Below are 115343 nucleotides of genomic sequence, written 5' to 3'. Positions count from 1 at the left end.
TTCAGACCCGCCTCGCCGAGGATGCGGCCGAGGGTGCCGACGACACCCGGGCGGTCCTCGTAGCGCAGCACCAGCATGTGGTCGGCGAGCGCCAGGTCGACGTCGTACTCGCCGACCGCGACGATCTTCTGGACGTGCTTGGGACCGGCCAGCGTGCCCGAGACCGACACCTCCTCGCCGTCGGCGAGGGTGCCGCGCACGGTCACCACGTTGCGGTGGTCGGCCGACTCGGAGCTGGTGGTCAGACGGACCTCGACCCCGCGCTCCTGGGCGAACAGCGGCGCGTTGACATAGGACACCGTCTCGGCGACGACGTCCTCGAAGACGCCCTTCAGAGCGGAGAGTTCGAGCACCTTCACGTCGTGCTGGGTGATCTCCCCGTACACCTCGACGTCGAGGCGGACGGCGACCTCCCCGGCCAGCGCGGTGAAGATGCGCCCGAGGCGCTCGGCGAGCGGCAGGCCCGGCTTGACGTCCTCGGCGATGACACCGCCCTGGACGTTCACCGCGTCCGGGACCAGCTCACCGGCGAGGGCGAGGCGCACCGAACGGGCGACGGCGATGCCCGCCTTCTCCTGCGCCTCGTCGGTGGAGGCACCGAGGTGCGGGGTGCACACGACCTGGTCGAACTCGAACAGCGGGGAGTCGGTGCACGGCTCCTTCGCGTACACGTCCAGGCCCGCGCCGGCGACCCGGCCCTCCTTGAGCGCCGAGTACAGCGCCTCCTCGTCGACGATGCCGCCGCGCGCGGCGTTGATGACGCGCACGCTCGGCTTGACCTTGCGCAGCGCCTCGTCGCCGATCAGGCCGAGGGTCTCGGGGGTCTTCGGCAGGTGGACGGTGATGAAGTCGGAGACCTCCAGCAGCTCGTCCAGCGACAGCACCTTGACACCCATCTGGGCGGCCCGCGCGGGCTGCACGTAGGGGTCGTAGGCGACGACCTTCATGCCGAAGGCGGACATCCGCTGGGCGACGAGCGCGCCGATCCGGCCGAGGCCGACGACGCCGAGGGTCTTCTCGGCGAGCTCGACGCCCGTGTACTTGCTCCGCTTCCACTCGCCGTTCTTCAGGGCGGCGTTGGCCTGCGGGATGTTGCGCGCCGTGGCGACGATCAGACCGCAGGCGAGTTCCGCGGCGGTCACGATGTTCGACGTGGGGGCGTTGACCACCATCACGCCCGCCTTGGTGGCGGCCGCGACGTCGACGTTGTCCAGGCCGACCCCGGCGCGGGCGACGACCTTGAGGCGGTTCGCGGCGGCGATGGCCTCGGCGTCGACCTTGGTGGCCGAGCGGATCAGGATCGCGTCGACCTCGGCGATGGCGGGCAGCAGCTCGGCGCGGTCGGCGCCGTTGCAGTGCCGGATCTCGAAGTCCGGACCGAGTGCGTCGACGGTGGCGGGCGACAGCTCTTCAGCGATGAGTACGACGGGTTTCGAGCTCACGTGAGTCCTCACAAGTCCCAGTGCGGACGGCCGTCCCGACGGCCGCAGGCGGTGAAGAAGTGCTAGCCGCGTGGAAGACGCACGACGCTGTGGGCCTGACGCGTATGTAGTGCAGCAGTGTAGTGGCGCCGAGGGCGTCGTCTTACGGCGCTTCGGAAGATCACCCGTCCGTGGCGGACGGGAGGGGCGACGCCGTACCACCGACGCCACCCCGGGTCCGTCCGGCGGCCGGGGCATCCCGCCCCGGCCGCCGGACGGGAGGCTCACGCCTCCTCGTCGACCCAGCTCATGAGCTTGCGCAGCTCCTTGCCGGTGGTCTCCAGCAGGTGCTCGGAGTCCTGGTCCTTGTACTCGTTGTACTTCTTCAGGCCGCCGTGGTACTCGTCCATCCACTGCTGCGCGAAGGTGCCGTCCTGGATCTCGGCGAGGACCTTCTTCATCTCGGCCTTGGTGGCGTCGGTGATGATCCGCGGGCCGGTGACGTAGTCGCCCCACTCGGCGGTCTCGGAGATCGACCAGCGCATCTTCTCCAGGCCGCCCTCGTACATGAGGTCCACGATCAGCTTCAGCTCGTGCAGGCACTCGAAGTAGGCGATCTCCGGCTGGTAGCCGGCCTCGGTCAGGGTCTCGAAGCCCGCCTTGACCAGCGCGGCCGTGCCACCGCACAGGACGGCCTGCTCACCGAAGAGGTCGGTCTCGGTCTCCTCGGTGAAAGTCGTCTTGATGACGCCCGCGCGGGTGCCGCCGATGCCCTTGGCGTAGGACAGGGCCAGCTGGAAGGCGTTGCCGGAGGCGTCCTGCTCGACGGCCGCGATGCACGGGACGCCGCGGCCCTCCTCGTACTGGCGGCGCACCAGGTGGCCGGGGCCCTTGGGGGCGACCATGCAGACGTCGACGCCCGCCGGGGGCTTGATGAAGCCGAAGCGGATGTTGAAGCCGTGGCCGAAGAACAGCGCGTCGCCGTCCTTCAGGTTCGGGGCGATGGTCTCCTCGTAGACCTTGGCCTGGATCGGGTCCGGGACGAGGATCATGATGACGTCGGCCTCGGCGGCGGCCTCGGAGGGGCTCACCACGCGCAGGCCCTGCTCCTCGGCCTTGGCCTTGGACTTGGAGCCCTCGTGCAGACCGACGCGCACGTCGACGCCGGAGTCTCGCAGCGACAGGGCGTGGGCGTGGCCCTGGCTGCCGTAACCGATGACCGCGACCTTGCGGCCCTGGATGATGGACAGGTCGGCGTCGGCGTCGTAGAACAGCTCGGCCACTTTGGGTTCTCTCCTTGAGTGCAGGTGTTGCTCCCACCGTATGACGGCGGGCGGAAGGGGCGGTTCGGAGTCTCGGAATACGGGCGGCCGTGTCGCGTCGGCCGCCCGTTCCGGTCTCAGGCCGACCGGTCGAGAGCGCGCAGCGACCGGTCCGTGATCGAACGGGCACCGCGCCCGATCGCGATCGTGCCGGACTGCACGAGCTCCTTGATGCCGAAGGGCTCCAGCATCTTCAGCATCGCGGACAGCTTGTCGCTGCTGCCGGTGGCCTCGATGGTGACGGCGTCCGGGGAGACGTCGACGGTCTTGGCGCGGAACAGCTGGACGATCTCGACGATCTGGGAGCGCGTCTCGTTGTCGGCGCGCACCTTCACCAGGACGAGTTCGCGCTGGACCGCCTGGCCGGGCTCCAGCTCGACGATCTTCAGCACGTTGACCAGCTTGTTGAGCTGCTTGGTCACCTGCTCCAGCGGGAACTCCTCGACACTCACCACGATGGTGATGCGGGAGATGTCGGGGTGCTCGGTGACACCGACCGCGAGCGAGTCGATGTTGAAGCCGCGGCGGGAGAACAGGGCGGCGATCCGGGCCAGGATGCCGGGGGTGTTCTCCACCAGGACGGAGAGCGTGTGCTTGGACATGTTCTGCTTCCTCTGCTTGTGAGTCCCGACGGCTCTCAGTCGTCCTCGTTGTCGCCGAAGTCGGGGCGGACGTCCCGGGCGGCCATGATCTCGTCGTTGGAGGTGCCGGCGGCGACCATCGGCCACACCATCGCGTCCTCGTGGACGACGAAGTCCACGACGACCGGGCGGTCGTTGATCGAGTTGGCCTCCTCGATGACCTTGTCCAGGTCGGCCGGGTCCTCGCAGCGGATGGCGTAGCAGCCCATGGCCTCCGACAGCTTCACGAAGTCGGGGACGCGGGTCCCGCGGGCCTCGGGGTTGACGTCGTCGGGACCGGAGTGCAGCACCGTGTTGGAGTACCGCTGGTTGTAGAACAGGGTCTGCCACTGGCGCACCATCCCGAGGGCGCCGTTGTTGATGACGGCGACCTTGATCGGGATGTTGTTCAGGGCGCAGGTGGTGAGCTCCTGGTTGGTCATCTGGAAGCAGCCGTCGCCGTCGATCGCCCAGACCGTGCGGTCCGGGACACCGGCCTTGGCGCCCATGGCGGCCGGCACGGCGTAGCCCATGGTCCCGGCGCCGCCGGAGTTCAGCCAGGTGGCGGGCTTCTCGTACTCGATGAAGTGCGCGGCCCACATCTGGTGCTGGCCGACGCCCGCCGCGAACACCGTGCCCTCCGGCGCGAGCTGCCCGATGCGCTCGATGACCTGCTGCGGGGAGAGCGAGCCGTCCTCCGGCAGGTCGTAGCCCAGGGGGTAGGTGTCACGCCAGCGGTTCAGGTCGTTCCACCAGGCGGTGCAGTCCCCCCGGTGGCCGTCGGCGTGCTCCTTCTGGACGGCCTGGACGAGGTCGGCGATGACCTCGCGGGCGTCACCGACGATCGGCACGTCGGCGGCGCGGTTCTTGCCGATCTCGGCCGGGTCGATGTCGGCGTGGACGATCTTCGCGTACGGGGCGAAGCTGTCCAGCCTTCCGGTGACGCGGTCGTCGAAGCGGGCTCCGAGGGCGACGATCAGGTCGGCCTTCTGCAGCGCGGTGACGGCGGTGACCGCACCGTGCATGCCCGGCATTCCCACGTGCAGCGGGTGGCTGTCGGGGAATGCGCCGAGTCCCATCAGGGTGGTGGTGACGGGAGCTCCGGTGAGTTCCGCGAGGACCTTCAGCTCGGCGGTGGCGCGGGCCTTGATGACCCCGCCGCCGACGTAGAGCACCGGCCGCTTCGCGGAGGTGATCAGCTTGGCGGCCTCCCGGATCTGCTTGGCGTGCGGCTTGGTGACGGGCCGGTAGCCGGGCAGGTCCATGGTGGGCGGCCAGGAGAAGGTGGTGCGGGCCTGGAGGGCGTCCTTGGCGATGTCGACCAGCACCGGGCCGGGGCGGCCGGTGGCGGCGATGTGGAAGGCCTGCGCGATGACCCGCGGGATGTCCTCGGCCTTGGTCACCAGGAAGTTGTGCTTGGTGATCGGCATGGTGATGCCGACGATGTCCGCCTCCTGGAAGGCGTCCGTGCCGATGGACTTGGAGGCGACCTGGCCGGTGATCGCGACCAGGGGCACCGAGTCCATGTGCGCGTCGGCGATCGGGGTGACCAGGTTGGTGGCGCCGGGGCCCGACGTCGCCATGCAGACGCCGACCTTGCCGGTGGCCTGGGCGTAGCCGGTGGCCGCGTGGCCGGCGCCCTGCTCGTGCCGGACCAGGACGTGGCGCACCCGGGTGGAGTCCATCAGCGGGTCGTAGGCCGGAAGGATCGCACCGCCGGGAATGCCGAATACCGTGTCGGCGCCGACCTCCTCGAGAGAGCGGATGAGGGACTGCGCGCCCGTCACCTGCTCGGGGGCGGACGGCTGTCCGGATCGGGGCCGCGGCTGCGGGTGGGCCCCGGTGGCCTGCTCGGTCATCGGCATTCTCTTCTCGATGCTGAGGGTTTATGCGAGGTTTGCGCGGTGTACGCGGGTTGTGCGACGACTCTGGTGCAACAAAAAACCCCTCGTGCCAAAAGGCAAGCGAGGGGAGCGCGCCGGTGCGGGTAGCTGAGCCTTCAGGGCCCAGCGTCAGCCGACGCGCTGTCCAAGTACGAGAATTCGGGTGCGCATGGAACTGACCCTCCCCCCGGCACGCACAAACTGTCAAGTGGGTGGGACCGGGGTCTCATCATGTGAGCGGAGGGCCGCCCCACCATGGAGGACGGCGGCCATGCCGGCCGGAAACACGCCGCCCGAGCCGCCCGCGAAGACGGGCTCGGCCGGCTCACCGGGCACCGGGCAGCGGCCGGTGGTGAGCGCCCGGCGCAGCCGGTACTCGTCCAGCGGTCCGGCGAAGGCCATGCCCTGTCCGTGGGTGCAGCCCATCGCGCGCAGGGCGGTGACCTGCTCGGGCAGATCCACCCCCTCGGCCACGGACTCGATGCCGAGGTCCCGGGCGATGCGCAGCAGCCCGCCGGTGATCTTGTGCAGCCGCGCCGACTCCACGACGCCCTCGACCAGGGTGCGGTCCAGCCGGAGTATGTCGACCGGGAGCCGTCTGAGGGCGGCGATCGCGGCGTGGCCGCTGCCGAGACCGTCCAGGGCGATGCGGACACCGGACCGCTTCAGGGCGGTCAGCCGCCGCTCCAGTTCGTCCAGGCACACCCGCGGGTCGGTGTCGGCCACCTCGACGATCAGCGAGCCGGACGGCAGCCCGTACCGGGTGAGCAGGGTCTCGATCCGGCCGAGCGGAGCCGAGCGGTCCACCAGGCGGTGGGCGCCCAGCCGGACCGCGACGGGCACCCGGAGCCCGGTCGCCCGCCGCTCCGAGGCCCGCTCGATGGCCTCCTGAAGGACCCAACGGCTCAGCTCGGCGGTCTTCTCGCCGTCCTCGGCGACCCGCAGGAACTCCGCGGGCGTGAAGAGGACGCCCTGCGAGGAGCGCCAGCGCGCCTGCGCGCAGACCGCCGTGATCCGGCCGTCCTCCAGGCTCACCACCGGCTGATGCAGCAGCGAGAACTCGCCGTCGTGCAGGGCGGCGCGCAGCCGGCCGGCCAGTTCCGCGCGGCGGACGACGTCCTGCTGCATCTGGGGCCGGTACAGCTCGACGCGGCCCTTGCCGCCCGCCTTGGCCCGGTACATGGCCAGGTCGGCGTTGCGCAGCAGCTCACCGGCCCCGAGGCCGGGTTCGGCGAAGGCGACGCCGATGGAGGCGTTGACCCGGACATCGTTGCCGTCGATGAGGTAGGGCTGGGAGAGGGTGCCTCTGAGGCGGTCGGCGAGTTCCAGCAGGTGGCGTTCGCGGGCCTGGTGGTCGCGGACGCCGTCCCCGACGATCAGGGCGGCGAACTCGTCGCCGCCCAGCCGGGCCGCGGTGTCGCCCTTGCGGACGGCGTCCTGGAGCCTCCGGGCGGCCTGCACCAGCAGTTCGTCGCCGGCCTGGTGGCCGATGGTGTCGTTGACGCCCTTGAAACCGTCGAGGTCGATGAAGAGGACGGCGGTGCCCCGCAGGACGGCGTCCCGGTCCGCGGCCCGGCGGCCGGACAGCGCCTGCTGGACGCGCCGGGTGAACAGCGCCCGGTTGGGCAGGTCGGTGAGCGGGTCGTGCTCGGCGTTGTGCTGGAGCTGGGCCTGCAGCCGTACCCGTTCGGTCACGTCGCGGCTGTTGAAGATGAGGCCGCCGTGATGACGGTTGACGGTCGACTCCACGTTGAGCCAGCCTTCCCCGCCGCCGGAGCGGAACCGGCACTCGATGCGGGTGGTGGGCTCCTCGGCGGGATCGGCGGCGAGGAACCGGCGGATCTCGTGGACCACGCAGCCCAGGTCCTCGGGGTGGATGAGGTGGGCCAGTTCGGTGCCGACCAGATCCTCCGCGGAGCGGCCGTAGACGCCCGCGGCGGCCGGGGAGACGTAGCGGAGGATGCCGCTCGGCGCGGCGATCATGATGACGTCGCTGGAGCCCTGCACCAGGGAGCGGAAGTGGTTCTCCGCCTGCGCGAGTTCCTGGGTGAGGGTGATGTTGTCGAGCAGCATGATGCCCTGGCGCACCACGAGGGCCAGCACCACCGTGCCGCCGGTGAAGAGGACCACCCGGTCCACGCTGCGCCCGTTGAGGACGTTGTAGAGGATGCCCAGGGTGCACACGGCCGCCGCGAGGTAGGGCGTGAGGGCGGCGAGGGAGCCGGCGATGGGCCGGGCCGCCGGGAACCGGCCGGCGTCGCTCGCGGGCGCGGGCTGCGGGGCCGGCCCGCCGCGCTGGGCGGGCAGGTGGCCGCGGACCACGCGGGTCCGTCCGGCGTCCTCGGACCGGCCCCCGCGGCGCGCGGTCCAGGGCGCGTACGCGAGGAGCAGCGACCCGGCGAACCAGCCCGCGTCGAGCAGGTGCCCCGAGCGGTAGGCGTGGTGCAGCAGCGGCGAGGTGAACAGGGCGTCGCACATCACGGTGAGGGCGAGCGCGCCGATCGCGGTGTTGACGGCGGAGCGGTTGACCGCCGAGCGCCGGAAGTGCAGCGCGAGCACCAGGCTGACGAGGGCGATGTCCAGCAGCGGGTACGCGAGGGACAGCGCGGTGTGGGCCACGCTCTCGCCCTCGGCCTGGGCGGTCTGGGCGAGGGCCAGGCTCCACGCCAGGGTGAGCAGGGAGCCCCCGATGAGGAAGGCGTCCAGGGCGAGGCAGATCCACCCGGCCTTGGTGACGGGCCGCTTGGCGAGCACCAGCAGCCCCACGATGGCGGGCGGGGCGAAGCAGAGGAAGAACAGGTCGGCGTAACTGGGGCTGGGCACGGGCCGGTCGAGGATCACCTCGTACCACCCCCACACCAGATTGCCCAGGGCGGCCATGGTCGACGAGAGTCCGAACAGCAGCCAGGCGGGCCGGAAGCTGGTGTTCCGCCCCCGCGCGTACACGAAACAGGAGACGGCCGCCGCTCCGGCCGCGGCGCTGAGCCCGAAGTCGCCCATGATCAGTGCCAGTTCGTCCGATCCCCAGCCGAGCGCGGCACCGACGGCGTAGGCCGCGCAGACCAGGGCGAGGACGAGCTGGGGCACCGGACCGGGGCGCGGCCCGGTCACCGGGGAGCGCGGCGGCGGCACCCCGGGGGCCGGTTGCTGCCGCTCCGCCGCCTCCGGCGTCGAGGTGGCGGCCGGCGCGCTCACCGCTCCCTCCCGGTGCGCCCCGCTCCGGGACCCCGGGGGTCCCGGAGCAACGGGGGTGTGCGCCACCGGCTCCCGGTGGCGCGTGGGGCCCGCGGGCCGGGCCCCCGCCGCCCCGGGGGGCGGCCCGGTGGGAGAGGGGGACCGCTGTGCTGACAGCGGTCGCGCGCGGTCGCGCGCCAGGGTCGCCGTCGGCGGCTCCGCCGCGTCGGATCGCTCGTCCATAGGCCGTGCATCGCCCGTCGCCCCCCTCACAGTCCGCAAGTCCGTCCCCGGCGCCGATGGTCAGTGGCGCAGCCCCTGTCGGGACGATACACCAGTCTCGTCACTCAGGGACATAGCCTCTCTACTCTGCGTGACGATCACCCGATGTATGCGTACCCAGTGCTCCCGGGAAGAAGCGGACGGTACCCGAAGCGGATTACCCGCTTTCCGTCCCTGTCTCCAGGATCACGTTCCGCAACTCCTCCCGGTTCAGGAAACGGTGCAACTGGTCCACGAGCAAACGCTCCGCCCGCGGCCGGAACGCGGACGTCGGTCCGCCGGCGTGCGGACTGATCAGTACGCCCGGTGCCCGCCACAAGGGGTGGTCGGCGGGCAGCGGTTCGGGATCGGTGACGTCGAGGGCGGCGGAGATCCGGCCCGTTCGCACCTCGTTGAGCAGGGCCTCGGTGTCCACGACCGGGCCGCGGGCCATGTTGACGAGCAGGGCGCCGTCCTTCATCCGGGACAGGAAGCGGGCGTCGACGAGGTGGCGGGTGTCGGCGGTCAGCGGTGTGGACAGGACGACGACGTCCGCCTCCGGGAGCAGGGAGGGCAGTTCGGTGAGCGGGTGCACCGGACCGCGCGCCGTGGTGCGTGCGGAGCGCGCGACGCGCACCACCCGCGCGACCTCGAACGGAACGAGCCGGTCCTCGATGGCGGAACCGATCGAGCCGTACCCCACGACGAGGACGGTCCGGTCGGCGAGCGCGGGACGGAAGCCGCTCAGCCACTCCCCCTTGTCCTGGGCGCGCACGTAGTCGGGCAGTCCGCGCAGCGAGGCGAGGATCAGGGCGAGCGCGAGTTCGGCGGTGCTGGCCTCGTGCACCCCGCGGGCGTTGCACAGGCGAACCCCCGGCCCGAGGTGCTTCAGCCCCGGTTCGACGTGGTCGATGCCGGCGGACAGCGTCTGCACGACCCGGACCGAGCGCATCAGCGGCAGCGGTCGCACCCCGACACCGGCGGGCTTCAGGTAGGGCACGACGTAGAAGGCGCAGTCGGCCGGGTCGGCGGGGAAGGCCTCGGCGCCGTTCCAGAAGTGGTAGTCCGGCCCTTCGGGAAGGCCGTCGATCTCCTGCGGGGGGATGGGGAGCCACACGTCAGCAGTCATGCTCCGGAGGCTATGTCAGGCCGGTGGAACGGCAGAGGTTAGGTTGGTGGCTCGCAGAGGGAGGGTCACGACCAGGTGGAGCGCAGGACGATCGGCGCGGGGGCGCTCTCGGCGGGGGCCGTCGGACTCGGGTGCATGCCGATGAGCTGGGGCTACAGCACATCGCGGCAGCACGGCCAGGAGTCGCTCAGGGCGGTGCACCGGGCCCTCGACCTCGGCGCCACCCTGCTCGACACCGCGGACATGTACGGCCCGTTCACCAACGAGCTGCTGCTGGGCCGGGTGTTGAAGGAGCGGCGGGCCGACGCGTTCGTGTCGACGAAGGTCGGCCTGCTGGTGGGCGACCAGCACATCGTCGCCAACGGCCGCCCCGGCTACGTGAAACGGGCCTGCGACGCGTCGCTGCGGCGGTTGCAGACCGATGTCATCGACCTGTACCAGCTGCACCGCGCGGACCCGGAGGTCCCGGTGGAGGAGACCTGGGGCGCGATGGCCGAGCTCGTCCGGGCCGGGAAGGTACGGGCGTTGGGGCTGTGCGCGGTGGGCGCGCGCTCCGGGCGGCGGCCGGGCGCCCGGCTGCACGACGGCACGATCCGCCAGCTGGAGCGGGTGCAGCAGGTGTTCCCGGTGAGCGCGGTGCAGGCGGAGCTGTCGGTGTGGTCGCCGGAGGCGCTGCACGCGCTGCTGCCGTGGTGCGAGACGCGCGGGGTGGGCTTCCTGGCCGCGATGCCGCTGGGCAACGGCTTCCTGACCGGCACGCTGACGCCGGGGGGCGGGTTCGAGGCGGACGACCTGCGGGCCCGGCACCCGCGGTTCACCGCCGAGATGATGGCCGCGAACCAGCCGATCGTGGCCGGTCTGCGCCGTGTCGCCCGGCGGCACGGGGAGGACGTCACCCCGGCCCAGGTGGCGCTGGCGTGGGTGCTGTCGCGGGGACGGCAGGTCATCCCGGTGCCGGGCACCAAGCGGGAGCGCTGGGTGACCGAGAACGCGGCGGCGGCCGGGCTGCGGCTGACCGGACGGGACCTGGCGGAGATAGCACGGCTGCCCGCGGCCCAGGGGTCCTGGGACTGACCCGCCGGGTCCTGCCGGGTCCTGCTGGCCCGCACCGGGGCCGTCCCCGGTGCGGGCCGGGCGCGTTCGCCGCGGGGAGACGGCCCGACGACGGCTCTCGCGGCCCGGCCCGGCCCGGCCCGGGGCCGGCCGGTGCGAGCGGCCCGGGGGCGGCGGGGACGGCCGGGCGGACCGGTCGGGAGGCGCGTCGCACTGCCGGGCGGACCGGCCGGGATGGGCGTCGTACGGACCGGCCGGGCGGACCGGTCGGGAGGCGCGTCGTACGGACCGGCCGACGGCCTCGTGCGGTTCGGACGCGCGGGACCGGGAACCTGTCGGGCGCGAGCGGTGTATCACTTCTAGGAACTGCCCGCGTCGAAGGGACGAGATCGTGCAACGACGAGCCGTGACGGCCGTACTGGCCGCCGCCGCGCTCCTGCTGACGGCCGGCTGCTCATCCGACGGAGGGGCCCCGGACGGGGACGGCGGCACCAGCGCCTCCCCGAGCCGTACGGCGGGACAGTCGCCCCCCGCGCAGGGCAGCGACGCCCCGACCCCGCCGGCGAAGGGCTCGGTGAAGGTGCTGCGCACCGTCACCACGGGCCTGAGCACCCCGTGGGGGCTCGCTCCGCTCGACGACGGCGACCTGCTGGTCTCGTCCCGGGACGAGGCGACGATCACGCGGGTCGACGCGGACTCGGGGAAGAAGACCGAGCTGGGCGAGGTGCCGGGGGTGGCCCCGTCCGGCGAGGGCGGCCTGCTCGGCATCGCGCTCTCCCCCGAGTTCGCCGCGGACCGCATGATCTACGCCTACTTCACCTCGGCGTCGGACAACCGCGTGGTCCGCCTGCGCTACGACGAGAAGAAGCCGGCCGGTCAGCAGCTGGGCGCCCCCGACACCGTCCTGCGCGGCATCCCCAAGGGCGTGGTGCACAACGGCGGCCGGATCGCCTTCGGCCCGGACCGGATGCTGTACGTGGGCACGGGCGAGCGGGGCGAGACCGGTCTGTCCCAGGACAAGGAGTCCCTGGGCGGCAAGATCCTGCGGGTGACCCCGGAGGGCGAACCGGCGCCGGGCAACCCCTTCCCGGACTCCCCGGTGTACTCCTACGGCCACCGCAACGTGCAGGGGCTGGCGTGGGACCGCGAGCAGCGCCTGTTCGCCTCGGAGTTCGGCCAGAACACCTGGGACGAGCTCAACGCCATCAAGCCGGGCGACAACTACGGCTGGCCGGAGGCGGAGGGCGAGTCCGGCGGGGACTTCCACGACCCGGTCCACCAGTGGGGTACCGCCGAGGCCTCCCCCAGCGGCATCGCGCACGCGGAGGGATCGATCTGGATGGCGGGCCTGCGCGGTCAGCGGCTCTGGCGCATCCCGCTGGACGGCACCGGGACGTCGGCCGAGCCGCAGGCCTTCCTGGAGGAGGAGTACGGGCGGCTCCGCACGGTCGCACCGGCGGGCGGGAACCGGCTGTGGCTGGTCACCAGCAACACCGACGGGCGGATCCAGCCGAAGGACGGTGACGACCGGATCCTGGAGCTGGAGGTGAGTTAGGGCGCCCGGTGCCGGGGGTTCGCGGACGGTGGCCCGGGCCGGTCAGGAGCCTGCGGAGGTGTCCGGTTCAGGGGTGCCCGGGGTGCCCGGTGTGCGCGGGGTGCCCGGGGTGCCCGGGGTGCGCGGGGCGGCGACCTCGGCGGCGCCACGGGTGTCCCCCGCCTCCCCCGCCTCCCCGGCGTTCCGGTGGGCGTCGGCGTCGGCGTCCTCGTCCGGGGCCTCCTCGGTGCCGCGGTCGGCGTCACGGCCGTCGGCGGATGCCTGGTCGTCCGGGTGGTCCGAAGCGGGCGGGCGCACCACGACCTTTCCGGAGGCGAGGTCTATCGGGCCGCGCCCGGGATCGGCGTCGCCGACGTCCACCCTGCTGAGCTCCAGGCGTTTCTGTTCATCGCGGGTGTGCTTGCGACCGGGTGCGAACAGTTCCTCGAGGGCGTTGAACATCGCTCCCCTTTCCAGGGCCGCGTGACGTGACGCCATCATCCCGCCTCGGCCTCCACCGGGAACAGGCCCAGGCGGTGGGCGACCGCGGCGGCCTCGCCCCGGCCGGAGACGCCCAGTTTGGCGAGGATGTTGGAGACGTGCACGCTGGCCGTCTTGGGCGAGATGAACAGCGTCTCGGCGATGCGGCGGTTGGTGTGCCCGGCGGCCACCAGTCGCAGCACGTCCCGCTCCCGGCCGGTGAGACCCAGGGCGTCGGCGGGATCGGCGGGATCGGCGGACACGGCACCGCGTTGCCGGGGGACGGGGTGCAGCGCCAGGCGGGCGCGTTGCGCCAGCAGGGTGACGGCCCGTGCCAGGGGGCGGGCGCCGAGGTGCTCGGCCACGGTGGCGGCGAGCCGCAGCAGCTCCGTGGCCCGCTCCCGTCCGCCGTCGTCCGCGCCGGAGGCGAGCAGGGCCTCGGCGAGCCGGAAGCGGACGCGGGCCAGGTCGTGGGGCCGCTGGAGGCGTTCCAGCGCGGCGACGACCGGGCTCCAGTCCTCCGGTGCCGCGCGGCCCTCGGCCCGCCGCAGCTCGGCGCGCAGCCAGGCGTCGTGCGCCTCCCACACGGGCGCCCCGGTGGCGAGGGTCCGGGCGGTCGTGCGCAGACGGTCCAGGACGTCCGGACGGCCGGGTTCCGTGGCGGGATCCTCGTGGGCGTCGGCCTCGGCGGTGGCGGCGGCGAGCAGCAGGGGCCAGCCGTAGCGCTGGGTGCCGGGCGGGAAACCGCCGTCGAGGGAGGCGAGCAGTTCGGAGCGGGCGTCGGCCGGCCGGCCCTCCCCGGCGGCGATGCCCAGGGCGATGCGGTGCAGCGGCAGGGCGTACTGGGGCATCGGGTCGTGGGTGCCCAGGGAGGCGGCGCGGGCGGCCGTCAGGTGCTCGGACGCCTCGGCGAGGTCGCCCCGGTCCAGTGCGAGGTGGGCGAGCCGCATCAGGGCCACGGCCCGGGGCCGCGCTCCGCGATCCACGCGCAGGGCGTTGCCCGCGGCCTCGGCGGCCTCGTCCCAGCGCCCGAGGGAGTGCAGGGACTCGGCCAGGTTGCCCCACACCCAGTCCCCCGATTCCAGCAGTCCGAGTTCCCGGGTGACGCGGACGCCGTCGCGCAGGAGGTCCACCGCCTCCTGGGAGCGGCCGACGCCCTCCAGGGCCGACGGCAGGTTGATGTGGCTGCGCCCCACCACCGGGGTCACCCCCAGGGCGACGGCCCGGTCCTTGACCTCGTGCATCGTCGCGAGGCCGGCGTCGACGTCGCCCGCGTCGACCATGAGGCCGCCGAGGGTGAGCCGGGCGTTCAGCTCGATGTCCTGGGCGCCGACCATGCGCGCGTACTCCACGGCCCGCTCGGCGGCGGCCATGGCGTCCGGGCCGGGGCGGTGCAGCATCGACCAGGCGGCGGCGGAGGCGAGCACTTCGGCGTGCACCTCGGACGGCGGCAGGCCGCGTACCAGTTCCTGGGCGGTGCCGAGTTCGCTCCAGCCGTCGCCGCGGGCGAGGGACTGGGTGAGGCGCGAGCGCTGGACCCAGAACCAGGCGGCGCGCAGCGGGTCCGGGTCCTCGTCGAGCAGGCGCAGGGCGCGCTTGGTGATCTTCAGGGCCCGCTCGCGTTCGCTGCAGAGCCGGCCGGCGACGGCGGCCTCGGCCATCAGGTCGAGGTAGCGCAGGGGCGTCGTCTCCGGGTCGCAGCCGCAGGGCGGGTAGACCTCGGTGTAGTCGGCGGGGCGCAGGGTGGCGCGGACGGCGGCGGGGGCGGAGTCCCACAGTTCCATCGCCCGTTCCAGCAGCCGCAGTTGTTCGGAGTGGGCGTGCCGGCGGCGGGCCTCGACGGAGGCGTCGAGCACGGCGGGGAGGGCCTTGGCGGCGTCCCGTGCCTGGTACCAGTAGCTGGCCAGCCGGGTGACCCGCTCGTCGGCGGGCACCAGCGTGGGGTCGTGCTCCAGTGCCTCGGCGTACTGCCGGTTGAGGCGGGAGCGTTCGCCCGGCAGCAGGTCGTCGCTGACCGCCTCGCGGACCAGGGAGTGGCGGAAGCGGTAGCCGTCGCGGTCGGGGGCGGGGAGGAGAATGCTGCTGTGCACCGCGGCGCGCAGGGCCGCCAGCAGGTCGTCCTCGGCGAGCCGGGCGACGGCGGCCAGCAGCCGGTACTCGACGGTGGACCCGCCCTCGGCGACGATCCGGGCGACCCGCTGGGCGCTCTCCGGCAGTCCTTCCACACGCACCAGCAGGAGGTCGCGGAGCGAGTCGGTGAGCCCGGTGCAGCGGCAGGCGGGACCGGCGACGGCGAGTTCCTCGACGAAGAAGGCGTTGCCGTCGGAGCGTGCGAAGACCTCGTCCACCTGGGCGGCTTCGGGTTCCCGGGCCAGGATGCCCGCCATCTGGCACCCCACCTCGTCGCGGCTGAAGCGGCCGAGTTCGAGGCGCCGGACGGTACGGAGCCGGTCGAGTTCGGCGAGGAGGGGGCGCAGCGGGTGGCGGCGGTGGATGTCGTCGGAGCGGTAGGTGGCCAGGACGACGAGGCGTCCGGTGCGCAGGGTGCGCAGCAGGTAGGCGAGCAGGTGCCGGGTGGAGGCGTCGGCCCAGTGCAGGTCCTCCAGGACGAGGACCACGGTGTGCTCGGCGGCGACGCGCTCCAGCAGGCGGGCGGTGAGTTCGAAGAGGCGGGCCATGCCGTGTTCGTCGCGGCGGGCCTCACGGACGGCCTCGGTGCCGAGTTCGGGCAGCAGCCGGGCCAGTTCCTCCTCCTGGCCGTCGGCGGCCTCGGCGAGTTCGGCCGGCAGCTCGCGGCGGAGCCCGCGCAGTGCGGTGGAGAAGGGGGCGAAGGGCAGTCCGTCGGCGCCTATCTCGACGCAGCCGCCGAGCGCGACGACGGCCCCCCGTGCCCGGGCGGTCGTGGTGAACTCCTCGACGAGGCGGGTCTTGCCCACGCCCGCCTCGCCGGCGATGAGCAGGGCCTGCGGTTCGCCCGCGGCGGCACCGCCGAACGCCTCGTGCAAGGCGCCCAGTTCTTCCGAGCGGCCGACGAACACGGGACTGACGGACCTGGTCTCCACGGCCCCGAGCATGGCACGCGTCACCGACGGCGCGGCACCGGTTTTCCCCACGGCAGAAGCCGCCGGTGCCGCCCCGGAGACCGTCGGCCCCCGCCCGTCGGCACCTGAGGGCGGGATGCCCGGCGTCGGCGGAGCGGTGCCGGCGGCTGCGGACGGGCCCCCGGACCCGCTGCGGTGGCCGGGCTCGGCACGATGACCGGGCTCGGCACGGTGACCGGACTCGGCACGGTGACCGGACTCGGCACGGTGACCGGGCTCGGCGCGGACGCCCCGCCCGGGGGCCGGGGCGTCCGCGAGGGCCGGGCGCGGTGGACGGCGGCCGGCCCCCTCGCGGTCGCCGGTCCCCGGCTCCGGGTTCATGCCGCTCGGTCGAACCGGTGGCGGCGGAGGCGGCGGATATGGCTCTCGTGTCCGGTGCCCCGTGCGTCGGCATGGCGAGCGGCGCGGCGCCCGCGGACCGCCTCCCGGACGCGACGCTGCTCCTCGGCGGAGTCGATGAGTTCCTGCTGGCGGAGCTTCTGGATCTCGTACTCGAGCATGACGGTCCCCCTGGGACGGTGCGGTGGTCGGCTTCGCTGTCTGCGATGCCTCCACCCTCGTCTCCCAGGGGGGTCCGGCACATCGGGAGACTGCCGCATCTTCGGCGGCACCGGGGGCCTTAGACGGGGACGGGGGTGCCTCAGAGGCGTCCGTAAGGTGCCTACGGCCGGCCGTTCCGGCGCCCCTTCACCCCCCGGCGGGGGGTCACCCGCCGGCGTCGGCCCGGTGGGCGTCCGCGCTGAGGACCCGGGCCGCCTCGGCGTCCGTGGCGGCGGCGAGCCGGGCGTGGGCGACGCGGGCCTCGGGGGGCTCGATGCTGATGCGCGGCAGGACCCGGTCGAGCGCTCGCGGCAGCCACCAGTTGGCGCCGCCGAGCAGGTGCATCAGGGCCGGGACGAGAAGGGTGCGCAGGACGAAGGCGTCCAGGGCGACGGCGGCGGCGAGCGCGATGCCGAACATGGCGATCACCCGGTCCCCGCTGAGGACGAAGGCGAGGAACACCGCGATCATGATCACTGCGGCGGAGTTGATCACCCTGCTGGTCTCGGCGAGGCCGACCCGCACGGCGCGCCGGTTGTCACCGGTCTCCAGCCACTCCTCGTACATCCGGCTGATCAGGAAGACCTGGTAGTCCATGGAGAGGCCGAAGAGGACGGACACCATGATCACGGGGAGGAAGGGCTCGATGGGCCCGGCCCGCCCGAGGCCGAGCAGTTCGCTGCCCCAGCCCCACTGGAAGATCGCCACGACCACACCGAACGCGCCGGCGACGGCGGCCACGTTCATCACGGCGGCCTTGACCGGGATGCCGATGGAGCGGAAGGCGAGCAGGAGCAACAGGCAGCCCAGGCCGACGACGACCCCGACGAAGACGGGCAGCTTGCCGACGATGACGTCGGCGAAGTCGTCGTACCCGGCCGTCGTGCCGCCGACCAGCAGGTCGAGGGAGGTGCCCGCCTCGGCGCGCGGCAGCACGTCGTCGCGCAGCCGGTCGACGAGATCGCTGGTGGCCTGGTCCTGCGGGGAGGACTCGGGCACGACGGTGAGGAACGCGGTGTCCCCGGACGGGCCGTAGGTGACCGGCGAGACGGAGGCGACGCCCTCGGTGTCGCGCAGGGTGGCGTCGAGGTCGCCGAGGGCCAGCCGGTCCTCGGCCCCGTCGACCTCGGTGACGACGGTGAGGGGGCCGTTCACGCCGGGCCCGAAGCTGTCGGCGAGGAGGTCGTAGGCCTGGCGGGTGGTGGACGTGCTGGGGTGGTTGCCCTGGTCGGAGGTGCCCAGGTGCAGCGAGAGGGTGGGCAGCGCGAGGACCGCCATGACGGCGAGGGCGACGACGCCGAGCAGCTTGGGATGGCGCTCCACGAACGCCGACCAGCGGGCGGCCCACCCGGTGGGCAGCTCGGGCTGGGGCCCGTGCTCGGCGAGCCTGCGGCGTTCACGGCGGCTGAGCGCCCGCATGCCGATGAGCGACAGCAGGGCGGGCAGCAGGGTGACGGAGGCGGCGACGGTCAGCACCACGGTGAGGGAGGCCGCGACGGCGACGCCGTTGAGGAAGTTGAGCCGGAGGATCAGCATGCCCAGCAGGGCTATGCACACGGTGGCGCCCGCGAACACCACCGCGCGGCCGGTGGTGGCGACGGCCTCGGCGGCGGCCTCGGTGACGGTCAGGCCCCGCTTGAGTCCGCGGCGGTGTCTGGTCACGATGAACAGCGCGTAGTCGATGCCGACGCCGAGCCCGATCAGCAGCCCGAGCATGGGGGCGAAGTCCGCGACGGTCATCACGTGGCCGAGCAGGGTGATGCCCGCGTAGGCGGTGCCGACCCCGACGAGCGCGGTGGCGATGGGCAGCAGGGAGGCGGCGAGGGAGCCGAAGGCGAGGAACAGCACGACGGCGGCCACGAGCACACCGACCGCCTCCGCGAGATGACCCTCGGGGGCCTGGGTCAGGCCGGCGGCACTGCCGCTCAGCTCCACCCGCAGCCCGTCCGTCTCGGCCTGCTTCGCCGTCTCGACGACGGCTGCGGCCTCCCCGGCGTCGATGTCCTTGGCCTGGTCGGCGAAGGCCACGGTGGCGTAGGCGGTGCGGCCGTCCTCGCTGATCCGGCCGGCGCCGCCGGTGTCGTCGTAGGGTCCCCGGACGTCGGCGACGCCGGGCAACTCGGCGACGCGTTCGAGGGTGCGGGTCATGGCCTGTTCGACGGCGGCGTCCCGCACGCTGCCGGAGGCGGTGTGCCAGACGACGGTGTCGCTGTCACCGCCGAGGTGGGGGAAGCCCTCGTGCAGCAGCTCGACGGCCCGGCCCGACTCGGTGCCCGGGACGTCGTAGTCGTTGGAGTAGGTGGAGCCGGCGACGGCGGCACCAGCGGCGACCCCGCCGAGGGCGAGGAGCCAGAGCAGGACGACGACCAGACGGCGTCGGACACACCAGCGTGCGAGGGCTGCCACGAATGTGCTCCCGGAAGGACTGTGTGTGGATCTTTGACCGGGAACAGCCGTTCATGGAAGGAACTGCCCGCAAAGAACGCATGAGCAATGCCCTGCCACTCTTGCACCTGCGAATGATCGTTTGTCGTGTTCGTGGGCTTCTTCACAGCAACGCGGGACGCATCACACGCCACCGCCACCGCCACCGCCACCGCCGCCGGGCCGGATCACACGGCCCCGCCCCGCCGGGACGGTTCGCGCGGTGCCCGTGCCGGGCGACGAGGGATCGCGTAGGCGATCCGGCGCTCGGCGGCACGGCCCTCGACGGCACCGCCATGCCAGGGGGCGGACGGGTGCGCGGCACGGGCCGGCCCGGCGGGGTCCACGAGGAGGGAAGGGACCCGGCGTCAGTCGAACTGGTCGCCCAGGGCCATCACCATCAGCCCGGCGATCAGCAGCCACAGTGCCCTCCGGGTCCGCCCGCGGGAGCCCAGCACGGCGGCGAACACGCAGATCACCGCACCGCCGGCGTACGCGGCCGGGACCGGCGCGGCGGCGGGGCCGGTGAGGCGGAGCAGCGCGGCGGCCAGCCCCGCGAGGGACAGCACGGCACCGGTGCCGGCCGCGACGAAGCGGGCCCGGCGTGCCCGGCTGCCGTCCGGGTCGTGGTCGTCGTCCGGGTCAGGGTCTTCGCCCGGGTCGGGGTCCTCGCCCGGGTCGGGGTCGTCGTCCGCCTCGTGCTCCTCACCCGCCTCGGTGTCCGGGCGGACGTCCCCGTCGGCTTCCGGGGTGAGGGAGAGGTCGTCGTCCGGTACCGCGACGGCCGGGTGGGTCTCGGCCGGCTCCGGACGGGTGTCCGAGTGCGTGTCGGAATCGGCGCGTCCACTCATGGCCAGGGAGCGTAGCGGCCGGCGTCGGAGCACCGGCCGCGGGGTCCGGCGGGGCCCACCGGCGACCCGCCGGTGGGCCGGTCGGCGGGCCGTGCGACCGGCCGCTGCGGCTCGCCGTGTCACCGCGTGCACCACGGAGCGAGGGGTGCACCGGCCGGACCGGTGCACCCCTCGTCGTACCGCCGTGGCCGCCGCGACGGCCGCCTGCGGACCGCCTGCGGACCGCCTGCGGACCGCCTGTGGATCGCGTGCGCGACCGTCGGCCGGCGGCGATCAGCCCTCGGAGACGCCCAGCTTCTCCAGGATCAGTTCCTTGACCCGGGCCGCGTCGGCCTGGCCGCGCGTGGCCTTCATGACCGCGCCGACCAGGGCGCCGGCCGCCGCCACCTTGCCGCCTCGGATCTTGTCCGCGATGGCCTGGTTGCCGGCGATGGCCTCCTCGACGGCGGTGGTGAGCGCGCCCTCGTCGGAGACGACCTTCAGCCCGCGCTTCTCGACGACCTCGTCCGGCGTGCCCTCACCGGCGAGGACGCCCTCGATGACCTGGCGGGCCAGCTTGTCGTTCAGGTCGCCCTCGGCCACCAGCTCGGTGACGCGGGCCACCTGCGCCGGGGTGATCGCCAGCTCGTCCAGCGCCTTCTGCGACTCGTTGGCCGCGCGGGCCAGCTCGCCCATCCACCACTTGCGGGCGGAGGCCGCGTCGGCCCCGGCATCGATGGTGGCGACGATCGGGTCCAGCGCGCCGGCGTTGAGGATCGCCTGCATGTCGGTGCCGGAGATCCCCCACTCCTCGCGGAGCCGGTTGCGGCGCACCAGCGGCAGCTCGGGCAGCTCGGCGCGCAGCTTCTCGACCCACTCGCGGGACGGGGCGACGGGGACCAGGTCGGGCTCCGGGAAGTACCGGTAGTCCTCGGCCTCCTCCTTCACGCGGCCGGAGGTCGTGGACCCCGTGTCCTCGTGGAAGTGGCGGGTCTCCTGGACGATGGTGCCGCCCGAGTTCAGCACGGCCGCGTGCCGCTGGATCTCGAAGCGGGCGGCCCGCTCGACGGAGCGCAGCGAGTTGACGTTCTTGGTCTCGCTGCGGGTGCCGAACTTCTCGGCGCCCTTCGGCATCAGCGACAGGTTGACGTCGCAGCGCATCTGGCCCATCTCCATGCGGGCCTCGGACACGCCGAGCGCCCGGATGAGTTCGCGCAGCTCACGGACGTAGGCCCGCGCGACCTCGGGGGCGCGCTCACCGGCGCCGGTGATGGGCTTGGTGACGATCTCGATGAGCGGGATGCCGGCCCGGTTGTAGTCGAGCAGGGAGTGGGACGCGCCGTGGATGCGGCCGGTGGCGCCGCCGACGTGCGTCGACTTGCCGGTGTCCTCCTCCATGTGGGCGCGCTCGATCTCGACGCGGAAGGTCTCCCCGTCCTCCAGCTGCACGTCGAGGTAGCCGTCGAAGGCGATCGGCTCGTCGTACTGGGAGGTCTGGAAGTTCTTCGGCATGTCCGGATAGAAGTAGTTCTTCCGGGCGAAGCGGCACCATTCGGCGATCTCGCAGTGCAGCGCGAGGCCGATCCGGATCGCCGACTCGACGCCGGTCGCGTTGACGACCGGGAGCGCGCCGGGCATGCCGAGGCAGACCGGGCAGGTCTGGGTGTTCGGCTCGGCGCCCAGCGCGGTCGCGCAGCCGCAGAACATCTTGGTGCGGGTGCCGAGTTCGACATGGACCTCGAGGCCCATGACGGGGTCGTACGACGCCAGCGCGTCCTCGTACGACACCAGGTCGGTCGTGGTGGTCACGGTGAAACTTCCCTCTCAGCCCAGCAGGACGTCGTCGTCGCCCAGCCGCTTCAGCTCGCGGTAGAGGATGGCGAGGCCGGTGACGATGGCGGCGGCGGACACGGTGGCGTCGATCAGGACCAGGGTGTCCTTCTCCAGCCGGGCCTTCTTGACGCGCTTGGCGACGCCGACCGCGCCGAACGCGGTGGCGGCCATGGACAGGTACGTACCGGACCTGGACTTCTTGAAGCCCTTGGCCTTGGTCAGTGCACTCACAGCGACGGAGCCTCCTCGAGCAGCGGGTGGCCCCACTTTTCCACGAAGGCGGCCTCGACGGCGGCACCCACCTTGTAGAGGCGGTCGTCCTTCATGACCGGGGCGATGATCTGCAGTCCGACCGGCAGGTTGTCCTCGGGTGCGAGGCCGCAGGGCAGCGACATGGCCGCGTTGCCCGCCAGGTTGGTCGGGATGGTGCACAGGTCGGCGAGGTACATCGCCATCGGGTCGTCGGCGCGCTCGCCGATCGGGAAGGCGGTGGTCGGGGTCGTCGGGGAGACGATCACGTCGACCTGCTCGAACGCCGCGTCGAAGTCCCGCTTGATCAGCGTGCGGACCTTCTGGGCGCTGCCGTAGTACGCGTCGTAGTAGCCGGAGCTGAGCGCGTAGGTGCCGAGCATGATGCGGCGCTTGACCTCGTCGCCGAAGCCCGCCTCGCGGGTCAGCGAGGTGACCTCCTCGGCGGAGTGGCTGCCGTCGTCGCCGGTGCGCAGGCCGTAGCGCAGGCCGTCGAACCGGGCGAGGTTGGAGGAGCACTCGGAGGGCGCGATCAGGTAGTACGCCGAGAGCGCGAGGTCGAAGGACGGGCAGTCCAGCTCGACGATCTCGGCGCCGAGGCCCTTGAGGAGTTCCACGGCCTCGTCGAACCGCTGGACGACACCGGCCTGGTAGCCCTCGCCGCGGAACTGCTTGACGACGCCCACGCGCATGCCCTGGACGCTGCCGTTGCGGGCGGCCTCCACGACCGGCGGGACCGGCTCGTCGATGGAGGTGGAGTCCATCGGGTCGTGGCCGGCGATCACCTCGTGCAGCAGGGCCGCGTCCAGGACCGTGCGGGCACAGGGGCCGCCCTGGTCGAGGGAGGAGGAGAACGCCACCATGCCGTAGCGGGACACCGCGCCGTACGTCGGCTTGACGCCGACGGTGCCGGTGACGGCGGCCGGCTGGCGGATGGAGCCGCCGGTGTCGGTGCCGATGGCCAGGGGAGCCATGTGCGCGGCGAGCGCGGCGGAGGAGCCGCCGCCGGAGCCGCCGGGGATCCGGGTGAGGTCCCAGGGGTTGCCGGTCGGGCCGTAGGCGCTGTTCTCGGTGGACGACCCCATGGCGAATTCGTCCATGTTGGTCTTGCCGAGGATGACGACGTCGGCGTCCTTGAGTCGCTTGGTGAGCGTCGCGTCGTACGGCGGGATCCAGCCCTCGAGCATCTTGGAGCCGACGGTGGTCGGGATGCCCTCGGTGGTGAAGATGTCCTTCAGTGCGAGAGGGACGCCGGCCAGCGGGCCGAGCTTCTCCCCCCGGGCGCGCTTGTCGTCGACGGCGCGCGCCTGGGCGAGGGCGCCCTCGCGGTCGACGTGCAGGAAGGCGTGCACCTTCTCGTCGACGGCCTCGATGCGGGCCAGGTGGGCCTCGGTGACCTCGACGGCGGTGAGTTCGCCGGAGGCGATCTTCGCCGCGGTCTCGGCCGCGGTGAGCCTGATGATGTGGTCGCTCATGGCGGTTACTCCTCCCCCAGGATCTGCGGCACCTTGAAACGCTGCTGCTCCTGGGCCGGGGCGCCGGACAGCGCCTGCTCGGGGGTGAGCGAGGGACGGATCTCGTCCGGCCGCATGACGTTGGTCAGCGGGAGCGGGTGCGAGGTCGGCGGGACGTCTTGGTCGGCGACCTCGCCGACGCGGGCGACCGCGCCGATGATGTCGTCGAGCTGGCCTGCGAAGTGGTCGAGCTCTTCGGGCTTCAGCTCCAGACGCGCCAGCCGGGCGAGGTGGGCGACCTCCTCGCGCGTGATGCCAGGCATGCAGCGATCCTCTGGGGTGAGTGTGTGTGTTTGCGGCCAATCCTATGGGGCCCGGGGCGGTGGCCGTGAAACGGTCCGGGCGCGGGCGGGCGGCCCTCGGTCAGCCGGCCCGGCCGGAGTCGTCGCCCGCGGCGGCGGGCAGGGCCGCCGCGGGGCGCTGCCAGCCGCGGGAGCCGCGGGCCAGGAGCCAGGCGGTGGTCTCGTCGGGCGGCATCGCGGCCGCCACGAGCCAGCCCTGGACCGCGTCGCAGCGCAGGTCGCGCAGGCGTTCCCAGGTCTCGTCGTCCTCGACGCCCTCGGCGACGACGAGCAGGCCGAGCGAGTGGGCGAGGTCGATGGTGCAGCGCACGATCTCGGCGTCCTCGCTGTCGACGGCGAGCCGGGCCACGAAGGAACGGTCGATCTTGAGTTCGCTGACCGGCAGCCGCCGCAGGTGCACCAGCGAGGAGTAGCCGGTGCCGAAGTCGTCGAGGGACATCTTCACGCCGTGGCCGGTCAGGGCGTTGAGGGTGTCGGCGGCGCGCTGCGGGTCCTCCAGCAGGACGTGTTCGGTGATCTCCAGCTGGAGCGCCCCGGCCGGAACCCCGTGCCGGGCCAGGCGGGCGGCGACGGAGCCGGCGAAGCCGGGGGTGTGGACGTCGCGCGGGGAGACGTTGACCGCGACGGGCACGAACAGGCCCTGGGCGCGCCAGGCGGCGACCTGCTCGAGGGCGGTCTCCAGGACGTACTCGGTGAGGTGGGGCATGAGTCCGGAGGACTCGGCGATCGCGATGAACTCGTCCGGGGGGACCCGGCCGCGCTCCGGGTGGACCCATCGCACCAGGGCCTCCAGACCCGAGACCTGGCCGTCGAAGCGGACTTTGGGCTGGTAGTGCAGCTGGACCTCGTGGGCGTCGAGGGCGCGGCGCAGGTCGCCCAGCAGGGCCAGGCGGTCGGGGGTGTTGGAGTCGCGCTTGGACTCGTACACCTCGACTCCGGTGCGGTCCCGCTTGGCCTGGTACATCGCCACGTCCGCCCGCCGCAGCAGGCCCTCCGCGTCGAGCGCGTGGTCCGGGAAGACGGCGACGCCCGCGCTGGCCTCCAGGACGAGGGTGAGTCCGTCGAGGTCGAGCGGCGAGCTGAGGGCGGCGACGAGGCCGCGGGCCACGCGGGTGGCGGACGTGGTGGAGTCGGCGACGGGCAGTAACACGGCGAACTCGTCGCCGCCGAGCCGGGCCGCCTCGGCACCGCGCGGCAGGGCGGCTCTCAGCCGGTCGGCGATCTGCAGCAGCAGCCGGTCCCCGGCGAGATGACCGAGGGTGTCGTTGACGGACCGGAACCGGTCGAGGTCGATCAGCATGAGGGCGGAGCGGGCCTCGATGCGCTCCGCGTCGTCCAGGGCGGTCCAGATCCGCTCCAGCAGCCACTGGCGGTTCGGCAGGCCGGTCAGCGGGTCGCGCAGCTGTTCCTCCGCGCGGGCGCGGGCGATCCACAGGGTGGAGTCGAGCGCGATGAGCGGGATGGCGAACAGCGGCAGCAGCAGCGGTTTGGCGTCCGCGACGACGCAGATCAGCGGGGCTATCCCGAGCAGGGCGACGGCGACCAGGGCCTGCCGGACCAGGGCGGTGCGGGCCACGGTCGGCAGCCCGGCGCGCGGGGTGTGCAGGTACCAGAACAGGGTGCGGGTGACGGCGAGGTAGGCGACGGCGACCAGCACCACCTCGAAGGCGGTGGCGAACGACCAGGTGTCCGGCGCCGAGGGGCTCTCGACCGACGGCACGGAGCCGAACGCGGCCAGCACCAGCGCGCCCGCGCCGATCCCGAGGAGGTCGACGGCGCCGTGCAGGACCCCCTGGCGCCAGCGGCCCCGGCGGGCGGTGCCGACCAGCACGACGACGGTGAGGCTGACCATGCCGGCTGGCACCCAGCCGTAGAGCAGCAGCACGGCGAGGGTGAGCGCGGCGCCCGAGCCGGTGCCGCCCCACCAGCGGGAGCGGCCCAGCATGACCAGGTGGCCGACGATGATGCCGGTGAGCACGGCCAGCGACCAGCCGACGGTGCCGGACGGGAACAGGGCGTGGCCGCCGGTGAAGGCGTACAGGAAGCCGGCGCCGAGGACGAAGGCGGCCGCGGCGACGATCGCCGTGGGCAACGCGGGCCAGGGCAGGTGGCGTTCGCCGTCGGTGTCGGACAGGACGGGGCCCCGGACGATGGCCTGTGGCCGGGCGGGGCCGAGTCCGTCCGCCGGGTCCGCCGCGGTGCGTTCCCGCGTGCCCGGCCGGTCCGCGGGCCGCCCGTCCGGGCGTCCGCGCCGGCGGACGGCGGTCAGCCGGCCCAGGCGCAGCCGTGAGCCCGGGGCGGCGCTCTCGGTCGGTTCCATTCCCGTCCCTCTCACAGCCGGCGGTGCCCACGCCACGCGGCCCGATGCCCGACAACCCTCAGCGGCTCCGCGATGGAAAGCCTTTCCCCGGACCCTTCTCGAACACGGGGATGCCCCGACCGCAGCTGGGCACGGCAGGCGCACCTCCCAACAGTAGGCCGCGGAAGGCTTCCTCGGGCACCGGTCGCCGACGGTTGCCCGAATGCGCCCCGGCCACCCGTATGCATCTGGTATGCGCCGATCCGGGGGGCTTCAACCGTTACCCGTCGGCCGAAAGCGCGGCCTCGGCGGCGGCTTCCGGCCCGTCGGCGAGGAGGATCTCGAAACCGTCCTCGTTCAGAACCGGAACCTTCAGCTGCATCGCCTTGTCGTACTTCGATCCGGGGTTGTCGCCGACGACCACGAAGGACGTCTTCTTGGAGACCGATCCGGTCACCTTGGCGCCCCGGTCCTGCAGTGCCTCCTTGGCGCCGTCGCGGGTGAACCGCTCCAGGGTGCCGGTCACCACCACCGTCAGGCCCTGGAGCGGGCGCGGGCCCTCGTCCTCGCCGGAGGTCTCGTCCGCCATGCGGACCCCGGCCGCCTTCCACTTGCGGATGATCTCGCGGTGCCAGTCCTCGGCGAACCACTGCTTGAGCGAGGCGGCGATGATCCCGCCGACCCCCGGGGTGGCGGCCAGCTCCTCCTCGGTGGCCTGCTCGATGCGCTCGATGGAACGGAACTCGCGGGCCAGCGCCTCCGCCGCGACCGGTCCCACATGGCGGATCGACAGGGCGGTCAGGATGCGGGCGAGCGGGCGGTCCTTGGCGGCCGCGATGTTCTCCAGCATCGCCACCGCGTTCTTCTTGGGGGCGCCCTCCTGGTTGGCGAAGACGGTGGCGATCTTCTCCTCGCCGGTCTTCGGGTCCCGCTTGGGCAGCCCGCTGTCCTGGTCCAGCACGTACGCCTTGATGGGCAGCAGCTGCTCGACGGTCAGGTCGAACAGGTCGCCCTCGTCGCGCAGCGGCGGGTCGGCGGGCTCCAGCGGCTTGGTGAGGGCGGCGGCGGCCACGTAACCGAAGTGCTCGATGTCCAGCGCCTTGCGGCCGGCGAGGTAGAACAGCCGCTCGCGCAACTGGGCGGGGCAGGTGCGGGCGTTGGGGCAGCGCAGGTCGACGTCGCCCTCCTTCATCGCCTTCAGCGGCGTGCCGCACTCGGGGCACTCGGACGGCATGACGAACTCGCGCTCGCTGCCGTCGCGCAGGTCGGCGACCGGGCCGAGGATCTCGGGGATGACGTCACCGGCCTTGCGCAGCACCACGGTGTCGCCGATGAGGACGCCCTTGGCCTTGACGACGTCCTGGTTGTGCAGGGTGGCGAACTCGACCTCCGACCCGGCGACGGTGACCGGCTCGACCTGGGCGTAGGGCGTGACCCGGCCCGTACGGCCCACGCCCACGCGGATGTTGATCAGCTTGGTGTTGACCTCCTCGGGCGCGTACTTGTACGCGATGGCCCAGCGGGGGGCTCGGGAGGTGGTGCCGAGGCGGCCCTGGAGCGGGATCTCGTCCAGCTTCACGACCACGCCGTCGATCTCGTGCGCCACGGAGTGGCGGTTCTCGCCGTAGTACGCGATGAACTCCCGGACGCCCTCGATGCCGTCGACCACCTTGTTGTGCGGGGAGGTGGGCAGGCCCCAGGACTTCAGCAGGTCGTACGCCTCGGACAGCCGGGTCATGCGGCCGGGGAAGCCCTCCAGCGCGCCGATGCCGTGGACCACCATGTGCAGCGGACGGCTGGCGGTCACGCGCGGGTCCTTCTGGCGCAGCGAACCGGCCGCCGCGTTGCGCGGGTTGGCGAAGGGCTTGTCGCCGGCGGCCACCAGGCGGGCGTTGAGCTCCTGGAACTTCTCCATGGGGAAGAAGACCTCGCCGCGGATCTCCACCAGCTCGGGCACCTCGTCGCCGGTGAGCCGGTCGGGGATCTCGGCGATGGTGCGGACGTTGGGCGTGATGTCCTCGCCGGTGCGGCCGTCGCCGCGGGTCGCGGCGCGGGTGAGGCGGCCCCGCTCGTAGGTGAGGTTGACGGCGAGCCCGTCGACCTTGAGCTCGCACAGGAAGTGGAACTCCTGCTCCCCCAGCTCGCGGTGGATGCGCTCGGTCCAGGCGGCGAGGTCCTCGTCGTTGAAGGTGTTGTCCAGGGAGAGCATGCGCGAGCGGTGCTGGACGGAGGTGAACTCCGTCTCGTAGGCCCCGGCGACCTTCTGGGTCGGCGAGTCGGGGGTGCGCAGCTCGGGGTGCTGCTCCTCCAGGGCCTCCAGCTCGCGCAGCAGCCGGTCGAACTCGGCGTCGCTGATCACGGGCGCGTCGTTCACGTAGTACCGGAAGCGGTGCTCCTCGATCTGCTCCGCGAGCTGTACGTGCTTCTCGCGCGCCTCGGCGGGCACGCTCGTCGTCTCCGCCTGCTGGTCGCCGGCCACTGGGTGTCCTCCCGTTACTCTGGGTTGTCCGCGAGGGATCTCGCGGCCCGGACGCAGTGGGCGTAGGCGGCCCGCGCGTACTGCGGGGAGGCCCCCGCGAGTCCGCACGCCGGGGTGAGCGTGACGGCCTCCGCCAGGAGGTCCGGTCGCAGCCCCAGCCTGCGCCACAGCGTTCTGACTCCTCCGACGCTACCGCCCGGGTCCGACAACGGGCCGTCCGTGCCGGGCACGACACCGGCGAGCAGCCGGATGCCGTCCTCCACCGCCTCACCGATCGCCTCGTCGTCACGCTCGGTGAGAAGGGAGGCGTCGAAGGACAGTCCCGCCACGCCCGCCCGGCGCAGCAGGGCGAACGGCACGTCCGGGGCGCAGGAGTGCACCACCACGGGCCCGCCGTCGTGCGCGCCCACGACGTCCCGGAGGGTCGCCTCGACGGTCTGCCGGTCCACGGCGCGGTGGGTGCGGTATCCGCTGGCGGTGGGCACCTGCCCGCGCAGGACGGCGGTCAGGGACGGTTCGTCGAGCTGGAGGACGAGCCGGGCGCCGGGCACCCGCCGCCGCACCTCGGCGAGGTGGAGGCGCAGGCCTTCGGCCAGGGAGGCGGCGAGGTCGCGGCAGGCGCCGGGGTCGGAGAGGGCGGCCTCGCCGTTCTTCAGCTCCAGGGCGGCGGCGAGCGTCCAGGGGCCGACGGCCTGCACCTTCAGGGGCCCGCTGTGGCCCTGGGTGAACTCCTCCAGCGCGTCCAGGTCCTCGCCGAGCCAGGAGCGGGCCCGCCGGGTGTCGCGGCCGGGCCGGTCACCGATCCGCCAGCCGCTGGGCTCGACCCGCGCGTACAGCTCGACGAGCATGCCGGCGGTCCGGCCGATCATGTCGGCGCCCGGGCCACGGGCGGGCAGTTCGGGCAGGTGCGGGAAGTCCTCGAAGCTCCCGGTGGCGGTCTTGGCGGCTTCCCGCGCGTCGGTGCCGGGCAGGGAGCCGACACCGGTCGCGGGACCGAACCTGATCTGGCTTTCTTCGCTCACGGGAGAAGCGTACGCAGGCCGGTGGCCGGGGTCGCGCCCCCGGCCACCGGTTCCCTACGGGCGGCCCGGGCGCACGGTCAGGTCGTTGACCTCGGCGTCCCGGGGCAGGTCGAGGGCCATCAGCACGGTGGTGGCGACCGACTCGGGGTCGATCCAGCGGCCGGGGTCGTAGTCCTTGCCCTCCTGCTGGTGCACCTTGGCCTGCATGGGGCTGGCGGTGCGGCCCGGGTAGACGGAGGTGACGCGGACGCCGGCCGCGTGCTCCTCGTGCCGCAGGGAGTCGGCGAGGGCCTTCAGGCCGTGCTTGGACGCCGCGTAGGCGGACCATTCGGCGTGCGCGTTGAGACCGGCCCCCGAGTTGACGAAGATCACGTGCCCGCGGCTCGCGCGGAGCTGGGGCAGGAAGTGCCGGGTCAGCTCGGCGGGCGCGATCAGGTTCACGTCGAGCTGGTGCCGCCAGGTCTTCGGGGTCAGCTCGCCGACCCGGCCGAGGTCGACGACGCCGGCGATGTGCAGCAGGGAGTCGACCTGCTCGGGGACCGACTGGTGCGAGAAGGCCCAGCTGAGCCGGTCGGGGTCGGCGAGGTCGCCGACGAGGGTCCGGGCGCCGGGGAACGCGTCGGCGAGTTCCTTCGCCCGCCCCGCGCTGCGCGCGTGCAGCACGAGGTCGTCGCCGCGCGCGTGCAGGCGGCGGGCGACGGCCGCGCCGATGCCGGAGCCCGCTCCGGTGATCACATGGGTAGCCATGTCCGCCATGCTCGCATCACGGGCGGCTCAGCGGATGCCCCGGCTCTCCTCCAGGTGGGCCAGCGCCCCGACGGGTTCCTCGGCGAAGAACACCAGGTCGGTGAGCGGGCGGGGCAGGAAGCCCTCCGTCTCCATCCGGCGGAACTGCTCCTTCAGGCCGTCGTAGAAGCCCGCGGTGTTCAGCAGCACGACCGGCTTGTCGGTGCGGCCGTGCTTCTTCAGCTCCAGGATCTCGGTCGCCTCGTCGAGGGTGCCGGTGCCGCCCACCATGATCACCACGGCGTCGGACTTCTCCAGCAGCAGCCGCTTCCTCTCCGCGAGATCCGGGGCGACGACCATCTCGTCGGCGCCCTCGCGGGCCTTGGCGGCCAGGAAGTCCACGGAGACGCCCACCAGCCGGCCGCCCGCCTCCTGCACCCCGTCGGCGACCACCTTCATCAGCCCTGTGTCGGAGCCGCCCCACACCAGGGTGTGCCCGCCCTTGCCGAGCAGGCGGGCGAACTCCCGCGCGGGGCGCGTGTAGCGCTCGTCGAGGTCGGCGGCGGAGAGGAAGACGCAGATGTTCACCGCCCCACGGTACGGCCCGGCCCTTCCGGTGCGCTCCCGTCCCCCCGGGCGGGAAGAACGGGCGGCCCCGCGAGCGCTGTAACCGGAACGGGCCGGCCGTCCGGCCGGCGGCGCCGCATCCTCCAGGAGGGACCGTCGTGACCGCAGGACATCGCATCAGCATCGAGGAGAGCGACCGGCAGGTGCGCGTGGTGCACGGCGGGCGGGAGCTGGCCCGCACGGACCGGGCGCTGGTGCTGCGCGAGACGGGCTGCCCCGTGCGCTACTACATCCCTCCGGAGGACGTGCGGCTGGACCTGCTGACCCCCTCCGGGACGCACACCTACTGCCCGTTCAAGGGCACGGCGTCGTACTGGTCGGTGCCGGACGAGGCGGACCTGGTGTGGTCCTACCCGGACCCGAAGCCCGGCGTCGCACGGATCAAGGACCATCTGTGCTTCTACGAGGTCGACGTGGACCGGGGCTGACCGGCCGGGGACGGGGGCGGCCGGCCGCGGTGCCCGACGGGCGAGGACCGCCCGGAGTACGAGCGCGTCGAACCGAGGCGATCGGTGGACGCGCCGCCCGCCTCACCGACGAACACCGCGCGGTGCGGCAGTCTGCTGAGACATGGACAAGAACATCACTTCGCGCGACGGCACGTCCCTGGCCTACGAGAGCGCAGGGCGGGGTTCCACGATCGTCCTCGTCAGCGGCGCGATGTCGACCGGCGGCACGGTGGCGCCGCTGGCGGCTCCCCTGTCGGAGCGGTTCCGGGTGGTCGTGTACGACCGCCGGGGCCGGGGCGCGAGCGGCGACACCCCGCCGTACGCGGTGGAGCGCGAGGTCGAGGACCTGGCGGCGCTGATCGAGGAACTGGGCGGTGAGGCGTCGCTGTACGGGGTGTCGTCGGGCGGCGCGCTGGCGCTGCGGGCGGCGGCGAGCGGGCTGCCGGTGCGTCATGTCGCCGTGTACGAGACGCCGTACGCCCTGTCGGAGGAGGACCTGGCGGAGCGGGCCCGGTACACCGAGCAGCTGACGGCCGCCCTGGACGAGGGGAGGCGCGGGGACGCGGTGGAGCTGTTCCTGCGGCTGACCGGCCTGGACGAGGCGGTCATCGAGGGCGCCCGGCAGTCCGCCCTGTGGGCGGGCATGGAGTCGATGGCGCCGAGCCTCGCGTACGACGACGCGGTGATGGGCGACGGGGGCGTGCCCCGGGAGCTGCTGGCGTCGGTCCCGGTGCCGGTGCTGGCGATCGCGGGCGACGCCAGTCCGGCCTGGATGCGCGAGGCCGCGCGGGCGATCGCGGACACGGTGCCCCGCGGCACGTACCGCGCGCTCCAGGGGCAGACGCACATGGTCGAGCCGGACGTGCTGGCGCCGGTGCTGGCCGAGTTCTTCGGGCGGTGAGCCGCCCCGGCGGTGCGGTGAGCCGTCCCGGCGGGGTGCGGTGAGGCCGCGCGCGGGCGCGCGGCCACCCCGCCCCGCGGACGCGCAGCCGGCTCCGCCGCCGCGGGGGGCGGCGGCGGACGGCACGCGACGGCCCCGCCCGACGGGGGCTCAGCGCTCGGCGCGCGACGGCCCGTCCCGGCCGGGCCGAGGCTCAGCGGGCGGTGCGCAACTGCCCGTCCCAGCCCGTCCGAGGCTCAGCGGGCGGTGCGGATGCCCGTCTCGAAGCGGCCGAAGGCCCGCTCCTGTTCCCACTGCGCGGCGGCCTTCGGACTGGCGGTCAGCAGGCGCCGGCAGTCCGCGCCGGGGCGCGCATCGCCGAGCCGGACCCCGCGGCAGGCGGCGACGGGACGGTAGCCGTCCCGGGTGGGGTTGCCCCGCCACAGGCTCGCGCCGGGGAGGAAGGCGTACTCCAGGGAGGCCCGCGCCAGGTCTTTCAGCTCCGGGTAGGACAGGCCGTACGTGTCGGCGGCGTACCGGTATTCGTGGCTGATGTCGATGCGGCTGACGCCGGGGTCGTCGGTGGCCAGGACGACGGGCACGCCGTACGCGCGGTAGGTCTCGAAGGGGTGGTCGGCGCCGCGCACCCCGAGGATCTGGGCGTTGCTGGTGAAGGGGACCTCGACGGCGGTCTCGCGGGCGGCCATGGTGCGCGCGGTGCGCTGCCAGTCGTCCTCGTGGACCAGATCCACGCCGTGGCCGATGCGGTCGGCGCCGGCGACCTCCACGGCTTCCCGGATGTGGAACGCGAGGTCGGCGGGCTTGACCAGGCCGGGCCACAACTCACCGGCGTGCAGGGTGACATGGGCGCCGGGATAGACACCGCGGAGGTACTTCAGCATGCGCATCTGGAGGCTGTAGTCGCGCAGGGCGACCTCCGCGTCCTCGGGCTGGACGAGGTTGACGGCGACGAACCGCCCGTCGCGCTCGGCCAGGCGCATGCCGAGGGCCATCTGCGTGAAGACCCGTTCCGGGGCGCTGCCGCGCGAGACCTGGGAGATCCAGCGGACCGGGATGCGGCAGCCGGGCCGGGGGCTGTCGGTGTCGCAGCGGGCGGCGGTGCGGAACTCGGCGTCGGCCTCGTCGGACTCCTTCTTCGCCTCGGTGACCAGCCGGTCCAGCTTGCCCCCGGCGGTCAGCTTCCCGTGCAGCCGGGCGAGGTCCGGGTCCCAGCCGACCTCGGCCGCGAGCTTCTTCGCCCCGTCGGAGGCCGGGGTCACCATCGTCTCCAGATAGAACTGGTTCTGCTCGGCGATGTCGTCCGCGACCTCGGCGAGCAGTTTCCCGCGGTGCCGCCAGGTCACCTCGCCGAACCTGCCGAAGGTGGCGAAGAAGTGGTCGTGACCGTTGCCGTCGGCCGGGAAGTCCTGCATGGACCAGGCGCGCACGAGGGCGTCGTGGAAGGCGCGGTCCGTGCGGGCGTCCGCGGCAGGGCGGGTTCCTGCACCGCACGGGGGCGGGACGGCGGTCATCGTCGCGGTGTCGACGCACAGCCCGTCCTCGGCGGCCAGTTCGACGAGGTACTCGGTGGAGACCGCGCCCGACAGGTGGTTGTGCAGGTCACCGCCCTTGGGCAGGCCGCGGAAGAACTCCCGCGCCCGACGCGGGTCATGGCGGATCGCGTCGAGGTGAGCGGCCGTGACCGCCTCGCCGACGGTCACCGGGCGCGGCGCCGCCGGCGAGGCCGGGCCGGAGGCGTCCGTGCCCGCGTGGGCGGCGGGCAGGACGGCGGGAGAGGACAGCAGTACCAGGGCACCGAGGCCGGTGACGGCCAGGGTGCGGGTGCGGCGCGAGGCGCCGGACATTCGAGGCTTCACACCCGGAAGATCGTCGCGGAGGCAGCCGGGGACACGGGCGCGCGGCGAGGTGCGCCGGGTGATCACCCGGGTGGCGGAACGGCGCGATGCGCGGGCCGGCATGCGCGCTCTCCGCGGGCGCGGCGCTTGGGCGAAGCCGTGAACACTCCGGAGCCGGCGTTCACGGCGTCGCGAGGCGGGCGGGCGGGCCCGGTGGGCCGCCCGGTCAGGCGGCGAGCACGGGCGGGCCCGGATGCAGGGGTCCGGAACCGTGACCGGCCCCTCCTCCGGGTGGTGGGTCACCTCCGCCGAGGACCAGATCGAACCAGACGGTTTTGCCGCCCACCCCGTACAACGACTCCCCGAGGGCACATCCGCCCCAGTCGTCGGCCAGCAGATCGAGGATCAGCAGACCACGTCCGCGTTCCGCTTCGGGCATGTCCGGGGCCGACGGCAGCGGGAACACCGGGCAGGTGTCCATGACGCTGACCCTCAGCACGGGGTTGGTCCAGCGCAGCAGCACGATGGCGGGGCCGGGCGCATACCGGACGGCGTTGGTGGCCAGTTCGGAGGTGAGGAGTTCCGCGCGATCGGTGAACTCGCCCAGTCCGTGCGCTCCCAGCACGGCCTTGAGCGTCGTACGGGCGACGGCCGGCCCGCGGGGATCGCGGGGGAAGCGCAGCTCGTACTCCCACGTCTCGGTGAACGGGATGAGGGGTGGGGCCGGGACGGCGTACTCGTCCGCGCCGGGTGCTTCGGGGGTCGGCTGGTGTTCCGGTTCCGCGTCGTTCACGCGGCACCTCCTTGTGCGTGGGCGGTCCTGTCCGTGGCGCGGCGGGTCGGTTCCCCGGTTCGTCGGGGTGATCGACACCTCCGTGCCGTACGGCGCCGCCCGCGTCCGGCCACATCGCGGATCAGGTCCGCGATGTCCGACGGTGGCCTGCCGCCCCGCACCCGTTCCGTCGGGCCCGGGACGGCAGGGGGCGGGCGGTGCGCTTCCGCCGGGTGGGATGCGGGTGGCGTGGCTCACACGCTAGCGCGCCGACTAAAACGCGTGCTACCTGATTCATCAGAACGGGTTTTACTGCCTCTCCGGAGTGGACGCCCCTGACGAGGATCGGCAAACTGTGCGCGCGAGCAAGGAGTTGTAGATGGCGCCACGGCACCACCCGAGCATCCGTCAGCGTCGGTTCGGCGCCGAACTGCGGCGGCTGCGCGAGGCTGCGGGGATGGCCGCACCCGCGGCCGCGACGCGCCTCGGCGTGGACCGCACGATGATCTCGAACATCGAGTCAGGCCGGTTCGGCATCAGCGAGGATCGGCTGCGTCGACTCGCGAGCATCTACGAGTGCAACGACCCCGCACTGATCGACGCTCTGGCCGCGATGACGGGAGGGCGACCGAAAGGCTGGTGGGACGAGTACCGGGGAAAAATCCCGCCGGACTTTCTCGATGTGGCGGAGCTGGAGCATCACGCCACCAGCATCAGAACGCTCCAGACCGCCCATATCCCCGGGATCTTCCAGACGGAGGACCACGCAAGGGCCCTCTTCGACCTGTTCGTTCCGGCTCTGCCGCGCCTGGAGGTCGAACTCCGGGTGGCACAGCGCATCGGCCGACACAGTGTGATCGCGAGGAGTCCGGGTGTGCCCTATGTGGGTTATATCCATGAAGCGGCCCTGCGGATGCGCATCGGTGGGCGCCACATCGCGAAGGCCCAACTGAACCGCCTGCTCGAAGAGAGCGAACGCGACAACGTCCGGCTACTCGTCATCCCCTTCGCAGCAGAAGGTTTCCCCATGGCCGGGGACACCGTGATGTACGCGGCAGCACCGAACCCGCACCTGGACACCGTGCAGGTGGACTCGCCCATCGGTGCGGTCTTCTTCGACTCCCCCACCCATCTGGCCAACTTCCGGACACGGCTGGACTTGATCGAGCGAGTGGCGTTGAATCCGAGGGAATCGAGGGACTTTGTCCTCGACATCATCGGAGATCTGTAAGAGGTGTCGACCGTGAACGAGTTGAAGTGGCTCAAGTCCTCGTATTCCGAGGCATCCGGCAACGCATGCATTGAGTTCGCGGCATGCGACGAATCCCGCATAGCAATACGCGACAGCGTCTACCCGAGACGGCTTTTCTCGGTCGGCCGGAGAGCGTTCACCTCATTTGTCACTGCGACCAGGTCCGAGATGTTCCACCCCGGCAGACGCTAGCCGGAACCCGGCACAGGAACGTCCGTCTGCGACCGAGAGGCCACCCCGGCGGGCACATCGGGCATCCGCCCTGCCGGACGCGATAGGTCTGCTTTCCGCCCCACTTGGCGCGTCGCCTCCTGCCGGAGCAACCCCGCCCGCTCCCGGCCCGTGCGTCAGGCCGTCGCCGCCCGCTCCGTCGCGCGGACCGTCGAGGCGATCGTCGCCGAGCCGACCACGCGCGTGCCGTCGTACAGCACGATCGCCTGGCCGGGGGCGACGCCGCGGACCGGCTCGGTGAAGCGGACCTCCAGTTCCCCGTCGACGAGTTCCGCCGTCACCTCGGTCTCTCCGCCGTGGGCGCGCAGCTGGGCGGTGTAGGTGCCGGGTCCGACGGGGGCCGCGCCGCACCAGCGGGGGCGGATCGCGGTGAGGGCGGTGACGTCGAGCGCGTTCGCCGGGCCGACGGTGACCGTGTTGTCGACCGGGGAGATGTCGAGGACGTAGCGGGGCTTGCCGTCGGGGGCGGGGGTGCCGATCCGCAGGCCCTTGCGCTGGCCGATGGTGAAGCCGTAGGCGCCCTCGTGGGTGCCCACCTTGGCGCCGGACTCGTCGACGATGTCGCCCTCGGAGCGGCCGAGGCGGTCGGCGAGGAAGCCCCGGGTGTCGCCGTCGGCGATGAAGCAGATGTCGTGCGAGTCGGGCTTCTTGGCGACGGCGAGCCCGCGGCGCTCGGCCTCGGCGCGGATCTCCTCCTTGGTGGTGACGGTGTCACCGAGCGGGAACATCGCGTGAGCGAGCTGGCGGTCGTCGAGCACGCCGAGGACGTACGACTGGTCCTTGGCCATGTCGGAGGCGCGGTGCAGTTCGCGGGTCCCGTCCTCGCGGACGATCACCTGGGCGTAGTGGCCGGTGCACACGGCGTCGAAGCCGAGGGCCAGCGCCTTGTCCAGCAGCGCGGCGAACTTGATCTTCTCGTTGCAGCGCAGGCACGGGTTGGGGGTGCGGCCGGCCTCGTACTCGGCGACGAAGTCCTCGACGACGTCCTCGCGGAAGCGGTCGGCGAGGTCCCACACGTAGAAGGGGATGCCGATGACGTCGGCGGCGCGGCGGGCGTCACGGGAGTCCTCGATGGTGCAGCAGCCCCGCGCCCCGGTGCGGAACGATTGCGGGTTGGCGGAGAGCGCGAGGTGGACGCCGGTCACGTCGTGACCCGCTTCGGCGGCGCGTGCGGCGGCGACGGCGGAGTCGACTCCGCCGGACATGGCGGCCAGGACGCGGAGGGGGCGGGTGCGCTGCGGGGTGTCAGTCATAGCCCCTCCAGGGTACGGGGGCGCGGGAACCACGGCCGCCGGGTATCCGTTGGAGATCGCATGGGGGCGAGAAGAGCATCCGAGGACGGGGACCGGCGCATCGGGCGGCGGGCCCTGATCGTGGGCGGAGTGGCCGCCGCGGCGGGCACCGCGGTGCTGGCGCGGGACGAGCTGGCCCGGCTGTGGTGGCGTGCCCCGGGGGTGGCCAAGCCCCGGAAGCCGGGCGAGGTGGACTTCGCGGACGCCCGCTGGATCGCCGCCTCGGAGGCGAACTGGCGTCGCGCGGACCGCCCCGACGACTACGGCATCGACATGGTGGTCGTCCACGTCACCCAGGGCAGCTTCGACAGCGCGGTGAAGGCGTTCCAGGACCCGGGACACCGGGCGGCCACCCACTACATCGTCGGCCAGGACGGCCGCGTGGCGCAGATGATCCGCGAACTGGACGTGGCGTACCACGCGGGCAACCGCGACTACAACGAGCGCAGTGTCGGCATCGAGCACGAGGCGTTCGTGGACCGGCCGCAGGACCTCACCGACGAGATGTACGAGGCGTCGGCGCGGCTGACGGCCCGGATCTGCGCGCGGTACGACATACCCGTCGACCGCGAGCACATCATCGGGCACGTCGAGGTGCCGGGCACCGACCACACCGATCCGGGCCCGCACTGGGACTGGGACCGGTACATGAAGCTGGTGCGCCGCGCGCGCACGTCCCTGAGCACGCCGGACGCCTCCGCGTCCCCCTAGGCAGCCGCCCCGGGGCCGGGCGGCGCGCCCGGAGGGTCGGCCCGGCACCGCCCGCGGACGGTCAGGACAGTCCCGCGGCGCGGGCGCGTTCGACGGCCGGGCCGATGGCCTCGGCCAGGGCCCGTACGTCGGCCTCGGTGGAGGTGTGGCCGAGGGAGAAGCGCAGGGTGCCGCGGGCCAGGTCGGGGGCGGTGCCGGTGGCCAGCAGGACGTGGCTGGGCTGGGCGACGCCGGCCGTGCAGGCGGAGCCGGTGGAGCACTCGATGCCCTGGGCGTCGAGCAGCAGCAGCAAGGAGTCGCCCTCGCAGCCGGGGAAGGTGAAGTGGGCGTTGGCCGGAAGCCGTCCCCCGGGCTCGGGGTCGCCGCCGAGGATCGCGTCCGGGACGGCCATGCGGACCGCGGCGACCAGGTCGTCGCGCAGGGCGCCGATCTCGCGGGCGAACCGCTCCTGCTCCTTGGCGGCCACCCGCCCTGCCACGGCGAAGGAGGCGACGGCCGGGACGTCGAGGGTGCCGGAGCGGACGTGGCGCTCCTGCCCGCCGCCGTGGAGCACGGGGACGGGGGTCTGGTCGCGGCCGAGGACGAGCGCGCCGATGCCGTAGGGGCCGCCGATCTTGTGGCCGGAGACGGTCATCGCGGCGAGCCCGGAGCCGCCGAAGTCGACCGGTACCTGGCCGAACGCCTGGACCGCGTCCGAGTGCAGCGGTACGCCGAACTCGGCGGCGACCTCGGCGAGTTCGCTGACCGGCTGGAGGGTGCCGATCTCGTTGTTGGCCCACATGACGGTGGCGAGGGCCACGTCGTCGGGGTTGCGGGCCAGGGCCTCGCGCAGGGCGTCGGGGTGCACCCGGCCGTGGTGGTCGACGGGCAGGTACTCGACGGTGGCGCCCTCGTGCTCGCCGAGCCAGTGGACGGCGTCCAGGACGGCGTGGTGCTCGACCGGGCTGGCCAGCACCCGGGTGCGGACCGGGTCCGCGTCCCGGCGGGCCCAGTACAGGCCCTTCACGGCGAGGTTGTCGGCCTCGGTGCCGCCGGAGGTGAGAACCACCTCACTGGGCCGGGCGCCGAGGGCCTCGGCGAGGGCCTCCCGGGCCTCCTCGACCGTGCGCCGGGCCCGTCGGCCGGCCGCGTGGAGGGAGGAGGCGTTGCCGGTGACGCCGAGGTGCGCGGTGAGTGCCTCGACTGCCTCGGGGAGCATCGGGGTGGTTGCGGCGTGGTCGAGGTATGCCATGGTGGGGCCGATTCTACGGGGCGCCGGACGGCCACCCGGGGGCGCGGTCGGCCGGGAGTCCGGGGCCACGTCGCGCTTCCGGCCGACCGCCCTCGCGGCCGTTCGGGCCCTGCGGCCGTCGGGCTCGGCACACCGGGCCCCGGGCTCCTGTCACGCGCGAGCCCGTCAGCGGTGACCCGTCACGCGTCGGGCGTCACCCGTCACCCGTCACCCGTCACCCGTCACCCGTCACCCGTCACCCGTCACCTCACAGGCTCCAGGAGACGGTGCCGTCCGCCTGCATGAAGGCCAGCAGGACGAGCAGGTCGGCGACGCCGAGCCCGAGGCCGAGGAAGGCGCGTCCGCGCCGGGCGGTGCCCCGCCACAGGGCCAGGCTCGCGAGCACGATGGCGAGCGGCCCGAGGACGACGTTGAGGACGAGCAGGCCCAGCAGGCCCAGGACGAAGGACGCGACGGCCATGCCGTCGGCGTCGCGGATTCCGGTGCGGTCGGTGGCCGGAGCGGTGAGCTGCATGGTGATCGGTTCCCTCGGTCGACGGGACGTCGGACGGTCGGAGGCCGGCGCGGTGCGGGGTCGCCGTGCGGAGCGCGCCGGAGCGCGCGGGGCGTCCCCACACACGCCGTGCGCGGTCGGTGCACGGTCCGTGCGGTCAGTGCGCCGAGCCGCGGCGGCCGTGGCGCTCGCGCAGGGCGAAGATGCCGAGCCACACGGCGACGGCGAGTCCCGCGACGACGGTGAACTCCGGCGGCGCGTGGGCGACGGTGCCCAGGACCACGCCGAGCAGCATGAGTGCGGCGACCAGGAACAGCATGATCGATTTCCCCCAGAAGACTTGGGTGAACAGTCGTAGTTACACTCGTTCACTGACTACCCAGTCTAGCGGGGCCCTCACTTTGCAATCCCGGAGAACAGTTGTTGACTGCATGGCATGAGTCACACCCCCGGCACCCGGCAGGCCCAGAAGCAGAGGACCCGGCGGGCCCTCCTCGACGCGGCGCTGGAACTGCTGGAGAACCAGAGCCTGAGCAGCCTGGGACTGCGTGAGGTCACCCGCGCCGTGGGCGTCGCCCCGACCGCCTTCTACCGGCACTTCCACTCCATCGCCGACCTGGGCGTGGTGCTGGTCGAGGAGGCGCTGGGCGGCCTGCACCCGATGATCCGGACCACGGTGTCCATCCCCGGCGACACCGAGCAACGCATCACCCGGGCCGTCGAGCTGATCGCCGGTCACGTGGACGGGTACCCCGCCCACGTCCGCTTCATCGCCCGGGAGCGGCACGGCGGGGTCCGTCCGGTGCGTGAGGCGATCCGGGAGCAACTCGCGCTGTTCGCCGAGGAGGTGGCCGAGGCGCTGGCAGCGGATCCGGTGTCGCGGGGGTGGGGCGAGGACGACCTGCTGATGCTCGCCCAGATCTACGTGGATCTGATGCTGAGCACGGCGTCCCTGTTCCTGGAGACGCTGGACGCGCCCCCGGAGGAGCGGGAGCGGGTGGCCCGCCTGGCCTCCCGCCGCCTGCGGCTGATCGGCATCGGCCGACGGCACTGGCTGGACACACCGGTGGGCGCGTGAGGGCCGGCGGCTGAGCGCGCGGGCCCGGCGGACGAAGCGGGCAGAGGGGCCCGGCACAGGCCGGCGACGAGAGCGGCCACCGCCGGGGGCGGGACACGGCGACAGGCGCAGGGAGCCACCGGGCGCGCCCCGGCGCGTGCGCCGACGGCGAAGGGCCGGGACGGAGCGGATCCGTCCCGGCCCTCGGTGGAGGGGCGTCCGCCCGCGGGCGGGCCGGTCCGTCAACCCAGCCGGACGCGGGCGAGCTGGCGGGACTGGGCCACCAGGCGGTCGGCGGAGTCCCAGACCTCGGCGTCCTCCTCCAGGAAGCCACCGGCGAGGTTGCGGGTGGTGACGGAGATCCGCAGCGGGCCCGGGGCGGGACGGGCGCGGACGTGGGCGGTCAGCTCGACCGTGGGCACCCAGCCGGAGAGCCCGAGTTCGAAGGCGGTGGGCGGCAGCGCGTCCACCGCGAGGAGCAGCGACAACGGGTCCTGGTCCCGGCCGTCGGCCAGGCCGAACCAGGAGCGCATCTCCCCCCGGCCGGAGGGCGCGCCGAGGGCCCACCCGAGGGTCGACGGGTCCAGCTTGAGCATCAGCCGGTCGGTGATGGCGGAGCTGCCCTCGACCGGGGCGGGGCCGTCCTCCGGGCCGAAGCACTGGTCCATCGGCGGGATGGCGGGCGGCTCGGCGGTCGTGCGGACGTCGTCCGGCAGGGCGTCCAGGTCGCCGTAGGAGGCGAGGACGCGGATGCGTTCGACCTCCCGGCCCTGCTCGTCCTGCTGGAACAGGGACGCCTGCCCGGTCGACAGGCTGCGCCCGGTGCGCACCGTCTCCGTGCGGACGACCGCGGGGCCCGGCTGGGAGGCGGTCAGGTAGTGCGCGGAGATGGTGAACGGGTCGGAGTGCGGCAGGGTGTCGGCGAGGGCGCGGCCCAGGACGGCCAGCAGATAGCCGCCGTTGACGGCACTGATGATCGTCCAGCCGGCGGACAGGTCGATGTCGTAGACGCCGGGCGCGCGACGGACGACCGCGGTGTCGCGGTCGAACTCGCTGTCACCGATCGTGGCCCGGACGGCGGCCGGGGCGGAGGATGCATCTGGCATGGGCTGTACAGTACAAGAGTCACCTACTAAGCGGTAGCTTTGGCGTCACCGAAGGGCGACATCGGAGGCGATGTCCGGGAGCTGACCGGTTTGGGGTGAACCCGCGGGCCCGTCCTCCCCTCTATCCGGGCATGAGCCTCACCGGGATCCCGTTCCTGTGCACCCTGGCCGTGCTGGCGGCCCTCGCCCTCGCGCTGCCGCTCGCCCTGTGGACCCGGGTCGGCGGACCGCGTGCCGTGCGGGCCGCGACCCGGGTCCTGATGCTGTTCTTCGCCCAGGTCACCGCCGTGGCCCTGGTCTTCACCCTGGTCAACAACAGCAACCAGCTCTACGACAGCTGGTCCGACCTGCTCGGCACCGGCGACCACGTGCGGGAGGCCGCCGACCTCGGGAGCGACGGCACCGGCGGGGTCGCGGTCGAGCGGCTGCCGAAGGTGGCCCAGACCTTCACCCCGGCCGGCGGACCGGGCATGCGGGCGGCGGGCGGGGTGCGGGTCACCCGGCTCGACGGACGGGTGTCGGGGGTGCGGGCCGAGGTGTACGTCTGGCTGCCTCCGCAGTACGACGAACCGGCCTGGCGCGACCACGCGTTCCCGGTGGTCCAGCTGCTCCCCGGCTACCCGGGGTCGGCCAAGGCCTGGTTCGGCACCCTGGACGTGCACGAGCAGCTGTTCCCGTTGATGCGCAGCGGCCGGATCGCGCCCTTCATCCTGGTCGCCGCGCGCACCTCCCTGCTGCCGGGCGCGGACACCGGCTGCGCCAACCTGCCCGGCCGGGTCAACGCCGAGAGCTGGCTGAGCGTCGACGTGCCGCGCATGGTCCGGGACAACTTCCGCGCCCAGGCGGCGCCCGACGGCTGGGCGGTGGCCGGATACTCGGCGGGCGGCCACTGCGCGACCAAGCTGGCCCTCGCCCACCCCGACCGCTACCGGGCCGCCGTGAGCCTGTCCGGCTACAACGACCCGGCCGCCGAGCGCACCGCGCTCACCGGCCGCGACCCGGTGCTGCGCGAGGCCCACAACCCGCTGCGGCTGCTGCGCGAGGCGGTCGCGCCGCCGAAGGTCTCGCTCTACCTCTCCGGCCAGCGGGGGGACGGTCACGAGGACGCCACCGCCCTCGCGCGTGCGGCGACGCCACCGACGAGCGTGCAGGTGGTGCGGCTGCCGCGCAGCGCGGGCGGCCACACGATGGCGCTGTGGCGGCCCCAGGTGATCCCGTCCTTCCGCTGGCTCACGGAGGAACTCGGCGCCCAGCCCGTCCCGTCCGGCGCTACTCCTCCCGGACCGAGGAACGCCGCTGCCACGCCCGGGGCGCCCGCCAGTGGAACCGCAGGGCCAACAGCCGGATGAGGAACGCGGCGACCGCGGCGGAGGCGCTGGTGACCGGGTTCAGGCTGTCGAGGCGGATGCACACCGCGGTCAGCGTGGCACCGACGATCGCGGGCACCGCGTACAGGTCGCGGTCCCAGCGCAGCAGGGAGGGCACCTCGTTGGCGAGGACGTCGCGCAGCACACCGCCGCCCACGGCGGTCATCAGGCCCAGGGCCGCGCTGGCGGCCAGGTTCAGCCCGTAGTCGTGCGCCTTGACGGTGCCGACCACACAGAACAGGCCGAGGCCCGCCGCGTCGAAGACGTTGACGCCCCGCTGGAGGCGCTCGACGTGGGGGTGGAAGAAGAACACCAGCACGGTGGCGATCAGCGGGGTGACGAAGTATCCGATGTCGGTGAAGGCGGCCGGGGGCACGGCACCGATCACCAGGTCCCGGAAGAGACCGCCGCCCAGTCCCGTGACCTCGGCGAGCACGGCCAGGCCGAAGACGTCGAAGTTCTTGCGGACGGCCAGCAGCGCACCCGAGATCGCGAAGGCGAAGATGCCGATCAGGTCGAGCGCGTGCAGGAGGGACGGGCTGAACAGTTGCTGGAGCACCCGGCCATTCTGGCTCAGCCGGTGGCCCCCGCCGCACCGCGTGGCAGGGGCGGGCTCCCGGCACCCGCGCCGGCACCCGAGCCGTGTCCGTGCGGGGCCCCTGCCGGGCCCATGCCAGGCCCATGCCGGGTCCGTCCGGGTCCGTGCAGGTCCCCGGCTCGTCGCCGGACGGCCTGGGCGACGGCCGCCTCGTGACCGAGCGGGCCGGGCCGGCGACCGGCCCGGCCCGGGGACGCCCGGGGACCACCCGGGGACGACCTGGGAACGACCGGGAACGAAGGGAAGCGCCGGGCTCGTCGCCCGGCGCTCCCCCGCGTCGCTGTCCCGTGGTCCGTCAGCCGTTCTTGTCCGCCGACGCCCCGGAGTCCTTCGGCCCCTCGGCGTCGGTGGTCCCGTCGGACGCCTCGGGGTCCACGGCGCCCTCGGCCGCCTCGGCCACCGCGGCCTCGGCGGTCGCGTCGGCCGACGGCTCGGCCGTGGCGGGCATCTTCTCCTTCACCGCTCCGGGGTCCGGCTTGGTCGTCGAGTCGGCCGGCAGCAGGGCCGCGGGGGCCTCGACGACCTCCTCGGGCTGCTCCGTCACCGCCTCGTCGGTCCGCGTGACGGCGCCGATGTCCGTCGGCCGGGTCGGCTGCAGCTCCCCCGACTCGATCTCGGCGGCGAAGTGGCAGGCCACCTTGTGCCCGTCGCCCGCGTCCACGAGTGCGGGACGGTCGGTCGCGCACGTCGGCTGCGCCCACGGGCAGCGGGTGTGGAACCTGCACCCCGACGGCGGGTTCGCGGGCGACGGCAGGTCGCCCTGGAGCAGGATCCGCTCGCGACGGTCCTCGGCCTCGGGGTCGGGCAGCGGCACCGCCGACATCAGGGCCTTGGTGTACGGGTGCTTGGGCGCGGCGTACAGGGCGTCGCTGGGCGCCTCCTCCACCAGGGAGCCGAGGTACATGACCCCGATGACGTCGGAGATGTGCCGCACCACCGCCAGGTCGTGGGCGATGACCACGTAGGTCAGCCCCAGCGACTTCTGGAGCTCCTCCAGCAGGTTGATCACCTGGGCCTGCACCGACACGTCGAGGGCCGAGACCGGCTCGTCGCAGATGATCACGTCGGGTTCCAGGACGAGGGCCCGCGCGATGCCGATGCGCTGGCGCTGGCCGCCGGAGAACTCGTGCGGGTAGCGGGAGAGGGCGTTGACCGGGAGGCCGACCTTGGCGAGGACGTCCTTGATCCGCTCCCGCCGCTCCGCCTGGTTCGCCCCGATCCCGTGGGCGGCCATGCCCTCGCTGAGGATCGACTCGATGTTCTGGCGCGGGTTGAGGCTGCCCAGCGGGTCCTGGAAGACCATCTGGAGCCGTCGGCGGTACCGGCGCATCTCCTCGTCCGGCAGCTTCGCCAGGTCGGTCCCGTCGAAGACGACCTCGCCGTCGGTGATGTCGACCAGCCGCAGGACCCCGCGGCCCAGCGTCGTCTTGCCGCAGCCGGACTCGCCGACGAGGCCGTAGGTCTGGCCGGCCTCCACCTTCAGGGACACGCCGTCGACGGCGTAGACGTGGCCGACCGTGCGGTCGAACAGCACGCCCTTCTTGACGGGGAAGTGGACCTTCACGTCCGAGAGTTCGAGCAGGCTCATGCCGAGACCTCCGCCGGGGACGTGGGAAGGACCGGGTTGACGCAGCGGACCTGGTGTCCGGCGGCACGTGGTTCGGTCAGTTCGGGCGTGCCGGTCAGGCACTCCATGGTGTACCGGTCGCAGCGGGGCGCGAAGGCGCAGCCGTCGGTCCAGGCGATCCGGTCGTTGATGGAACCGCGGATGGGGTTGAGCGGTTCCCCGCGCGGCGCGTCGAGCCGCGGGATGGAGCCGAGCAGCCCGTGGGCGTACGGGTGGGTCGGGTACGTGAACAGGTCCCGCCGCCCGGCCGACTCCACGGCCCGGCCCGCGTAGAGCACGTTGACCTGGTCGCAGAGGCCGGCCACCACGCCGAGGTCGTGGGTGATCATCAGCAGGGCGGTGCCCTCCTGGTCGACCAGTTCCTTGAGCAGTTCCAGGATCTGCGCCTGGATGGTGACGTCGAGGGCGGTGGTCGGCTCGTCCGCGATGAGCATCCGGGGCGCGCACGCCACGGCCATCGCGATCAGCGCGCGCTGGCGCATGCCGCCGGAGAGCTGGTGCGGGAACTCCTTGAGCCGCCGGGTCGGGTCGGGGATGCCGACCCGGTCCAGCAGGTGGGCGGCCTCCTTGCGGGCGGCCTCCCCCTTCAGGCCGCGGTGGCGCTGGAGGATCTCGGTGATCTGGACGCCGATGGGGACGACCGGGTTCAGCGAGGACAGCGGGTCCTGGAAGATCATCGCGAGCTGGCTGCCGCGGATGTCCCGGCGTTCCTGCGCGGACATGGTCAGCAGGTCCCGGCCGTCGAAGACGGCCCGGCCGCCCACCCGGACGCCCTTGGCGGGCAGGAGTCCCATCAGGGCGAGCGAGGTCACGGACTTGCCGCAGCCGGACTCACCGACGAGACCGACGACCTGGCCTTCGTCGACGTCGAAGGAGACGCCGTCGACCGCGATCGAGTCCTTGCGGCCCTTGGCCGTGAAGGTGACGCTGAGTTCGTCGACTGAGAGTAGAGCCATGGGAGTTCAGCCTCGCAGTTTCGGGTCGAGCGCTTCGCGCATGGCCTCGCCGAGCAGGGTGAAGCCGAGAGCGGTGATGATGATCCCGAGCGCGGGGTAGACCGCCATCATCGGCTCGTTGTCGAAGAAGCGCTGGGCCTGGGCGAGCATGACCCCCCATTCCGGGATGGCGGGGTCCGGGTTGCCGAGGCCGAGGTAGGACAGGGCCGCCGCCTCGATGATCGCGGTGGCCAGGGACAGCGTCGCCTGGACGATGACCGGGCTCAGCGAGTTCGGCAGGATCTGGGTGAGGACGATCCGCTTCTTGCGCAGGCCGAGGGCCTTGGCCGCGAGCACGTAGTCGGAGCCGCCCTGCACCAGCATCGAGCCGCGCAGCAGCCGCGCGAAGATCGGGATCTGCACGACACCGACGGCGATCATCACGGTGGTCAGGGACTGCCCCATCACGGCGGCGATGGAGACGGCCAGCAGCAGCGAGGGCAGCGACAGCATGATGTCGGTGAACCGCATGATCACCGTGTCGATCCGCTGCCCGGCGCGTCCGCCGAGGGTCGCGGCGGCGCCCGAGCAGATGCCGATGACGGCACCCACCACGAGGCCGATGAGCATCGACACGACACCGACGAGCAGGGTCTGACGGGCTCCGACGAGCCACCGGCTGAACAGGTCCCGGCCCAGGTGGTCCAGGCCGAACCAGTTCTCGCCGCGCATGCCGACGAACTCGCCGCGGTTGGGGAAGACGTCGCCGCGCCAGGTCTGGGCGGTGGGCGCGTGGGGGGCGACCCACGGTCCGACGATCGCGAGGACGACGAACAGGGAGATGATCACCGCGCCGATGGCGGCCATCTTGCTGGCCCGCAGCCGCCGCATCGCCTCGCGCCACAGGCTGGCGCCGCTGGTGACCTCGTTGGTCGTCATCAGCTCCGCGAGCCGGTCGATCTTGTCGGCCTTCTTGGTCACGGTCGTCACGTCAGTGCACCCGCACTCTCGGGTCGATAAGGCTGTACGCGATGTCGACGAGGAGGTTGATGATGACGTAGACCATCGCGATGAAGAGAATGAACCCGACGAGCACGGGGTAGTCACGGCCGTCGATCGCCGTGCGGATGAACGAGCCGATGCCGCCGAAGTCGAAGACCGACTCGGTGAGCACCGCACCGGACAGGAGGCTGCCGGTCAGCAGACCGACCGCCGTGATCACCGGCAGCAGCGCGTTGCGCAGCACGTGACGGCCGCGCACCACGCGCTTCTCCAGGCCCTTGGACTCGGCGGTCCGCACGTAGTCCTCACCGAGCACCTCCAGCACGCTCGCCCGGGTCATGCGGACGATCACCGCGAGGGGGATGGAGGCCAGGGCGACCGCGGGCAGGATCAGGTGCCAGATGGCGTCCCAGCTCGCGTCGAACTCGCCGGTGAGCAGTCCGTCGAGGACCGCGAAGCCGGTGACCTCGGTCGCGTTGATCCCGGTGGTGAGCCGGCCGGAGGCGGGGAAGATGCCCAGCTGGACGGAGAAGATGGACCTGAGCAGGATCGCCAGGAAGAACACCGGGATGCAGATGCCGACGAGCGACGTGGACACCGAGGCGACGTCGATCCAGCCGCCGCGGCGCTTGGCCGCGAGGTAGCCGAGCGGGATGCCGACGAGCACGGCGATGAGGATCGCGGCGATGCTGAGTTCCACGGTCGCCGGGAACCGCAGCGTGAACTCCTCCCACACCGGCTGGCCGGTCTGGGTGGAGGTGCCCAGGTCGAGCTCGAAGATGCGCTTGAGGAAGCGCCAGTACTGGACGTGGACGGGCTGGTCCAGCCCGAGCGCACGGTTGATGCGCGCCACTTCGGCCTCGGTGGCCTTCTCCCCCAGGATCGCTGAGGCGGGTCCACCGGGCAGCCGGTCGAGCCAGAGGAAGAGCAGTACCGACAGGCCGAGCAGCGTGGGTATGAGCTGGAGCAGTCTTCGTACGACGAGACGCAGCACCCCGCATGCCCCTTTCTAGCGTGATGTCTTACTGAACGGAACCGCCCGGCCGCCGAGTTGCGACGGCCGGGCGGACACCCCCCGTTGGTGCTTCACACCGCGTGCGCCTACTTGAAGGACGCCTCGGCGAACACTTCCTGCGTCAGCGGGGAGACGTTCGGCGGGTTCACGTTCTTGGCGAAGGCGATGGCCGGCGGGGAGGACGAGATCGGGACGCCCGGGAGGTAGTCCATGATGACCTCGTTGGCCTTGGTGTACGCGGCCACGCGCTCCTCGTGGTTGCCCAGCTTCGAGCCGGCGTTCACGGCGTCGAAGACCTTCTTGTCCTTGAAGCCCCACTGCTTGTCGAACCCGGCGAACCAGGTGCCGATGAAGTTGTAGCCGTCGTTGAAGTCACCGGTCCAGCCGAGCATGTGCAGGGCGCAGGAGCCGGCCTCGGTGGCGTCCAGGTAGTCCGGGGCCCACTTCATGGCCTTCGACTTGACGGTGATGCCGGCCTTCTCCAGGTCGGCCTTCATCAGCTCGAACAGGTCCTGCGGGGCAGGCATGTACGGGCGGGTGACCTCGGTCGGGTAGCAGAACTCGATCTCGAGCTTCTCCTCACCGGCCTTCTTGAGGAGGTTCTTCGCCGCGTCGACGTCGAACGGGTACTGCTTGACGTCCTTGGAGTAGCCCTCGACGGTGTCCGGCATGAACTGGTCGGCCACCTTGCCGCCCTCGGGCAGCTGGGTCTTGACCAGGTTCTCCTTGTCGATCGACTGCGCGATCGCCTGCCGGACCTCCTTCTTCTTCAGGGCCGGGTTCGCCGACTGGCTCATGCCCACGTAAAAGATGTTGAAGACGCCACGGGTCGGGACGACGAAGCCCTTGTCCTCGAGGGTCTTGACGTCGGCCGGCGCGACCAGGTCGTAGCCGTCGATGTCACCGGCCTCCAGGGCCTGACGGCGCGTCTGCTCGTCGGAGATGGTGCGGAAGACCAGGTTCTTGATCTTCGCCTTCTCGCCCCAGTAGTCGTCGAAGCGCTCCAGGGAGACTTCCTTGTTCCCCTTGTTCCACTTCGTGATCTTGTACGGGCCGGTACCGGCGACCGTGCCGGCCTCCTGGCTGTACTTCGGGTACGTGATGGCGTCGCCCTTGGCGGAGGCGTCCTGCTTCTTGTACGCCTCGATGGCCTTCGGCGAGTGGATCGCGAGGGCGTTGAGGGAGAAGCCGCCGGGGAGGTTGGCGGAGGGCTTCTTGACCTCGATGACGGCGGTGTGCTCGTCCTTCGCGGTGCAGGACTTGTAGTTCGCCTCGGGCGTCTCCGGGTCCTCGTTCTTCGCGAACCCGCCCATGATGGTCTGCCAGTAGTACGAGACCGCGCTCGACTGGTACGTGCCCGTCCAGTTGAACCAGTGGTCGTAGTTGGCGCAGACCGCGGCGGCGTTGAACTCCTCGCCGTCGTGGAACTTCACGCCCTTGCGGAGGTCGAAGGTCCAGACGGTGCCCTCTTCGTTGCTGGACCACTTCTCGGCGAGACCGCCGACCAGCTCGCTGCCGCCGGACTCGTGCTCCAGCAGGGCCTCGAAGGCCTGCCGGGTCACGCGGAAGGTTTCACCGTCACTGGCCAGGGCAGGGTCCAGGGAACCCGGATCACCGGCACCGGCGAAGACGAAGGTGTCCTTGTCGCCACTGCCTTCGTTGTCACTGTCCCGGTCGCTGGAGCAGCCCGTGGCGATCAGACCGACCGCGACCGCGGCCGTGATCACCCGAGCGGCTCGGGACTTGGATATGCGCATATGGGGCCACTCCGGGTCCGCTATGTGGATGCAAGATGACCGCCCGAACACTACTCACGTTCGCAGGGAGTCAGGAACAGTCCGGATAGCGGTGATACCTACCTGAGATCTGAACACTTGACATAAGGGACGCATCAGGCGCCCGTTGCCGGGAATGCCCGCCGCGGACCCTCCGGACCCGCCGTCAAGCACCCTCCGTCCGGCCGTGCGTGCGCGACGCTCCGCGTGAAACCGCAGGTGACGGATGGGTGACCGCCGGTAGCTCGACCGGCCGCCGCGCATGAGGTCCAGACCATCCGACGGGAATGCAGACGTCCGGGCATCGGGGACGTTCCGTCCACGGCCGCCGGTCCACATCCTGGACGCTCCGGCCGGCCCGCGGGGGCGGCGGAGCCGTCCGCCGAGGGTGTGCGCCGCGGATCCGACCCGGTCAGTGACGCTGTGCGGGCGGGTGGCCGTAGCCGACCGGAGGGGCCGGCAGGCCGGCGGGGGCGTGGGCCTCCCGGTCGTAGAACGGCCGGGCGTTGACCCGCAGCCACAGGGCGACCGGGTCGTGCTCGTCGGACATCGCCACCGTGGACACCGGCAGGCCGTCCGGAACGGCGCCCAGCGACTGCTGCATCATGCCGCGCACCGCGTCCACCGACGGCGGCGAGGTGTCGTACACGTCGAGCCCGATGGCGAGGTACGGCGCCCCCAGCGCGGGCTGCACCCAGGCGCGGCGCAGCGCGCGGACGGCCGGGGTGCGGTGCGCGTTCTGCGCGAGCAGGGCGTAGAACTGCGGGATCTCGATGGCGGGTTCGGACAGCCGCAGCGGCCCGGCCGGCTGCCGGTCGAGGCCGGTGGCGATGCGGCGCAGGTCCAGCCAGGGGATGCCGACGCCGCCGCCGGGGGCGTGCGGGTTGAGCCAGAGACCGTAGCGGTCGGGGTACAGGGCACGGGCGACGTCGAGCCCGTCGACCACCTCGTAGGAGCGGTTCCAACCGCTGGCGGACAGCTCCTGCGCGGAGGTGACGCAGGGCGCGTAGCCGTGGCCGTCGACGTCCATGTTCCCGTACTGGGCGTCCGGCGAGCCGGCCTGGCCGTGCCACAGCAGCATCCAGACCTGACCGGAGGAGGGGGTCGCGAGCGCGCGCAGCAACGCCTCGTAGGCGTCGTAACGCCCGGGCGTCACCTGGCGCAGCATGTGCTCGACCTGCCCGGCCGCCGCGGTGCCAGCGCTCACTTTGTATCGCCCCTCCGTACAACGCCTCGCCCGAGCCAATGAACCTAGCTTAAGCCGCCCCTCGCCACCCGGACCGGTACCGGTTCCGGTGGCCGGACGGCCGCCCGCGCCGCCGCCGGTCCCGGGGCGACGGGTGCCCGCCCGCCCCGGTGCGCCTCCGGCCCGGCTACTGCTGCTGGTAGAAGGGCCGGACGCGCTCGCGCATCCACTCGCCGACGGGGTCCTGGGCGATGTCCAGCAGGACGACGTTGACCGGCCACCGCACGGGCGCCCGGCCCAGGGCGCGGCCGAGGGCTTCCGTGGGCAGGGTGTGCGGGTCCTCGTCCCACCGGGTCAGCTCGATGCCGATGAACAGCACCGGGTCCGCCGTCTCGATCGCGGCCAGGCACCGGCGGGCGGTGCGGACCACGCCGAGGGCCTCGAACTCGGCGCCGGCCGCCGCGAGGAAGTCGACGGGGTCGTCCTGCCAGTCGGGCTCGAACAGCCGCACCCGGCCGCCGGATCCCGGCCCGTCGAGCTCGCTGCGCCCGGCCCGGCACAGGTCCGCCACCGCCTCGGGCGGCAGGGGGATGCCGACGACACCGCCCGGGTTCACGGCGATGCCCGCCTGCGGAGGCAGACCGCGGGCGAACTCCACCGCGGGCGCGACGGTGAACGACAGGTGCGAGCCGACGACCTGGCGGAACTGCTCCTCGGAGCTGAAGACCGGGACGTACACCTGCCCGTCGAGCTCCATCGTGGGCAGGTCCAGGGAGCCGCTGTCGGGCCCGCCGCCGTTGGGCAGGGGCACCCAGACGAAGCTGCGGCCGAGGACCTCGACGATCCGGCCGCCGGCCGAGGGGACGCCGAGGGAGGCGGAGAGCACCTCCTCCAGCTCGTTGCCGGGCCACCCGCCGTGCGGGTGGGGATACGCCTGTGCCGGGAAGTCCGCGGAGAAGCCCGCCGGGAAGTCCATGTGCCTACCGCCTGCCTGGAACCACTGCTGTGGCTGAAAAGGCTAACCGCTGCCGCACGGCCGCCGTTCGGCTGTACGGGAGACGGTGGGCGAGGCCGTACGGGAGGCGGTGGGCGAGCCGTGCGGGAGGCGGTGATGAACGGCGCGGAAGCCGGCGCGGACGGTGGTCCGCCGGGCAGGGCTGGGTCGGACGTTCGCCGGACGGGACGGACACGTGCCGGGCAAGGCCGGACGCTCGGGGACGGACACGTGCCGGGCAAGGCCGGATCGCTCGCCGGAGAGGCGCGAGACCGGGCCCGGACGGGCCGCCGGGCCGTCGGGCCGCCCGCCCGCACCACCGGCCGTCCCGCCCGCCGCCTCAGCCCGTGAAGCCGATCCGGTGCAGCGTGTCCGTGGCGTCCCGGTCGAGGAGCACCACCGAGCCGCAGCCGGCGGGCGGTTCGCCCCGTTCCACCGCGCGCAGCAGCCGGCCCACGGCCGCGCGGTGGCGCAGGAAGGCGTACCGCGAGACACCGCGTCCGCGGGCGCGCTGACCCTCCAGCGCCTGCCGGGGGGTGACGTCGAGGAGGAGCAGGCGCAGGGCCGCTCCCCGGCGGCGGGCCTCGCGGGCCAGCCAGCGGCGCACCCACGCCTGGGTTCCGCAGTCGTGCACCACGACGCCCCCGCCGCCGCGCAGCACGCGGCGCAGGCCGGCGTAGTGGTCCAGGCGGACCAGGGGCCGGTAGACGGCGTACGGCAGGAAGCCGGGCATCCGGGCGTCCCAGCGGTCCCGGGTGTCCTGCGAGTCGACGCGGGTGCCGCGCACCGTGCGCCGCATCAGCGTGGACTTGCCGCTGCCGGGCAGCCCGGTGACCACCACGATGTCCCGCGGCGCGAACAGCAGCGCGTGCGGTCCGCGCGCGGCGAGCCCGCGCAGGTCACGGACGGCGGGCGCCGGGAGGGCACCGCCGGTCGGGGCGCCCCCCGTCAGGGCACCGCCGGTCAGGGCGCCCCCCGTCAGGGCACCGCCGGTCAGGGCGCCCCCGGTCAGGGCGCCCGGGGTCGCGGACCCGTGGGCGGCGGCGGCTGCGCCGGAGGGGACGGCCGGCTGTGCGGGCACCTCGGCCGCGGGGGCCGGAGCGGCCGACGGGGTGGGGGCGGCCGACCGGGCCGGAGCGGCCGGCTGTCCGGGCGGTGCGGCGCCCGCCGGGCCGGCGTACGCCGTGGTCCTGTTCACCGTGTGTCCTCCCCTGGGCCGGGTACCGGAGTCCCGCGCCGCGCTGACTGTAAAGAGAAGGTAATGCCGGGCGTCACTCGATTCCGTCCATTTCCCGCAACAGGCCGGTGACAGCCCGTTGTGACCGGACGCGCACCCTGCGCGTCCCCTGGAAAGGGTCCCCCTGCCGCGCCCCGGGAATGCGTGCAATGATGAGCCCGCCAACTGCATACCGGCCGTTTGAATCCGCGCGGGAGAGTCTCCGGCACTTGTGGCACGCCGGGGCGCCGAAGGAGCAAGTCCCTCCCTTGAATCTCTCAGGCCCCGTTACCGCGCGGGCGAGGCACATCTGAAAAGCGGGCCGTCGCGACTGCCGCGGTGGCTCCACCCAAGGTGCAAGCCGTACGCCGCCCCCCTCGCGGGCGGTCATGGCGAACCTCTCAGGTTCCGATGACAGATGGGGAGGATCGTCCTCGCCTTCCCCACGCCGTCCTGCGGCCCCGGGCTCTCGATCCGCTCGAGCAGTCACACCGGCGCGGGGGACCCCATCGCCACTGGGAGACCTACCGATGAGCAGTACCGAACTCCGCCGTACCGCGCTGGATGCCGTGCACCGCGCGCTCGGCGCGACGATGACCGACTTCGCCGGCTGGGACATGCCCCTGCGCTACGGCTCGGAGCGCGACGAGCACATCGCCGTCCGCACCAGGGCCGGCCTGTTCGACCTCTCCCACATGGGCGAGATCACCGTCAGCGGTCCGCAGGCGCTCGCGCTCCTCGACCACGCCCTGGTCGGCAACATCGGCACGGTCAGGCAGGGCCGGGCCCGGTACACGATGATCTGCGCCGAGGACGGCGGCATCCTGGACGACCTGATCGTCTACCGGCTCGGCGAGTCGGAGTACCTGGTCGTCGCCAACGCCTCCAACGCGCAGACGGTACTCGACGCGCTGGTGGAGCGGTCGGCCGGGTTCGACGCCGAGGTGCGCGACGACCGTGACGCCTACGCGCTGCTCGCCGTGCAGGGGCCCGAGTCCGTCGCCGTCCTCGCCTCCCTCACCGACGCCGACCTGGACGGCCTGAAGTACTACTCCGGGCTGCCCGGCACGGTGGCCGGCCTGCCCGCGCTGATCGCCCGCACCGGCTACACCGGCGAGGACGGCTTCGAGCTGTTCGTGAAGCCGGAGCACGCCGTCGAGCTGTGGCAGGCGCTGACCAAGGCCGGCGAGGGCGTCGGCCTGGCCCCGTGCGGGCTGTCCTGCCGGGACACGCTGCGCCTGGAGGCGGGCATGCCGCTCTACGGCAACGAACTGAGCAGTTCGCTCACGCCGTTCGACGCCGGGTTCGGCCGGGTCGTGAAGTTCGAGAAGGAGGGCGACTTCGTGGGCCGGGCCGCCCTGGCCGAGGCCGCCGAGCGCGCCGAGCAGAACCCGCCCCGCGTCCTGGTCGGCCTCGTCGCCGAGGGCCGCCGGGTCCCGCGCGCCGGGTACCAGGTCGTCAAGGGCGACGAGGTGATCGGCGAGGTCACCTCCGGGGCGCCCTCGCCCACGCTGGGCAAGCCCATCGCGATGGCCTACGTCGACCCGGCCCACGCGGCACCGGGCACCCCCGGGGTCGGCGTCGACATCCGTGGCCGTCAGGAGCCGTACGAGGTCGTGGCGCTGCCGTTCTACAAGCGGCAGAAGTGACACCGTCGTAGCGACCCGGGACGGCCGGCGGCGCGTGCGTACCGGCGCCCCGGGGTACCGGACCACGCCGGTCCGGCGCCGTCCCTCCCTCATCAGCAGTCCCCCGCGTACAGGAGAATCCAGGCCATGAGCAACCCCCAGCAGCTGCGTTACAGCAAGGAACACGAGTGGCTGTCGGCCGCCGAGGACGGCGTGTCGACGATCGGCATCACGGAGCACGCGGCGAACGCGCTCGGCGACGTCGTCTTCGTCCAGCTCCCCGAGGTGGGCGACACGGTGACCGCGGGCGAGACCTGCGGCGAGCTGGAGTCGACCAAGTCGGTCAGCGACCTCTACTGCCCGGTCACCGGTGAGGTCACCGAGGTCAACGAGGACGTGGTGAACGACCCGTCGCTGGTGAACTCGGCACCGTTCGAGGGCGGTTGGCTGTTCAAGGTGCGCATCACCGACGAGCCGTCCGACCTGCTGACCGCCGCCGAGTACGACGCCCACATCGCGGGCTGAGGAGTCCACGCCCCATGTCCCTTCTGAACACGCCCCTGCACGAGCTCGACCCGGCGGTGGCCGCCGCGGTCGACGCCGAGCTGCACCGGCAGCAGTCCACCCTCGAGATGATCGCCTCGGAGAACTTCGCCCCGGTCGCGGTCATGGAGGCGCAGGGCACCGTCCTGACCAACAAGTACGCCGAGGGCTACCCGGGCCGCCGCTACTACGGCGGCTGCGAGCACGTCGACGTGATCGAGCAGATCGCGATCGACCGGGTCAAGGAGCTCTTCGGCGCCGAGCACGCCAACGTGCAGCCGCACTCGGGCGCGCAGGCCAACGCCGCCGCGATGTTCGCGCTGCTCAAGCCCGGTGACACGATCATGGGCCTGAACCTGGCGCACGGCGGGCACCTGACCCACGGCATGAAGATCAACTTCTCCGGCAAGCTGTACGACGTGGTCGCCTACCACGTGGACGACACCGGGGTCGTCGACATGGCCGAGGTCGAGCGCCTGGCCAAGGAGAAGAAGCCGAAGCTGATCGTGGCGGGCTGGTCGGCCTACCCGCGGCAGCTCGACTTCGCCGCGTTCCGCCGGATCGCGGACGAGGTCGGCGCCTACCTCATGGTCGACATGGCGCACTTCGCCGGCCTGGTCGCCGCGGGCCTGCACCCGAACCCGGTGCCGCACGCCCACGTCGTCACCACGACCACCCACAAGACCCTCGGCGGCCCCCGCGGCGGCGTGATCCTCAGCACGGCCGAACTGGCCAAGAAGATCAACTCGGCGGTCTTCCCCGGCCAGCAGGGCGGCCCCCTGGAGCACGTGGTCGCCGCGAAGGCGGTCGCCTTCAAGGTCGCCGCGTCCGAGGAGTTCAAGGACCGCCAGCGCCGCACCCTGGAGGGCGCCCGGATCCTGGCCGAGCGCCTGGTGAAGGACGACGTCCGGGCCGTCGGCGTGGACGTGCTGTCCGGCGGCACGGACGTGCACCTGGTCCTGGTCGACCTGCGCGCCTCGGAGCTCGACGGCCAGCAGGCCGAGGACCGGCTGCACGAGGTCGGGATCACCGTCAACCGCAACGCGATCCCGAACGACCCGCGCCCGCCGATGGTCACCTCCGGCCTGCGCATCGGCACGCCCGCCCTCGCCACCCGCGGCTTCACCGCCGAGGACTTCACCGAGGTCGCGGACGTGATCGCCGAGACGCTGAAGCCGGAGTACGACGCCGAGGCGCTGCGGGCCCGGGTGACGGCGCTCGCGGCGAAGCATCCGCTGTACCCCGGTCTGAAGTAGTTTCGTACCCTTTGATTCGTACGAACGTCCGGGGCATCGCGCACACTGGAAACGGTGGGCGCGATGCCCCGCGTCGTACGCCCCCCCTCACGCACCCCCTGTACCGCCGGCGGACAGCGTCGTCCGCCGAACCCCTAGGAGTCCTCCCGTGGCCATCTCGGTCTTCGACCTGTTCTCGATCGGCATCGGCCCGTCCAGCTCGCACACGGTCGGCCCGATGCGCGCGGCCGGCCTGTTCGTCCGGCGGCTGCGCAAGGAGGGCCTGCTGGACTCCGTGACCTCGGTCCGCGCCGAGCTGTACGGCTCGCTGGGTGCCACGGGACACGGCCACGGCACGCCCAAGGCGGTGCTGCTCGGCCTGGAGGGCGACTCGCCGCGCACGGTCGACGTGGAGACGGCCGACGAGCGGGTGGAGAAGATCAAGGACGGCGGCCGGCTGCGCCTCCTCGGCGAGCACGAGATCGCCTTCTCCTTCGACGACGACCTGGTGCTGCACCGCCGCAAGGCCCTCCCGTACCACGCCAACGGCATGTCCCTGTGGGCGTACGACGCCTCGGGCGCGACGGTGCTGGAGAAGACGTACTACTCGGTGGGCGGCGGCTTCGTCGTCGACGAGGAGGCGGTCGGCGCGGACCGCATCAAGCTGGACGACACCGTCCTGAAGTACCCGTTCCGCACGGGCGACGAGCTGCTGCGGCTGACCCGGGAGACCGGCCTGTCGATCTCCGCGCTGATGCTGGAGAACGAGCGGGCCTGGCGGACCGAGGAGGAGATCCGCGAGGGCCTGCTGGAGATCTGGCGCGTGATGCAGGCGTGCGTGGAGCGCGGCATGTCCCGCGAGGGCATCCTCCCGGGCGGCCTCAAGGTGCGCCGCCGGGCCGCGAACACCGCCCGCAAGCTGCGCTCGGAGGGCGACCCGCAGGCGCTCTCCATGGAGTGGATCACCCTCTACGCGATGGCCGTGAACGAGGAGAACGCGGCCGGCGGCCGGGTCGTCACGGCTCCGACGAACGGCGCGGCCGGCATCATCCCGGCGGTGCTGCACTACTACGTCAACTTCGTGCCCGGCGCCGACGAGGAGGGCGTCGTCCGCTTCCTGCTGGCGGCCGGCGCGATCGGCATGCTCTTCAAGGAGAACGCCTCCATCTCCGGCGCCGAGGTCGGCTGCCAGGGCGAGGTGGGCTCCGCCTGCTCCATGGCCGCGGGCGCCCTCGCCGAGGTGATGGGCGGCTCGCCGTGGCAGGTGGAGAACGCGGCCGAGATCGGCATGGAGCACAACCTGGGCCTGACCTGCGACCCGGTGGGCGGCCTGGTCCAGATCCCGTGCATCGAGCGCAACGGCATGGCCGCGGTCAAGGCGGTCACGGCGGCCCGCATGGCACTGCGCGGCGACGGCTCGCACAAGGTGTCCCTGGACAAGGTCATCAAGACCATGAAGGAGACCGGCGCGGACATGTCCGTCAAGTACAAGGAGACGGCCCGGGGCGGGCTCGCGGTGAACATCATCGAGTGCTGAGGCGTCCCCATCGGGCAGAGGCGGTCAACGTCGATCACTTCCCGTCCGTCGCGGGTCGGCGGTGCCGTGGCGGGGCATGAGTCATGCGACTCCCCCACTCCCCGCGAGTCCCCCCACAAGCACGTCAGGGAGCCCTCATGCTGCGTGGCATCGACGTGAGTTCGCACCAGACCGCGTCCTACGACACCGACGGCCTGTCCTTCGTCTTCGTCAAGGCGACGGAGGGCCGTCGGTACACCAACCCCAAGCTGGCCGACCAGACCAAGCGGGCGCGCGACGCCGGTCTGGTCACCGGCTTCTACCACTTCCTCTGGCCGGGCGACCTCACCGCCCAGGCGGAGCACTTCGTGAACGAGGCGCCCCTGAAGGAGGGCGACCTCCTGGCCGTCGACTGGGAGACCACCGGCGGCGGCACCCGGGCGAGCGCCGCCGAGAAGGACCGGTTCCTGCGCCTGGTGAAGGAGCTCCGGCCCGGGCACCGGGTCGTCCTGTACTGCAACCGGGACTTCTGGCTCAACGTCGACACCACCTCCGAGGCGGGCGACGGCCTCTGGATCGCCGACTACGTCGGGGCGGGCGAGCCGCGCGTCGAGGCCGCCTGGCGCTTCCACCAGTACACCGACGACCCGCTGGACCAGAACGTCGCGGACTTCGCCGACGAGGCGGCCCTCAGAGAGTGGGCCGAGGGGGCCTGACCTCCGCGCGGCGCGCAGGCCGGGCCCGGGCCCGGTGTCATCCGCGGAAGTCGGGACCGCGCTCGGGGGACGCCTTCGCCAGCGCCTCGGTCACGTCGTCGACGCCGGCCCGCAGCCCGTAGACCGGGGTGCCCGGCTGCTGGCGCCAGGACTCGTCGAGTCCGCCGGCGTCGACGGTGTCGAAGCCGAGCTCCTCGATCAGGTCACGGACCTTCCGCTTGGCCGCCTCGTCGTCCCCCGCCACGGGCAGGGCCATCCGGTCGGGGGCGCCGGCGGGGCGGTGATGGTCCAGGATGTCCTGGGCGTAGGTCCCGTTGAACGCCTTGATCACCGGGTGGCCGAGGTGCTGCTCGGCCCAGCGGCTCTCGGTCAGACCGTCGTCCTCGATGCCCGCGATGCGTCCGTCGCGCTGCGGGTAGTAGTTGCCGGTGTCGATGACGGCCAGGCCCTCGGCCGCCCCGTCGAACAGTCCGGACGGCAGCTGGGGCACGGCCTTGACCGGGATGGTGACCACCACGATCTCCGCGCCCCGGGCCGCCTCACCCACCGTGACCGGTGTCGCCCCGGTCTCCTCGGCGAGGGCGGTGAGGGTCTGCGGGCCGCGCGAGTTGGCGACGGACACGTCGTGCCCGAGGGCCGTGAGCCGCCGGGTGAGATTGCCGCCGATGTTCCCCGCGCCGATGATGCCGATCTTCATGGTCCGCCTCGCCTCGCCCTTCGGGTGGATGTGCACCGGCCTCCCCGCGGACGCCGGTGGACCCTGCCAACCACGGGGACATCGGAGCTATTCCGGGCAACCGGCTGCTTCCGGCCATCCGGGCGGCGCGGCGAGCGCCCCGGCCGAGGGCCGCGGCGGGAACAGGGACGGGGAACGGGGATGGGGAACGGAGCCCGCCGCGAGGACCAGGTCCGCGCTCCGGGCCCGGGCGCGCGGCGGGGCCCGGTCCGCGGCGGCGACGCACGCGGTCCGGGCCCCGGCGGGGCTCACTTGCTGATGTGGACCCAGAACTCGTCGAACGACAGGAGCTTGTCGCCGTTCAGGTCGCGGGAGGCGATGACCGCCTCGGCGACCTCCTCGGTGACGTTCCAGTCGCCGCCCTGTGCGAGGGCGGTCTTGAACTCGGCGGCGGTGATGAACCCGTCCCCGTTCGTGTCGATGCGCTCGAACTGCCTGCGTGCTTCCTCGATGTCCGCCACCGGACCGCCCCTCTCGTCGTGTTCTCTCGGTGCTCCGCGGGCTCCCCCGGAGTCCTGATGACGCAGGTCAGATTAGCGCCCGCGGGGACCCCTGCCGCACCGGCCGCAGGCGGCGGGGCTCAGCGCTCCGTGACCCGCATCTCGAACCAGGTGGTCTTGCCGCGGGGCAGCAGGTCCACGCCCCAGCGGTCGGCCAGCTTGTCGACGAGGAAGAGGCCGCGTCCGCTGGTGTCCATCTCCTGCACCGGCATCAGGCAGGGCAGGCCGCGGGAGGGGTCGCGCACCTCGACACGGAACCGGCCGCGGCGGCGGGACATCCGGAGCCCGAAGACGCGGGCGCCGGTGTGCCGGACGGCGTTGCCGACGAGTTCGGACACCAGTAACACGGCGTCCTCGGCGGTACGGGGGGAGAGTCCCCAGTGACGCAGGACGACCACCTGGGCGAGCCGGCGGGCGATGGCGGCGGACTCGGGGAGCGAGGGCAGCTTCACCTCGGACTCCGTCGGATCGCCGTACAACTCCAGTGCGCGCAGGGCTTGTTCGTCCTCGACCGTCGGCGACCAGCGTGACGCCGTCGCACGTCCGTCTCCCCGCGGCTGTCCCAAACCCTCCAGCCCCGCCATGCCCCCATCATGGCCGTCGAACGGCACGTCAGGAGCCGGTACGGGCGAATACGCCCCCCGTACGCCCCCTGTGTGCGATCGTCCGCCGTCATATGCCAGGGGCAGTAGGGGATCGTTCCCACCACTTCCTGCCTGCGGGAACGGCTCGCTGTTCGACAATCGACGGGCCCCCTCGTCACGACAGGCTTAAGGGTGCCTTAAGGCTCCCATAAACCGCCGCACCGAGGGGGCCGGATCAGACATCGCGTCAATGGCAAGCCCTGGGACGAGGTTTCACACGAACTTCGCCTTGCCCGGGCCCTCCTCCACGAAGCTGCGCATGCCGCGCTCACGGTCCTCGGTCGCGAACAGACCCGCGAACCAGTTCCGCTCGACGGCGAGGCCGGTGTCGATGTCCGTCTCCAGCCCGGTGTCGACGGACTCCTTGGCCGCACGCAGCGCCAGCGCGGGGCCCTTGGCCAGCTTCGCCGCCCACGCGTGGGCCTGCTCGTAGACCTCGGCGGCGGGCACCACCCGGTCGACGAGACCCAGGGTCAGCGCCTCGTCTGCCCGGACCTGACGGCCCGTGAAGATGAGGTCCTTGGCGCGGGACGGCCCGATGAGGCGGGACAGCCGCTGGGTGCCGCCGGCGCCCGGGATGAGCCCGAGCAGGATCTCGGGCTGGCCCAGCTTGGCGTTGTCCCCGGCGATGCGGTAGTCCGCGCACAGGGCGAGCTCGCATCCGCCGCCCAGCGCGTAGCCGGTGACCGCGGCGACCACCGGCTTGGGGATGCGGGCCACCGCCGTGAAGGAGTCCTGCAGCCCGCGGGCGCGCAGGACCATCGCGGTGTGGTCCATCGCCTGCATCTCCTTGATGTCCGCGCCGGCCGCGAACACCTTCTCCCCGCCGTAGATGACCACGGCGCGCACGTCGTCGCGGCGCGTGGCCTCCTCGGCGAGTTCCTTCAGCCGGTCCTGCGTGGCCACGTCCAGGGCGTTCATCGGCGGGCGGTCCAGACGCAGGGTGCCGACGCCGTCCGCGACTTCGAGATGTACGGTCATGCCAGCAGGTTAACGGGGACTAACGGCGACCGGGGTGGGTGCGGTCGGTCACACCGGCCGGGGGTTCCGGGGCCCGCCGGAGCCCCGCCCGCTCCCGGCTCCTTGTACGGGCACGGCGCGGCCCCTTCCGCGGGTACGGCGCGGCCCCGGTGCCGTGGCTCGCACCGGGGCCGCGCGGACCGGGGGAGGCTACGCCTTCCACTTCTCCCAGGACATGTTCCAGCCGTTGAGGCCGTTGTCCGGGGCGATGGTGGCGTCCTTGGAGTTCTTGACGACGACCACGTCACCGATCATCGAGTTGTCGAAGAACCAGGCGCCCGGGGCCTTCTTGTCCCAGCCGCCGCGGGTGTCACGCAGCCCGATGCAGCCGTGGCTGGCGTTGTAGTTGCCGAAGGCGTCGCCGCCCCAGTAGTTACCGTGGATGAAGGTGCCGGAGGTGCTCAGGCGCATGGCGTGCGGGACGTCCTTGATGTCGTACTCGCCGCCGAAGCCGACCGTCTCGCCGTTCATGCGGGTCACCTTGAGCCGCTCGGTGATGACCATCTGGCCGTTCCAGGTCTCGGTGCCGGGGGCGCCGGTGGTGACCGGGATGGTCTTGATGACCTTGCCGTCCCGCTTCACCTTCATGGTGTGCTTCTTGGCGTCGACGACGGACACCTGGCTGCGGCCGATGGTGAAGGAGACCTTCTTCGACTGCTTGCCGTAGACCCCGGGGCGGCCCTCGACGCCGTCCAGGTTGAGGTCGACGGTGACCTTGGTGCCGGCCTTCCAGTAGTGCTCCGGGCGGAAGTCGAGGCGGTCGTTGCCGAACCAGTGTCCGGCGACCTCCACGGCCGGCTCGGTGGTGATGCGGATGGCCTTCTCGACGTCCTCGGGGTTGGTGATGCCCCGGGTGAAGCGCAGCGAGAACGGCATGCCGACGCCGACCGTGGAGCCGTCCTCGGGGGTGAAGTTGCCGATGAAGGTGTTCTTCGGCGTCAGCGTGGTGAAGTCGGCGTCCTCGGCGGCGGTACGGCCCTCGGCGTCCTTGGCCACGGCGTGCACGGTGTACTTGGTGGCGGCCGCCAGGTGGGTGGACGGCGTCCAGGTGGTCTTGTCGGCGGACAACTCGCCGTCGATCTTCCCGCCGTCCGCGTCCCGGACGACGACCTCCGTCAGCTTGCCCTTGGCGGCCGAGACCTTCAGCGCACCGGTGGTCTTCACGTCCTCGGCGCCGTCCTCCGGAGCGATGCTCACCACGGCCTCGGACTGCTTGCTGACGGCCGCGGCGGCGGGCTTGCCCTCGCCCTTGCCGTCGCCCGCGCCCGGTTCCGCGCCCCCGCCGCCGCAGGCCGTGACCGCCAGCACCACCCCGAGTGCCAGGGCGGCCAGTTGCCTGCCGGTCCGTCGCCGCGCGCCCACGGACGCACCCGATATCGGCCCCACGTTCACGTTGTTTCTCCCCTCGGCGGGCCTGGCCCGACCCGCACCCCCGCGCGCCCCTCGCGCCCTCCGGCGCATCGTAACCCCAGGCCAGCGGGGTTGGGCGGGGCGTGAATGTCACCGTTCAGTCCCAACTTCAACTGTCTGTGGGACCAGCGAGGACCGACGGGACCGAGAAGCGGGGACCAATGGGGTTGGAGGCCGACGCGGGACCGACGGCGGACCGACGGGACCGACGGGACCGACGAGGGCCGACAGGTCCGACTGGGACCAACGAGGGCCGCCCCGGCGCCCGGTCACCGAGGCGGCCCGGCCCGGCCGGAGGGGTCACGTCGGGGTCACGTCACCGCGCTGCCCGCACGCCACTTCTCCCAGTCCATGTTCCAGCCGCCCAGGCCGTTGTCGGGCGCCACCTTCTTGTCCTTGCTGTTGACCACCTCGACCACGTCACCGACGAGGCTGCGGTCGAAGAACCAGCCCGCCGGGGTGTCCGCCCCGCCGCCCTTGACGTCGCGCAGCCCGATGCAGCCGTGGCTGACGTTGGTGGAGCCGAAGACGTCCGCGTCGGCCCAGTAGTTGCCGTGCAGGAAGGTGCCGGACTCGGTGAGCCGGATGGCGTGCGGTACGTCCGGGATGTCGTACTCGCCGCCGAAGCCGACGGTGCGGCTGTCCATCCGGGTCACCTCCAGCATCTCGGTGATGACCATCGTCCCGTTGTAGGTGGTGGTCTTCGGCGCTCCCGCCGTCACCGGCACCGTGGCGAGCAGTTCGCCGTCCCGCCGCACCTGCATGGTGTGCCGGGCGGCGTCGACCCGGGAGACCTGGCTGCGGCCGACGGTGAAGGTGAACGTCCGCTGCTGGAGCCCGTACACGCCCGGGGCGCCCTCCACGTCGCGCAGGCCCAGCTCGACGGTGACGCGGGTGCCGGGCTTCCAGTAGTGCTCGGGGCGGAAGTCGAGCCGGGAGCGGCCGAACCAGTGCGGCCGGATGTCGACGGGCGGCTCGGAGGTGACCCGGACGGCACGTTCGACGGCGGCGCGGTGGGTGATCTTCCGGTTGAACTCCAGGGAGACGATCATCCCGGTGCCGACGGTGGAGCGGTTCTCCGGGGCCACGTAGCCGATGAAGCGTTCCTCGGGGACGTGGGTGGTGAAGGTGGTGCGGCGGGCGGAGCGGCGGCCGTTGCCGTCCACGGCGACCGCGTCGACGGTGTACTCGGCGGCGAGCGCCAGGCGTTCGCCGTCGGGCCGCCAGGTGCGTCCGTCGGCGGACAGGCGCCCCGGCACCGGGGAGCTCCGGGCGTCCTGGGACTTCACCACCGCCACCGACTCCAGCCGTCCCTCCGGCACCCGGACGCGCAGCTCGCGGTCGGGGCGGACGCCGGAGCTGCCGTCGTCGGGCGTCACCCGGATGACGTCCTCGGCGGCCGGCGGGCCGAACGCCCCGCTCAGGGGGCCGTCCGCGGTGCATCCGACGGTGCCGGTCAGCAGTCCTGCCCAGGTCAGTACGGCGGCCAGTGCGGCCCTCGCGCGCCGTGCGCGCCCTTGTGCGTGCCTCACGCGCTGTGCAACGACCGGGCGCGCGTTCGGGAAACGACCATGCCGCCGGGCGGGGAAACGTGAGTGCGCGGCACGCTCTGGGCAGAACTGTGGGGAGAACGACGCGCCGGACAGCCGCGGCCGGAGCCGACCGGAGGGCCGCGCACTCGTGACCACCGTCGTTCCACGAGCCGCGGGAGGCTGACAGGTGTCCAGCGCAGCCGAGCAGGAGGCGGTGGCCGCGCAGCGGGCCACCGGGGAGGGGCGCCCGGCCGTCGTCGTGAACGGCGGGCGGCCGGTGGCGTCCGCGCCGGCGGTGCCGGTCCGGCCGGGCCGGCCGACGCCGCTGGGCGCCCGCTTCCGGGTGGGCCCGGACGGGGTGGCGGGGACCAACTTCGCCCTGTGGGCGGGCGGGGCGGAGGGCGTCGAACTGTGTCTGTTCGACGAAGGCGGCCGGGAGCGCCGGGCCCGGCTGACCGAGCTGACGCACGGCATCTGGCACGGCTTCGTGCCGGGCGTGCTGCCGGGTCAGCGCTACGGCTACCGGGTGCACGGCCGCTGGGACCCGTGGACGGGGGCCCGCTGGAACCCGGCGAAGCTGCTGCTCGACCCGTACGCCCGCGCGGTGGACGGCGACTTCGCACTGCCGCCCGAGGTGTACGGGCACGTCCGGGACTGGCCGCAGCAGCATGTCGCGGACACGGTGCGCGACGACCGGGACTCCGCCCCGTACGTGCCCAAGGGCGTCGTGGTGCACGACGACGACGACTGGTCCGACGACCGCCGGCCCAAGACCCCGTGGGCGGACTCGGTGCTCTACGAGCTGCACGTCAAGGGGTTCACCCAGCGGCATCCCGGCGTCCCGGAGGAACTGCGCGGCACCTACGCGGGGCTCGCCCACCCGGCCGCGATCGAGCACCTGGTGAAGCTGGGCGTGACGGCGGTGGAGCTGCTGCCGGTGCACCAGTTCGCGCACGAGGACCACCTCCTCAGCCGCGGCCTGCGCAACTACTGGGGCTACAACTCCGTCGGCTACTTCGCCCCGCACGCCGGCTACGCGGCCTCCGGCACCACCGGGCAGCAGGTCGGCGAGTTCAAGCGGATGGTGCGCGCCCTGCACGCGGCGGGCCTGGAGGTCATCCTGGACGTGGTCTACAACCACACCGCGGAGGCCGGGGAGCTGGGCCCGACGCTGTCCCTGAAGGGCATCGACAACCGCGGCTACTACCGCCTCCAGCCGGACGCCCGCCGGTACGCCGACTACACCGGCTGCGGCAACACCCTGCACGTCGTGCAGCCGCACGTGCTGCGCCTGATCACGGACTCGCTGCGGTACTGGGTGACCGAGATGGGCGTCGACGGCTTCCGCTTCGACCTCGCGGCGGCCCTCGCCCGCTCCATGCACGACGTCGACATGCTCTCCCCCTTCCTCGCGGTGATCGCCCAGGACCCGGTGCTGCGCCGGGTCAAGCTGATCGCCGAGCCGTGGGACGTGGGCTCGGGCGGCTACCAGGTGGGCGCCTTCCCGCCGCTGTGGACGGAGTGGAACGACCGGTACCGCGACACCGTGCGGGACTTCTGGCGGCACGCGCTGCCGGACGTGCGGGAGATGGGCTACCGGCTGTCCGGCTCCAGCGACCTGTACGCCTGGGGCGGGCGCCGCCCGTACGCCTCGGTCAACTACGTCACCGCGCACGACGGTTTCACGCTGCGCGACCTGGTGTCGTACGACCGCAAGCACAACGAGGCGAACGGCGAGGGCAACCGGGACGGCACGGACGACAACCGGTCCTGGAACTGCGGGGCGGAGGGCCCCACCGACGACGAGCAGGTCCTGGCCCTGCGCCGGCGCCAGCTGCGCAACCTGCTGACCACGCTGCTGCTGTCCACGGGCGTGCCGATGCTGGTGGCCGGGGACGAAATGGGCCGCACCCAGCACGGCAACAACAACGCCTACTGCCAGGACAACGAGACCGGCTGGGTGGACTGGTCACTGCTGGAGCACCCGCAGTGGCGGGCGCTGTTCGACCTGACCTCGCGGCTGATCGGGCTGCGCCACCGGCACCCGGTGCTGCGGCGCCGGGCCTTCTTCTCCGGCCGGCCGCACTCGGCGGACGGGCTGCGCGACCTGGCGTGGTTCACGGCACACGGCGCGGAGATGACCGAGGGCGACTGGTACGCGCCGGCCGCCACGCTCGGGATGTACCTCTCCGGACGGGACATCCCCGGCCGGGGGGAGGACGGGGCACCGGTCGTCGACGACAGTTTCCTGGCCGTGCTGCACGCCGGGGGCGAGCCGGTGGACTTCGTGCTGCCGGGGCCGCCGTGGGCCGAGCGGTACGAGGTCGTCGTCGACACCGGGCGGGAGGACCAGGCGTCCGCGCCGGACACCGTGCACCGGGCGGGCTCGGCCCTTACGGTGCCGGGGCGGACGGTGCTGCTGCTGCGGGTGCGCTGACGGGACGGGCCCGCGGGCCGGCCGGGGGCGGTACCCGGCCGCTCCGGGCCGCTCTGGGCCGTCCAAGCGGGCCGTCCAAGCGGGCCGTCCAAGCGGGCCGTCCAAGCGGGCCGTCCAAGCGGGCCGTCCAAGCGGGCCGTCCAAGCGGGCCGTCAGCCCAGGATGCCCCGGTCGTAGCCCGCCGCCACGGCCGCCGCGCGGTCCCGGACGCCCAGCTTGGCGTACAGGTGCGTGAGGTGGGTCTTCACGGTCGCCTCGCTGATGAAGAGTTCCCGGGCGATCTCCCGGTTGGAGGTGCCCCGGGCGACCAGGGCGAGCACCTCCCGCTCCCGCGCGGACAGCGTCTCGCCGCCGGCCGGGCGGGGCGCGCGGACCGCGGACACCAGGCGGGAGGCCACCGCCGGGGACAGCACCGTCCGGCCCTCGGCCGCCGCCCGCACCGCCGCGAACAGCTCCTCGCGGGGCGCGTCCTTGAGCAGGTAGCCGGTCGCGCCCGCCTCGATGGCGGGGAGGGTGTCGGAGTCGGTGTCGTAGGTGGTGAGCACGAGCACCCGGGCGCGGGCGCCCCGGCGGGTCAGCTCGCGGATGGCCTCCACTCCCCCGCCGCCGGGCATGCGCAGGTCCATCAGGATGACGTCCGGGTCCAGGGCGGCGGCCCGTTCCAGCGCCTCGACGCCGTCGGCCGCCTCGCCGAGCACGCGGAAGCCGGCCACCGAGGCGAGCATGCCGCGCAGGCCGTCCCGGACGACGGGGTGGTCGTCGACGATCAGCAGGGAGACGGCGGGTTCCGCGGGCGCGTCAGTCATGGCGGACCAACGGTACGCGAGCCGACACCGCCGTCCCCAGGCCGGGTTCGGACTCGATGCCGAGGGACCCGGCGATGCGTTCGGCGCGGGCCCGCATGCCGTCGAGGCCGAAGCCGCCGCTGCCGTCACGGGCGCGGCGGACCCGCGGGTCGAAGCCGTGGCCGTCGTCGCGGACGTCGAGGGTGACCTCGTCGCCCATGTAGGAGAGGGTGACGCCGACCCGGGTGGCGCCCGCGTGCCGGGCGGTGTTCGACAGGGCTTCCTGGGCGATCCGCAGCAGGGTGGCCGCCACCTCGTCGTGGAGCGGCTCGACGGTGCCGGTGGTGGTGTACCGGGCGGGGATGCCGGTGCGCTCCTCCCACTCGGCCACCGTCTTCTCCAGTGCCTGCGGCAGGGCGTCGTCGGCCAGGGCGGCCGGGGACAGGTTGTGCACGGAACGGCGGGCCTCGCCGAGGCTGTGCCGGGCCAGGGCGGCGGCCCGGTCCAGGTGCTCACGGGCCAGCCGGGGGTCGTCGGTACCGGTGACCACCTGGAGCTGGGCGATGATGCCGGTCAGGCCCTGGGCGAGGGTGTCGTGGATCTCGGCGGCCAGCCGGCGCCGTTCGTCGGCCACCCCGGCCTCCCGTGCCTGGACCAGCAGTTGGGCGTGCAGGGCCGCGTTCTCGTCGAGCGCCTGCTGCAACGCCGTGTTGGTGCGCTCCAGTTCGTCGATGGTCTCGGCCTGGGTGCGGGCGCGGGCCTCCTCCAGGCCGGCGATGTGGGAGAAGACGAGCAGCAGCGCCGCGTTGACGCCGAGGACGCCGCCGAAGACCATCCAGCCGGTCGCGTCGTCCGGCGGCAGGCCGCCGCTCTGGGAGCCCGCGACGGTGACGGCGGCGGCCAGCAGCCCGGGGACGACGAGCCGCTGCGGCAGCAGTCGCCCGATGTCGAAGTAGTTGATCGCCGCGTGGAAGGCGAACAGCGGGTTCAGCCAGGTCAGGGCGAAGCTGAGGGCGATCCGCAGGGTGAAGTAGACCGTGCTCGCGGTCGAGGGCGTGGCACGGCCGCGCGAGGCCCGCCCCCACCACAGCTGCAGCACGAGCGTCGCGACGACGAGCACGGCGCAGGCGTACACCTCCGCCCGGGTCATGCCGAGGACCCGGGCGGTGGACGCCGCCAGCACCGTGCCGGTGGCGAGCAGCGCGTACGGCCCCCAGCGGTGGAACAGCGCCCACCGCTGCTCCAGCCGCGTGGCCGCCCGCGCGCCGTCCCCCGCCCGTGCGCCGTCCCCTGCCCGCGTCATCGCACCAGTGTCGGACATCCGGATCGCGCTCACTCCCAGCGGAACCAGCGGGCGGCGAACGCGGTCAGCAGCACCGTCCAGCCGGCCGTGACGCCCAGGTGGTCCCAGCCCGGCCAGGCCCCGGCGGCGGCGTCGTTCAGGGCTTCGGAAGCGGCGCCGAACGGGGTCCAGCCGACGATACGGGCGAGCAGGTCGGGCATGGCCTGCACCGGCAGCCAGACGCCCGCGCAGAACATCGCGGGGAACAACGCCGCCGACCCGAACGCGGCGGCGATCTTCGTCGTCCGGGACAGCGAGCAGATCAGCGCGCCGAACGCCAGGCAGGCGAAGGCCGCGAGGAGCAGGGCGAGCAGGTAGCCGGCGGGCTGCTCGGGCAGGGACACGCCGTAGACGACCCGGCCGAGCGTGAGCGCGAGGAGGGCGGACACCAGCGCGCTCCCGCCGTACACCAGCATCTGCGCGGACAGCAGGGCGGTGGCCCGGACCGGCGTGGTGGCCATGCGCCGCAGGATGCCCTGTTCGCGGTAGCCGGTGAGGGTCTGCGGCATGCCCTGGAGCCCGGCGATGAGGACGCCCAGAAGGACGGCGACGGGGACGTAGAGGTCGATGGACCGCAGCCCTCCGAGGTTCGGGTCGGGGTCGCGGAAGGCGGGGACGGCACCGAGGATCCCCAGCAGCAGGCTGGGGAAGAACAGGATCCAGAACAGGTTGCCGGGTTCGCGGCGGAACAGCCGTACCTCGGTGCGCAGGACGGCGGAGTTGAACAGGGCGGCGGTCATGCCGGAAGCTCCTCGGTCGGGCCGGACGGGTCGGCGTCGGACGGGCGGGGCGTGCCGGGGGCGCCCGGTGTGCCGGGGGCACCCGGTGTGCCGGGGGCGCCCGCGCCCTCGGTGAGGTCCAGGAAGGCGTCGTCCAGCGTGGCGTCGGTGACCCGCAGCTGGTGCGCGGTGACGCGGGTGCGGGCCAGCAGCGTGATGACCGCGTTGACGGTCGCGTCGGTGCCGGACAGCGTGACGCGGTCCTCGCGGTACTCGGCCGAGGCGAGGTCCGGCAGCGCGGCGAGGTCGCTCTCGTCCAGCGGCCGGGACGGGGTGAAGCTGATGACGGTGGCGCCGGCCGAGCGGCGGATGAGCCCGGCCGGGGTGTCCAGGGCGGCCACCCGGCCCCGGTCGATGACGGCGATCCGGTCGCAGAGCCGCTGGGCCTCCTCCATGAAGTGGGTGACCAGCAGGACGGTGACCCCGCCGGCGCGGACGTCCTCGATGAGCTGCCAGGTGTCGCGCCGGGCCCGCGGGTCGAGCCCCGTGGTCAGTTCGTCCAGCACCACCACCCGGGGGTCGCCGACCAGGGCGAGCGCGATCGACAGCCGCTGCTGCTGACCTCCCGACAGCTTGCCGTAGCGGGTGTCCAGCTGCGCGGTCAGCCCGAGGCGTTCGGTCAGGGGCCGCCAGTCGGCGGGGGCCGGGTGGAAGGACGCGTAGAGCTCCAGGGCCTCCCGGACCGTGAGCTTGGGCTGCAGCGCGCTCTGCTGGAGCTGGGCGCCGAGGACGCGGGCGACCCGGTCGTGCTCGGCGACGGGGTCGAGTCCGGTGACCCGCACCCGTCCCCCGTCGGGCACCCGCAGGCCCTCCACGCACTCGACCGTGGTGGTCTTGCCGGCGCCGTTCGGGCCGAGGATCCCGAAGATCTCGCCCTCCTCGACGGTGAACGACACCCCGTCGACCACGGCCCGGCTTCCGTAGGTCTTGCGCAGATCGGTGACTTCGATGACGGACATGCCGGTCAGTCTTCCGGCGGCCGGGGCCCGCGCGCATCGGCCGTGCCGCTCGGCTGCCATCGTCCGATCGGTTGACGGGAACGGTACGACCTGCCGGCGACGGCGGGCGGGCCAGGGCGAACGCCGCCCGGGCGGGCGGGCTTTTGGGGGCCGGGGTTCCCGCGCCGGCCCGCGGGTCGTAGGTCTCCGGACGGAGCCCTGTCGGGCCGAAACTCGGTGGGCAGTGTCAGCATCGATCCGTAGGCTCACTGCTGATGTCCACCTCACTCCCCACTGCCGAACCCCGCTCGGACGACGGTTCCAGGCCGGACGCCCCGCCCCGCTCCACCGTGCGCACGCTGCTGCGGCTGTGGCCGTACGTGCGGCCCGTGCGGGCGCGGCTGTTCACCGCCGCGTTCATCGCGGTCCTGGCCTCCTGCATCGGCCTGGTGATCCCGCTCGTCCTGAAGTGGATGGTCGACGGTCCGATCGCCGACCGCGACCCGGGGGGCGTGTGGCTCGGCGCGCTGTACCTGCTGCTGCTCGGACTGGCGGAGGCGCTGCTGTTCGGGCTGCGGCGCTGGCTGGTGGCCCGGCCGCTGTCCGGGGTCGAGGCGGGGATGCGGGCGGACCTCTACCGGCATCTGCAACGGCTGCCGGTGGCCTTCCACGACCGGTGGCCGTCGGGGCAGCTGCTGTCCCGGGCGACCACCGACCTGATGCTGCTGCGCATGTTCCTGGCCTTCCCGCTGACCTTCCTGCTGGTCAACGGCGTCACCATCCTCGTCGGCCTGGGCATCATGCTGGCGCAGGACTGGACGCTGGGCCTGGTCGTCCTGGTGCCCGCGGTGCCGGTGATGGTGACCTGCGTGGTGTTCGAGAAGCGCTACTCGGCGGCGTCGCGCAAGGCCCAGGACCAGGTCGGCGACCTGACGACCGTGGTCGAGGAGAGCGTGCTCGGCATCCGCATCATCAAGGGGTTCGGACGGCACCGCAGTCAGGCGCGCGCCTTCCACGAACTGGCCGGGCGACTGCGCGGCACGGAACTGCACAAGGCCCGGCTGCTGGCCACCATCCTCGGCATCATCGTCACCCTGCCCGAACTGGCCGTCGGCGCCGCCCTGGTGCTCGGCTGCATGCGGGTGGCCGACGGCACCCTGTCGGCGGGCACGCTGGTCGCGTTCCTGTCGACGGCGCTCGCCCTGCGCTGGCCGGTGGACTCCATCGGGTTCCTGCTGGCGATGAGCCAGGAGGCGGCGACCGCCACCACCCGCTACTTCGAGGTGATGGACGCCCCCGAGGAGGACCGGACGGCGCCCGCCGCCCCGGACGCCGCGCCCCGCCGCGCCGACGGGCTGCGCTTCGACGGCGTCACCTTCCGCTACCCGGACGCCCCGCCGGACGCCCCGCCCGTGCTGGACCGGGTCGACCTGCACATCCGTCCCGGCGAGTCGCTGGCCCTGGTGGGCGCGACCGGCAGCGGCAAGACCACGCTCACCGCCCTGGTCCCCCGGCTGCACGAGGTCACCTCCGGGCGGATCACCCTGGACGGGGTGGACATCACGGCGATGCCCCGCGAGGAACTGCGCGCCCGGGTCGCCGTCGCGTTCGAGGAGCCCACCCTGTTCTCGGCCGCCGTCGGGGAGAACGTGCTGATGGGCGCCGGTGCTTCCGGCGCCGGGCCGGAGGACCTGGAGCGGGCGCTCGGGGTGGCGCAGGCGGACTTCGTGCACGCGCTGCCGCAGGGTGTGGACACCCAGGTCGGCGAGCAGGGCCTGAGCCTGTCCGGCGGCCAGCGGCAGCGGCTGGCGCTGGCCCGCGCGGTGGTGGGCCGGCCCGACTTCCTGGTGCTGGACGATCCGTTGTCCGCGCTCGACGTGCACACCGAGGCCGCGGTGGAGGCCGCCCTGCGCCGGGTGCTCGCCGGCACCACGGCCCTCATCGTCGCCCACCGGCCGTCCACGGTGCTGCTGGCCGACCGCGTCGCGCTGCTCTCCGGCGGCCGGATCACCGCCGTCGGCACCCACCACGAACTGCTGCGCACCAACGCCGAGTACGCCCACCTGATGGCCGGTGAGCCGGCCGGCGGACAGGAGGACCCGCGATGACGGCGGCCACGACCGCGCCCGCCCCCGGCCGGGACGACGACGACCGGTCGCCCGGGGAGGCCGGCGACCCCTTCGACCGGGACGTCCTGCCGGCGCCCCCGGGCGCCACCGGGGCCCTGCTGCGGTCCCTGCTGTCCCCGCTGCGGGGCGGGGTCGCGCTCACCGCGTTCCTGCTGCTGCTCCAGCAGGCGGCGGTGCAGGCGGGCCCGCTGCTGGTGGCGTACGGCATCGACCGGGCGGTGCCCGCGTTCCGCGCCGACGACCACGGGCCGCTGATCGCGGTGGCCGTGGGCTACCTGCTGTGCGCGGCGTCGGCGGGCGCGCTGCAGTACGGCTTCATCACCGCCTCGGCCCGGGTGAGCCAGGCGGTGCTGCTCGACCTGCGCGGCCGGATCTTCCGCCACGCCCAGGCGCTGAGCGTCGACTTCCACGAGCGCTACACCTCCGGCCGGCTCATCTCGCGTTCCACGACCGACGTGGAGGCGCTGCGGGAGCTGCTGGAGGAGGGGCTCCAGGAGCTGGTGACGGTCGTCCTGTCGTGCGTCTACATCTCGGTGCTGCTGCTCTGGCTGGACCTGGGGCTCGGCGCGGTCGCGGTGGCGTCCTTCCTGCCGCTGTACGGGCTGGTGCGGTCCTACCGGCGGCGCGCGACGCGGGTGTACCGCAAGCGGTCGACGGCCATCGCCGCGGTCATCGTGAAGTTCGTCGAGACGATGAACGGCATCCGGCCGGTGCGCGCCTTCCGCCGGGAGGCCGCCAACGACGCCGACTTCCGGGTGCTGAACCGGCGCCACGAGCGCACCAACGGCGACGCGCTGCTGGAGATGGCGCGTTACGTGGTGGGCTCCCGGGTGACCGCGAACACCACGGTCGCGCTGGTGGTGCTGTGGGGCGCGTACCGGGTCGCGGAGGGCACCCTCGCGCTGGGCGTCCTGGCGGCGGCGGTGCTCTACCTGCGGCGGCTGTACGACCCGATCGACCGGCTGGGCATGTTCCTCAACGCCTACCAGTCGGCCGCGGCCTCGCTGGAGAAGATCGCCGGGCTGCTGGCGCAGACCCCGTCCGTGCCCGAACCGGCCACGCCCCGCGAGCTCCCGGTCCGGCGCTCCGGGCACCCCGGCCGCACCGTGGTCTTCGACGGCGTCCGGTTCGCGTACCGCACGGGCGGCGAGGTGCTGCCCCGCTTCGACCTGACGCTCCCGGCGGGGCAGACGGTCGCGGTCGTCGGCTCGACCGGCGCGGGCAAGTCGACGCTGGCCAAGCTGCTCGCCCGCTTCTACGACCCCACCGAGGGCCGGGTCCTGCTGGACGGCGTCGACCTGCGCGACCTCGCGGGACCGGAGCTGCGGCGCGGTGTGGTGATGGTGACGCAGGAGGCGTTCCTGTTCTCCGGCACGGTCGCCGAGAACATCGCCATCGGCCGCCCGGAGGCCACCCGCGAGGAGATCGAGCGGGCCGCCAAACAGATCGGCGCGCACGACTTCATCACCGCCCTGCCCGACGGCTACGACACCGACGTCCGCAAGCGCGGCGGCCGTATCTCCGCGGGGCAGCGGCAACTGGTGGCGTTCGCCCGGGCGTTGCTCGCGGACCCCGCCGTGCTGATCCTCGACGAGGCGACCAGTTCCCTGGACGTCCCCGGCGAGCGCGCGGTGCAGCGGGCGATGGCGACGGTGCTGACCGGCCGCACGGCGGTGGTCATCGCCCACCGGCTGTCCACGGTGGAGATCGCCGACCGGGTCCTGGTGATGGAGCACGGCCGCATCGTGGAGGACGGCCCCCCGGCCGACCTGATCGCCGGCACGGGCCGTTTCGCGGACCTGCACCGGGCCTGGCGGGACAGCCTGGCGTAGGGCGGCACGGAGGAGCCCGGGCGTCCGCCGGCCCCCGGGTTCCGACGGGCCGCCGTCGGGCCGCCGCGGCGCGCACCGCACCGCACCGGTGGCAGCCGCGGCGGGGTCGCCCCACGCCGCCCTGACGCTCCCGGCAGGGCGAGGCGATCGGGGCGGTCCCCGGTACGGAACCCCACCACGTCCGCATAACGGACTCCACCTCCCGGCCAGCGAACGTTTTCCGCCAAACTCTTGACGCGGTCCTGACAGAAACCGCGATCACCTGCCACTCTTCCCACGGCCCCTTCCCGGCAACCCCACCGCACCGCGCCGACGCCCGGGGACGGCGGCCGAGCACCACACCTGGTTCCGCGTACCGCCCTGTTCTGCCCGGCCGGCCCACCCGCCGGCCGGTCTCCCCTGGCCGCGCGACCCGCGGCCGCGCAGAAGGAGTCAGTGTTGAGAAGCAGGTCTTCCCACAGACGCACCCCCCGCAGCACCGCCGCCGTCGCACTCGCCGGGGTCGCCGCCCTGGTCGCGACGGCCGTCCAGGCCGGCACGGCCACCGCCGCGCCGGAGCCGGCCCCCGCCGCCGAGAGCGCGGCGAAGCCGGGCTCGGAGTCGGTCCGGCTCACCCCCGCCCAGCGCGCCGAGCTGATCCGCGAGGCCGACGCCACCAAGGCGGAGACCGCCAAGGAGATCGGCCTGGGCGCCAAGGAGAAGCTGGTCGTCCGTGACGTCCTCAAGGACCGCGACGGCACCGTGCACGTCCGCTACGAACGCACCTACGACGGGCTGCCCGTCCTCGGCGGCGACCTGATCGTCCAGGGCGACGAGGCCGGCGAGGCCGACACCGTCGTCAAGGCCACCCGGGCCGCGGTGAAGCCCGCGACCACCGCCACCGCGGTGCCCGCCGCGAAGGCCGAGCAGCAGGCCCTGTCCGCCGCGAAGGCCGAGAAGGCCAAGAGCCCCGACGTGGACCGGGCCCCCCGCAAGGTGATCTGGGCGGCCGACGGCAAGCCGGTCGTGGCCTACGAGACCGTCGTCGGCGGCCTCCAGCACGACGGCACCCCGCAGGAGCTGCACGTCGTCACCGACGCCACCACCGGCGAGAAGCTGTACGAGTGGCAGGCCGTGCACAACGGCACCGGCCACACCGTCTACAGCGGCACCGTCGACCTGACGACCACGCAGTCGGGGTCGTCGTACAACCTCACCGACGGCGCGCGCGGCAACCACCGGACGTACAACCTGAACCGCGGCACGTCCGGCACCGGCACGCTGTTCTCCGGCTCCGACGACGTCTGGGGCAACGGCAACCCCTCGAACCTGGAGTCGGCCGCCGCCGACGCCCACTACGGGGCGGCCCTGACCTGGGACTACTACAAGAACGTGCACGGCCGCAGCGGAATCCGCGGGGACGGCGTCGGCGCCTACTCCCGGGTCCACTACGGCAACAACTACGTCAACGCCTTCTGGTCGGACAGCTGCTTCTGCATGACCTACGGCGACGGCGCGGGCAACGCCAACCCGCTCACCTCGATCGACGTGGCCGCCCACGAGATGACCCACGGCCTCACCTCGAACACCGCGGGCCTGATCTACAGCGGCGAGTCCGGCGGCCTCAACGAGGCCACCAGCGACATCTTCGGCGCGACCGTCGAGTTCTACGCGAACAACTCCTCCGACGTCGGTGACTACCTCATCGGCGAGGAGATCGACATCAACGGCGACGGCACCCCGCTGCGCTACATGGACAGGCCGAGCCGGGACGGCAAGTCCAAGGACGCCTGGTACTCGGGCATCGGCAGCATCGACGTGCACTACTCCTCCGGCCCGGCGAACCACTTCTTCTACCTGCTCAGCGAGGGCAGCGGCACCAAGACCATCAACGGGGTGACCTACGACTCGCCCACCTCCGACGGTCTCCCGGTCACCGGCATCGGCCGCGCCAAGGCGGAGAAGATCTGGTTCCGCGCGCTGACCACCAAGTTCACCTCCACCACCAACTACGCCGGCGCCCGCACCGGCACCCTGGCGGCGGCCGGCGAGCTGTACGGGACGGACAGCGCCGAGTACAAGGCGGTGCAGGACGCCTGGGCGGGCGTCAACGTGGGCTCACGCCCCGGTGACGGCGGTGGCGGCGGCGGCACGTCGTTCGAGAACACCACCGACGTGTCGATCCCGGACAACGGCGCCGCGGTGACCTCCTCGGTCACCGTCACCGGACGCTCCGGGAACGCCCCGTCCAACCTCGGCGTGACGGTGGACATCAGGCACACCTGGAGCGGCGACCTGGTCGTCGACCTGGTGGCCCCGGACGGCTCCGTGTACCCGCTGCGCAGCCGCACCGGCGGCTCGGCCGACAACATCCAGGAGACCTACACCGTCAACGCCTCCTCCGAGACGGCCAACGGCACCTGGAAGCTGCGCGTACAGGACCGGGCACGCTACGACACCGGCTACATCAACAGCTGGAAGCTCACCTTCCCGTAAACCGGGACGAGCCCACCGGGCGGCGCCCCGCCGTGCTCCACGGCGCGGGCGCCGCCCTACCCTTGGGTCCCATGTCTTCGGCGGACTTCACCTACGACCACGTCGGCAAGACCCGTGAACAGGGCTTCTGCCCACCGGGTTTCCACCCCCTGCACCTCCGTACCCGGCTGGGCGAGGGCGAGGTGGTGTTCCAGCAGGCGACCCGGGCGCTGTTCACCTGGGAGATGCACCGGGCCATGGGGGTCGGGGTGGACGCCGCCGCCGACCGGGCCGCCCCCGGGGTGGACGTCACCGTCACCCTCGCCGGAGTCGTCAGGGCCCCGTGCCGGGTGGTCTGGGCCGAGGAGGAACACCGCAGGGCTGGCTGGGCCTACGGCACCCTGGCCGGCCACCCGGAGCGCGGCGAGGAGTCGTTCGTGGTGGACCGCACCGGCGACGGCACCGTGTGGCTGACCGTGTCCGCCTTCAGCCGCCCGGCCGCCTGGTACGCCCGGGCCGGCGGCCCGGCGACGCGCGGCCTCCAGCACGCCTACGCGCGCCGCTGCGGAACCGTCCTGCGCCGCCTGGCCACCGAGGGCGTCGAGGACCAGTGAACCCCCGCCGCCCCGGCCCTCTCACCTCATCAGCAGACCCGCCGCCGCCACCAGGTCCTCGGACGGCACGGCGAGCAGGCCCATCTCCGCGCCGGACGCCAGCAGCCGGTGCCCGGGCAGGATGCGGACCGTGTAGCCGAAGGGTCCGGTGCGGTCCAGGGACAGCGGGCCCTCGTACACCCAGCGGCCCTCCTGGTCCGGCGAGCCCGACGGCTTCAGCGGCACGGTGCTCGCGTCGGTGATGCGGTCGGCTTCGTCGACCCGGCCGGAGACCGCCTGCACCTCCACGTCGTCCGGGCCGAGGTCACCGAGGTTCACCCGCACCCGCAGGGCGAGCGTGGTGCCCAGTTCGGCGGTCGCCTCCGTGTCGGAGGTCTCGACGTGGTCGACGCTCACCCGGTGCCAGGCGGACCGCACCCGGGCCTTCCACGCGGCCAGCTCGCGGGCCGTCCCCGGGTCCATGGCGCGCTGCGCGGTCGCGGCGGGCGCGTAGAGGCGCTCCACGTACTCCCGGACCATCCGCCCGGCCAGCACCTTGGGGCCGAGCGAGCTGAGGGTGTGCCGGACCATCTCCAGCCACCGGTCGGGCAGCCCGCTCTCGCCCCGCTCGTAGAAGCGGGGGGTCACCCGCTGCTCCAGCAGGTCGTAGAGGGCGGCGGCCTCTATGGCGTCCCGCCGGTCGGGGTCCGTGGCGCTGCCGTCGGCGGTGGGGATGGCCCAGCCGAAGTCGGGCTGGAACCACTCGTCCCACCAGCCGTCCAGCACCGAGAGGTTGAGGCAGCCGTTGAGCGCCGCCTTCATCCCGCTCGTCCCGCACGCCTCCAGCGGGCGCAGCGGGTTGTTCAGCCAGATGTCGCAGCCGGGGTAGAGCTTCTGCGCCATCGCCATGCCGTAGTCGGGCAGGAAGACGATCCGGTGCCGCACCCGCGGGTCGTCGGCGAACCGGACGAGTTCCTGGATGAGCCGCTTGCCGCCCTCGTCCGCCGGGTGCGCCTTGCCCGCGACGACGATCTGCACCGGCCGCTCGGGGTGCAGCAGCAGCTCCATCAGCCGGTCCTTGTCGCGCAGCATCAGCGTCAGCCGCTTGTACGACGGGACCCGCCGGGCGAACCCGATGGTCAGCACGTCCGGGTCGAGCACCCGGTCGATCCAGCCCAGCTCGGCCGTACCGGCCCCGCGCTGCCGCCACGAGGCGCGCAGCCGCTCGCGGACCTCCATCACCAGCAGCTCGCGCAGGGAGCGGCGCAGCTCCCAGATCTCCTGGTCGGCGATGTCGGCGATCGAGTCCCAGCGGTCCGACCCGCCGACGGTCAGGGCCTCCTCGGCCCGTTCCTCGCCGATCTTCCGGGCGCCGAGCCGGAACACCTCGGGGGCCACCCAGGTGGGGGCGTGCACCCCGTTGGTGACGGAGGTGATGGGCACCTCCGCCGGGTCGAAGCCGGGCCACAGCCCGGCGAACATCTCCCGGCTGACGTGGCCGTGCAGCAGGGAGACGCCGTTGGCGCGCTGGGCGAGGCGCAGGCCCATCACGGCCATGTTGAAGAGGTTGGCCTCCCCGCCCGGGTACGTCTCCATGCCGAGCCGCAGGACCTGGTCGACGTCGATGCCGGGCAGTTCGGCGCCGGGGCCGAAGTGCCGGGCGACCAGTTCGCGGTCGAAGCGGTCGATGCCGGCCGGGACGGGCGTGTGGGTGGTGAACACGGTGCCGGCCCGGACCGCCTCCAGCGCGGCGGGGAAGTCGAGCCCTTCGGCGCCCAGCTCGGCGATGCGCTCCAGGCCGAGGAAGCCGGCGTGGCCCTCGTTGGTGTGGAACACCTCGGGGGCGGCGTGCCCGGTGAGCCCGCAGTACGCGCGCACCGCCCGGACCCCTCCTATGCCGAGCAGCATCTCCTGGAGCAGCCGGTGCTCGCTGCCGCCGCCGTAGAGCCGGTCGGTGACACCGCGCTCGCCGGGGGCGTTCTCCTCGACGTCGGAGTCCAGCAGCAGCAGCGGGACCCTGCCCACCTGGGCCAGCCAGATCCGGGCGTGCAGCGAGCGCCCGCCGGGCAGGGCGAGGGTGACGTGCGCGGTGGTGCCGTCGGGTTCCTTGAGCGGGACCAGCGGCAACTCGTTGGGGTCGAGCACGGGGTAGTGCTCCTGCTGCCAGCCGTCCCGGGACAGGGACTGGCGGAAGTAGCCGTGCCGGTAGAGCAGGCCGACGCCGATCAGCGGCACGCCGAGGTCGCTGGCGGCCTTGAGATGATCCCCGGCGAGGATGCCCAGGCCGCCGGAGTACTGCGGCAGAGCGGCGGTGATGCCGAACTCCGGGGAGAAGTAGGCGATGGCGGCGGGCAGGTCCTCGGTCCGGGACTGGTACCAGCGGTCACCGGTGAGGTAGGCGTCGAGGTCGTCGGTGACCGCGGTGAGGCGGTCGAGGAAGTGGGGGTCGCCGGCGAGTTCGGTCAGCCGGGCGGGCGGCACGCTGCCCAGCAGCCGGACCGGGTCGCAGCCCGCGGCGGCCCAGCGTTCCGGGTCGACGGACCGGAAGAGGTCGCGGGTCCCTTCGTGCCAGGACCAGCGCAGGTTGCGGGCCAGGTCGCTGAGGGGCCGGAGGGGTTCGGGGAGAACGGGTCGGACGGTGAATCGACGGATCGCCTTCACATTCCACCTCGGCGCGTTCGTGACAGACGCGGTGTGCGTCTCGGCATCCCTGCCGACAGTACCGGCGCGGGGTGCCGTCGTGCCGGAGGCCGGGCGAGCGGGTGGCGCCGCGCGGCAGAACAAACGATTCCTCGCATACCGGATGTGGCCGGTTCCCCACCTGTGGGCGCTCTTGTGATATTTGGTCCCGCGCGCTCGGAGCTCTGCGCACTCGGAGCCCTGGGCGCTCGAAGCCCCGGGCGGGCCGGGTGCAGGACCGCGTGTGGCGAGGAGCGGGCGGCCCGGCGATCACGGGGCGTCGGCGGGGGGGCCGGTGCCCCTGGGGGCGTGATGCGGAGACCCGAGGGGCTCGGTGCCCCGGAGGCCCGGTGCCCCGAGGCCCGCGGGGCGGATGACCGGACGGCGGGTGAGGGGGGCGACCGCCACGACCACCGCCCCGGCGCCACGGAACCGGTCGGACCGGGTGCGAAGACACCTGGTCCGGGGGACAAGATTCCGGCCGTTTCCCGGGGACCGCCCCGCGGCCGGTCCGGGTCCCCCACCGGGCTCCTCCGTCACGGCAGCCGCTCCCGGCGGCACCGCGCCCGCCGCCGGGGCGGAGCGGCCGGGGGCGGCCCGGAGGCGCCGTCCGCCGCCCGTCGGAGCCGTCGCGCGGGACCCGGACGCGCCCCGGTCCGCCCTTCCGGGGACGGCGACGTGCCTGGTCGGAGGGGCGGGGCGCGGGACGGCGGCCGGACGGCGGACGGGTGCGCCGAGCCCTCCGGCGGCCGGGCCGGGCCCCTGCCCGCAGCAGCGCCCGGCCGTCGGCACGAGGGCCGGGGAGGGCCCGGGCCACGGACACCCTCCGGTACCCCGCCGGGCCGGGCGCCGGGGTACCGAAACAATCGACTCCGCCGTGTCGACATACGCGCGAGTAGTTAACAAAGTGCCGGATTGCCCACCCGAATAGGGTGGGAAGGCTCCTGCGGGTACTCCCTCAGGAGCACCACGCAGGACCCGCCTTCCCTCAGTCATCCGCCCACCCACGTTGACGCGGACAGGAGCGGTCATGCCCGCCAAGCACCACTCGTCATCGCCCCCGACGCCCGGCTCCCGCGCACGGCGGGGGGCCGCGGAATCCCCTCCGGTCCACGCCTCGGACCACGGTCCGCCGCCGGCCGCCGGGCCCGCCGGGACGGGGGCGCCGAGCGTCGCCGGTCCGGACACCCTCGCCGGTCACGCCTCCGCCTCCGGCCCCGTGACGTCCGTGGGCCGCATCCCGGTCCTGGACGTGCGCCCGCTGGTCCGGGGCGGGCTCCGGCCGGCCAAGGCCGTCACCGGGGAGACCTTCGAGGTCTCGGCCACCGTGTTCCGTGAGGGGCACGACGCGGTGGCCGCGAACGTGGTCCTGACGGACCCGGCGGGCCGCCCCGGGCCCCTCACCCCGATGCGGGAGCTGGCGCCGGGCACCGACCGGTGGGGCGCCGAGGTCACCGCCGGGGAGCCGGGGCTGTGGACATACACCGTCGAGGCGTGGGGCGACCCGGTCACCACCTGGCGGCACCACGCGGAGATCAAGATCCCGGCGGGCATCGACACGGAACTCGTGCTGGAGGAGGGTGCCCGCCTGTACGAGCGGGCCGCAGCCGACGTGCCGGGCACCGCGCCGCGGGAGGTCCTGCTGACGGCCGTGGACGCGCTGCGCGACGACCGCCGTCCGCCGTCCGCCCGGCTGGCGGCCGCGCTGACTCCGGACGTGGACGCGGTGCTGGCGCGGTATCCGTTGCGGGAGCTGGTGACCAGCAGTGAGCCGTTGCCGTTGCTGGTGGAGCGGGAGCGGGCGCTGTTCGGGTCGTGGTACGAGTTCTTCCCGCGCTCGGAGGGCACCGAGCAGGAGCCGCACGGCACGTTCGAGACCGCCGCGCGGCGGCTGCCGGCGATCGCGGCGATGGGCTTCGACGTGGTGTACCTGCCGCCGATCCACCCGATCGGGACGACGTTCCGCAAGGGCCCGAACAACACACTGGACGCGGGTCCGGACGATGTGGGGGTGCCGTGGGCGATCGGGTCGGCGGAGGGCGGCCACGACGCGGTGCATCCGCGGCTGGGCACGCTGGAGGACTTCGCCCGGTTCGTGGCGCGCGCCGGTGAGCTGGGCATGGAGGTGGCGCTGGACTTCGCGTTGCAGTGCTCGCCGGACCATCCGTGGGTGCACAAGCATCCGGAGTGGTTCCACCACCGCCCCGACGGGTCGATCGCGTACGCGGAGAACCCGCCGAAGAAGTACCAGGACATCTACCCGGTCGCGTTCGACGCGGACATGGACGGGCTGGTGGCGGAGACCTGCCGGGTGCTGCGGCACTGGATGGGGGTGGGGGTGCGGATCTTCCGGGTGGACAATCCGCACACCAAGCCGGTGGTGTTCTGGGAGCGGGTGATCGGCGAGATCAACCGCACCGACCCGGACGTGATCTTCCTGGCGGAGGCGTTCACCCGGCCGGCGATGATGCACACGCTGGCGCAGATCGGCTTCCAGCAGTCGTACACCTACTTCACCTGGCGCAACAGCAAGCAGGAGCTGACCGAGTACCTGACCGAACTGTCGGGGGAGGCCGCCTCCTACATGCGGCCCAACTTCTTCGCCAACACCCCCGACATCCTGCACGCCTATCTGCAGCACGGCGGCCGGCCCGCCTTCGAGGTCCGCGCGGTCCTCGCCGCCACCCTCTCCCCGACCTGGGGCATCTACAGCGGCTACGAACTGTGCGAGAACACCCCGCTGCGCGAAGGCAGCGAGGAGTACCTCGACTCCGAGAAGTACCAGCTCAGGCCCCGCGACTGGGAAGCCGCCGAACGCGAGGGCCGCACCATCGCCCCGCTCATCACCACACTCAACACCCTCCGCCGGGAGAACCCGGCCCTGCGCCAGCTGCGGGACCTGCACTTCCACCATGCGGACCAGGAGCCGGTCATCGCATACTCGAAACGGAAGGGTTCGAACACGGTTCTGGTGGTCGCCAACCTCGACCCGCACCACACCCAGGAGGCCACGGTCTCGTTGGACATGCCGCGTCTCGGCCTCGACCGGCACGAGACGGTACCGGTGCGCGACGAGCTCACCGGTGAGACCTATCACTGGGGCAGCGCCAACTACGTGCGCCTGGGGCCGGGGGGAGCGCATGTACTCGTCGTCGGCCGGGGGCCCGGGGATGACACCCCGGGTGAGCACACGTCGGATCTGCGGCCGTCCACTCCGCACATGGGAGGGTCACCCACATCATGATCGTCAACGAACCCGTGCCGGACACCTTCGAGGACACCCCCGCCGGGGACCGGGACCCCGAGTGGTTCAAACGCGCCGTCTTCTACGAGGTGCTGGTCCGTTCCTTCCAGGACAGCAACGGTGACGGCGTCGGCGACCTGAAGGGCCTGACCGCCAAGCTCGACCATCTGCAGTGGCTCGGCGTGGACTGCCTGTGGCTGCCGCCGTTCTTCAAGTCGCCGCTGCGCGACGGCGGTTACGACGTGGCCGACTACACCGCCGTGCTGCCCGAGTTCGGCGACCTCGCCGACTTCGTGGAGTTCGTCGACTCCGCGCACCAGCGCGGCATGCGCGTCATCATCGACTTCGTCATGAACCACACCAGTGACCAGCACCCGTGGTTCCAGGAGTCCCGCAAGGATCCCGACGGCCCCTACGGGGACTACTACGTGTGGGCCGACGACGACAAGCAGTTCCAGGACGCGCGCATCATCTTCGTCGACACCGAGGCGTCCAACTGGACCTACGACCCGGTGCGCAAGCAGTACTACTGGCACCGCTTCTTCTCCCACCAGCCGGACCTGAACTACGAGAACCCGGCGGTGCAGGAGGAGATGATCTCCGCGCTGAAGTTCTGGCTGGACCTGGGCATCGACGGGTTCCGGCTGGACGCGGTGCCGTACCTGTACCAGCGGGAGGGCACCAACTGCGAGAACCTTCCGGAGACCCACGCGTTCCTGAAGCGGGTGCGCAAGGAGATCGACGCGCAGTACCCCGACACCGTGCTGCTGGCCGAGGCCAACCAGTGGCCCGAGGACGTGGTCGACTACTTCGGCGACTACTCCGTCGGCGGCGACGAGTGCCACATGGCGTTCCACTTCCCCGTCATGCCCCGCATCTTCATGGCCGTCCGCCGCGAGTCCCGCTACCCCGTCTCGGAGATCCTCGCCAAGACCCCCGCCATCCCCTCCGGCTGCCAGTGGGGCATCTTCCTGCGCAACCACGACGAGCTGACCCTGGAGATGGTCACCGACGAGGAACGCGACTACATGTGGGCCGAGTACGCCAAGGACCCCCGCATGCGCGCCAACATCGGCATCCGCCGCCGGCTCGCCCCGCTGCTGGACAACGACCGCAACCAGATCGAACTCTTCACCGCCCTGCTGCTCTCCCTGCCCGGCTCCCCCGTCATGTACTACGGCGACGAGATCGGCATGGGCGACAACATCTGGCTCGGCGACCGCGACGCGGTGCGCACGCCCATGCAGTGGACCCCGGACCGCAACGCCGGCTTCTCCTCCTCCGACCCCGGCCGCCTCTACCTGCCCACGATCATGGACCCGGTCTACGGCTACCAGGTCACGAACGTCGAGGCGTCGATGGCGTCCCCGTCCTCCCTGCTGCACTGGACCCGCCGGATGATCGAGATCCGCAAGCAGAACCCCGCCTTCGGCCTGGGCACCTACACCGAGCTGCCCTCCTCCAACCCGGCCGTCCTCGCCTTCCTGCGCGAGTACGAGGACGACCTGGTGCTCTGCGTCAACAACTTCTCCCGTTTCGCGCAGCCCACCGAGCTCGATCTGAGCGCCTTCGAGGGACGGCACCCGGTCGAGCTGTTCGGCGGGGTGCGCTTCCCCGCCGTCGGGGAACTGCCGTACCTGATGACCCTCGGGGGGCACGGCTTCTACTGGTTCCGGCTCCGCAAGGACGCCTCGTAGAACCGGGGCGGGGCGGTTTCCACCGCCCCGCCCGGGGCACGCATCAGTAACACCCCGCCCACCGGCGGCGCCCCGAGCGCCCCGCCGACGAGGGGGAAAGGACGCGACGCCATGTCGGAAGCCGTCACCCGCACCGTCAGCGCACCGCCCGGCCTCCTTGCGTCACTCGATCCGCTGCTGAGGGAATGGCTGCCCAGACAGCGCTGGTTCGCGGGCAAGGGGCGCCCCGTCACGGGCTTCACCCCGGTCGCGGTCACCGAGCTGCTGCCGCCCACCGCCAAGCTGGGGCTGTACCACCTGCTGGTCCGGGCGCAGCAGCCGCTCGCCGCGGGCCACGGCGGGCAGGAGCAGCAGCCCGGTGACTGCTACCAGTTGTTCATAGGCGTGCGCGAGGCGCTGCCGCCCCGGCTGGCGCCCGCGCTGATCGGTCATGTCACCCGGGGCCCGCTGGCCGGACGGACGGTCTACGAGGCCCTGCACGACACCCGGCCCGCCGAACTGCTCCTGGAGGCTCTGCGCACCCGGGCACGGATCGGCGGGCTCCGTTTCGAGCGGGACCCGCGCCAGGAGATCCGGTCCGGCCTGGTGCCGCGCCTGATGACCGCCGAGCAGTCGAACTCCTCCGTCGTCTACGGGGACACCTACATCCTGAAGCTGCTGCGCCGGGTCGTGCCCGGCGTCAACCCCGACCTGGAGCTGCCGCTGGCGCTGGCGCGGGAGGGCGGCACCCGGGTGCCGCCGCCCACGGCCTGGCTGCTCGCGGACGCCGACGCCGGGGCGCCCGGCCCGCCCGCGGCGGAGCCGTACGTCCTGGGAGTGCTCCAGCCGTACGTGCAGGGCGCGACGGACGGCTGGGAGCTGGCGCTGCGGGCGCTGGCCAAGGGCGAGGACTTCCTCGCCGACGCGCGGGCCCTCGGCCGGGCCACGGCCGAGGTGCACACCGCGCTGGCCCGCGCCCTGCCGACGGTCAGCCTGGGCCACCCCCAGCTGCGGTCCCTGGTCGACGGCATGACCGAGCGGCTGCGGGCGGCGGTGCGGGCGGTGGCGGCGCTGCGGCCGTACGAGGCGGAGCTGCGGTCGGCGTTCACGGCGCTGGAGGACCTGGCCTCCGAAGGGTACGAGTGGACCGCGCAGCGGGTGCACGGCGACCTGCACCTGGGGCAGTGCCTGCGGTCCCCGGCCGGGGAGTGGTCGCTGATCGACTTCGAGGGCGAGCCGGCCCGCCCGCTGGCCGAGCGCCGCATGCCCCAGCCCGCCGTGCGGGACGTGGCGGGCATGCTGCGGTCCTTCGACTACGCGGCCCGCTCCGTGGACCCGCCGCAGCCCGACTGGGCGGCGCACTGCCGGGCGGCCTACTGCACGGGTTACGCGGAGACCGCCGGCCGCGACCCGCGCACCGAACCGGTGCTGCTGCGTGCCTATGAGACCGACAAGGCGGTTTACGAGGTGCTGTACGAGGCCCGGCACCGCCCCGAGTGGCTGCCCGTGCCGATGGCCGCCGTGCGCCGGCTCGCCGGTTCCGGCGCCGCCGACCCGACCTGACCCCCTTCGTCCAGGAGGCTCCGCCCGTGACCCCCCGCCCCGAGCCCAGCGCTCCGCAGCCCGACCAGCCGGACGGACGGCCGGACGGCCGGCAGGCCGTGCCGCCGCCCGCCGTACCGCGGAAGAAGTCCGCGGCGAAGAAGACCGACGGGACCGGCAGCGCGGCGAAGAAGACCGACGGGACCGGCAGCGCGGCGAAGAAGACCGCCGGGAAGAAGGCGGCGGGCCCGGCTCCGGCGGGCAAGGCGGCGCGGGAGACGACGAAGAAGGCCGGCGCCGCCCGGGCCGCGGCGACGGTGAAGGCGGCGGAGCAGAAGACCCCGGCGGCGACGGCCGAGGGCCCGGCGAAGAAGACGGGGGCGGAGAAGAGGACGGCGGCGGCAGCGAAGAAGACGGCGGAGAAGGCCCGGAAGGCCGGGCCGAAGAAGACCGCGGCGAGGAAGGCCCCCGCGAAGAAGATCCCGGCGACGAAGGTCCAGGCGGAGAAGGGCAGCCCTCCGGAGGCGATCCCGGCCGGCGGTCGCGCCGGGACAGCGTCCGGTGCCGATGCCCCGCCGGAACCGGCCGGGGACACCGCCACCCGTCAGCCCGTACCCCCCGACATGGAGATCGCCGTCTCCCCCGCCGTCGGCGACGAGGACCGGCAGCGGCTGCTGGACGGCACGCATCACGCCCCGCACGACGTGCTCGGCGCCCACCCCGTGCCCGGCGGGGTCGTCTTCCGGGTGTTCAAGCCGTACGCCCACGCGGTCACGGTCGTCTCCGGCGGCCTGCGGGTGGACCTGCACGACGACGGCGCGGGGTTCTTCTCCGGGCTGCTGCCGCTGCGGGAGGTCCCGGCGTACCACCTGTTGGTGCGCTACGCGGACACGGTCCACGAGACCGAGGACGCCTACCGGTTCCTGCCCACGCTCGGCGAGCTGGACCTGCACCTGATCGGTGAGGGCCGGCACGAGGAGCTGTGGACGGTGCTGGGCGCGCACCCGATGACGCACGAGGGCGTGCGCGGCACCCGCTTCTCGGTGTGGGCGCCCAACGCGCGCGGCGTACGGGTGGCGGGCACCTTCAACTTCTGGGACGCCACCGCCTTCCCCATGCGCTCCCTGGGCTCCACCGGGGTGTGGGAGCTGTTCGTACCCGGGATCGGCGAGGGCGAGCTGTACAAGTTCGACATCACCCGGCCCGACGGCTCGCGCACCCTGCGCGCCGACCCGATGGCCCGCCGGACCGAGGTCCCCCCGGCCACCTCGTCGGTGATCACGTCGTCGGAGTACGTGTGGGGCGACGCCGAGTGGCTGGAGCAGCGGGCGCAGGCGCCGGCCCACGAGCGGCCGTTCTCGGTGTACGAGGTGCACCTGCCGTCCTGGCGGCCGGGGCAGACCTACCGGCAGCTGGCCGAGCAGCTCCCCGCCTACGTCAAGGACCTGGGCTTCACCCACGTGGAGCTGATGCCGGTCGCCGAGCACCCCTTCGGCGGCTCCTGGGGCTACCAGGTCACCGGCTTCTACGCGCCGACGGCCCGGCTCGGCACCCCCGACGACTTCAAGTACCTGGTGGACGCCCTGCACCGGGCCGGCATCGGGGTGCTGATGGACTGGGTGCCCGCGCACTTCCCGCGCGACGAGTGGGCGCTGGCCGAGTTCGACGGGCGGCCGCTGTACGAGCACGCCGATCCGCTGCGGGCCGCGCACCCCGACTGGGGAACCCTGGAGTTCGACTTCGGGCGGCGCGAGGTGCGCAACTTCCTGGTGGCCAACGCCCTGTACTGGTGCGAGGAGTTCCACATCGACGGACTGCGGGTCGACGCGGTCGCCTCGATGCTCTACCTGGACTACTCGCGCGAGCCCGGCCAGTGGACGCCGAACGAGCACGGCGGGCGGGAGAACCTGGACGCGGTGGCGTTCCTCCAGGAGATGAACGCCACGGTGTACCGCAGGGTGCCGGGCGTGGTGACGATCGCCGAGGAGTCGACCGCCTGGGACGGCGTCACCCGGGCCACCCACCACCAGGGCCCGAGCGGCTTCGGCGGCCTGGGCTTCGGGCTGAAGTGGAACATGGGCTGGATGCACGACTCGCTGGCCTACATGAGCCACGACCCGGTGCACCGCCGGCATCACCACCACGAGATGACGTTCTCGATGGTGTACGCCTACAGCGAGAACTACGTGCTGCCGATCTCGCACGACGAAGTGGTGCACGGCAAGCGGTCGCTGGTGTCGAAGATGCCCGGCGACTGGTGGCAGCAGCGCGCCAACCTGCGCGCCTACCTGGGCTTCATGTGGGCCCACCCGGGCAAGCAACTGCTGTTCATGGGGCAGGAGTTCGCCCAGGGCGCCGAGTGGTCGGAGGCGCACGGGCCGGACTGGTGGCTGCTCGACCCGCACTACGGGGCGGAGGCCGACCACCGCGGGGTGCGGGACCTGGTGCGGGAACTGAACACCGTCTACCGGCACACCCCCGCGCTGTGGCGCCTCGACACCCGGCCCGAAGGCTTCCGCTGGGTGACGGGCGACGCCGCCGAGGACAACGTGCTGGCCTTCCTGCGCTACGACGCCGACGGCGCCCCGCTGCTCGCGGTCAGCAACTTCGCCCCGGTCGTCCGCTCCGCGTACCGGCTCGGGGTGCCGGACGACGTGCCCGCCTGGCACGAGGCCGTGAACACCGACGCCGCCCGCTACGGCGGGAGCGACGTCGGCAACCCGGACCCGGTGAAGCCGGAGCCGCAGGGCCGGCACGGACACCCGGCGAGCATCCGGCTGGTCCTGCCGCCCCTGGCGACGGTGTGGCTGCGCCCGGCGTGACCGGGCGGGCGGCCCCCGGGCCCCGCGTCAGGCGGGGTGCGGGGCGAGCGCCTCGGCCAGCGGTTCCGGCAGCGGCGCGGTGTGCAGGACGCCGAGCCGCTGGGTGGCCCGGGTGAGTGCCACGTACAGGTCGCTGGTGCCGTAGCGGCCGGGCTCCACCACGAGCACCGAGTCGAACTCCAGCCCCTTGGCCTGGCGCGGGTCGAGCAGGACCACGTCGTGCGTCAGGTCCGGCTCGGCGCCGGCGGTGACCCCGTCGAGGCGGGCGGCCAGCGCGCGGTGCAGGTCCCGGGGCGCGATCACGGCGAGCCGGCCCTCGGCGGGGGTGAGTTCCCCCACCGCCTTCGCGACGGCGCCGGGCAGGTCGTCGCTCGCCCGGGCCCAGGGCCGGACGCCGGTGGAGCGGACCGAGCCGGGCGGTTCGAAGCCGGGGTGCTCGGCGCGGACCACGGCCGCGGCGACGTCCATGATCTCGGCCGGGGTGCGGTAGTTGACGGCGAGCCGGGTGTGCTCCCAGCGGTCCTCCACGTAGGGGGCGAGGATGTCCGACCAGGAGCCGACGCCGCCCGCCTCCGAGGTCTGCGCGGGGTCGCCGACCAGGGTCATCGAGCGGGTGGGGCTGCGTCGCATCAGCAGCCGCCAGGCCATCGGCGACAGCTCCTGCGCCTCGTCGACGATGATGTGCCCGAAGGCCCAGGTGCGGTCGGCGGCGGCGCGTTCGGCGGCGCTGCGGTGGTCCTCCTCCTCGTGGCGTTCGGCGAAGCGCTCGGCGTCGATGATGTCGTGCGCGGACAGCACCTCGACGGAGTCGGGGTCGTCCTCCTCCTTGTCCTCGAACTCGTAGGTCCGGGAGGCGTACGAGACGTCCAGGACGCCCTGGGCGTAGGCGACCTGCGCCCGCCGTTCGCGGTCCGCCCGCTCACGGGCCAGGCGGTCGTCCTCGCCGAGGAGTTCGGCGGCCTCGTCGAGCAGCGGCACGTCGGAGACGGTCCAGTGCCGGGTCACCGGGCGGCGGACCGCGTCGGCGTCCTCGGCGGGCAGGAAGTCCTCCGGGGCCGCGAGGAGGTCCGCGACCAGGCGTTGCGGGGTGAGCCGCGGCCACAGCAGGTCGATGGCGGACCAGACCTCCGGGTTCTCGGCGAGTTCGTCGCGGATCTGGGTGACGTCGCTGGGGTCGAGCAGGTTGGAACCGTCGTAGGGGTCGGTGCCGATGCGTTCGGCGACCATGTCGGTGAGCGTGTTGAGGATGTGTCCCTCGAAGTGCTCCCGGGCCTCGTTGTGGGGCAGCTTGGCGGCCCGGGTGCGTTCCCGTGCCACGCGCACCAGGTCGTCGTCGAGCATCAGCACGTCGCGGTCGTGCTCGATGGTGATCACCGGGTCCGGCAGCGCCTGCCGGGCGCGGACCGCCTCGGCGAGGACGCCGGCCATCTCCGCCCGGCCCTTGACGGCGGCGGCCTCGGGGGTGTCGGTCCGGGTCGTCCGCACGCCGGGGAACAGCTCGCCCACGGTCGCCAGCAGCACGCCGGTCTCGCCGAGGCTGGGCAGTACCTCCCCGATGTAGCCGAGGAACGCCGGGTTGGGGCCGACGATCAGGACGGCGCGGCGGGCGAGCAGCTCGCGGTGCTCGTAGAGGAGGTAGGCGGCGCGGTGCAGGGCGACCGCGGTCTTGCCGGTGCCGGGGCCGCCCTCCACGACCATGACCCCGCGGTGCGGGGCGCGGATGATGCGGTCCTGGTCGGCCTGGATGGTGCGGACGATGTCGCCCATGCGGCCGGTGCGGGCGGAGTCGAGGGCGGCGAGCAGCACGGCGTCGCCGGTGGGGTCCTCGTGGCCGGTGCGGGTCTCGTCGCCCAGGTCGAGGATCTCGTCGTGCAGGGCGGTGACCTCGCGGCCCTCGGTGGAGATGTGGCGGCGGCGCCTCAGTCCCATGGGGGTGTGGCCGGTGGCGAGGTAGAACGGGCGGGCGACGTCCGCGCGCCAGTCGATCAGGACGGGGGTGCGCTCGGCGTCGTCGGCGCGCAGCCCGATGCGGCCGATGTGGTGGCTGTCGCCCGAACCGAGGTCGATGCGGCCGAAGCAGAGGGAGCCGTCCACGGCGTTGAGCGCGGCGAGCAGGCCGGAGCGCTCGGCGACGAGGATGTCCCGTTCCAGCCGCGCCTGCATGGGGGTGTTCCCCTGGGCGAGGGCGTCCGTCACGGAGTCCTCGGCGTCACCGCGGAGGGCGTCGACGCGTGCGTACAGTCCGTCGATGAATTCCTGTTCCTCTCGCAATTCATCGTCCGGAAATTCGGTGTTTGACAATGCAACTCCCGCCCGGATATAATGCACTCATTGAACTTCTGCCGCGATTTCCCTCATCGAAATCGCGAATCATCGAATATACGCCGCGAAAACCCCCGGACGCAATTGCCGGGGGTTTTTTCGTGTCCGGACAAGGGCCGGGCGGCCGGGTCCACGGGGGCGGGACCCGGCCGCCCGGCGGGTGGAGGCCCGGTACGGGCGGGGCCTCCGGGAAACCCGGGCGGCTGAGCGGCAGGAGGTGGGGGGAACCGCCCGGCCGCCCGGGAGGCCGAGGGGACGCGCGGTCCCGCCGGGCCGTGGCTTCAGGCCTTGGCGAGTTCCTTCCCGCCGCCCGCAGCGGCCGGCTCCGCGGGGGCGGTGGCCGGGGCGGTGTCGCCGGCGTGGGTGTCGTCGGCGTGGTCGGTGTGGTCGTCCAGCAGGGTGCGCTCGTCGAACGGTGCCCGGCCGGTCAGGACCTCATGGACCCGCTCCTTGTCGATCTCCTTGGTCCAGGTGCCGATCAGCACGGTGGCGACCGCGTTGCCGGCGAAGTTGGTCAGGGCGCGGGCCTCGCTCATGAAGCGGTCGATGCCGACGATGAGGCCGATGCCGTCCACCAGGGCCGGCTTGTGCGACTGCAGACCGCCGGCCAGCGTCGCCAGGCCCGCGCCGGTCACGCCGGCCGCGCCCTTGGAGGCGACCAGCAGGAAGAGCAGCAGCGGGATCTGCTCGCCGACCGACATCGGCGTGCCCATCGCGTCCGCGATGAACAGCGAGGCCATGGTCATGTAGATCATGGTGCCGTCGAGGTTGAAGGAGTAGCCGGTCGGGACGGTGATGCCGACCACCGGCTTGCTGACGCCCAGGTGCTCCATCTTGGCGATGAGCCGCGGCAGGGCCGACTCGGAGGACGAGGTCGACAGGATCAGCAGGAACTCGCGGCCCAGGTAGCGGAAGAGGGTCCAGACGTTGAGGCCCGCGACGATCCGGAGCATGGCGCCCAGCACCAGGAAGACGAAGAGCACGCAGGTGACGTAGAAGCCGAGCATCAGCACGGCGAGGCTCTTGAGCGCGTCCAGGCCGGCGGACCCGGTCACGGCCGCCATGGCCCCGAAGGCGCCGACCGGGGCGGCCCACATGATCATGGCGAGCACCCGGAAGACCAGGCGCTGGATGTGCTCGATGCCGCGCAGGACCGGCCGGCCGGCGTTGCCCATGGCCTGCAGCGCGAAGCCGCAGAGCAGGGCGATGAGCAGGGTCTGCAGGACCTCGCCGGAGGTGAACGCGGACACGATGGTGCCCGGGATGATGCCGAGCAGGAACTCGGTGGTGTCCTTGGCCTCCGCGTCGATCTGCGCGTGGCCGGTCTCCTTGACCGCGTCGGTGACGGCCAGGCCGGTCCCCGGGTCGAGGATGTTGCCGACGATCAGGCCGATGGCGAGCGCGACGACCGACATCACCATGAAGTAGCCGAGCGCGATGCCGCCGACGGCGCCGACCTTGGCGGCCTTCCGCACGGAGCCGATGCCCAGCACGATGGTGCAGAAGATGATCGGCGAGATCATCATCTTGATGAGGTTCACGAAGCCGGTGCCGATCGGCTTCAGCCCGACCGCGAAGTCCGGGGCGAGCAGGCCCACGCCGATGCCGAGGGCGACCGCGATGATCACCGCGATGTAGAGATAGTGCGTGCGGTCCCGCTTGACCTTGGGTGCGGCTGGTGCCGTATCGGCTGTGCTGGTCACGGCGGCCCTCCTTGACGTCGTCGTCGGCATCACCGGCGTGCGGCTCACGTCCGGGGGATGGAGTTCGGGGGAACGCCGTGACTATGTCTCGCCCTGTGAGCGCGGTCACCCTTCCGTTCATTTAGTTCATCGCGGAACCGGAAGGCACACTGACGGGATGCGTCTGCCCCTCCCCCGGCCCCGCAGCCTCGCGGGCCAGCTGTTCGCCATGCAGGCCGTGCTGATCGCGGTCCTGGTGGTGGGGTACGCGGTGTTCGGCTTCGTCAGCGACCGCAGCCAGGCCGAGGAGGCGGCGGGCGACCAGGCCACGGCGGTGGCCCTGTCGGTCGCCGACTCGCCCTCCGTCCGGGAGGCGATCCGCTCGGCCGACCCCTCGGCGGCCCTCCAGCCGTACGCGCTGGCGGTGGTGCGGGACACCGACATCGACTTCGTGACGATCATGAACCCGCGGGGCATCCGCTGGACCCACCCGGACCCGGACGAGATCGGCCTGGCGTTCCGCGGCCACACCGGCCCCGCCCTGGAGGGCCGTACGTTCACCGAGACCTACACCGGTACGCTCGGCCCGTCCGTGCGGGCGGTCACCCCCGTCCGGGACGGGGACCGGATCATAGGCCTGGTCAGCGCGGGCATACGGGTGGAGGAGATCAGCCAGCGCGCCCGGGGGCAGCTCACGGCGCTGCTCGTGGTCGCGTCCGGCGCCCTCGGGCTCGGCGCGATCGGCACGTACGTCATCAACGCGCGGCTGCGCCGGCACACCCACGGCATGAACGCGACCGAACTGAGCCACATGCACGACTACCATCAGGCCGCCCTGCACGCCGTGCGCGAGGGCCTGCTGATGCTGGACGGGCAGTACCGCGTCGCGCTGATCAACGACGGCGGCCGGGTCCTGCTGGGCGTGGCCGACGAGGAGGACGTGGTGGGCAGACCGGTCGCGGAGCTGGGGCTGCCCGCTCCCCTGACGGGAGCGCTGCTCGCCTCGGAGCCACGGGTGGACGAGGTGCACCTGACCGAGGACCGGGTCCTGGTGGTGAACACCTCGCCGGTCTCCGGCGGGGAGCGGCGCGGCACGGTGGTGACCCTGCGGGACGTCACCGAACTGCAGTCCCTGATGGGCGAGCTGGACTCCGAGCGGGGCTTCACCCGGGCGCTGCGCTCCCAGGCGCACGAGGCGGCGAACCGGTTGCACACGGTCGTGTCGCTGATCGAGCTGGGCCGGGCCGAGGAGGCGATGGAGTTCGCGACCGCCGAGCTGGAGCTGGCGCAGGCGCTCACCGACCAGGTGGTGGCGGCGGTCGGCGAGCCGGTGCTGGCGGCGCTGCTGCTGGGCAAGACGGCCCAGGCCAACGAGCGGGGCGTGGAGCTGGTGGTGTCCGACGACAGCCGGCTGGACGACGGACTCCTGCCGGACTCGTTGCCCGCCCGGGACCTGGTCACCATCCTCGGCAACCTGATCGACAACGCCGTGGACGCGGCCCAGGGCGGCACGCGGCCCCGGGTGACCGTCACGGCGCTGACCCGGCAGGCCCCGGAACGGCCCCGGCGGGACGAGGAGCCGAACCGGGAGGGCGCGGAGCCGGCACGCGAGGACGCGGAGCTGGTGCTCAGCGTCCGGGACACCGGACCGGGCGTCGACCCGGAGCACGCCGAGACGCTGTTCCAGCGCGGCTTCAGCACCAAGCCCGCGGGGCCGGGCGGGCGCGGGCTGGGGCTCGCGCTGGTGCGGCAGGCGGTGGCGCGCCACGGCGGATCGCTGGCGGTGACCTCGCCGGACGACGGCGGCGCGGTCTTCGAGGTACGGCTCCCGCTGCCGGCCGCGCCGGCGGCCCGGCCCGGGCGGGGAACCGCCGCGACGGCCGCCCGGTCCGGGCACGGAACGGCCGCGGACGGTGCGGCGCCGATCGGTGCGGGAGGCGGCGCATGACCGGCCGGCCCATCCGGGTGCTCGTGGTCGAGGACGATCCGGTCGCCGCCGACGCCCATGTGATGTACGTCGGCCGGGTGCCCGGCTTCGTGGCCGTCGGCAAGGTGTACACGGGCGGGGAGGCCCGCCGCGCGCTGGAACGCACCGCGGTCGACCTGCTGCTGCTCGACCTGCACCTGCCGGACGTGCACGGACTCCAGCTGGCCCGCTCGCTGCGGGCGGCCGGGCACCAGGCCGACGTCATCGCGGTGACCTCGGCCCGGGACCTGGCCGTGGTGCGCGAGGGCGTGTCGCTCGGGGTGGTGCAGTACGTGCTGAAACCGTTCACCTTCGCCACCCTGCGGGACCGGCTGGTCCGCTACGCCGAGTTCCACGCGGCGGCGGGCGAGGCCAGCGGCCAGGACGAGGTCGACCGCGCCCTGGCCGTCCTGCGCGCCCCCGGCCCCGCCGCGCTCCCCAAGGGGCTGAGCGCTCCGACCCTGGAGCGGGTCACGGTGGCGCTGCGCGACGCCGGGGAGGGCATGACCGCGGCGGGCGTCGCGGAGGCGGTGGGCATCTCCCGGATCACCGCCCGCCGGTACCTGGAGCACCTGGTCGAGGCGGGACACGCGGCCCGGCGCCCGCAGTACGGCACGGTGGGCAGGCCGGAGCTCCAGTACCGGTGGGTGACGCGGCGGGCCTAGACCGGTGGGTGACGCGGCCGGCCTGGACCGGTGGGGCGGGCGTCGGCCCGGAGGGAGCCCGGACGGTGTGGTCCTCGTGTCACCCGGGGCGCGCGCCGGTTCGCGGAAGGCGCGCACGCCGTCGGCCGCGCGCCGGGTTCGGTTTGCGCCGCCGGGCGGCCGTCGTCCCGGGGACGGGTGGGGGCGGCGGGGCGCACGGGGGTACGAGCCGCGCACCGGCGTCCGTACAGCTGCTCGATCCGCCGGCGGAGCCTCGGCGACGCCGAAGATCGCGCATATGCCTGATGAGCTTGCGGTTCTCCTCGGGCGGACCCGGCCCGCGGGACGCGGCGCCACCCGGTGCGGACGTCCGCCCCACGGGGCGACCCGCCGGTAGCCGTAGCTTCGCACCATGAGTGATCCTGGCCGAACCGACCGTAGTCACCGCCGCCCGCCGGGCCTAGCTTGTGGGCCGTGCCCCGACCTACCGCCCGACCGCACCGTCTCCCGCACCCCGACCCCCGGCAGGCCCCGCCGTTCAACGCCGCCGCCGCCCGCCGCCTGCGTTCCGCCCTCGGCATGGACGCGGCCCAGATCGCCCACACCCTGCGCGTCTCCTACGGGCTCCCGCACGTCACACCGGACCTCGTCCTCGGCTGGGAGCGCGGGCTCGCCGCGCCGTCCGGAACCGAACTCACCGCCTTGGCGGGCGTGTTGTGGTGTTCTCCGGGTGAGCTGATCGGCCGTCCGCGCACCCTGCGCGAGCACCGCATCGCCCGCGGTCTGGCCCCCGAGGACGTGGCCCGTGCCGTGGGGCACGAGATCCACGCGTACCTGCGGATGGAGGAGACGGGCCAGTGGCGCGGCTCGGAGCGGCAGGCCACCGCGCTCGCCGCGGTGCTCTCGCTGTCCCTGGCCGACCACATCGCGGTCACCGGGCGGGAGACAAAACTCGCCGAGCTGCTGCGGAACGCGGCGACGACCCGCTGGCAGGCGTACGTGCGGCCGGTGTCGCGGATCGTGCCGCTGGAGCGGCGGGTGCTGGAGCGCGTGCTCCAGCGCCTGCACCAGGAGTACCAGGGCCACATGGCCGCCACCCTCAGCTGGGGCGGCGGCAGCGGTGACGCGGGCGAGGAGGGCCGCGCGTTCCTGGACCGGATCGTCGAGCACTTCTGGACGGCGGCCGGGTACGACTGACCGGCGCGGGCCGCCCGGACGCCTTCCGCCACTCGGCCTCCGCGGTGCGACACCGACCGGGGCGGCACACCGACCGGGGCGGCACACCGGCCGGACCGGACCACCGGTCGGACCAGACCACCGATCGGACCGGGACAGCGACACGACCGGGACGGCGTACCGATCGGACCGGGACACCGACCGGGCGGCGCGCCGACGGGCTCGCCGTCCCGGCCCCCGCGACGCGGCCCCTCCGGTCCCGGTCGCCCGCATCGCCCCGGGGCGGGAGCCGCCCCGTCCTGCCCCGGAAGCCCGTCGCCCGCCTAGAAGACCGACTCGGCCTCGTCCATGCGGTCCGTCGGGACCCGCTTCAGCTCGGTGACCGCCTCGGCCAGCGGCACCATCACGATGTCCGTACCGCGCAGCGCCGTCATCCGCCCGAAGTCGCCCCGGTGCGCGGCCTCCACCGCGTGCCAGCCGAAGCGGGTCGCGAGCACCCGGTCGTACGCCGTCGGCACACCGCCGCGCTGCACGTGGCCGAGGATGACCGGCTTGGCCTCCTTGCCCAGGCGGCGCTCCAGCTCGCGGGCCAGGGCCGTACCGATGCCCTGGAAGCGCTCGTGGCCGAACTGGTCGATCTCGCCCTTGCCGTAGTCCATGGTGCCGTCGGCGGGGTGCGCGCCCTCGGCGACGCAGATGACCGCGAACTTCTTGCCGCGGGCGAAGCGCTCCTCGACCATCTTGACGATCTGCCCGGGGTCGAAGGCCCGCTCGGGCAGGCAGATGCCGTGGGCGCCGGCGGCCATGCCGGACTCCAGGGCGATCCAGCCCGCGTGCCGGCCCATCACCTCGACGACCATCACGCGCTGGTGGGACTCGGCCGTGGTCTTCAGGCGGTCCATCGCCTCGGTGGCGACGCCGACGGCGGTGTCGAAGCCGAAGGTGCGGTCCGTGGAGGAGATGTCGTTGTCGATGGTCTTGGGCACGCCGACCACCGGCAGACCGGCGTCCGACAGCATGCGCGCCGCGGTGAGGGTGCCCTCGCCGCCGATCGGGATCAGGGCGTCGATGCCGAAGTCGCGGATCATGTCCGAGGCGTTCTCGCACGCCTCGCGGAGCCGGTCACGCTGCAGGCGGGACGAGCCGAGGATGGTGCCGCCGCGGGCCAGGATGCCGCTGACCGCGTTCAGGTCGAGGGTGCGGTAGCGGCCGTCGAGGAGACCGGCGTAGCCGTCCTCGAAGCCGATGACCTCGTCGCCGTAGTTGTCGACGGCCCGGTGCACGACGGACCGGATCACTGCGTTCAGCCCCGGGCAGTCGCCGCCTGCGGTGAGAACTCCGATGCGCATCGTGCTGTGTCTCCTGGTCGCTGTCGATACCGGTGAGCCAACCCCGATTGTTTCATGCCTCGCGGCGGACCGGTCCTCCCCGTGGTGCCGCCCCTCCCGGCCCGGGCGGACGGAAGGGCGTCCGGGCGGGCTGCGAGGGTACGGTCAGGAGGGCTGTCCCGTTCGCCGCCCGGCCGGTTTCCGGGCGCCCCGGGGCGGTCCCGGAACCACCGCCGACACCCGACGGAACGGAGAGCGCGCGTGACCCGCAGCGTGTACGTGACCGGCATCGACCGCGGCGACGGCCGCCAGGTCGTCGAACTGGGAGTGATGGAGCTCCTGACCCGGCAGGTCGACCGGGTCGGCGTCTTCCGTCCCCTGGTGCACGACGGTCCGGACCGCCTGTTCGAACTGCTGCGGGCCCGCTACCGGCTCACCCAGGACCCGGCGACCGTCTACGGCATGGACTACCACGAGGCCTCGACGCTGCAGGCCGAGCGGGGCACCGACGAGCTGGTGGCGACGCTCGTCGACCGCTTCCACCGGGTCGCCCGGGACTACGACGTCGTCCTGGTCCTCGGCACCGACTACGCCGACACCCAGTTCCCGGACGAGCTGTCCCTCAACGCGCGGCTCGCCAACGAGTTCGGCGCCTCGGTGATCCCGGTCGTCGGCGGGCGCCGGCAGACCGCCGAGTCGGTGCGCGCCGAGACCCGCAACGCCTACCGCGCCTACGACACCCTCGGCTGCGACGTGCTCGCCATGGTGGTCAACCGGGTGGCCCCCGAGGACCGCGACGAGATCGCCGAACGGCTCACCACCCGGCTGCCGGTGCCCTGCTACGTCGTCCCGGACGACCCCGCGCTGGCCGCGCCCACCGTCTCCCAGATCGCGCAGACGCTGGGCGCCGAGGTGGTCCTCGGCGACGACTCCGGGCTGTCCCGGGACGCCCTGCACTTCGTCTTCGGCGGCGCGATGCTGCCCAACCTGCTCGCCGCGCTGCACCCCGGCAGCCTGGTCATCACCCCCGGCGACCGCGCCGACCTGGTGGTGGGGGCCCTGGCCGCGCACAGCGCCGGGACCCCGCCGATAGCGGGCGTCCTGCTCACCCTCGACGAGGTGCCCGGCGAGGCGATCCTCACCCTCGCCGCCCGCCTCGCGCCCGGCACCCCGGTGCTGTCGGTGCCCGGCAACAGCTTCCCCACCGCCGAGCAGCTGTTCTCCCTGGAGGGCAAGCTCAACGCGGCCACCCCGCGCAAGGCGGAGACCGCGCTCGGCCTGTTCGAGCGGTACGCCGACACCGGGGAGCTGAGCCGCCGCGTCTCCGCGCCCAGCAGCGACCGGGTCACCCCGATGATGTTCGAGCACTCGCTGCTGGAGCAGGCCCGCTCCGACCGGCGGCGGGTGGTGCTGCCGGAGGGCACCGAGGAGCGGGTGCTGCACGCGGCGGAGGTGCTGATGCGCCGCGGGGTGTGCGACCTGACGCTGCTCGGGCCGGTGGACGGCATCCGCAAGAAGGCCGCCGACCTGGGCATCGACCTCGGTGACGCGCAGCTGATCGACCCCGCCGTCTCCGAACTGCGGGAGGCGTTCGCCGCCCGGTACGCGGGGCTGCGGGCGCACCGGGGCGTCACCGAGGAACTGGCGTACGACGTGGTCTCCGACGTGAACTACTTCGGCACCCTGATGGTCCAGGACGGTCTGGCCGACGGCATGGTGTCCGGCTCGGTGCACTCGACGGCGGCGACCATCCGGCCCGCCTTCGAGATCATCAAGACCCGGCCGGACGCCTCGATCGTCTCCTCGGTCTTCTTCATGTGCCTGGCCGACAAGGTGCTGGTCTACGGCGACTGCGCGGTCAACCCGGACCCGGACGCGGAGCAGCTCGCCGACATCGCCGTGCAGTCGGCGGTCACCGCGGCCCGGTTCGGGGTGGAGCCGCGGATCGCGATGCTGTCGTACTCGACGGGCACGTCCGGCTCGGGCGCGGACGTCGACAAGGTGCGCCGGGCGACCGAGCTGGTGCGCGCCCGCCGGCCCGACCTGAAGATCGAGGGGCCGATCCAGTACGACGCGGCCGTGGAGCCCTCGGTGGCGGCGACCAAGCTGCCGGGCTCCGAGGTCGCCGGCCAGGCGAGCGTGCTGATCTTCCCCGACCTGAACACCGGCAACAACACCTACAAGGCGGTGCAGCGCTCGGCCGGGGCGATCGCCGTCGGCCCGGTCCTGCAGGGCCTGCGCAAGCCGGTCAACGACCTGTCCCGGGGGGCCCTGGTGCAGGACATCGTCAACACCGTCGCCATCACGGCGATCCAGGCCCAGTCCCCGTCCGGGAATTCGGCACAGAACGCGTCCGACAACGCGTCCGACAACGAAGAGGCGTCCCACCCGTGAGTCCGTCCCACCCGTCGTCCCCCACCGCCCCGACCGACGCGTCCCGCCCGGCCGGTCCGGCCCGGGTGCTCGTCCTCAACTCCGGCTCGTCGTCGGTGAAGTACCAGCTCCTCGACATGAGCGACGGCGCGCGGCTGGCCACCGGTCTGATCGAGCGCATCGGCGAGCGCACCTCGCTGGTCCGGCACGTGCCGCTCGCGTCGGGCGGCGGACCCCGGGAGCGCGCCGGCCGGATCCCCGACCACGAGGCCGCGCTGAAGGCGATGGCCGAGGAGATGGCCGAGGACGGGCTGGGGCTGGACTCCCCCGACCTGGTGGCCATCGGGCACCGGGTGGTGCACGGCGGGCTGCGCTTCACCGAGCCGACCCTGATCGACGACGCCGTGTGCGCCGAGATCGAGCGGCTCATACCGGTGGCCCCGCTGCACAACCCGGCCAACCTCACCGGCATCCGCACCGCGCGCGCCCTGCGCCCCGACCTGCCGCAGGTGGCCGTCTTCGACACCGCCTTCCACACCACGATGCCGGAGGCGGCGGCCCGCTACGCGATCGACGTGAAGACCGCCGACGAGCACCGGGTGCGCCGCTACGGCTTCCACGGCACCTCGCACGCCTACGTCTCGAGGGAGACGGCGCGGCTGCTCGGGAAGGCGCCCGAGGAGGTGAACGTGATCGTGCTGCACCTGGGCAACGGGGCGTCCGCCTCGGCGGTGCGGGGCGGGAGGTGCGTCGACACCTCCATGGGGCTGACACCGCTGGAGGGGCTGGTGATGGGTACGCGGTCCGGGGACATGGACCCGGCCGTCATCTTCCACCTGATGCGGGTGGGCGGCATGTCCGCCGACGAGATCGACACGCTCCTGAACAAGCGGAGCGGTCTGGTCGGGCTCTGCGGGGACAACGACATGCGGGAGATCCGGCGCCGGGTCGACGAGGGCGACGAACAGGCGAAGCTGGCGTTCGACCTCTACATTCACCGGTTGAGGAAGTACATCGGTGCCTATTGCGCCGTTCTCGGACGGGTGGACGCGGTGGCCTTCACCGCCGGGGTCGGTGAGAACTCGGCCCCGGTGCGGGAGGCTGCCGTGCGGGGCCTGGAAGGGCTCGGCCTGGCGGTCGACGGCGCGCGGAACGCGGCGCGCGGTGACGCGGCGCGGCTGATCTCGCCCGAAGGTGCGCGGGTCGCGGTCGCCGTGGTACCGACGGACGAGGAAAGGGAGATTGCCACGCAGACCTACGCCCTGGTCGGAAAGAACAATTGAGCGTCGCCTTTCTCATTTGTATTTTCCGCCAGACGGAATATTCCGGAGCGAAACAAACGGATAGGATCGCCCCATGCGCCGTTCGAAAATCGTCTGTACCCTCGGCCCCGCGGTCGACTCCCACGAGCAGCTCGTCGCCCTGATCGAAGCCGGCATGAACGTGGCCCGCTTCAACTTCAGCCACGGCACCCACGCCGAGCACCAGGGCCGGTACGACCGCGTCCGGGCCGCCGCCAAGGAGACCGGCCGGGCCATCGGTGTGCTCGCCGACCTCCAGGGCCCCAAGATCCGTCTGGAGACCTTCGCGGAGGGTCCCGTCGAGCTGGTGCGCGGTGACGAGTTCACCATCACCACCGAGGACGTCGCGGGCGACCGGACGATCTGCGGAACCACCTACAAGGGCCTGCCGGGCGACGTCAACCGCGGCGACCAGGTACTGATCAACGACGGCAACGTCGAGCTGAAGGTGCTGGACGTCGAGGGCCCCCGGGTGCGGACGATCGTCATCGAGGGCGGTGTCATCTCCGACCACAAGGGCATCAACCTGCCCGGCGCGGCCGTGAACGTGCCCGCGCTGAGCGAGAAGGACATCGAGGACCTGCGGTTCGCGCTGCGGATGGGCTGCGACCTGGTCGCGCTGTCCTTCGTCCGGGACGCCAAGGACGTCGCCGACGTGCACCGGGTCATGGACGAGGAGGGCCGCCGGGTCCCCGTCATCGCCAAGGTGGAGAAGCCGCAGGCGGTGGAGAACATGGAGGACGTCGTGATGGCGTTCGACGGCGTCATGGTCGCCCGTGGCGACCTGGCCGTCGAGTACCCGCTCGAGAAGGTCCCCATGGTGCAGAAGCGCCTGATCGAGCTCTGCCGGCGCAACGCCAAGCCGGTGATCGTGGCGACCCAGATGATGGAGTCGATGATCACCAACTCCCGCCCGACCCGCGCCGAGGCGTCCGACGTGGCCAACGCGATCCTGGACGGCGCGGACGCGGTGATGCTGTCCGCCGAGTCGAGCGTGGGCGCGTACCCGATCGAGACCGTGCGGACCATGTCGAAGATCGTCCAGGCTGCCGAGCAGGAGCTGCTGTCCAAGGGCCTCCAGCCGCTGGTGCCGGGCAAGAAGCCGCGCACCCAGGGCGGTTCGGTGGCCCGCGCGGCCTGCGAGATCGCGGACTTCCTGGGCGGCAAGGGCCTGGTGGCCTTCACGCAGTCCGGCGACACGGCCCGCCGCCTGTGCCGCTACCGGGTCGCGCAGCCGATCCTGGCGTTCACCACCGACGAGTCCACCCGCAACCAGCTCGCGCTCAGCTGGGGCGTGGAGCCGCACGTGGTGCCGTTCGTGAACAGCACCGACGAGATGGTCGACCTGGTGGACCAGGAACTGGTCAAGCTCAACCGCTTCGGCGAGGGCGACGTCGTGATCATCACGGCCGGCTCGCCCCCCGGCGTCCCCGGCACCACCAACATGGTGCGGGTGCACCACCTCGGCGAGGCGACCTCCTGAGCGTCACGCGGCCGTACGACGCCGACGGCGCCCCCCGATGCCAGGGGGCGCCGTCGGCGCGTGTGCGGGGTCCGCGGCAGGGCCCGCCCTCCGGGCGGACGACGGGGATGTTGACGAAGCACCCCCTGGGTGTGCTGTCCGGACAGCGCACCTAGTCCACGAACTGGTGCAGCCCGGGGATGTGCAGGGTCCCGCCGAACTGGCCGGCCTGCTGCACCGTCACGTCGGTGAAGTAGATCAGCGGGATGTTCAGCGGCGGCGGGTGCTCCGGGTCGAAGGTGATGGGGATCAGCCCGAGCAGCTTCCCGGAGATGCTCTCCGTGTACATGATGGTGTCGCCGTCGCGGATCGTGGACGTCGAGCCCTTCGCGGCCTGCACGTGGTAGGTCTTGCCGGCCTGCTTGTCCTCGACCGTCTGGTGCAGGTCGCCGATGTCGGTGCCGCCGGAGACCACGTACTTCAGCACCTTCTTGGTGCTGCCGTCGGCCGTGCGCACCTGGACGATGCCCTTGTAGTCGGCGCCCTTCAGCAGCAGTGAACTGGCGTTGAGGAACCAGGGATCGTCGGGCAGCGGCACCGTGTTGTCGACACCGCCCTCGGCGTCCGTGGCGACCGGGCAGTCCGCCAGGTCGGTGGTGGACGACTCGGACGGGCTCGGCGACGGGGTGGCCTCGGCCTCCGGGGTCCCGGTGGCCTCCTCCTCCGGCTCGCCGGACTCCTCGGCCGCACCGCCGGCGCCCTCGTCCGCACCGGCCGGACCGCCGGCGGTCTCCTCGGACGCGTCCGGCTTCCCGGCGGCGGGGTCCGCGGTCTTCGCCGTGGTCTCCTTCGCGGCACCGGCCGGGTCCTCGGCCGGGTCGCCGCTCGCGGACGGGGCCGGGCTCTCCTCGGCCTCCTCGTCCTTGTCCTTGGGGGTGAAGGCGTCCTTGAGGGCGTCGCCGATCTTCTCCAGGACGTTGCGGTCGGTCTCCGACGGGGAGGGCTCCGGCCCGGCCGCCCCTCCGGTCTCCTCAGCGCTCGCGGACGGGGCGGGAGCGGGCTCGGCCTTGTCGTCGGAACCTGAATCCGGCGAAGAGGCACGGCCCTTCTGCGCGCCCGTGTCGGCGCCCTTCCCGTCCCCGGCGGAGGACGCGGCGGGCTCGCCGGTGTCCTCCGCGGGCGCGTCGGTGGCGCTCGCCGAGGGGGACGGCGTGGGCGAGGCGGAGGCGTCGTCGCCGTCCTTCTCGTCCGTGTCGTCCTGGTCGCCCTTCTCGGCCTCCTCCAGGGCCGCCAGACAGTCCTTGAACTCGTCGGCGGTCAGGCTCCTGGAGGTCGGCTGGTCGTCCGCCTGCGCGAGCGTCGGAGTGAACCCCATGCCCATCAGGACGGCGGTCGGCATCGCCGCGATGGCTATCGCCTTGCCCGCCGGCATGTGGAAGCGGGTGAACAGCGGCTTCCTGGGTGCCGCGTGCCGCGGCCCGGTTCTCGCGCGGGACTTCTCCGCGTCGGACCCGCGGGTCGCCTCGTCAGCCGGCACTGTGCCTCCCGTTCGCCCCGTTCCCCGGGCTCGTTCCTGACAGATCGTTCGGCTCGCCCACCGCTGCGGGGCCCTCGACCGGCGGCAGGGCCGTGGTCTCGTCCGCCGCGGCCTCCGGGGCGCCGTCCGTGACCCCGTGGTCCGCCGGCGGCTGCTCCGCGGGCGGCACGCCGGGCGCCCAGGCCACGGCCATCGCTCCGCCGATCAGGGCGAGCAGGAAGCCGATGAGGAAGCCGCCGAAGTTGGACACGGGGATGGACACGAGCCCGAGGAGGATCGCCGCGACTCCCGCGAAGACCCGGACGTGCTTCTGGAACCAGAGGCTGACGCCGAGGACGACGAGCAGCACGCCGATGATCAGGGACCCGGCGCCCGCCGTGGTCGCCATGGCGAGCGTCAGGTGTCCGATCTGGAGGTTGGCGTACGGGAAGTAGGCGATGGGGAGTCCGGCGAGCAGGACGAACAACCCGGCCCAGAACGGCCGTTCGCCCCGCCAGGCGCGGAACTGCAGCCTTCGGCGGGTGAACTGGCCGGTGGCGGCAGGAGTCTCGGCGCTCATGGAAAACAGCTCCCTGGTACGGCATTGCTGTGGTGGTGATGTGCGCCGCGCGTGACCACGCGCGGCGGGAAGGTGGACGGGCGGGGGCGCCACCGGCTCCCCCGCCCGTCAAGGAGTGCTTAGTAGCACTCCTTGACACCCGTCGAGAGCGACATCTTCAGGCCGCTGAGCTTGAAGGTTCCGGCGGTGGTCGCCCACGCCGTCTGCTTCACGTCCTTCAGGACGGCCTTGTCGGCCTGCTGGGCGAACCCGTACGGGTTGGCCTGCTCGTTGCCGCCCTTCATGCCCGGACCCTTGTTGGCGTCCTTGGCGGCCACACCGATGTCGATGTTCGTGAACGTGGCATCGGCGTTGAGGTCGGCGACGTCGATGTACAGGTTCTCGGCCTCGACCGGCTGAGCACCGTCACCGGCGCGCAGGATCAGGCTGACGTTCCCGAGCACCGGGATGTTCGGGGTGACGACCGACTGGCACAGGCTCTTGATGGTCGCCGACTTGAACGCCGAGACCGCGACGGGGTGGACCGTCTTCTTGCCGGTGAGGGTGTACCCCTCGTCAAGGGCGCCGTACTGCGAGAAGCCCGTACCGACGAGCTCCTTCGTGGTGACCTTGAACGACTGGCCGGACACGCTGAACGAAGCGGCGAGAGCACCCTGCGCGAGGGCGACACCTATCGCTGCCGTGGCGGCCACGCTGGGCACCATGACCACAGCGAACCGCTTCCATCTGGTCCCGCCACGCACCTGGGACTCCATATTTCCTCCTTCTCGGACGTACATCTCCTGTCCTGACGCGCCGCCAGTCGGCGGACGGCCGGACAGGGATGGGAGAAGTGCTACGTCCTCGGAAGGGGAGCGCCCGCACTCGGCGGCGCAGACTGCGCCCGAATCACCGGCGATCACCCCCGAGCGACAACCACTGGTCGCGCCTGACACGCATCACGCACAACCTGCTGGACAGGCTTCGCCGGCTGGACGAAGACCCCCCTGTCCAAGGGCCGGTGGCGACGGCCGCCGGCCCTGCTCGGTGGGGACCCAGGATCTCCCTGACCCGACCGGCTGCCGGGGGGAGGGAAGGGACCGAGCGTCGCCGATCGTGGTGCATTCTCGCCGCCCGCACAAGGGGGTTCGTTACTCGCTAGTAACGGCCGGATAACCGTGGGACGACCCAGCGGTCCCGTCCGGCGACGCTGGGTGTCCTGGCGGGGGCGTACAAAACTATTGATCAATGGACAGAAACCGACAGACCAGAGGTCGCGACTTACTCGCAGTAACAGCCGGTGTGATTGCCAAGTTTTGGCAAAGCGAGGTCGCACGGACACCCGTCGGCCAGTCTTCCCCTCGGGCACCACGGGCCGGAACCGGACAATTCAGCCGCCCGGCCCGAGTGCCCCGTCGATCGGCCGGCCCGGCACCCGGCCGGACCGGCCAGTCCCGCCTCTCCGACCGGTCCGACCGGTCCGACCGGTGCGACCGGTGCGATCAGTACCGCTCGAACCGACCGGTCGGCCCGGCCCGGCCCGCTCAGAACAGGGCGCGTGCCAGCGCCCTGCGGGCCGCGGTCACCCGCGGGTCCTCCGCGCCGACGACCTCGAACAGCTCCAGCAGGCGCACGCGCGCCGCCTCCCGCTCGTCGCCCGCCGTCCGGCCGACCGTCTCGATGAGGCGGCCGAAGGCGTCCTCGACGTGACCGCCCACCAGGTCCAGGTCGGCGGCGGCGATCTGCGCCCGGGCGTCGCCCGGCTTCTCGGCCGCCTCGGCGCGCACCTTCTGCGGGTCGAGACCCTGCACGCGCTGGAGCAGCTCGGCCTGGACCAGGCCCAGCTTGGCCTCCGGGTGGCCGGGGTCCTCGGCGAGCACGTTCCGGTACGCCTGGACGGCACCGCCCAGGTCACCGGAGTCCAGCGCCTGCACGGCGGCCTCCAGGAGGGCGTCGTGCGGCCCCGCCGGCACCTCGGCCGCGGCCGGGGCGGTGGCGCCGCCCGGCTCGGCCTCGGGGTCGACGGTGAGGCCGGTCAGGCCGAAGCGCTGCTCGGCGACCTGCACCAGCTGGTCGAGGGTCTGGCGGATCTGCGCCTCGCCGGCGGCGCCCTGGAAGAGCGGCAGGGCCTGCCCGGCCACCACCGCGAAGACCGCGGGGATGCCCTGGATGCCGAACTGCTGCATCAGCATCTGGTTGGCGTCGACGTCGATCTTGGCGAGGACGAAGCGGCCGTCGTACTCGACGGCGAGCCGCTCCAGGACGGGGCTGAGCTGCTTGCAGGGCTCGCACCACTCGGCCCAGAAGTCGATGACGACCGGGACCTCGGTGGACCGCTGCAGGACGTCGCGTTCGAACCCGGCCTCGTCGACGTCGATGACGAGATCGGCCGGGGAGACGGCACCCCCGCCGCCCTGCCGGGCCGCTTCGGCGCGCGCCTGCTCCGCCTTCGCCTTGGCCTCCTGGGCCGCCTTCACCGCGGCGAGGTCGACGACCCCGCTCATGGACATGTTCCGTGGCTGCATGGGTCTATCCTCCCCCGTACCGCGCGTGCGTGTGAAAAGCGCCCGGAAAGCCAGGCGTACGTGTGCTGTTGGGCGCCGGGTCCCCACCCCGCGCCCGGTGGGGCCCGTCGGGGCCCCGGGTGGTCGTCGCTCGGGCGCGCCGGTCTGCGCGCGCTTTCGCTACGGGTCGTAGCGTAACGGTACGGGGGCGGCGTGGAGTAGCCCCGCGCGGTGATCTCTCTCACGGACGCACGGAACCGGCCGGTGGCTAAGGTCGTGCCATGCAGAGCCGCACCCCCGCCGCCCGCACCGGGCGTCCGCGCAGCGCCGACGCGGACGCCGCGATCCTGGCCGCCACGCGTGCGGCCCTGGTCGACCTCGGCTGGTCGCGGCTCACCCTGGGGGACGTCGCGGCCCGTGCGGGGGTCGCGAAGACCACCCTCTACCGCCGCTGGGCGGGCAAGAACGAACTGGTCGTGGACGCGGTCGCGGAACTCTTCGACGAGCTGTGCCTGCCCGACCGCGGCTCGCTGGCCGCCGACATCGAGGGCGTGGTGCACCAGTTCGCCGCCATCCTGGCCCGCCCGGAGGCCCGCAGCGGGCTGATGGCGGTGGTCGCCGAGGCCACCCGGGACGAGGCGCTGCGCGAGCGGATCCGCTCCTCGATCGTGGAGCGGCAGAAACGATTGGTGCGCACCGGGCGGGCGCGGGCGCAGGCCCGGGGCGAGCTGCCGCCCGAGACGGACCCGGAGCAGTCCGCCCGCACGGTGGACCTGATCTTCGACATGGTGGCCGGTGCCGTGGTGCACCGGACCCTGGTGAGCGCGGCGCCGGCCGACGGCGAGTGGGTGCGGTCCTTCACCCGGGTCATGCTGTCGGGACTGGCCGCCGCCCCGGCCGCGTAGCCGGAACCGGCCGGGGCGGGACGGGCCGGGGCGGAACCGGCCCGAGGCGGAACCAGCCGGTGGGGGGTGGAAGGGGCGGGACGGGGCTCCCTAGAAGCCCGCCGGCTCGGTGTAGACGCCCCACTCCTCCCGGAGCACCCCGCAGATCTCGCCCAGGGTGGCCTCGGCCCGTACGGCGTCCAGCATGGGTTCGATCATGTTCGCGCCGGAGCGGGCCGCCCCGACCATGGCGTCCAGCGCGCCGCGCACCCGTGCGTCGTCGCGGGCGGCCCTGCGCTCGCCGAGCAGCCGGACCTGCTCGCGCTCCACCTCGTGGCTGACCCGCAGGATCTCCAGGTCCCCGGTGACGGACCCGGTGTGGACGTTGACGCCGACGACCTTCTTGTCGCCCTTCTCCAGCGCCTGCTGGTAGCGGAACGCCGACTCGGCGATCTCGCCGGTGAACCAGCCGTCCTCGATGCCGCGCAGGATGCCGGAGGTGACCGGCCCGATCGGGTGCTGCCCGTCCGGGTGGGCCCGCAGGCCACGCTCCTTGATCTGCTCGAAGATCTTCTCCGCGTCGGCCTCGATGCGGTCGGTGAGCTGCTCGACGTACCAGGAGCCGCCCAGCGGGTCGGCGACGTTGACGACGCCGGTCTCCTCCATGAGCACCTGCTGGGTGCGCAGGGCGATCTCGGCGGCCTGCTCGCTGGGCAGGGCGAGGGTCTCGTCGAGGGCGTTGGTGTGCAGCGAGTTGGTGCCGCCGAGCACGGCGGCCAGCGCCTCCACGGCCGTGCGCACGACGTTGTTGTACGGCTGCTGGGCGGTCAGCGAGACGCCGGCGGTCTGGGTGTGGAAGCGCAGCCACTGCGCCTTCTCGCTGCGCGCGCCGTACACGTCCCGCATCCAGCGCGCCCAGATGCGCCGGGCGGCACGGAACTTGGCGATCTCCTCGAAGAAGTCGACGTGCGCGTCGAAGAAGAAGGACAGCCCGGGTGCGAAGACGTCGACGTCCAGCCCGCGGCTGAGCCCCAGCTCCACGTATCCGAAGCCGTCCGCGAGCGTGTAGGCGAGCTCCTGCGCGGCCGTCGCACCGGCCTCGCGGATGTGGTAGCCGGAGACGGACAGCGGCTTGTAGGCGGGGATGCCGGCCGCGCAGTGCTCCATCAGGTCGCCGATCAGCCGCAGGTGCGGCTCCGGCGGGAACAGCCACTCCTTCTGCGCGATGTACTCCTTGAAGATGTCCGTCTGGAGCGTGCCGTTGAGCACGGCGGGGTCGACGCCCTGCCGCTCGGCGGCGACCAGGTACATGCAGAAGACGGGCACCGCGGGCCCGCTGATGGTCATCGACGTCGTCACGTCACCGAGGGGGATGTCCCGGAACAGGACCTCCATGTCGGCCGCGGAGTCGACGGCCACCCCGCAGTGCCCGACCTCGCCGAGGGAACGCGGGTCGTCGGAGTCGCGGCCCATCAGGGTCGGCATGTCGAAGGCGACGGACAGCCCGCCCCCGCCGTTGCGCAGGATCGTCCGGTACCGCTCGTTGGTCTGCTCGGCGTTGCCGAACCCCGCGAACTGCCGGATGGTCCAGGTCCGCCCCCGGTAGCCGGTCGGGTACAGCCCCCGGGTGAAGGGGAACTCCCCGGGCCACCCGATCCGCTCGAACCCCTCGTAGGTGTCGCCCGGCCGGGGCCCGTAGACCGGCTCCACCGGATCCCCGGACAGGGTGGTGAAGTCGGCCTCCCGCTTCCGCGCGCTGTCGTACCGGGCCTGCCACCGCCGGCGGCCCTCTTCGATGGCGTGAGCGTCCATGGCATCAAATTTACTAGGACGTCCTAGTAAAGGACAGCGGTGCACGCCAGGACGGGGGTACGGAGCCCGATACGGCACCGGCTACCCTCGACGCCATGAAGAAGAGCGTCCTGACCCGCTACCGGGTGATGGCCTACATCACCGCAGTCCTCCTGGTCCTGCTGACCGTGGGCGTGATCGGCAAGCGTCTGCTGGGCATGAGCGGCTTCGACGGCTTCGTGTCGGTGGTCGGCATCGCCCACGGCTGGCTCTACGTGCTGTACCTGATCTTCGCCTTCGACCTCGGTCACAAGATGAGGATGCCGGTGGGGCGCCAGCTGTGGGTACTGCTGGCCGGCACCGTCCCCACGGCGGCCTTCTTCGTCGAGCGGCGCGTGACCCGCGAGGCCGAGCCGCTCATCATCAAGGACACCGACCCCGCTCCCGTGGGGGCCTGACCTCCACCCCGGCGGCCCCACCACGTTACTTGGTGATGTAGTGGCACTGCGTCGCGCGCAGCTTGCCGTTGATGTGGAGCTTCGCGCACGCCTTTCCGTACGTGGGCAGGGTCCGCGCTCCGGCCCGCCGCAGGGGCGCCCCGTCACACTCGGCATGTGTGGCCCCCCGAGAGGTCAGGTACGTCCGCCCGTTGGTGTCGGCGTAGGCGAAGTCGATCCTCCAGTTGCAGAACCGGGAGAAGGTCGCGGCCAGCCCCATGCAGTCGGCCCCCGCCATCTGCCTGGTGATCCGCTTTCCCGAGCCGCTGATGGAGTGGGTCAGAAAACAGCCGACGGGGACGGTCACCGTCGCGCCCCGCACCTCGTACGAGAAGGTGCCGATGGCGCTGGACCCCGTTGCGCCGGCGTGAGCCGGGCCGGCCGCGCCAAGACTTCCGAGAGCGCAGAGCGCCAGCACGGTGAAGGAAGCGGACAGACGGCGGGCGAAATGGCGAAGGCGCACCCTCGGACTCCTCGACGATCGACGTGGAAGCCGGCCTTCCGCTTGAAGGCCGGCCACCAGTTTCCCGACGCGAGCCGAGTGGCCGAGCGTTTCTGCAGCTCCCCGGGGCTGGAACCCATCCCTACGGGTGAGGACCCTCGACAAGCTGACGGGCCTCACTCCCCCTGGAAGTCCCCCGCCGCCAGCCGCAGCGGCCGCAGCATCGCGAAGAGTTCCGTGCACTCCTCGGCGTCGTAGGCGCTCAGGCCGAAGTCCATGGCCATCAGGTCGCGGGTGGCGGACTCGACGACCTCGCGGCCCTTGTCGGTGATGGCCGCCAGGGTGCCCCGGCCGTCGTTGGGGTTGGGACGCTTGGCGACCAGGCCCGAGCGGACCAGGCGGTCCACCGTGTTCGTCACGGACGTGGGGTGCACCATCAGCCGCTCGCCGATCTTCGACATCGGCAGTTCTCCCGCCTTGGAGAAGGTGAGCAGCACCAGCGCCTCATAGCGCGCGAAGGTGAGCCCGTAGGGCTTGACCACCGCGTCGACCTCGGCCAGCAGGATCTGGTGCGCGCGCATGATCGACGTGATCGCGGCCATGGAGGGCACGCTGCCCCAGCGCTGCTTCCAGAGTTCGTCGGCGCGGGCGATGGGATCGAACGAGAGACTGAGCGGCTTCGGCACGGTGCAGACCCTATCGGCCGGTCATATGGCGGTCAGCTCCGTCTCGCGCTTCGGTCGTCCTCGCCTCGCCCCGGCGTCGAACGAGCGCTCGGACGGCAGTCCGGCGGACGCGGCCCCGGCGTCGCCGGCGCGCCCGGGTGTCCTGGTGGCCGTGTGCGAGGACGTCGGCCCGGTGGCCCGAAGGATGGTCCGGCACCGTCCGCGGCGGATGGTCCGGCACCGCGTCCGCGGCGGGGGGCAAGCCCCTGAGCGCGGGGCGGGGGTGTCCGCCAGGCGGCACCCGCGGGTGGGCGGGACCGGGACCGCGCCCCCCGGCGGGCGGGTCCGGGCCACGTCAGGCCGGTGGGGCCGGCCCGGACCGGCGGGCCCTCCTCGGCCGGGATCGAACAGCCCCCGGGGCCCCGATCAGCCGGGCCGCTCCGCGGGCCGGGTCAGGCCCGGTCGGCTCCGCCGGGGGCGGTCAGGTGCCGCTCCACCGTCTCGACCTTGGAGGTCAGCCCGTCGCTCACCCCGGGCCGGATGTCCGCCTTGAGGACGAGGGAGACCCGCGGTGCCCGCGCCTCGACGGCGGCCACCGCGCGCTTCACCACGTCCATCACCTCGTCCCACTCGCCCTCGACGGAGGTGAACATGGCGTCGGTGCGGTTCGGCAGCCCGGACTCGCGGACCACCCGCACGGCGTCGGCGACGTACTCCCCCACGTCCTCGCCGACCCCGAGCGGTGTCACGGAGAAGGCGACGATCACGCGCTCACGACTCCCTCGGTGCGGGCGCGGGAGGCGATGACCGCGTCCTCGGCCTCGCGCTTGAGTCGGCGCTCGGCGAAGAAGCCGCCGGTGGGCAGGACCATCATCAGGAAGTAGAAGACGGCCGTCTTCAGCGACCACTTGGCGCGGTTCCAGGCGTCGGCCCAGAAGATCAGGTAGAGCACGACCAGGATGCCGTGGATCGCGCCCATGACCGGGACGGCGTTGAAGTCGGTGGTCCGCTTCAGGACCGAGCAGACGAGCAGGACGAGGAAGGAGATCGCCTCGGGGCCCGAGACCAGGCGGAGTCGGCGGAGGGCGGCGGCGGTCTTGAGGTCCACGGGTCACCTTCGATGGGAGAGACGTCGGCGTCGACGGTCTGACGATTTGTGAACGCACGCACAAGCGTGCGTCCATTCTGGCAAACGTCCTCCGCGATCAACGGACGGGGTCCACCGGGGAGCCACGGACCTGTCCGGAAGGGGAGAAGTCGGGCTACGGTCACCGACGTGGCGATGTTCCGACTTCAGAGCAGCAAGGTGCTCGCCGTCGACATGACCGGGGATGCCGTGAAGGCGAAGAACGGCTCGATGGTCGCGTACGACGGCGAGATGACGTTCAAGAAGCTCACCGGGGGCGGCGAGGGCATCCGGGGCATGGTGACCCGGCGGCTGACCGGTGAGCAGATGACGGTGATGGAGGTGAAGGGCAACGGGACCTGCTGGTTCGCCGACCGGGCCGCCGAGATCAACCTCGTCGGACTCCAGGGCGAGACGCTCTACGTCGAGTCGAGCAACCTGCTTGCGGCGGACTCCGGCCTGCGCACCGGGACCACCTTCACCGGGCTGCGCGGAGCCTCGCAGG

91 protein-coding genes and 1 riboswitch (2 of these 92 running past the window's edge) are annotated in these 115343 nt (G+C 72.8%); of the genes, 32 read left to right on the top strand and 59 right to left on the bottom strand.

The window, feature by feature from the left end:
- The 6 genes from serA to AB0F01_RS10235 all read right to left on the bottom strand — a co-directional run.
- Window positions 1-1442 carry the 5' portion of a phosphoglycerate dehydrogenase gene (gene serA, locus AB0F01_RS10260; protein WP_362092130.1) on the bottom strand. It extends 148 nt beyond the left edge of the window, so only the first 1442 of its 1590 coding nucleotides appear in the window; it begins with the start codon at window positions 1440-1442; the stop codon falls past the left edge of the window.
- 263 nt (window positions 1443-1705) lie between these two features.
- On the bottom strand, window positions 1706-2704 hold the full coding sequence (gene ilvC / locus AB0F01_RS10255; protein ID WP_362092127.1) for a ketol-acid reductoisomerase: 999 nt from the start codon (window positions 2702-2704) through the stop codon (window positions 1706-1708).
- Window positions 2705-2820: 116 nt separating this feature from the next.
- Window positions 2821-3345, bottom strand: coding sequence for an acetolactate synthase small subunit (ilvN, locus tag AB0F01_RS10250; RefSeq protein ID WP_362092124.1), 525 nt, complete (start codon window positions 3343-3345; stop codon window positions 2821-2823).
- A gap of 35 nt (window positions 3346-3380) precedes the next feature.
- The gene (locus AB0F01_RS10245) at window positions 3381-5228 is read right to left on the bottom strand and encodes an acetolactate synthase large subunit (RefSeq protein WP_362092122.1); all 1848 of its coding nucleotides are present in this window, start codon (window positions 5226-5228) and stop codon (window positions 3381-3383) included.
- Window positions 5229-5450: 222 nt separating this feature from the next.
- Window positions 5451-8441, bottom strand: coding sequence for an EAL domain-containing protein (locus AB0F01_RS10240; protein ID WP_362092120.1), 2991 nt, complete (start codon window positions 8439-8441; stop codon window positions 5451-5453).
- A gap of 418 nt (window positions 8442-8859) precedes the next feature.
- Window positions 8860-9810, bottom strand: coding sequence for a 2-hydroxyacid dehydrogenase (locus tag AB0F01_RS10235; RefSeq protein WP_362092117.1), 951 nt, complete (start codon window positions 9808-9810; stop codon window positions 8860-8862).
- Between the two features lie 75 nt (window positions 9811-9885).
- On the opposite strand from AB0F01_RS10235, the gene AB0F01_RS10230 reads away from it, so the two are divergent.
- Together AB0F01_RS10230 and AB0F01_RS10225 are read left to right on the top strand one after the other, a co-directional pair.
- Window positions 9886-10884, top strand: a complete 999-nt coding sequence (locus AB0F01_RS10230; protein WP_362092115.1) for an aldo/keto reductase — start codon at window positions 9886-9888, stop codon at window positions 10882-10884.
- 370 nt (window positions 10885-11254) lie between these two features.
- A complete protein-coding gene (locus tag AB0F01_RS10225; RefSeq protein WP_362092112.1) occupies window positions 11255-12418 on the top strand; it encodes a PQQ-dependent sugar dehydrogenase in 1164 nt (387 codons plus the stop codon).
- 42 nt (window positions 12419-12460) lie between these two features.
- Here the strand turns inward: AB0F01_RS10225 and AB0F01_RS10220 are convergent, their stop codons facing one another.
- The 14 genes from AB0F01_RS10220 to AB0F01_RS10155 all read right to left on the bottom strand — a co-directional run bounded on the left by AB0F01_RS10220 (window position 12461) and on the right by AB0F01_RS10155 (window position 30784).
- Window positions 12461-12859: a DUF6191 domain-containing protein gene (locus AB0F01_RS10220; RefSeq protein ID WP_362092109.1), complete on the bottom strand. Its 399-nt coding sequence runs from the start codon at window positions 12857-12859 to the stop codon at window positions 12461-12463.
- Between the two features lie 35 nt (window positions 12860-12894).
- Window positions 12895-15951 carry an AAA family ATPase gene (locus AB0F01_RS10215; RefSeq protein WP_362092585.1) on the bottom strand — a complete coding sequence of 1019 codons (3057 nt, stop codon included), beginning with the start codon at window positions 15949-15951 and terminating at the stop codon, window positions 12895-12897.
- A gap of 344 nt (window positions 15952-16295) precedes the next feature.
- Window positions 16296-16478: a hypothetical protein gene (locus tag AB0F01_RS10210; protein WP_362092106.1), complete on the bottom strand. Its 183-nt coding sequence runs from the start codon at window positions 16476-16478 to the stop codon at window positions 16296-16298.
- Window positions 16479-16683: 205 nt separating this feature from the next.
- Window positions 16684-18924: an MMPL family transporter gene (locus AB0F01_RS10205; protein ID WP_362092103.1), complete on the bottom strand. Its 2241-nt coding sequence runs from the start codon at window positions 18922-18924 to the stop codon at window positions 16684-16686.
- 386 nt (window positions 18925-19310) lie between these two features.
- Window positions 19311-19793 (bottom strand): hypothetical protein, encoded by a 483-nt coding sequence (locus AB0F01_RS10200; RefSeq protein WP_362092100.1) that lies wholly within the window; start codon window positions 19791-19793, stop codon window positions 19311-19313.
- A gap of 273 nt (window positions 19794-20066) precedes the next feature.
- The gene (gene gatB, locus AB0F01_RS10195; RefSeq protein ID WP_362092097.1) at window positions 20067-21581 is read right to left on the bottom strand and encodes an Asp-tRNA(Asn)/Glu-tRNA(Gln) amidotransferase subunit GatB; all 1515 of its coding nucleotides are present in this window, start codon (window positions 21579-21581) and stop codon (window positions 20067-20069) included.
- Between the two features lie 15 nt (window positions 21582-21596).
- Window positions 21597-21836 (bottom strand): hypothetical protein, encoded by a 240-nt coding sequence (locus AB0F01_RS10190; protein WP_164334242.1) that lies wholly within the window; start codon window positions 21834-21836, stop codon window positions 21597-21599.
- Window positions 21833-23329: an Asp-tRNA(Asn)/Glu-tRNA(Gln) amidotransferase subunit GatA gene (gatA, locus tag AB0F01_RS10185; protein ID WP_362092094.1), complete on the bottom strand. Its 1497-nt coding sequence runs from the start codon at window positions 23327-23329 to the stop codon at window positions 21833-21835. Before gatA ends, AB0F01_RS10190 begins: the two co-directional genes overlap by 4 nt.
- Before the next feature lie 5 nt (window positions 23330-23334).
- Window positions 23335-23631 (bottom strand): Asp-tRNA(Asn)/Glu-tRNA(Gln) amidotransferase subunit GatC, encoded by a 297-nt coding sequence (gene gatC / locus AB0F01_RS10180; protein ID WP_362092091.1) that lies wholly within the window; start codon window positions 23629-23631, stop codon window positions 23335-23337.
- Between the two features lie 100 nt (window positions 23632-23731).
- Complete coding sequence (locus AB0F01_RS10175) at window positions 23732-25990, bottom strand: bifunctional diguanylate cyclase/phosphodiesterase (protein ID WP_362092089.1); 2259 nt, start codon at window positions 25988-25990, stop codon at window positions 23732-23734.
- A gap of 259 nt (window positions 25991-26249) precedes the next feature.
- Window positions 26250-28448: an NAD-dependent DNA ligase LigA gene (gene ligA, locus AB0F01_RS10170; protein WP_362092086.1), complete on the bottom strand. Its 2199-nt coding sequence runs from the start codon at window positions 28446-28448 to the stop codon at window positions 26250-26252.
- 14 nt (window positions 28449-28462) lie between these two features.
- Window positions 28463-29470, bottom strand: coding sequence for a methionine synthase (locus tag AB0F01_RS10165; RefSeq protein ID WP_362092083.1), 1008 nt, complete (start codon window positions 29468-29470; stop codon window positions 28463-28465).
- Between the two features lie 54 nt (window positions 29471-29524).
- The gene (locus AB0F01_RS10160; protein WP_362092081.1) at window positions 29525-30226 is read right to left on the bottom strand and encodes an SDR family oxidoreductase; all 702 of its coding nucleotides are present in this window, start codon (window positions 30224-30226) and stop codon (window positions 29525-29527) included.
- 18 nt (window positions 30227-30244) lie between these two features.
- Window positions 30245-30784 carry a TIGR00730 family Rossman fold protein gene (locus AB0F01_RS10155; RefSeq protein WP_362092078.1) on the bottom strand — a complete coding sequence of 180 codons (540 nt, stop codon included), beginning with the start codon at window positions 30782-30784 and terminating at the stop codon, window positions 30245-30247.
- 137 nt (window positions 30785-30921) lie between these two features.
- Between AB0F01_RS10155 and AB0F01_RS10150 the strand changes: the two genes are divergently transcribed.
- Together AB0F01_RS10150 and AB0F01_RS10145 are read left to right on the top strand one after the other, a co-directional pair.
- The gene (locus AB0F01_RS10150) at window positions 30922-31251 is read left to right on the top strand and encodes a DUF427 domain-containing protein (RefSeq protein ID WP_362092075.1); all 330 of its coding nucleotides are present in this window, start codon (window positions 30922-30924) and stop codon (window positions 31249-31251) included.
- 142 nt (window positions 31252-31393) lie between these two features.
- Entirely contained in the window at window positions 31394-32173 is a 780-nt protein-coding gene (locus AB0F01_RS10145) for an alpha/beta hydrolase (RefSeq protein WP_362092072.1), read from the top strand.
- A 236-nt stretch (window positions 32174-32409) separates the two neighbouring features.
- Here AB0F01_RS10145 and AB0F01_RS10140 read toward each other — a convergent pair whose 3' ends face one another.
- Together AB0F01_RS10140 and AB0F01_RS10135 are read right to left on the bottom strand one after the other, a co-directional pair.
- Window positions 32410-34017: an adenosine deaminase gene (locus AB0F01_RS10140; protein ID WP_362092583.1), complete on the bottom strand. Its 1608-nt coding sequence runs from the start codon at window positions 34015-34017 to the stop codon at window positions 32410-32412.
- Window positions 34018-34234: 217 nt separating this feature from the next.
- Entirely contained in the window at window positions 34235-34801 is a 567-nt protein-coding gene (locus AB0F01_RS10135; RefSeq protein ID WP_362092069.1) for an ATP-binding protein, read from the bottom strand.
- A 358-nt stretch (window positions 34802-35159) separates the two neighbouring features.
- Between AB0F01_RS10135 and AB0F01_RS10130 the strand changes: the two genes are divergently transcribed.
- On the top strand, window positions 35160-36011 hold the full coding sequence (locus tag AB0F01_RS10130; protein ID WP_362092066.1) for a helix-turn-helix transcriptional regulator: 852 nt from the start codon (window positions 35160-35162) through the stop codon (window positions 36009-36011).
- Window positions 36012-36014: 3 nt separating this feature from the next.
- The gene (locus tag AB0F01_RS10125) at window positions 36015-36224 is read left to right on the top strand and encodes a DUF397 domain-containing protein (RefSeq protein ID WP_362092063.1); all 210 of its coding nucleotides are present in this window, start codon (window positions 36015-36017) and stop codon (window positions 36222-36224) included.
- Between the two features lie 155 nt (window positions 36225-36379).
- Here the strand turns inward: AB0F01_RS10125 and mnmA are convergent, their stop codons facing one another.
- Window positions 36380-37516: a tRNA 2-thiouridine(34) synthase MnmA gene (gene mnmA / locus AB0F01_RS10120; RefSeq protein ID WP_362092060.1), complete on the bottom strand. Its 1137-nt coding sequence runs from the start codon at window positions 37514-37516 to the stop codon at window positions 36380-36382.
- Window positions 37517-37576: 60 nt separating this feature from the next.
- On the opposite strand from mnmA, the gene AB0F01_RS10115 reads away from it, so the two are divergent.
- Window positions 37577-38266, top strand: coding sequence for a peptidoglycan recognition family protein (locus AB0F01_RS10115; protein ID WP_362092057.1), 690 nt, complete (start codon window positions 37577-37579; stop codon window positions 38264-38266).
- A 61-nt stretch (window positions 38267-38327) separates the two neighbouring features.
- Here AB0F01_RS10115 and AB0F01_RS10110 read toward each other — a convergent pair whose 3' ends face one another.
- The 3 genes from AB0F01_RS10110 to AB0F01_RS10100 all read right to left on the bottom strand — a co-directional run bounded on the left by AB0F01_RS10110 (window position 38328) and on the right by AB0F01_RS10100 (window position 40309).
- On the bottom strand, window positions 38328-39497 hold the full coding sequence (locus tag AB0F01_RS10110) for a cysteine desulfurase family protein (protein ID WP_362092054.1): 1170 nt from the start codon (window positions 39495-39497) through the stop codon (window positions 38328-38330).
- Between the two features lie 247 nt (window positions 39498-39744).
- Entirely contained in the window at window positions 39745-40011 is a 267-nt protein-coding gene (locus AB0F01_RS10105; protein ID WP_362092052.1) for a DUF4190 domain-containing protein, read from the bottom strand.
- Between the two features lie 136 nt (window positions 40012-40147).
- Window positions 40148-40309, bottom strand: a complete 162-nt coding sequence (locus AB0F01_RS10100) for a hypothetical protein (RefSeq protein ID WP_362092049.1) — start codon at window positions 40307-40309, stop codon at window positions 40148-40150.
- Between the two features lie 117 nt (window positions 40310-40426).
- On the opposite strand from AB0F01_RS10100, the gene AB0F01_RS10095 reads away from it, so the two are divergent.
- Window positions 40427-41068, top strand: a complete 642-nt coding sequence (locus AB0F01_RS10095; protein ID WP_362092046.1) for a TetR family transcriptional regulator — start codon at window positions 40427-40429, stop codon at window positions 41066-41068.
- 221 nt (window positions 41069-41289) lie between these two features.
- Here the strand turns inward: AB0F01_RS10095 and AB0F01_RS10090 are convergent, their stop codons facing one another.
- The gene (locus AB0F01_RS10090; protein ID WP_362092043.1) at window positions 41290-42153 is read right to left on the bottom strand and encodes a thioesterase family protein; all 864 of its coding nucleotides are present in this window, start codon (window positions 42151-42153) and stop codon (window positions 41290-41292) included.
- 131 nt (window positions 42154-42284) lie between these two features.
- Here AB0F01_RS10090 and AB0F01_RS10085 point away from each other — a divergent pair, with 131 nt between their 5' ends.
- Window positions 42285-43502 carry an alpha/beta hydrolase-fold protein gene (locus tag AB0F01_RS10085; RefSeq protein ID WP_362092040.1) on the top strand — a complete coding sequence of 406 codons (1218 nt, stop codon included), beginning with the start codon at window positions 42285-42287 and terminating at the stop codon, window positions 43500-43502.
- Here the strand turns inward: AB0F01_RS10085 and AB0F01_RS10080 are convergent.
- The 9 genes from AB0F01_RS10080 to AB0F01_RS10040 form a co-directional block, all read right to left on the bottom strand.
- The gene (locus AB0F01_RS10080) at window positions 43423-44079 is read right to left on the bottom strand and encodes a trimeric intracellular cation channel family protein (RefSeq protein ID WP_362092038.1); all 657 of its coding nucleotides are present in this window, start codon (window positions 44077-44079) and stop codon (window positions 43423-43425) included. The genes AB0F01_RS10085 and AB0F01_RS10080 overlap by 80 nt on opposite strands.
- Window positions 44080-44413: 334 nt before the next feature.
- Window positions 44414-45706, bottom strand: a complete 1293-nt coding sequence (locus AB0F01_RS10075) for an oligopeptide/dipeptide ABC transporter ATP-binding protein (protein WP_362092035.1) — start codon at window positions 45704-45706, stop codon at window positions 44414-44416.
- Entirely contained in the window at window positions 45703-46701 is a 999-nt protein-coding gene (locus tag AB0F01_RS10070; protein ID WP_362092032.1) for an ABC transporter ATP-binding protein, read from the bottom strand. The genes AB0F01_RS10075 and AB0F01_RS10070 overlap by 4 nt, the downstream gene beginning before the upstream one ends.
- A gap of 6 nt (window positions 46702-46707) precedes the next feature.
- Window positions 46708-47670, bottom strand: a complete 963-nt coding sequence (locus AB0F01_RS10065; RefSeq protein WP_362092029.1) for an ABC transporter permease — start codon at window positions 47668-47670, stop codon at window positions 46708-46710.
- Between the two features lies 1 nt (window position 47671).
- Entirely contained in the window at window positions 47672-48676 is a 1005-nt protein-coding gene (locus AB0F01_RS10060) for an ABC transporter permease (RefSeq protein ID WP_362092026.1), read from the bottom strand.
- A gap of 107 nt (window positions 48677-48783) precedes the next feature.
- Window positions 48784-50454: an ABC transporter substrate-binding protein gene (locus AB0F01_RS10055; protein WP_362092023.1), complete on the bottom strand. Its 1671-nt coding sequence runs from the start codon at window positions 50452-50454 to the stop codon at window positions 48784-48786.
- A gap of 430 nt (window positions 50455-50884) precedes the next feature.
- Window positions 50885-51679, bottom strand: a complete 795-nt coding sequence (locus tag AB0F01_RS10050) for an enhanced serine sensitivity protein SseB C-terminal domain-containing protein (RefSeq protein ID WP_362092020.1) — start codon at window positions 51677-51679, stop codon at window positions 50885-50887.
- A gap of 166 nt (window positions 51680-51845) precedes the next feature.
- The gene (locus tag AB0F01_RS10045; protein WP_362092018.1) at window positions 51846-52634 is read right to left on the bottom strand and encodes an enhanced serine sensitivity protein SseB; all 789 of its coding nucleotides are present in this window, start codon (window positions 52632-52634) and stop codon (window positions 51846-51848) included.
- 358 nt (window positions 52635-52992) lie between these two features.
- Window positions 52993-53619: an AAA family ATPase gene (locus AB0F01_RS10040; protein WP_362092581.1), complete on the bottom strand. Its 627-nt coding sequence runs from the start codon at window positions 53617-53619 to the stop codon at window positions 52993-52995.
- A gap of 451 nt (window positions 53620-54070) precedes the next feature.
- Window positions 54071-54172, top strand: a riboswitch (glycine riboswitch).
- 226 nt (window positions 54173-54398) lie between these two features.
- On the opposite strand from AB0F01_RS10040, the gene gcvT reads away from it, so the two are divergent.
- From gcvT to AB0F01_RS10015, 5 genes are all read left to right on the top strand, one after another.
- On the top strand, window positions 54399-55517 hold the full coding sequence (gcvT, locus tag AB0F01_RS10035) for a glycine cleavage system aminomethyltransferase GcvT (protein ID WP_362092015.1): 1119 nt from the start codon (window positions 54399-54401) through the stop codon (window positions 55515-55517).
- 126 nt (window positions 55518-55643) lie between these two features.
- The gene (gene gcvH / locus AB0F01_RS10030) at window positions 55644-56021 is read left to right on the top strand and encodes a glycine cleavage system protein GcvH (protein WP_362092012.1); all 378 of its coding nucleotides are present in this window, start codon (window positions 55644-55646) and stop codon (window positions 56019-56021) included.
- A 14-nt stretch (window positions 56022-56035) separates the two neighbouring features.
- The gene (gene glyA / locus AB0F01_RS10025) at window positions 56036-57295 is read left to right on the top strand and encodes a serine hydroxymethyltransferase (protein WP_362092009.1); all 1260 of its coding nucleotides are present in this window, start codon (window positions 56036-56038) and stop codon (window positions 57293-57295) included.
- 148 nt (window positions 57296-57443) lie between these two features.
- Window positions 57444-58811 carry an L-serine ammonia-lyase gene (locus AB0F01_RS10020; protein ID WP_362092006.1) on the top strand — a complete coding sequence of 456 codons (1368 nt, stop codon included), beginning with the start codon at window positions 57444-57446 and terminating at the stop codon, window positions 58809-58811.
- Window positions 58812-58948: 137 nt separating this feature from the next.
- Entirely contained in the window at window positions 58949-59506 is a 558-nt protein-coding gene (locus AB0F01_RS10015) for a glycoside hydrolase family 25 protein (RefSeq protein WP_362092003.1), read from the top strand.
- A 37-nt stretch (window positions 59507-59543) separates the two neighbouring features.
- On the opposite strand, the gene AB0F01_RS10010 is transcribed toward AB0F01_RS10015, so the two are convergent.
- From AB0F01_RS10010 to AB0F01_RS09985, 6 genes are all read right to left on the bottom strand, one after another.
- Complete coding sequence (locus AB0F01_RS10010; RefSeq protein ID WP_362092578.1) at window positions 59544-60233, bottom strand: NAD(P)-binding domain-containing protein; 690 nt, start codon at window positions 60231-60233, stop codon at window positions 59544-59546.
- A gap of 257 nt (window positions 60234-60490) precedes the next feature.
- The gene (locus tag AB0F01_RS10005; protein WP_362092000.1) at window positions 60491-60703 is read right to left on the bottom strand and encodes an EF-hand domain-containing protein; all 213 of its coding nucleotides are present in this window, start codon (window positions 60701-60703) and stop codon (window positions 60491-60493) included.
- A gap of 119 nt (window positions 60704-60822) precedes the next feature.
- A complete protein-coding gene (locus tag AB0F01_RS10000; RefSeq protein ID WP_362092575.1) occupies window positions 60823-61431 on the bottom strand; it encodes an ATP-binding protein in 609 nt (202 codons plus the stop codon).
- A gap of 168 nt (window positions 61432-61599) precedes the next feature.
- Entirely contained in the window at window positions 61600-62367 is a 768-nt protein-coding gene (locus AB0F01_RS09995) for an enoyl-CoA hydratase-related protein (RefSeq protein ID WP_362091997.1), read from the bottom strand.
- A 189-nt stretch (window positions 62368-62556) separates the two neighbouring features.
- Window positions 62557-63768 (bottom strand): Ig-like domain-containing protein, encoded by a 1212-nt coding sequence (locus AB0F01_RS09990; RefSeq protein ID WP_362091994.1) that lies wholly within the window; start codon window positions 63766-63768, stop codon window positions 62557-62559.
- 359 nt (window positions 63769-64127) lie between these two features.
- On the bottom strand, window positions 64128-65348 hold the full coding sequence (locus tag AB0F01_RS09985; protein WP_362091991.1) for an Ig-like domain-containing protein: 1221 nt from the start codon (window positions 65346-65348) through the stop codon (window positions 64128-64130).
- A gap of 187 nt (window positions 65349-65535) precedes the next feature.
- On the opposite strand from AB0F01_RS09985, the gene glgX reads away from it, so the two are divergent.
- Window positions 65536-67785, top strand: a complete 2250-nt coding sequence (gene glgX / locus AB0F01_RS09980) for a glycogen debranching protein GlgX (RefSeq protein ID WP_362091988.1) — start codon at window positions 65536-65538, stop codon at window positions 67783-67785.
- A gap of 152 nt (window positions 67786-67937) precedes the next feature.
- Here glgX and AB0F01_RS09975 read toward each other — a convergent pair whose 3' ends face one another.
- From AB0F01_RS09975 to AB0F01_RS09960, 4 genes are read right to left on the bottom strand one after another with little or no spacing between them, the layout of a single operon-like run.
- Complete coding sequence (locus AB0F01_RS09975; RefSeq protein ID WP_362091986.1) at window positions 67938-68591, bottom strand: response regulator transcription factor; 654 nt, start codon at window positions 68589-68591, stop codon at window positions 67938-67940.
- Window positions 68584-69873: a sensor histidine kinase gene (locus AB0F01_RS09970; protein WP_362091983.1), complete on the bottom strand. Its 1290-nt coding sequence runs from the start codon at window positions 69871-69873 to the stop codon at window positions 68584-68586. Before AB0F01_RS09970 ends, AB0F01_RS09975 begins: the two co-directional genes overlap by 8 nt.
- Before the next feature lie 29 nt (window positions 69874-69902).
- Window positions 69903-70652, bottom strand: a complete 750-nt coding sequence (locus tag AB0F01_RS09965) for an ABC transporter permease (RefSeq protein WP_362091980.1) — start codon at window positions 70650-70652, stop codon at window positions 69903-69905.
- Window positions 70649-71650 (bottom strand): ABC transporter ATP-binding protein, encoded by a 1002-nt coding sequence (locus tag AB0F01_RS09960; RefSeq protein ID WP_362091977.1) that lies wholly within the window; start codon window positions 71648-71650, stop codon window positions 70649-70651. The genes AB0F01_RS09965 and AB0F01_RS09960 overlap by 4 nt, the downstream gene beginning before the upstream one ends.
- Before the next feature lie 329 nt (window positions 71651-71979).
- Between AB0F01_RS09960 and AB0F01_RS09955 the strand changes: the two genes are divergently transcribed.
- From AB0F01_RS09955 to AB0F01_RS09940, 4 genes are all read left to right on the top strand, one after another.
- Window positions 71980-73737 (top strand): ABC transporter ATP-binding protein, encoded by a 1758-nt coding sequence (locus AB0F01_RS09955; protein ID WP_362092573.1) that lies wholly within the window; start codon window positions 71980-71982, stop codon window positions 73735-73737.
- Window positions 73734-75590 carry an ABC transporter ATP-binding protein gene (locus AB0F01_RS09950; RefSeq protein WP_362091974.1) on the top strand — a complete coding sequence of 619 codons (1857 nt, stop codon included), beginning with the start codon at window positions 73734-73736 and terminating at the stop codon, window positions 75588-75590. The genes AB0F01_RS09955 and AB0F01_RS09950 overlap by 4 nt, the downstream gene beginning before the upstream one ends.
- A gap of 438 nt (window positions 75591-76028) precedes the next feature.
- Complete coding sequence (locus AB0F01_RS09945) at window positions 76029-78065, top strand: M4 family metallopeptidase (RefSeq protein WP_362091971.1); 2037 nt, start codon at window positions 76029-76031, stop codon at window positions 78063-78065.
- 71 nt (window positions 78066-78136) lie between these two features.
- Window positions 78137-78658, top strand: coding sequence for a DUF1990 domain-containing protein (locus tag AB0F01_RS09940; RefSeq protein WP_362091968.1), 522 nt, complete (start codon window positions 78137-78139; stop codon window positions 78656-78658).
- Window positions 78659-78679: 21 nt separating this feature from the next.
- On the opposite strand, the gene AB0F01_RS09935 is transcribed toward AB0F01_RS09940, so the two are convergent.
- On the bottom strand, window positions 78680-81298 hold the full coding sequence (locus AB0F01_RS09935; RefSeq protein ID WP_362091965.1) for a glycosyltransferase family 1 protein: 2619 nt from the start codon (window positions 81296-81298) through the stop codon (window positions 78680-78682).
- 1048 nt (window positions 81299-82346) lie between these two features.
- On the opposite strand from AB0F01_RS09935, the gene AB0F01_RS09930 reads away from it, so the two are divergent.
- The 4 genes from AB0F01_RS09930 to glgB all read left to right on the top strand — a co-directional run bounded on the left by AB0F01_RS09930 (window position 82347) and on the right by glgB (window position 90600).
- Window positions 82347-84560 (top strand): alpha-1,4-glucan--maltose-1-phosphate maltosyltransferase, encoded by a 2214-nt coding sequence (locus AB0F01_RS09930; RefSeq protein WP_362091962.1) that lies wholly within the window; start codon window positions 82347-82349, stop codon window positions 84558-84560.
- On the top strand, window positions 84557-86257 hold the full coding sequence (treS, locus tag AB0F01_RS09925; RefSeq protein ID WP_362091959.1) for a maltose alpha-D-glucosyltransferase: 1701 nt from the start codon (window positions 84557-84559) through the stop codon (window positions 86255-86257). The genes AB0F01_RS09930 and treS overlap by 4 nt, the downstream gene beginning before the upstream one ends.
- Window positions 86258-86368: 111 nt before the next feature.
- Entirely contained in the window at window positions 86369-87799 is a 1431-nt protein-coding gene (locus tag AB0F01_RS09920) for a maltokinase (RefSeq protein WP_362091956.1), read from the top strand.
- A gap of 26 nt (window positions 87800-87825) precedes the next feature.
- Window positions 87826-90600, top strand: a complete 2775-nt coding sequence (gene glgB / locus AB0F01_RS09915) for a 1,4-alpha-glucan branching enzyme (RefSeq protein WP_362091953.1) — start codon at window positions 87826-87828, stop codon at window positions 90598-90600.
- 27 nt (window positions 90601-90627) lie between these two features.
- Here glgB and AB0F01_RS09910 read toward each other — a convergent pair whose 3' ends face one another.
- Both AB0F01_RS09910 and AB0F01_RS09905 read right to left on the bottom strand, forming a co-directional pair.
- Entirely contained in the window at window positions 90628-92871 is a 2244-nt protein-coding gene (locus AB0F01_RS09910) for an ATP-dependent DNA helicase (protein ID WP_362091950.1), read from the bottom strand.
- Window positions 92872-93203: 332 nt separating this feature from the next.
- Complete coding sequence (locus AB0F01_RS09905; RefSeq protein ID WP_362091947.1) at window positions 93204-94625, bottom strand: cation:dicarboxylase symporter family transporter; 1422 nt, start codon at window positions 94623-94625, stop codon at window positions 93204-93206.
- A gap of 157 nt (window positions 94626-94782) precedes the next feature.
- Here AB0F01_RS09905 and AB0F01_RS09900 point away from each other — a divergent pair, with 157 nt between their 5' ends.
- The 3 genes from AB0F01_RS09900 (at window position 94783) to AB0F01_RS09890 (ending at window position 98411) form a co-directional block, all read left to right on the top strand.
- Window positions 94783-96552, top strand: coding sequence for a sensor histidine kinase (locus tag AB0F01_RS09900; protein ID WP_362091944.1), 1770 nt, complete (start codon window positions 94783-94785; stop codon window positions 96550-96552).
- On the top strand, window positions 96549-97235 hold the full coding sequence (locus tag AB0F01_RS09895; protein WP_362091941.1) for a response regulator: 687 nt from the start codon (window positions 96549-96551) through the stop codon (window positions 97233-97235). The genes AB0F01_RS09900 and AB0F01_RS09895 overlap by 4 nt, the downstream gene beginning before the upstream one ends.
- Window positions 97236-97688: 453 nt before the next feature.
- Window positions 97689-98411 (top strand): XRE family transcriptional regulator, encoded by a 723-nt coding sequence (locus AB0F01_RS09890; RefSeq protein ID WP_362091939.1) that lies wholly within the window; start codon window positions 97689-97691, stop codon window positions 98409-98411.
- Window positions 98412-98713: 302 nt separating this feature from the next.
- Here the strand turns inward: AB0F01_RS09890 and AB0F01_RS09885 are convergent, their stop codons facing one another.
- Window positions 98714-99739: an ATP-dependent 6-phosphofructokinase gene (locus AB0F01_RS09885; RefSeq protein ID WP_164335349.1), complete on the bottom strand. Its 1026-nt coding sequence runs from the start codon at window positions 99737-99739 to the stop codon at window positions 98714-98716.
- Between the two features lie 240 nt (window positions 99740-99979).
- Here AB0F01_RS09885 and pta point away from each other — a divergent pair, with 240 nt between their 5' ends.
- The 3 genes from pta (at window position 99980) to pyk (ending at window position 104875) form a co-directional block, all read left to right on the top strand.
- Window positions 99980-102112 carry a phosphate acetyltransferase gene (gene pta, locus AB0F01_RS09880; RefSeq protein ID WP_362091935.1) on the top strand — a complete coding sequence of 711 codons (2133 nt, stop codon included), beginning with the start codon at window positions 99980-99982 and terminating at the stop codon, window positions 102110-102112.
- A 65-nt stretch (window positions 102113-102177) separates the two neighbouring features.
- A complete protein-coding gene (locus AB0F01_RS09875) occupies window positions 102178-103374 on the top strand; it encodes an acetate kinase (protein WP_362092571.1) in 1197 nt (398 codons plus the stop codon).
- Between the two features lie 73 nt (window positions 103375-103447).
- The gene (gene pyk / locus AB0F01_RS09870) at window positions 103448-104875 is read left to right on the top strand and encodes a pyruvate kinase (protein WP_362091932.1); all 1428 of its coding nucleotides are present in this window, start codon (window positions 103448-103450) and stop codon (window positions 104873-104875) included.
- Window positions 104876-105026: 151 nt separating this feature from the next.
- On the opposite strand, the gene AB0F01_RS09865 is transcribed toward pyk, so the two are convergent.
- The 4 genes from AB0F01_RS09865 to AB0F01_RS09850 all read right to left on the bottom strand — a co-directional run bounded on the left by AB0F01_RS09865 (window position 105027) and on the right by AB0F01_RS09850 (window position 109454).
- Window positions 105027-106391: a hypothetical protein gene (locus tag AB0F01_RS09865; protein ID WP_362091929.1), complete on the bottom strand. Its 1365-nt coding sequence runs from the start codon at window positions 106389-106391 to the stop codon at window positions 105027-105029.
- Window positions 106381-106950 (bottom strand): DUF6114 domain-containing protein, encoded by a 570-nt coding sequence (locus AB0F01_RS09860; RefSeq protein WP_362091926.1) that lies wholly within the window; start codon window positions 106948-106950, stop codon window positions 106381-106383. The genes AB0F01_RS09865 and AB0F01_RS09860 overlap by 11 nt, the downstream gene beginning before the upstream one ends.
- Before the next feature lie 119 nt (window positions 106951-107069).
- Entirely contained in the window at window positions 107070-107705 is a 636-nt protein-coding gene (locus AB0F01_RS09855) for a DUF6230 family protein (protein WP_192231480.1), read from the bottom strand.
- Window positions 107706-108473: 768 nt separating this feature from the next.
- On the bottom strand, window positions 108474-109454 hold the full coding sequence (locus AB0F01_RS09850) for a tetratricopeptide repeat protein (protein ID WP_362091923.1): 981 nt from the start codon (window positions 109452-109454) through the stop codon (window positions 108474-108476).
- Window positions 109455-109714: 260 nt separating this feature from the next.
- On the opposite strand from AB0F01_RS09850, the gene AB0F01_RS09845 reads away from it, so the two are divergent.
- The gene (locus AB0F01_RS09845; RefSeq protein ID WP_362091920.1) at window positions 109715-110338 is read left to right on the top strand and encodes a TetR/AcrR family transcriptional regulator; all 624 of its coding nucleotides are present in this window, start codon (window positions 109715-109717) and stop codon (window positions 110336-110338) included.
- Window positions 110339-110428: 90 nt separating this feature from the next.
- Here the strand turns inward: AB0F01_RS09845 and AB0F01_RS09840 are convergent, their stop codons facing one another.
- Window positions 110429-112129 (bottom strand): methylmalonyl-CoA mutase family protein, encoded by a 1701-nt coding sequence (locus AB0F01_RS09840; protein WP_362091917.1) that lies wholly within the window; start codon window positions 112127-112129, stop codon window positions 110429-110431.
- A gap of 95 nt (window positions 112130-112224) precedes the next feature.
- Between AB0F01_RS09840 and AB0F01_RS09835 the strand changes: the two genes are divergently transcribed.
- Entirely contained in the window at window positions 112225-112566 is a 342-nt protein-coding gene (locus AB0F01_RS09835; RefSeq protein WP_362091914.1) for a DUF3817 domain-containing protein, read from the top strand.
- A 25-nt stretch (window positions 112567-112591) separates the two neighbouring features.
- On the opposite strand, the gene AB0F01_RS09830 is transcribed toward AB0F01_RS09835, so the two are convergent.
- The 4 genes from AB0F01_RS09830 to AB0F01_RS09815 all read right to left on the bottom strand — a co-directional run bounded on the left by AB0F01_RS09830 (window position 112592) and on the right by AB0F01_RS09815 (window position 114820).
- Window positions 112592-113068 carry a hypothetical protein gene (locus AB0F01_RS09830; RefSeq protein WP_362091911.1) on the bottom strand — a complete coding sequence of 159 codons (477 nt, stop codon included), beginning with the start codon at window positions 113066-113068 and terminating at the stop codon, window positions 112592-112594.
- Window positions 113069-113223: 155 nt separating this feature from the next.
- Window positions 113224-113733, bottom strand: coding sequence for a MarR family transcriptional regulator (locus AB0F01_RS09825; RefSeq protein WP_362091908.1), 510 nt, complete (start codon window positions 113731-113733; stop codon window positions 113224-113226).
- A 431-nt stretch (window positions 113734-114164) separates the two neighbouring features.
- Window positions 114165-114479, bottom strand: a complete 315-nt coding sequence (locus AB0F01_RS09820; protein ID WP_362091905.1) for an MTH1187 family thiamine-binding protein — start codon at window positions 114477-114479, stop codon at window positions 114165-114167.
- The gene (locus tag AB0F01_RS09815) at window positions 114476-114820 is read right to left on the bottom strand and encodes a DUF3817 domain-containing protein (protein ID WP_362091902.1); all 345 of its coding nucleotides are present in this window, start codon (window positions 114818-114820) and stop codon (window positions 114476-114478) included. The genes AB0F01_RS09820 and AB0F01_RS09815 overlap by 4 nt, the downstream gene beginning before the upstream one ends.
- A 174-nt stretch (window positions 114821-114994) precedes the next feature.
- Between AB0F01_RS09815 and AB0F01_RS09810 the strand changes: the two genes are divergently transcribed.
- A protein-coding gene (locus AB0F01_RS09810; protein WP_362092568.1) for an AIM24 family protein crosses the window boundary here: on the top strand, window positions 114995-115343 show its 5' portion. 284 nt of this gene lie beyond the right edge of the window; only the first 349 of its 633 coding nucleotides appear in the window; its start codon is at window positions 114995-114997; its stop codon lies off the right edge, out of view.

Source organism: Streptomyces sp. NPDC029526 (assembly GCF_040637405.1).
GTDB lineage: Bacteria > Actinomycetota > Actinomycetes > Streptomycetales > Streptomycetaceae > Streptomyces.
The sequence above is the reverse complement of the archived record's forward strand: the minus strand, read 5'-3'. Positions and strand labels throughout refer to the sequence as shown.

What these genes read in the sequence shown, in the direction of transcription:
- ilvN (WP_362092124.1), bottom strand. Translation starts at nt 3,345, where the DNA reads ATGTCCAAGCACACGCTCTCCGTCCTGGTGGAGAACACCCCCGGCATC.
- AB0F01_RS10245 (WP_362092122.1), bottom strand. Translation starts at nt 5,228, where the DNA reads ATGCCGATGACCGAGCAGGCCACCGGGGCCCACCCGCAGCCGCGGCCC.
- AB0F01_RS10235 (WP_362092117.1), bottom strand. Translation starts at nt 9,810, where the DNA reads ATGACTGCTGACGTGTGGCTCCCCATCCCCCCGCAGGAGATCGACGGC.
- AB0F01_RS10220 (WP_362092109.1), bottom strand. Translation starts at nt 12,859, where the DNA reads ATGTTCAACGCCCTCGAGGAACTGTTCGCACCCGGTCGCAAGCACACC.
- AB0F01_RS10215 (WP_362092585.1), bottom strand. Translation starts at nt 15,951, where the DNA reads ATGCTCGGGGCCGTGGAGACCAGGTCCGTCAGTCCCGTGTTCGTCGGC.
- AB0F01_RS10210 (WP_362092106.1), bottom strand. Translation starts at nt 16,478, where the DNA reads ATGCTCGAGTACGAGATCCAGAAGCTCCGCCAGCAGGAACTCATCGAC.
- AB0F01_RS10200 (WP_362092100.1), bottom strand. Translation starts at nt 19,793, where the DNA reads ATGAGTGGACGCGCCGATTCCGACACGCACTCGGACACCCGTCCGGAG.
- gatA (WP_362092094.1), bottom strand. Translation starts at nt 23,329, where the DNA reads ATGAGCGACCACATCATCAGGCTCACCGCGGCCGAGACCGCGGCGAAG.
- gatC (WP_362092091.1), bottom strand. Translation starts at nt 23,631, where the DNA reads ATGCCTGGCATCACGCGCGAGGAGGTCGCCCACCTCGCCCGGCTGGCG.
- AB0F01_RS10175 (WP_362092089.1), bottom strand. Translation starts at nt 25,990, where the DNA reads ATGGAACCGACCGAGAGCGCCGCCCCGGGCTCACGGCTGCGCCTGGGC.
- AB0F01_RS10160 (WP_362092081.1), bottom strand. Translation starts at nt 30,226, where the DNA reads ATGGCGGACATGGCTACCCATGTGATCACCGGAGCGGGCTCCGGCATC.
- AB0F01_RS10145 (WP_362092072.1), top strand. Translation starts at nt 31,394, where the DNA reads ATGGACAAGAACATCACTTCGCGCGACGGCACGTCCCTGGCCTACGAG.
- AB0F01_RS10140 (WP_362092583.1), bottom strand. Translation starts at nt 34,017, where the DNA reads ATGTCCGGCGCCTCGCGCCGCACCCGCACCCTGGCCGTCACCGGCCTC.
- AB0F01_RS10130 (WP_362092066.1), top strand. Translation starts at nt 35,160, where the DNA reads ATGGCGCCACGGCACCACCCGAGCATCCGTCAGCGTCGGTTCGGCGCC.
- mnmA (WP_362092060.1), bottom strand. Translation starts at nt 37,516, where the DNA reads ATGACTGACACCCCGCAGCGCACCCGCCCCCTCCGCGTCCTGGCCGCC.
- AB0F01_RS10115 (WP_362092057.1), top strand. Translation starts at nt 37,577, where the DNA reads ATGGGGGCGAGAAGAGCATCCGAGGACGGGGACCGGCGCATCGGGCGG.
- AB0F01_RS10110 (WP_362092054.1), bottom strand. Translation starts at nt 39,497, where the DNA reads ATGGCATACCTCGACCACGCCGCAACCACCCCGATGCTCCCCGAGGCA.
- AB0F01_RS10105 (WP_362092052.1), bottom strand. Translation starts at nt 40,011, where the DNA reads ATGCAGCTCACCGCTCCGGCCACCGACCGCACCGGAATCCGCGACGCC.
- AB0F01_RS10100 (WP_362092049.1), bottom strand. Translation starts at nt 40,309, where the DNA reads ATGCTGTTCCTGGTCGCCGCACTCATGCTGCTCGGCGTGGTCCTGGGC.
- AB0F01_RS10095 (WP_362092046.1), top strand. Translation starts at nt 40,427, where the DNA reads ATGAGTCACACCCCCGGCACCCGGCAGGCCCAGAAGCAGAGGACCCGG.
- AB0F01_RS10090 (WP_362092043.1), bottom strand. Translation starts at nt 42,153, where the DNA reads ATGCCAGATGCATCCTCCGCCCCGGCCGCCGTCCGGGCCACGATCGGT.
- AB0F01_RS10085 (WP_362092040.1), top strand. Translation starts at nt 42,285, where the DNA reads ATGAGCCTCACCGGGATCCCGTTCCTGTGCACCCTGGCCGTGCTGGCG.
- AB0F01_RS10075 (WP_362092035.1), bottom strand. Translation starts at nt 45,706, where the DNA reads ATGAGCCTGCTCGAACTCTCGGACGTGAAGGTCCACTTCCCCGTCAAG.
- AB0F01_RS10070 (WP_362092032.1), bottom strand. Translation starts at nt 46,701, where the DNA reads ATGGCTCTACTCTCAGTCGACGAACTCAGCGTCACCTTCACGGCCAAG.
- AB0F01_RS10055 (WP_362092023.1), bottom strand. Translation starts at nt 50,454, where the DNA reads ATGCGCATATCCAAGTCCCGAGCCGCTCGGGTGATCACGGCCGCGGTC.
- AB0F01_RS10045 (WP_362092018.1), bottom strand. Translation starts at nt 52,634, where the DNA reads ATGGACTTCCCGGCGGGCTTCTCCGCGGACTTCCCGGCACAGGCGTAT.
- gcvT (WP_362092015.1), top strand. Translation starts at nt 54,399, where the DNA reads ATGAGCAGTACCGAACTCCGCCGTACCGCGCTGGATGCCGTGCACCGC.
- gcvH (WP_362092012.1), top strand. Translation starts at nt 55,644, where the DNA reads ATGAGCAACCCCCAGCAGCTGCGTTACAGCAAGGAACACGAGTGGCTG.
- glyA (WP_362092009.1), top strand. Translation starts at nt 56,036, where the DNA reads ATGTCCCTTCTGAACACGCCCCTGCACGAGCTCGACCCGGCGGTGGCC.
- AB0F01_RS10015 (WP_362092003.1), top strand. Translation starts at nt 58,949, where the DNA reads ATGCTGCGTGGCATCGACGTGAGTTCGCACCAGACCGCGTCCTACGAC.
- AB0F01_RS09995 (WP_362091997.1), bottom strand. Translation starts at nt 62,367, where the DNA reads ATGACCGTACATCTCGAAGTCGCGGACGGCGTCGGCACCCTGCGTCTG.
- AB0F01_RS09975 (WP_362091986.1), bottom strand. Translation starts at nt 68,591, where the DNA reads ATGACTGACGCGCCCGCGGAACCCGCCGTCTCCCTGCTGATCGTCGAC.
- AB0F01_RS09970 (WP_362091983.1), bottom strand. Translation starts at nt 69,873, where the DNA reads ATGACGCGGGCAGGGGACGGCGCACGGGCGGGGGACGGCGCGCGGGCG.
- AB0F01_RS09965 (WP_362091980.1), bottom strand. Translation starts at nt 70,652, where the DNA reads ATGACCGCCGCCCTGTTCAACTCCGCCGTCCTGCGCACCGAGGTACGG.
- AB0F01_RS09960 (WP_362091977.1), bottom strand. Translation starts at nt 71,650, where the DNA reads ATGTCCGTCATCGAAGTCACCGATCTGCGCAAGACCTACGGAAGCCGG.
- AB0F01_RS09950 (WP_362091974.1), top strand. Translation starts at nt 73,734, where the DNA reads ATGACGGCGGCCACGACCGCGCCCGCCCCCGGCCGGGACGACGACGAC.
- AB0F01_RS09940 (WP_362091968.1), top strand. Translation starts at nt 78,137, where the DNA reads ATGTCTTCGGCGGACTTCACCTACGACCACGTCGGCAAGACCCGTGAA.
- AB0F01_RS09930 (WP_362091962.1), top strand. Translation starts at nt 82,347, where the DNA reads ATGCCCGCCAAGCACCACTCGTCATCGCCCCCGACGCCCGGCTCCCGC.
- treS (WP_362091959.1), top strand. Translation starts at nt 84,557, where the DNA reads ATGATCGTCAACGAACCCGTGCCGGACACCTTCGAGGACACCCCCGCC.
- AB0F01_RS09920 (WP_362091956.1), top strand. Translation starts at nt 86,369, where the DNA reads ATGTCGGAAGCCGTCACCCGCACCGTCAGCGCACCGCCCGGCCTCCTT.
- AB0F01_RS09900 (WP_362091944.1), top strand. Translation starts at nt 94,783, where the DNA reads ATGCGTCTGCCCCTCCCCCGGCCCCGCAGCCTCGCGGGCCAGCTGTTC.
- AB0F01_RS09895 (WP_362091941.1), top strand. Translation starts at nt 96,549, where the DNA reads ATGACCGGCCGGCCCATCCGGGTGCTCGTGGTCGAGGACGATCCGGTC.
- AB0F01_RS09885 (WP_164335349.1), bottom strand. Translation starts at nt 99,739, where the DNA reads ATGCGCATCGGAGTTCTCACCGCAGGCGGCGACTGCCCGGGGCTGAAC.
- pyk (WP_362091932.1), top strand. Translation starts at nt 103,448, where the DNA reads ATGCGCCGTTCGAAAATCGTCTGTACCCTCGGCCCCGCGGTCGACTCC.
- AB0F01_RS09860 (WP_362091926.1), bottom strand. Translation starts at nt 106,950, where the DNA reads ATGAGCGCCGAGACTCCTGCCGCCACCGGCCAGTTCACCCGCCGAAGG.
- AB0F01_RS09855 (WP_192231480.1), bottom strand. Translation starts at nt 107,705, where the DNA reads ATGGAGTCCCAGGTGCGTGGCGGGACCAGATGGAAGCGGTTCGCTGTG.
- AB0F01_RS09850 (WP_362091923.1), bottom strand. Translation starts at nt 109,454, where the DNA reads ATGCAGCCACGGAACATGTCCATGAGCGGGGTCGTCGACCTCGCCGCG.
- AB0F01_RS09845 (WP_362091920.1), top strand. Translation starts at nt 109,715, where the DNA reads ATGCAGAGCCGCACCCCCGCCGCCCGCACCGGGCGTCCGCGCAGCGCC.
- AB0F01_RS09840 (WP_362091917.1), bottom strand. Translation starts at nt 112,129, where the DNA reads ATGGACGCTCACGCCATCGAAGAGGGCCGCCGGCGGTGGCAGGCCCGG.
- AB0F01_RS09835 (WP_362091914.1), top strand. Translation starts at nt 112,225, where the DNA reads ATGAAGAAGAGCGTCCTGACCCGCTACCGGGTGATGGCCTACATCACC.